This is a genomic window from Candidatus Poriferisodalis sp. (genome assembly GCF_965208895.1).
Lineage (GTDB): Bacteria > Actinomycetota > Acidimicrobiia > Acidimicrobiales > Poriferisodalaceae > Poriferisodalis.
This window is the reverse complement of the sequence record NZ_OZ242363.1, coordinates 3777034-3891490: the sequence shown is the minus strand read 5'-3', so window position 1 is coordinate 3891490 and position 114457 is coordinate 3777034. Positions and strand designations below refer to the sequence as shown.

104 protein-coding genes, 2 tRNA genes and 4 pseudogenes (2 of these 110 running past the window's edge) are annotated in these 114457 nt (G+C 66.5%); 45 read left to right on the top strand and 65 right to left on the bottom strand.

All coding sequences use genetic code 11. From position 1 onward, the window contains the following. Window positions 1–555, bottom strand: the beginning of a protein-coding gene (locus tag ACOGJB_RS17490; protein ID WP_419838361.1) for a sulfotransferase family protein. The gene continues 699 nt to the left of window position 1, outside the view; 555 of the gene's 1254 nt are visible here — the first part of the coding sequence; the start codon lies at window positions 553–555; its stop codon lies beyond the left edge, outside the window. A 132-nt stretch (window positions 556–687) separates the two neighbouring features. Between ACOGJB_RS17490 and ACOGJB_RS17485 the strand changes: the two are divergent. The 3 genes and pseudogenes from ACOGJB_RS17485 to ACOGJB_RS17475 all read left to right on the top strand — a co-directional run. Next, window positions 688–879, top strand: a pseudogene (locus ACOGJB_RS17485) (VapC toxin family PIN domain ribonuclease); the annotation flags it as partial. A gap of 52 nt (window positions 880–931) precedes the next feature. Beyond that, entirely contained in the window at window positions 932–1183 is a 252-nt protein-coding gene (locus ACOGJB_RS17480) for a ribbon-helix-helix protein, CopG family (RefSeq protein WP_419838360.1), read from the top strand. Beyond that, a complete protein-coding gene (locus tag ACOGJB_RS17475; RefSeq protein ID WP_419838359.1) occupies window positions 1177–1500 on the top strand; it encodes a type II toxin-antitoxin system PemK/MazF family toxin in 324 nt (107 codons plus the stop codon). The genes ACOGJB_RS17480 and ACOGJB_RS17475 overlap by 7 nt, the downstream gene beginning before the upstream one ends. 173 nt (window positions 1501–1673) lie before the next feature. On the opposite strand, the gene ACOGJB_RS17470 is transcribed toward ACOGJB_RS17475, so the two are convergent. Together ACOGJB_RS17470 and ACOGJB_RS17465 are read right to left on the bottom strand one after the other, a co-directional pair. Continuing rightward, entirely contained in the window at window positions 1674–2468 is a 795-nt protein-coding gene (locus tag ACOGJB_RS17470; protein ID WP_419838358.1) for a DUF5131 family protein, read from the bottom strand. Between the two features lie 204 nt (window positions 2469–2672). Continuing rightward, window positions 2673–4112: an N-6 DNA methylase gene (locus ACOGJB_RS17465; RefSeq protein ID WP_419838357.1), complete on the bottom strand. Its 1440-nt coding sequence runs from the start codon at window positions 4110–4112 to the stop codon at window positions 2673–2675. 158 nt (window positions 4113–4270) lie between these two features. Between ACOGJB_RS17465 and ACOGJB_RS17460 the strand changes: the two genes are divergently transcribed. Together ACOGJB_RS17460 and ACOGJB_RS17455 are read left to right on the top strand one after the other, a co-directional pair. Further along, window positions 4271–4606 carry a hypothetical protein gene (locus ACOGJB_RS17460; protein ID WP_419838356.1) on the top strand — a complete coding sequence of 112 codons (336 nt, stop codon included), beginning with the start codon at window positions 4271–4273 and terminating at the stop codon, window positions 4604–4606. After that, complete coding sequence (locus tag ACOGJB_RS17455; RefSeq protein WP_419838355.1) at window positions 4603–5001, top strand: hypothetical protein; 399 nt, start codon at window positions 4603–4605, stop codon at window positions 4999–5001. Before ACOGJB_RS17460 ends, ACOGJB_RS17455 begins: the two co-directional genes overlap by 4 nt. 52 nt (window positions 5002–5053) lie before the next feature. Here ACOGJB_RS17455 and ACOGJB_RS17450 read toward each other — a convergent pair whose 3' ends face one another. The 7 genes from ACOGJB_RS17450 to ACOGJB_RS17420 all read right to left on the bottom strand — a co-directional run bounded on the left by ACOGJB_RS17450 (window position 5054) and on the right by ACOGJB_RS17420 (window position 9616). Beyond that, on the bottom strand, window positions 5054–6826 hold the full coding sequence (locus ACOGJB_RS17450; protein ID WP_419838354.1) for an RNA-binding domain-containing protein: 1773 nt from the start codon (window positions 6824–6826) through the stop codon (window positions 5054–5056). Further along, entirely contained in the window at window positions 6823–7398 is a 576-nt protein-coding gene (locus tag ACOGJB_RS17445) for a hypothetical protein (RefSeq protein WP_419838353.1), read from the bottom strand. The genes ACOGJB_RS17450 and ACOGJB_RS17445 overlap by 4 nt, the downstream gene beginning before the upstream one ends. Before the next feature lie 101 nt (window positions 7399–7499). Next, complete coding sequence (locus ACOGJB_RS17440) at window positions 7500–7625, bottom strand: hypothetical protein (protein WP_419838352.1); 126 nt, start codon at window positions 7623–7625, stop codon at window positions 7500–7502. Continuing rightward, window positions 7622–7996, bottom strand: coding sequence for a clan AA aspartic protease (locus ACOGJB_RS17435; RefSeq protein WP_419838351.1), 375 nt, complete (start codon window positions 7994–7996; stop codon window positions 7622–7624). The genes ACOGJB_RS17440 and ACOGJB_RS17435 overlap by 4 nt, the downstream gene beginning before the upstream one ends. Beyond that, a complete protein-coding gene (locus ACOGJB_RS17430) occupies window positions 7993–8268 on the bottom strand; it encodes a hypothetical protein (protein ID WP_419838350.1) in 276 nt (91 codons plus the stop codon). Before ACOGJB_RS17430 ends, ACOGJB_RS17435 begins: the two co-directional genes overlap by 4 nt. Window positions 8269–8385: 117 nt before the next feature. Then, window positions 8386–8724 (bottom strand): type I restriction-modification enzyme R subunit C-terminal domain-containing protein, encoded by a 339-nt coding sequence (locus tag ACOGJB_RS17425; RefSeq protein WP_419838349.1) that lies wholly within the window; start codon window positions 8722–8724, stop codon window positions 8386–8388. Window positions 8725–8848: 124 nt separating this feature from the next. Continuing rightward, window positions 8849–9616 (bottom strand): DEAD/DEAH box helicase family protein, encoded by a 768-nt coding sequence (locus ACOGJB_RS17420; RefSeq protein ID WP_419838348.1) that lies wholly within the window; start codon window positions 9614–9616, stop codon window positions 8849–8851. A 148-nt stretch (window positions 9617–9764) separates the two neighbouring features. On the opposite strand from ACOGJB_RS17420, the gene ACOGJB_RS17415 reads away from it, so the two are divergent. After that, window positions 9765–10028, top strand: a complete 264-nt coding sequence (locus tag ACOGJB_RS17415; RefSeq protein ID WP_419838347.1) for a helix-turn-helix transcriptional regulator — start codon at window positions 9765–9767, stop codon at window positions 10026–10028. A gap of 122 nt (window positions 10029–10150) precedes the next feature. Here ACOGJB_RS17415 and ACOGJB_RS17410 read toward each other — a convergent pair. The 6 genes and pseudogenes from ACOGJB_RS17410 to ACOGJB_RS17385 all read right to left on the bottom strand — a co-directional run. Beyond that, window positions 10151–11275 (bottom strand): annotated as a pseudogene (locus ACOGJB_RS17410) (carboxylate-amine ligase); the annotation flags it as partial. A gap of 363 nt (window positions 11276–11638) precedes the next feature. Next, window positions 11639–12520, bottom strand: coding sequence for a class I SAM-dependent methyltransferase (locus ACOGJB_RS17405; protein WP_419838346.1), 882 nt, complete (start codon window positions 12518–12520; stop codon window positions 11639–11641). 74 nt (window positions 12521–12594) lie between these two features. After that, complete coding sequence (locus ACOGJB_RS17400) at window positions 12595–13146, bottom strand: RloB family protein (RefSeq protein WP_419838345.1); 552 nt, start codon at window positions 13144–13146, stop codon at window positions 12595–12597. Between the two features lie 74 nt (window positions 13147–13220). Further along, window positions 13221–14570 (bottom strand): AAA family ATPase, encoded by a 1350-nt coding sequence (locus tag ACOGJB_RS17395; protein WP_419838344.1) that lies wholly within the window; start codon window positions 14568–14570, stop codon window positions 13221–13223. Window positions 14571–14726: 156 nt separating this feature from the next. Further along, window positions 14727–15434, bottom strand: a complete 708-nt coding sequence (locus ACOGJB_RS17390; RefSeq protein ID WP_419838343.1) for a ribonuclease HII — start codon at window positions 15432–15434, stop codon at window positions 14727–14729. A gap of 86 nt (window positions 15435–15520) precedes the next feature. Further along, on the bottom strand, window positions 15521–17905 hold the full coding sequence (locus ACOGJB_RS17385; protein ID WP_419838342.1) for a hypothetical protein: 2385 nt from the start codon (window positions 17903–17905) through the stop codon (window positions 15521–15523). Window positions 17906–18156: 251 nt separating this feature from the next. On the opposite strand from ACOGJB_RS17385, the gene cofC reads away from it, so the two are divergent. Together cofC and ACOGJB_RS17375 are read left to right on the top strand one after the other, a co-directional pair. After that, window positions 18157–18786 (top strand): 2-phospho-L-lactate guanylyltransferase, encoded by a 630-nt coding sequence (gene cofC, locus ACOGJB_RS17380; RefSeq protein WP_419838341.1) that lies wholly within the window; start codon window positions 18157–18159, stop codon window positions 18784–18786. After that, on the top strand, window positions 18770–19528 hold the full coding sequence (locus ACOGJB_RS17375) for a PIG-L deacetylase family protein (RefSeq protein WP_419838340.1): 759 nt from the start codon (window positions 18770–18772) through the stop codon (window positions 19526–19528). The genes cofC and ACOGJB_RS17375 overlap by 17 nt, the downstream gene beginning before the upstream one ends. 101 nt (window positions 19529–19629) lie before the next feature. On the opposite strand, the gene ACOGJB_RS17370 is transcribed toward ACOGJB_RS17375, so the two are convergent. Further along, complete coding sequence (locus ACOGJB_RS17370; RefSeq protein ID WP_419838339.1) at window positions 19630–21348, bottom strand: DNA-methyltransferase; 1719 nt, start codon at window positions 21346–21348, stop codon at window positions 19630–19632. A 77-nt stretch (window positions 21349–21425) separates the two neighbouring features. Then, on the bottom strand, window positions 21426–22181 hold the full coding sequence (locus ACOGJB_RS17365; protein ID WP_419838338.1) for an alanyl-tRNA editing protein: 756 nt from the start codon (window positions 22179–22181) through the stop codon (window positions 21426–21428). Window positions 22182–22346: 165 nt separating this feature from the next. Here ACOGJB_RS17365 and ACOGJB_RS17360 point away from each other — a divergent pair, with 165 nt between their 5' ends. After that, window positions 22347–23201 (top strand): endonuclease/exonuclease/phosphatase family protein, encoded by an 855-nt coding sequence (locus ACOGJB_RS17360; RefSeq protein ID WP_419838337.1) that lies wholly within the window; start codon window positions 22347–22349, stop codon window positions 23199–23201. Window positions 23202–23312: 111 nt separating this feature from the next. Here ACOGJB_RS17360 and ACOGJB_RS17355 read toward each other — a convergent pair whose 3' ends face one another. From ACOGJB_RS17355 to ACOGJB_RS17320, 8 genes are all read right to left on the bottom strand, one after another. Further along, window positions 23313–24287 carry a helix-turn-helix transcriptional regulator gene (locus ACOGJB_RS17355; RefSeq protein ID WP_419838336.1) on the bottom strand — a complete coding sequence of 325 codons (975 nt, stop codon included), beginning with the start codon at window positions 24285–24287 and terminating at the stop codon, window positions 23313–23315. Next, window positions 24284–25282, bottom strand: coding sequence for a helix-turn-helix transcriptional regulator (locus ACOGJB_RS17350; protein ID WP_419838335.1), 999 nt, complete (start codon window positions 25280–25282; stop codon window positions 24284–24286). The genes ACOGJB_RS17355 and ACOGJB_RS17350 overlap by 4 nt, the downstream gene beginning before the upstream one ends. Window positions 25283–25476: 194 nt before the next feature. Beyond that, on the bottom strand, window positions 25477–27852 hold the full coding sequence (locus tag ACOGJB_RS17345; protein ID WP_419838334.1) for a xanthine dehydrogenase family protein molybdopterin-binding subunit: 2376 nt from the start codon (window positions 27850–27852) through the stop codon (window positions 25477–25479). Beyond that, the gene (locus ACOGJB_RS17340) at window positions 27849–29408 is read right to left on the bottom strand and encodes an FAD binding domain-containing protein (protein ID WP_419838333.1); all 1560 of its coding nucleotides are present in this window, start codon (window positions 29406–29408) and stop codon (window positions 27849–27851) included. The genes ACOGJB_RS17345 and ACOGJB_RS17340 overlap by 4 nt, the downstream gene beginning before the upstream one ends. A gap of 272 nt (window positions 29409–29680) precedes the next feature. Beyond that, a complete protein-coding gene (locus tag ACOGJB_RS17335) occupies window positions 29681–32701 on the bottom strand; it encodes a choice-of-anchor R domain-containing protein (RefSeq protein ID WP_419838332.1) in 3021 nt (1006 codons plus the stop codon). A gap of 199 nt (window positions 32702–32900) precedes the next feature. Further along, window positions 32901–34700, bottom strand: coding sequence for a class I adenylate-forming enzyme family protein (locus tag ACOGJB_RS17330; RefSeq protein WP_419838331.1), 1800 nt, complete (start codon window positions 34698–34700; stop codon window positions 32901–32903). A 205-nt stretch (window positions 34701–34905) separates the two neighbouring features. After that, window positions 34906–34978: transfer RNA gene (locus tag ACOGJB_RS17325), tRNA-Glu, on the bottom strand. A gap of 109 nt (window positions 34979–35087) precedes the next feature. After that, window positions 35088–36731 (bottom strand): DUF3179 domain-containing (seleno)protein, encoded by a 1644-nt coding sequence (locus tag ACOGJB_RS17320; protein ID WP_419838330.1) that lies wholly within the window; start codon window positions 36729–36731, stop codon window positions 35088–35090. A 155-nt stretch (window positions 36732–36886) separates the two neighbouring features. On the opposite strand from ACOGJB_RS17320, the gene ACOGJB_RS17315 reads away from it, so the two are divergent. After that, entirely contained in the window at window positions 36887–37777 is an 891-nt protein-coding gene (locus ACOGJB_RS17315; protein WP_419838329.1) for a polysaccharide deacetylase family protein, read from the top strand. A gap of 38 nt (window positions 37778–37815) precedes the next feature. Here the strand turns inward: ACOGJB_RS17315 and ACOGJB_RS17310 are convergent, their stop codons facing one another. From ACOGJB_RS17310 to ACOGJB_RS17300, 3 genes are all read right to left on the bottom strand, one after another. Then, on the bottom strand, window positions 37816–38190 hold the full coding sequence (locus tag ACOGJB_RS17310; protein ID WP_419838328.1) for a clan AA aspartic protease: 375 nt from the start codon (window positions 38188–38190) through the stop codon (window positions 37816–37818). Next, window positions 38187–38456 (bottom strand): hypothetical protein, encoded by a 270-nt coding sequence (locus tag ACOGJB_RS17305; RefSeq protein ID WP_419838327.1) that lies wholly within the window; start codon window positions 38454–38456, stop codon window positions 38187–38189. Before ACOGJB_RS17305 ends, ACOGJB_RS17310 begins: the two co-directional genes overlap by 4 nt. Window positions 38457–38677: 221 nt before the next feature. Continuing rightward, a complete protein-coding gene (locus tag ACOGJB_RS17300; protein ID WP_419838326.1) occupies window positions 38678–39820 on the bottom strand; it encodes an acyl-CoA dehydrogenase family protein in 1143 nt (380 codons plus the stop codon). Between the two features lie 91 nt (window positions 39821–39911). On the opposite strand from ACOGJB_RS17300, the gene ACOGJB_RS17295 reads away from it, so the two are divergent. Beyond that, a complete protein-coding gene (locus tag ACOGJB_RS17295) occupies window positions 39912–41093 on the top strand; it encodes a nitroreductase family protein (protein WP_419838325.1) in 1182 nt (393 codons plus the stop codon). A 165-nt stretch (window positions 41094–41258) separates the two neighbouring features. Here ACOGJB_RS17295 and ACOGJB_RS17290 read toward each other — a convergent pair whose 3' ends face one another. The 13 genes from ACOGJB_RS17290 to ACOGJB_RS17230 form a co-directional block, all read right to left on the bottom strand. Next, entirely contained in the window at window positions 41259–42977 is a 1719-nt protein-coding gene (locus ACOGJB_RS17290; RefSeq protein ID WP_419838324.1) for an ABC transporter substrate-binding protein, read from the bottom strand. Window positions 42978–43107: 130 nt separating this feature from the next. Continuing rightward, the gene (locus ACOGJB_RS17285; RefSeq protein ID WP_419838323.1) at window positions 43108–44418 is read right to left on the bottom strand and encodes a branched-chain amino acid ABC transporter permease; all 1311 of its coding nucleotides are present in this window, start codon (window positions 44416–44418) and stop codon (window positions 43108–43110) included. Beyond that, window positions 44415–45362 carry a branched-chain amino acid ABC transporter permease gene (locus tag ACOGJB_RS17280; protein ID WP_419838322.1) on the bottom strand — a complete coding sequence of 316 codons (948 nt, stop codon included), beginning with the start codon at window positions 45360–45362 and terminating at the stop codon, window positions 44415–44417. The genes ACOGJB_RS17285 and ACOGJB_RS17280 overlap by 4 nt, the downstream gene beginning before the upstream one ends. A gap of 235 nt (window positions 45363–45597) precedes the next feature. Beyond that, window positions 45598–47424 carry a branched-chain amino acid ABC transporter permease gene (locus tag ACOGJB_RS17275; protein ID WP_419838321.1) on the bottom strand — a complete coding sequence of 609 codons (1827 nt, stop codon included), beginning with the start codon at window positions 47422–47424 and terminating at the stop codon, window positions 45598–45600. A gap of 29 nt (window positions 47425–47453) precedes the next feature. Then, window positions 47454–48512, bottom strand: coding sequence for a branched-chain amino acid ABC transporter permease (locus ACOGJB_RS17270; RefSeq protein ID WP_419838320.1), 1059 nt, complete (start codon window positions 48510–48512; stop codon window positions 47454–47456). A gap of 22 nt (window positions 48513–48534) precedes the next feature. Next, window positions 48535–49248: an ABC transporter ATP-binding protein gene (locus ACOGJB_RS17265; RefSeq protein ID WP_419838319.1), complete on the bottom strand. Its 714-nt coding sequence runs from the start codon at window positions 49246–49248 to the stop codon at window positions 48535–48537. Next, on the bottom strand, window positions 49245–50006 hold the full coding sequence (locus ACOGJB_RS17260; protein ID WP_419838318.1) for an ABC transporter ATP-binding protein: 762 nt from the start codon (window positions 50004–50006) through the stop codon (window positions 49245–49247). The genes ACOGJB_RS17265 and ACOGJB_RS17260 overlap by 4 nt, the downstream gene beginning before the upstream one ends. Before the next feature lie 228 nt (window positions 50007–50234). Then, window positions 50235–50309, bottom strand: a tRNA-Gln gene (locus ACOGJB_RS17255). A gap of 61 nt (window positions 50310–50370) precedes the next feature. Further along, the gene (locus ACOGJB_RS17250; protein WP_419838317.1) at window positions 50371–51693 is read right to left on the bottom strand and encodes a glutamate--tRNA ligase; all 1323 of its coding nucleotides are present in this window, start codon (window positions 51691–51693) and stop codon (window positions 50371–50373) included. Window positions 51694–51850: 157 nt separating this feature from the next. Beyond that, a complete protein-coding gene (locus ACOGJB_RS17245) occupies window positions 51851–52537 on the bottom strand; it encodes a hypothetical protein (RefSeq protein WP_419838316.1) in 687 nt (228 codons plus the stop codon). Between the two features lie 77 nt (window positions 52538–52614). Beyond that, window positions 52615–53145: a hypothetical protein gene (locus tag ACOGJB_RS17240; protein ID WP_419838315.1), complete on the bottom strand. Its 531-nt coding sequence runs from the start codon at window positions 53143–53145 to the stop codon at window positions 52615–52617. Between the two features lie 62 nt (window positions 53146–53207). Further along, window positions 53208–54878 carry a citramalate synthase gene (cimA, locus tag ACOGJB_RS17235; RefSeq protein WP_419838314.1) on the bottom strand — a complete coding sequence of 557 codons (1671 nt, stop codon included), beginning with the start codon at window positions 54876–54878 and terminating at the stop codon, window positions 53208–53210. A gap of 7 nt (window positions 54879–54885) precedes the next feature. Beyond that, on the bottom strand, window positions 54886–55884 hold the full coding sequence (locus ACOGJB_RS17230) for a 3-isopropylmalate dehydrogenase (protein WP_419838313.1): 999 nt from the start codon (window positions 55882–55884) through the stop codon (window positions 54886–54888). A 143-nt stretch (window positions 55885–56027) separates the two neighbouring features. Here ACOGJB_RS17230 and ACOGJB_RS17225 point away from each other — a divergent pair, with 143 nt between their 5' ends. From ACOGJB_RS17225 to ACOGJB_RS17210, 4 genes are all read left to right on the top strand, one after another. Next, window positions 56028–56495 carry a GreA/GreB family elongation factor gene (locus ACOGJB_RS17225; protein ID WP_419838312.1) on the top strand — a complete coding sequence of 156 codons (468 nt, stop codon included), beginning with the start codon at window positions 56028–56030 and terminating at the stop codon, window positions 56493–56495. A gap of 75 nt (window positions 56496–56570) precedes the next feature. Next, the gene (gene leuC, locus ACOGJB_RS17220) at window positions 56571–58022 is read left to right on the top strand and encodes a 3-isopropylmalate dehydratase large subunit (protein WP_419838311.1); all 1452 of its coding nucleotides are present in this window, start codon (window positions 56571–56573) and stop codon (window positions 58020–58022) included. A 21-nt stretch (window positions 58023–58043) separates the two neighbouring features. Beyond that, entirely contained in the window at window positions 58044–58634 is a 591-nt protein-coding gene (gene leuD, locus ACOGJB_RS17215; RefSeq protein WP_419838310.1) for a 3-isopropylmalate dehydratase small subunit, read from the top strand. A 188-nt stretch (window positions 58635–58822) separates the two neighbouring features. Continuing rightward, complete coding sequence (locus ACOGJB_RS17210) at window positions 58823–59101, top strand: hypothetical protein (protein ID WP_419838309.1); 279 nt, start codon at window positions 58823–58825, stop codon at window positions 59099–59101. Between the two features lie 92 nt (window positions 59102–59193). Here the strand turns inward: ACOGJB_RS17210 and ACOGJB_RS17205 are convergent, their stop codons facing one another. Further along, entirely contained in the window at window positions 59194–60075 is an 882-nt protein-coding gene (locus tag ACOGJB_RS17205) for a glutamine amidotransferase-related protein (RefSeq protein WP_419838308.1), read from the bottom strand. 15 nt (window positions 60076–60090) lie between these two features. Continuing rightward, window positions 60091–61242: an LLM class flavin-dependent oxidoreductase gene (locus ACOGJB_RS17200; protein WP_419838307.1), complete on the bottom strand. Its 1152-nt coding sequence runs from the start codon at window positions 61240–61242 to the stop codon at window positions 60091–60093. 162 nt (window positions 61243–61404) lie between these two features. Between ACOGJB_RS17200 and ACOGJB_RS17195 the strand changes: the two genes are divergently transcribed. From ACOGJB_RS17195 to ACOGJB_RS17175, 5 genes and pseudogenes are all read left to right on the top strand, one after another. After that, a complete protein-coding gene (locus tag ACOGJB_RS17195) occupies window positions 61405–63162 on the top strand; it encodes an ABC transporter substrate-binding protein (protein ID WP_419838306.1) in 1758 nt (585 codons plus the stop codon). Window positions 63163–63223: 61 nt separating this feature from the next. After that, the gene (locus ACOGJB_RS17190) at window positions 63224–64216 is read left to right on the top strand and encodes an ABC transporter permease (RefSeq protein ID WP_419838305.1); all 993 of its coding nucleotides are present in this window, start codon (window positions 63224–63226) and stop codon (window positions 64214–64216) included. Further along, entirely contained in the window at window positions 64209–65126 is a 918-nt protein-coding gene (locus ACOGJB_RS17185) for an ABC transporter permease (RefSeq protein ID WP_419838304.1), read from the top strand. The genes ACOGJB_RS17190 and ACOGJB_RS17185 overlap by 8 nt, the downstream gene beginning before the upstream one ends. Window positions 65127–65128: 2 nt before the next feature. Beyond that, window positions 65129–66963: pseudogene (locus tag ACOGJB_RS17180) on the top strand (dipeptide ABC transporter ATP-binding protein). Window positions 66964–67272: 309 nt separating this feature from the next. Continuing rightward, the gene (locus ACOGJB_RS17175; RefSeq protein WP_419838303.1) at window positions 67273–67860 is read left to right on the top strand and encodes a hypothetical protein; all 588 of its coding nucleotides are present in this window, start codon (window positions 67273–67275) and stop codon (window positions 67858–67860) included. 51 nt (window positions 67861–67911) lie between these two features. On the opposite strand, the gene ACOGJB_RS17170 is transcribed toward ACOGJB_RS17175, so the two are convergent. Next, on the bottom strand, window positions 67912–69333 hold the full coding sequence (locus ACOGJB_RS17170; RefSeq protein ID WP_419838302.1) for an ammonium transporter: 1422 nt from the start codon (window positions 69331–69333) through the stop codon (window positions 67912–67914). Window positions 69334–69549: 216 nt separating this feature from the next. After that, window positions 69550–71004 carry a hypothetical protein gene (locus tag ACOGJB_RS17165; protein WP_419838301.1) on the bottom strand — a complete coding sequence of 485 codons (1455 nt, stop codon included), beginning with the start codon at window positions 71002–71004 and terminating at the stop codon, window positions 69550–69552. A 346-nt stretch (window positions 71005–71350) separates the two neighbouring features. Between ACOGJB_RS17165 and ACOGJB_RS17160 the strand changes: the two genes are divergently transcribed. Then, a complete protein-coding gene (locus ACOGJB_RS17160; protein WP_419838300.1) occupies window positions 71351–71845 on the top strand; it encodes a prepilin peptidase in 495 nt (164 codons plus the stop codon). Here the strand turns inward: ACOGJB_RS17160 and ACOGJB_RS17155 are convergent. Genes ACOGJB_RS17155 through ACOGJB_RS17130 form a run of 6 tightly spaced genes read right to left on the bottom strand, consistent with a single transcriptional unit; the run spans window position 71842 to window position 80692 of the window. Next, complete coding sequence (locus ACOGJB_RS17155) at window positions 71842–72609, bottom strand: ABC transporter ATP-binding protein (RefSeq protein ID WP_419838299.1); 768 nt, start codon at window positions 72607–72609, stop codon at window positions 71842–71844. The genes ACOGJB_RS17160 and ACOGJB_RS17155 overlap by 4 nt on opposite strands. A gap of 46 nt (window positions 72610–72655) precedes the next feature. After that, window positions 72656–73531 (bottom strand): ABC transporter permease, encoded by an 876-nt coding sequence (locus tag ACOGJB_RS17150; protein ID WP_419838298.1) that lies wholly within the window; start codon window positions 73529–73531, stop codon window positions 72656–72658. Further along, entirely contained in the window at window positions 73528–74379 is an 852-nt protein-coding gene (locus ACOGJB_RS17145; RefSeq protein ID WP_419838297.1) for an ABC transporter permease, read from the bottom strand. Before ACOGJB_RS17145 ends, ACOGJB_RS17150 begins: the two co-directional genes overlap by 4 nt. Next, window positions 74379–75458 (bottom strand): hypothetical protein, encoded by a 1080-nt coding sequence (locus tag ACOGJB_RS17140; protein ID WP_419838296.1) that lies wholly within the window; start codon window positions 75456–75458, stop codon window positions 74379–74381. Before ACOGJB_RS17140 ends, ACOGJB_RS17145 begins: the two co-directional genes overlap by 1 nt. 48 nt (window positions 75459–75506) lie before the next feature. Beyond that, window positions 75507–77186, bottom strand: coding sequence for a hypothetical protein (locus tag ACOGJB_RS17135; RefSeq protein WP_419838295.1), 1680 nt, complete (start codon window positions 77184–77186; stop codon window positions 75507–75509). An 11-nt stretch (window positions 77187–77197) separates the two neighbouring features. Then, window positions 77198–80692, bottom strand: a complete 3495-nt coding sequence (locus tag ACOGJB_RS17130; RefSeq protein ID WP_419838294.1) for a hypothetical protein — start codon at window positions 80690–80692, stop codon at window positions 77198–77200. Between the two features lie 272 nt (window positions 80693–80964). Here ACOGJB_RS17130 and ACOGJB_RS17125 point away from each other — a divergent pair, with 272 nt between their 5' ends. Together ACOGJB_RS17125 and ACOGJB_RS17120 are read left to right on the top strand one after the other, a co-directional pair. Continuing rightward, the gene (locus ACOGJB_RS17125; protein ID WP_419838293.1) at window positions 80965–82674 is read left to right on the top strand and encodes an amidohydrolase; all 1710 of its coding nucleotides are present in this window, start codon (window positions 80965–80967) and stop codon (window positions 82672–82674) included. 56 nt (window positions 82675–82730) lie between these two features. Next, window positions 82731–83726 (top strand): CobW family GTP-binding protein, encoded by a 996-nt coding sequence (locus ACOGJB_RS17120; protein ID WP_419838292.1) that lies wholly within the window; start codon window positions 82731–82733, stop codon window positions 83724–83726. A 9-nt stretch (window positions 83727–83735) separates the two neighbouring features. On the opposite strand, the gene ACOGJB_RS17115 is transcribed toward ACOGJB_RS17120, so the two are convergent. From ACOGJB_RS17115 to ACOGJB_RS17105, 3 genes are all read right to left on the bottom strand, one after another. Further along, complete coding sequence (locus ACOGJB_RS17115) at window positions 83736–83873, bottom strand: hypothetical protein (protein WP_419838291.1); 138 nt, start codon at window positions 83871–83873, stop codon at window positions 83736–83738. A gap of 225 nt (window positions 83874–84098) precedes the next feature. Next, window positions 84099–85040, bottom strand: a complete 942-nt coding sequence (locus ACOGJB_RS17110; RefSeq protein WP_419838290.1) for a hydroxyacid dehydrogenase — start codon at window positions 85038–85040, stop codon at window positions 84099–84101. A 94-nt stretch (window positions 85041–85134) separates the two neighbouring features. After that, window positions 85135–86331: a pyridoxal phosphate-dependent aminotransferase gene (locus ACOGJB_RS17105; protein ID WP_419838289.1), complete on the bottom strand. Its 1197-nt coding sequence runs from the start codon at window positions 86329–86331 to the stop codon at window positions 85135–85137. Window positions 86332–86686: 355 nt separating this feature from the next. On the opposite strand from ACOGJB_RS17105, the gene ACOGJB_RS17100 reads away from it, so the two are divergent. The 6 genes from ACOGJB_RS17100 (at window position 86687) to ACOGJB_RS17075 (ending at window position 92716) form a co-directional block, all read left to right on the top strand. Then, window positions 86687–87451: an SAF domain-containing protein gene (locus ACOGJB_RS17100; RefSeq protein ID WP_419838288.1), complete on the top strand. Its 765-nt coding sequence runs from the start codon at window positions 86687–86689 to the stop codon at window positions 87449–87451. Window positions 87452–87546: 95 nt separating this feature from the next. After that, window positions 87547–89058: an ATPase, T2SS/T4P/T4SS family gene (locus ACOGJB_RS17095; protein ID WP_419838287.1), complete on the top strand. Its 1512-nt coding sequence runs from the start codon at window positions 87547–87549 to the stop codon at window positions 89056–89058. Window positions 89059–89061: 3 nt separating this feature from the next. Further along, entirely contained in the window at window positions 89062–89976 is a 915-nt protein-coding gene (locus ACOGJB_RS17090) for a type II secretion system F family protein (protein WP_419838286.1), read from the top strand. Continuing rightward, window positions 89973–90839, top strand: a complete 867-nt coding sequence (locus tag ACOGJB_RS17085) for a type II secretion system F family protein (protein ID WP_419838285.1) — start codon at window positions 89973–89975, stop codon at window positions 90837–90839. The genes ACOGJB_RS17090 and ACOGJB_RS17085 overlap by 4 nt, the downstream gene beginning before the upstream one ends. Before the next feature lie 229 nt (window positions 90840–91068). Further along, window positions 91069–91365 (top strand): helix-turn-helix domain-containing protein, encoded by a 297-nt coding sequence (locus ACOGJB_RS17080; protein ID WP_419838284.1) that lies wholly within the window; start codon window positions 91069–91071, stop codon window positions 91363–91365. A 13-nt stretch (window positions 91366–91378) separates the two neighbouring features. Beyond that, window positions 91379–92716, top strand: a complete 1338-nt coding sequence (locus ACOGJB_RS17075) for a HipA domain-containing protein (RefSeq protein WP_419838283.1) — start codon at window positions 91379–91381, stop codon at window positions 92714–92716. Between the two features lie 144 nt (window positions 92717–92860). Here ACOGJB_RS17075 and ACOGJB_RS17070 read toward each other — a convergent pair whose 3' ends face one another. Both ACOGJB_RS17070 and ACOGJB_RS17065 read right to left on the bottom strand, forming a co-directional pair. Next, window positions 92861–93418, bottom strand: coding sequence for a hypothetical protein (locus tag ACOGJB_RS17070; RefSeq protein WP_419838282.1), 558 nt, complete (start codon window positions 93416–93418; stop codon window positions 92861–92863). 257 nt (window positions 93419–93675) lie between these two features. After that, a complete protein-coding gene (locus ACOGJB_RS17065) occupies window positions 93676–94173 on the bottom strand; it encodes a hypothetical protein (protein ID WP_419838281.1) in 498 nt (165 codons plus the stop codon). Window positions 94174–94417: 244 nt separating this feature from the next. Between ACOGJB_RS17065 and ACOGJB_RS17060 the strand changes: the two genes are divergently transcribed. The 5 genes from ACOGJB_RS17060 to ACOGJB_RS17040 all read left to right on the top strand — a co-directional run bounded on the left by ACOGJB_RS17060 (window position 94418) and on the right by ACOGJB_RS17040 (window position 98417). Continuing rightward, the gene (locus tag ACOGJB_RS17060; RefSeq protein ID WP_419838280.1) at window positions 94418–94654 is read left to right on the top strand and encodes a hypothetical protein; all 237 of its coding nucleotides are present in this window, start codon (window positions 94418–94420) and stop codon (window positions 94652–94654) included. 233 nt (window positions 94655–94887) lie between these two features. Continuing rightward, window positions 94888–95325, top strand: a complete 438-nt coding sequence (locus tag ACOGJB_RS17055; protein WP_419838279.1) for a hypothetical protein — start codon at window positions 94888–94890, stop codon at window positions 95323–95325. A 1009-nt stretch (window positions 95326–96334) separates the two neighbouring features. After that, the gene (locus ACOGJB_RS17050; protein ID WP_419838278.1) at window positions 96335–96727 is read left to right on the top strand and encodes a hypothetical protein; all 393 of its coding nucleotides are present in this window, start codon (window positions 96335–96337) and stop codon (window positions 96725–96727) included. Between the two features lie 250 nt (window positions 96728–96977). After that, entirely contained in the window at window positions 96978–97493 is a 516-nt protein-coding gene (locus tag ACOGJB_RS17045; RefSeq protein ID WP_419838277.1) for a hypothetical protein, read from the top strand. A gap of 321 nt (window positions 97494–97814) precedes the next feature. Continuing rightward, entirely contained in the window at window positions 97815–98417 is a 603-nt protein-coding gene (locus tag ACOGJB_RS17040) for a hypothetical protein (RefSeq protein ID WP_419838276.1), read from the top strand. 160 nt (window positions 98418–98577) lie between these two features. Here ACOGJB_RS17040 and ACOGJB_RS17035 read toward each other — a convergent pair whose 3' ends face one another. Both ACOGJB_RS17035 and ACOGJB_RS17030 read right to left on the bottom strand, forming a co-directional pair. After that, on the bottom strand, window positions 98578–99237 hold the full coding sequence (locus ACOGJB_RS17035; protein ID WP_419838275.1) for a nucleotidyl transferase AbiEii/AbiGii toxin family protein: 660 nt from the start codon (window positions 99235–99237) through the stop codon (window positions 98578–98580). Between the two features lie 3 nt (window positions 99238–99240). Continuing rightward, window positions 99241–99552 carry a hypothetical protein gene (locus ACOGJB_RS17030; protein ID WP_419838274.1) on the bottom strand — a complete coding sequence of 104 codons (312 nt, stop codon included), beginning with the start codon at window positions 99550–99552 and terminating at the stop codon, window positions 99241–99243. Between the two features lie 172 nt (window positions 99553–99724). Here ACOGJB_RS17030 and ACOGJB_RS17025 point away from each other — a divergent pair, with 172 nt between their 5' ends. From ACOGJB_RS17025 to ACOGJB_RS17005, 5 genes are all read left to right on the top strand, one after another. Then, window positions 99725–100159, top strand: coding sequence for a hypothetical protein (locus ACOGJB_RS17025; RefSeq protein ID WP_419838273.1), 435 nt, complete (start codon window positions 99725–99727; stop codon window positions 100157–100159). A gap of 98 nt (window positions 100160–100257) precedes the next feature. After that, window positions 100258–100686, top strand: coding sequence for a hypothetical protein (locus ACOGJB_RS17020; RefSeq protein WP_419838272.1), 429 nt, complete (start codon window positions 100258–100260; stop codon window positions 100684–100686). A gap of 95 nt (window positions 100687–100781) precedes the next feature. Beyond that, on the top strand, window positions 100782–102101 hold the full coding sequence (locus ACOGJB_RS17015) for an aromatic ring-hydroxylating oxygenase subunit alpha (RefSeq protein WP_419838271.1): 1320 nt from the start codon (window positions 100782–100784) through the stop codon (window positions 102099–102101). Further along, window positions 102098–104785, top strand: coding sequence for a GcvT family protein (locus tag ACOGJB_RS17010; RefSeq protein ID WP_419838270.1), 2688 nt, complete (start codon window positions 102098–102100; stop codon window positions 104783–104785). Before ACOGJB_RS17015 ends, ACOGJB_RS17010 begins: the two co-directional genes overlap by 4 nt. A 16-nt stretch (window positions 104786–104801) precedes the next feature. Then, entirely contained in the window at window positions 104802–105269 is a 468-nt protein-coding gene (locus tag ACOGJB_RS17005) for a substrate-binding domain-containing protein (protein ID WP_419838269.1), read from the top strand. A gap of 20 nt (window positions 105270–105289) precedes the next feature. Here the strand turns inward: ACOGJB_RS17005 and ACOGJB_RS17000 are convergent, their stop codons facing one another. Continuing rightward, window positions 105290–106498, bottom strand: coding sequence for an acyl-CoA dehydrogenase family protein (locus ACOGJB_RS17000; protein WP_419838268.1), 1209 nt, complete (start codon window positions 106496–106498; stop codon window positions 105290–105292). Window positions 106499–106727: 229 nt separating this feature from the next. Between ACOGJB_RS17000 and ACOGJB_RS16995 the strand changes: the two genes are divergently transcribed. Beyond that, a complete protein-coding gene (locus ACOGJB_RS16995; protein WP_419838267.1) occupies window positions 106728–108032 on the top strand; it encodes an acetyl-CoA hydrolase/transferase family protein in 1305 nt (434 codons plus the stop codon). A gap of 34 nt (window positions 108033–108066) precedes the next feature. On the opposite strand, the gene ACOGJB_RS16990 is transcribed toward ACOGJB_RS16995, so the two are convergent. Continuing rightward, window positions 108067–108954: an SDR family NAD(P)-dependent oxidoreductase gene (locus tag ACOGJB_RS16990; protein ID WP_419838266.1), complete on the bottom strand. Its 888-nt coding sequence runs from the start codon at window positions 108952–108954 to the stop codon at window positions 108067–108069. A 164-nt stretch (window positions 108955–109118) separates the two neighbouring features. Between ACOGJB_RS16990 and ACOGJB_RS16985 the strand changes: the two genes are divergently transcribed. From ACOGJB_RS16985 to ACOGJB_RS16975, 3 genes are all read left to right on the top strand, one after another. Then, complete coding sequence (locus ACOGJB_RS16985; RefSeq protein ID WP_419838265.1) at window positions 109119–110333, top strand: amidohydrolase family protein; 1215 nt, start codon at window positions 109119–109121, stop codon at window positions 110331–110333. A 115-nt stretch (window positions 110334–110448) separates the two neighbouring features. Then, window positions 110449–110730: a ribbon-helix-helix protein, CopG family gene (locus tag ACOGJB_RS16980; protein WP_419838264.1), complete on the top strand. Its 282-nt coding sequence runs from the start codon at window positions 110449–110451 to the stop codon at window positions 110728–110730. Next, complete coding sequence (locus ACOGJB_RS16975) at window positions 110705–111133, top strand: type II toxin-antitoxin system VapC family toxin (protein WP_419838263.1); 429 nt, start codon at window positions 110705–110707, stop codon at window positions 111131–111133. Before ACOGJB_RS16980 ends, ACOGJB_RS16975 begins: the two co-directional genes overlap by 26 nt. A 166-nt stretch (window positions 111134–111299) precedes the next feature. On the opposite strand, the gene ACOGJB_RS16970 is transcribed toward ACOGJB_RS16975, so the two are convergent. Further along, window positions 111300–112709 (bottom strand): hypothetical protein, encoded by a 1410-nt coding sequence (locus tag ACOGJB_RS16970; protein WP_419838262.1) that lies wholly within the window; start codon window positions 112707–112709, stop codon window positions 111300–111302. Window positions 112710–112810: 101 nt separating this feature from the next. Here ACOGJB_RS16970 and ACOGJB_RS16965 point away from each other — a divergent pair, with 101 nt between their 5' ends. Both ACOGJB_RS16965 and ACOGJB_RS16960 read left to right on the top strand, forming a co-directional pair. Continuing rightward, entirely contained in the window at window positions 112811–113059 is a 249-nt protein-coding gene (locus ACOGJB_RS16965; RefSeq protein WP_419838261.1) for a hypothetical protein, read from the top strand. A 16-nt stretch (window positions 113060–113075) separates the two neighbouring features. Then, window positions 113076–113495, top strand: coding sequence for a type II toxin-antitoxin system VapC family toxin (locus ACOGJB_RS16960; protein ID WP_419838260.1), 420 nt, complete (start codon window positions 113076–113078; stop codon window positions 113493–113495). A gap of 38 nt (window positions 113496–113533) precedes the next feature. Here the strand turns inward: ACOGJB_RS16960 and ACOGJB_RS16955 are convergent. The 3 genes and pseudogenes from ACOGJB_RS16955 to ACOGJB_RS16945 form a co-directional block, all read right to left on the bottom strand. Beyond that, a pseudogene (locus ACOGJB_RS16955) lies at window positions 113534–113803 on the bottom strand (modification methylase); the annotation flags it as partial. A gap of 22 nt (window positions 113804–113825) precedes the next feature. Continuing rightward, window positions 113826–114140 carry a DUF86 domain-containing protein gene (locus ACOGJB_RS16950; RefSeq protein ID WP_419838259.1) on the bottom strand — a complete coding sequence of 105 codons (315 nt, stop codon included), beginning with the start codon at window positions 114138–114140 and terminating at the stop codon, window positions 113826–113828. Between the two features lie 40 nt (window positions 114141–114180). Continuing rightward, window positions 114181–114457, bottom strand: partial view of a nucleotidyltransferase domain-containing protein gene (locus ACOGJB_RS16945; protein ID WP_419838258.1) — the 3' portion only. It continues 1037 nt past the right edge of the window; 277 of the gene's 1314 nt are visible here — the last part of the coding sequence; its start codon lies beyond the right edge, outside the window; the stop codon is at window positions 114181–114183.

The following is a 114457-nucleotide window of genomic DNA, read 5'->3' as shown; positions in this document are numbered from 1 at the left end:
GGGCTGGATGTCGGCCCAGAACTCCTGCTCGCACTCGCCCATCTCGCGCCGATCGGCGAGGCCAGATTCGGGCAGCGGCACCGGGTGGAGCGCCTCGGCGCCGAGCGGGGCTCGCAGGTCGGGATGCAGGTCGAGGAGCTCAAACAGGATCGTCGTGCCCGAGCGAGCGGGGCCGGCGATGATCGCCGGTGACGCCACGGGCTCTGCGGTGATGGCGGGAGTGGCGTCGATGGCTGCGGTGAGCAGAAGGCGGGTGCGCAGCGAGCGCAGCAGCTCCTGCTTGGTCATCAGCCGGCCGAGCAAGTGCATCGGCGAGGCGTCCAGATCGGCAGCCAGAGACTCGAAGCGTTGCTGCCAGCCCGGATCTCCCAAGTCGCCGACAGGCATGCCGCCGACGGAGGCGGTTGCCAGCTTCAGCAGCTCACTGGCATCGATAGGCACGAGATCCTGGGGCCGACCCCCGATCGAGTCGCCCATGAGGATGATGCGCCGCACCCAGTCAGGCCGGGTGTATCGCTCTCCCATGGACGCAAGCGTGACGTCGTCTTGAGTCATATGGCCGGCAACGTACCAGCGCCCCGCCGATGCCGAACTCGTCGCTCGCGGCCATGCGTTATCAACTGCGACGACATCGTTACCGTGCCGGTCACTCGCCTCGATGCAACTCCCACGGGCCAGCTCGGCACCGAACAGTCCGCCAGCCTGCTCGCGCGGCGCCACAGACTGCGCGGAGCCGACGCCGTCCATCTGGCAAGTGCGCTGGTGCTCGACACCGCCGACTTGGTGGTCGCGGTATGGGATCGCCGCCTCCACGACGGAGCAGTGGCCGAACATCTAGCCGTCGTGCCCGCCACGTTGCAACGGCCGGCGAACAACTGAGAACCGCGACGCCGGAGATCTGGTTCGCCTCCATCACCATATGATTTAGCATATGACTATGGCTCGGCGTGAAGTACTGGTTCAGCTCGACGACGAACTCATCGAACGACTTGCGGCGATCGCAGCAGCTGAGGGAACGAACAGGTCCGCGTTGCTTCGTCGCGGTGCACGAGCTGTGATCGAAGCCACCGATCTGGCCGCGGCCGATGCCGAGCTCGATGCTGCATATCGCCGCCAGCCGCAGGATCCGGCGTTCGTCGAGGCGGCAGCACGATTGGCGGCCGAGACAGCGCCGCCGTGGTAGCGCGCAACGAGATCTATTGGGGTGATCTCGGGGAGCCCGGCGGGCGACGACCCCTGTGCGTGCTGACGAGGGACGCGGCGGCTTCGGTGCTGACAGCAATCACTTGCGCTCCGATCACTCGCACGATGCGCGGCATCCGCTCGGAGGTGGAGATCGGCGTCGATGAGGGATTGCCAGCGATGTGCGTCATCAGCTGCGACAACATCGTGACCGTGCCGATTGCGCGCCTCGACCCTGAACCAGTCGGCCGACTCGGTGCCCTCAAACGGGCACGACTCGATCAGGCACTCCGCTACGCCCTCGACATCGCGTACTGATGCGCCCCGTCCCGGAATCTGAAGATGCGCTCGGCCTCGCTGCCATACTGGACACCTCCACTGGTGGTTGCTGTGTTGAACAACCGGTCATCATGACCGATCACTCGCAACCACCGGTGGAGTCCGCCGATGCTTGGCGCGAGTGTGTTCTGGAATTGTCCAAGTCGTTGATGTCATGCCGCGGTGTCCAGAGAGCGGGCAATCTCGACAGGGACTTCCTTGAGCATCGACTCCTTCTGAGGCATCGAACCGTAGGCCAAGCCATCGAGTTCTCGGCCGCCAGCCTTGGGGGTGCGGCCTCCCCACTGCTTGAAGAAGAACTCGACGGCGGCGTCTGCGCACTGATCCCGCAGGTCTCTGACCCAATCGGCTTCCATCGGTCGGGCGCGCGGACCACTCTCACCTCCAGCGATGAGCCAGTGAATCTTGGTCAGGTCCAGGTTCGGCAGCGCCTCGAGGAGTGGTTCTGCGCTGATGAAGCGCACCGCGGCGTCAACCTTGCGCAGATGATCGATCCGGAAGGCGTAACGCGGTGTCTCAACGGTGACGCCCATCCACACGTTCGAGGGCCAGTCAAGATCACCTGCCACCGAAGCGAGTCGCTTCGACCGCTTGGTGAGCACCTGGTAGGTGTGCTGGGGCGTGTCGGCCATCACAGCGAACACTTTCTGGATGAAATTCAGCGGCACCTCTGGATGGAAGAGGTCGCTCATCGAGTTGACGAAGATCAGGCGCGGTCGACGCCAGTGCCGCGGACGGTCGAGCAGGTCGTAGTGCAGCGTGAGACCGAAACCGGGGCCGCTGAGGTCGGGATCGCCGTCTCGCTCGTACCGCGGATTTCCCATCGCCTTGAGACGCTTCGCCAGCGTCAGCGCGTAGCAGTTGTCGCACCCGATAGATGTCCGATCGCAACCGGTGGTGGGGTTCCAGGTCGCCTCGGTCCACTCGATTCCGGTGCGCTCACTCATGAACCCCTCCCTTCGGCAGATAGACGGTCGGACAAATCGTCGACATGTGGGTCGCTCAGCGCAGCGACTCGTCGGCAAGTGCACGAACTCCAGAGTGCACCGGGGGTGTGACAAGAACCTCTGACGAGAGTACGCGGGTTCCACTGCCGGCGACGGTGCTACCTCCGCCCGATACATGCCACATGACACGCTCGCGACGGCGGCTCACTCGGGTTCGGCAGTGCTCGCCAAACTCTCGGCGAGGGCTTGGATCTCGGCCAGGGCGGCTTCGAGGTCTTCGGCGATCTCGGCGGCGAGGACATCGGGGGGTGGCAGGTTGTCGGCGTCTTCGAGGCTCTCGTCTCGGAGCCAGAACAGGTCGAGGCTGACCTTGTCGCGGGCGATCAGCTCGTCGTAGGCATAGTGCTTGAACCGCTCGGATTCCTGACGGTTGTGGCGCGCGTCGGCCCGGTAGCAGGCGACGAAGTCGTCCAGGTCGGCTCTCGTGAGCGGGTTCTGCTTGAGCGTGAAGTGCTTGTTGGTGCGCAGGTCGTACACCCACAGCTCGCGAGTCCACGGGTCCTCGGCACCCTCGCGACGGCGGAAGAACAGTACGTTGGCCTTCACGCCCTGGGCGTAGAAGATCCCGGTCGGCAACCGCAGCAGGGTGTGGATTTCGCAGTCGTGCAGCAGCCGGCGGCGGATCGTCTCGCCGGCCCCCGCCTCGAAGAGCACGTTGTCGGGCACGACCACTGCTGCATCGCCGCCGATCTTCAGCAGGCTCACCACGTGCTGGACGAAGTTGAGCTGCTTGTTTCGGGTCGTCGCCCAGAAGTCCTCCCGCTCGTAGCTGTCCGACGACGACCGGCCGAACGGCGGGTTGGTCAGCACCATGTCAAAGGGTCTGCCTGGGGGGTCCCGCAGGGCGTCGTCCACGACGATCGGCGAGTCCGACTCGGGACTCTCGATGCCGTGCAGCAACATGTTCATGGCGCACAGACGAGCAGGCAGGTCGGCGATCTCCCACCCCGTGAACGCACCCGAGCGCAAGTGAGCAACCTGACCGGGCTCCAGGCGTGGGAACCGCTCGACAATCGACCGGTACGCACCCAAGAAGAACCCGCCGGTGCCGCAGGCGGGGTCGCAGATGCGATGGTCAGGCTCGGGCGCCATCACGTCGACGATGGCGTTGATGAGCGCCCGGGGCGTGAAGTACTGGCCCGCTCCCCTGGCGCCCTCCTGGGCGGTCTTCTCGATCAGGCCCTCGTACGCGTCGCCCTTGAGATCTGCGTCGTAGCTCATCCACTCGTGCTGATCGATGAAGTCCTTGATGAGCTGTTCCAGCTTGGCGGGCGTCTGGATGCGGTTGCGGGCTTTGTGGAACACCACGCCGAGCATGTCTTCGCTCATGCCCAGAGCCGACAGGCACTCGCTGTAGTGATCTTCAAGATCGGCACCCGAGCGGCTCAGGAGCGACTGCCAATCGTGCTCGACCGGAACGATGCGGTCGCCTCCGAGCATGACGTGCTGCTCATCGGCCATCTTCAAGAACAGCAGGTAGGTGAGCTGTTCCAGATAGTCGCCGTAGGACAGGCCGTCGTCTCGCAGCACGTCACAGAAGTCCCACAGCTTCTGCACCATCGCCTTCGGATCGTGTGCAGGCATCGGTTCACGCTACGCCGCGAGGCCCTACTGCGTAGCGTCCGTGGGTCGCCGGTTTTGCGCCCTGCCGGAAGCTGCCACGCTCATGTCGAGGGCGCCGACGGGGAGCGATCTGAGAAATCGGCTTCGATCAGCGAAGCGCGCACGCCTACGCTGGAGCCGTGACCGACGAGGATCTCTACCGGCTTTTTGGCAAGACCCCCACGAGGGAAATACCGGCTTGCGAGCTGCGCGTCGGAGACGTGGTGCGAATCGAGGACCCAGCTTCGTCAGGGCAGGGATTCACCGCGCTGACGGTGGATGCGATTGACGCAAGCACCGCGGGCAAGGTCGCGGCGCGTTTCGGCCAAGGCGAATTCATCGTCGAGTACTCCAGTTCCGACCCGACCCACCAGATCATCGATCTCGAATCGATCGAGGCACCGGAAGCTCCGAAGCAGCTCTCGTTTGGCACCGATGACATGGTGACCGTCGAACTTGCCATTTCCACAGCATGAGCGACCGCTACTTCGCGGTCTCCATCGACGGCACCGACTGGAGCGAACAGATCCTGCGATTCGGATTGACCAGGTCGAGAACAACGCTGCCCAGCCAAGAGTCCGGCAGCTCAACGCCTCGATCTGGCCGCCGAACCACATCGCTCCGGTTCACATTTCGCGCATCAGAGGACACGGAGGCGCTCGTGGGCACCATCCCGCCCGATACCAACGCAGAGGTGCTGCTCATATTGGCCCACGAAGATGAGGGTCATCGCTCTGTCGCTGCCTACTGCATGGACACGACGACACTTTCGCCGCCATGGGACACCAGTGTCGAGGTCGACGGCGAGGACTGCTTCGAATCGGACTGGTACGTCAAACACATGACGACCTGCCGCTACCGGTTTCCCTGAGCCCCGAACGACGGCAGCGACCAATCCGCCAAGGCTCGATCAGGTCCGGCGGTCAGGGGCGGCGGTAGTCCAGCAGTGACGAGCGTCCTTCGATGGCCGTCACGGTGACCAACAACACCTTCCCGTTGGAGTCTTCGAGTCGAAGCTGTTCGGTGCCGGGAGCGACGCGCACTGGCTGCTGCTGGCCATCGTTGATCGCGATGTTGTCCGCATACAGATAGGCGCGGTCGTGGGTGTCGCGAATGGGGTTCAGCCGTCCTACGAGGCCCGGCAGCTGCCCGGTCGATTCCGCGAACACCGCCGACCCGCCGCCCGGTACCTCCGTGAGCTCCACGGCCAGAGCCCGCTCCCCAGGCACCCAATCTCGTTCGACATGGCCCGCACAGCCCTCGCCCGCTGCGAACACAGTCATCGGAAGCTCCGCTGAATGCAGCTCCAGCTGCGCTTCGCCGTGTGCATCTGTCGTGGCACGCTTCCAAGCGTTGTTCGGGAACAACGCAAGCACCGTCGCTCCTTCCAGCGGCACCCCAGCCCGCCGCACAGTAACGATGGGGGTCGCCGGTTCCGCCGGAGGTGCCGATGCCGGAATGGTCAAACACAACTCGTCACCGTCCAGCAGGCGATAGGTCGGCAGCTTGCCGGTGAGCGCCTGGGTCTCGCGTCGGATGATGGTCACACCGTCGCCCCGGCGCTCCATGAAATAGCGGCGAGCCGCGGCTTCGATGCCGCTGGCGTCGAGCCGTCCGAATACCGACGTCAGCAGCTCGCTGCGGGTTGCCTGCCGCTCGCCCATGCCATCGATGCTCAGACTGTTCGGAAGCGATCCCGGGGAGCACAGTTCGAGGCGGTCGGCGAACATCGACAAGCGAATCCGGCTGGCGCGCAGTGCGTAGTCGCGGTGGACCACGGCATTCACGACTGCTTCGAACACTGCCTGAAGGCTGTACTCGGGCAGGTCTTCCCTCGCCGGCGTCTTGCGAGCGCTGACCCGCATGTTCCGCTGCACGAACAGCATCGCATCACGGACCTGGCGGTCGAGCGGGCCGTCGATGGTCTGCGCATCAAATTGACCCGACGCGCGGTCGGCGCCGCGGTAGCGCACTGCTGAGATCTCGGCGCCCGGGATCAGCTGCGCCGGCTTACGGGTGCACATCAATGCCCCCGCAACCGAGACACGCACCTCGCCGATCTCGTCCCGCGTGAGCAAACCCAGCTTGGCGAGGCCCACCTGCGGATCTGCCAAGCCCTCATCGCTGAGCAGTGGTCGCCACAAGTCCTCGTCAAGTGTGGAAAAGCCGGTTGCGGCCACCGGCTGATGATCGAATCCCGCAAACCGTGCCTGACCGCGACGTTGTGCGAGCCGCAGACGCTCATCCGGCGACAGCAGCACCTTCGCAGCACCGACGCGTTGAAAGGCACCGCCGGGGCCGTCGTGCTGAGCATCACTGCGGGGCACCGCAATCAGCAGGAACGCACGGCCCTGCATCTCTCTACGATAAATCTGCACGCGGACCCTCGGCTTCACGGCATCGGTGCCGATTTCGCGGACCGCTTGCTCAACCGAATCCAACTGCTCCCGCGACATACCAGTCACGACGCCTGCATCGGTAACTCCCAACAGCAGTACGCCGCCGTCGGAGTTAGCGAACGCCACGATCTCATCGGCCCAGGTGTCGCGCTGACGACCAGCGACTCGGCCGCCGCGGAACTCGACCTCCTTGAACTCCCAACTGCTGTCCTCACCAAGCCGAATGTGGCGCTCGACTACATCGTCAGCGAACGGCAGGGGTGTCCTGTGAGGATCTGAGTTCGCGTCCTCGTTCATCGTGCCCCTGCCTCGATGCCTTCCAGCATGACCGACGCCGCCTCGTCATCGGGACTCTGTGGAACCAACTTGCCGCAGAACGCTTCCTGGAGGATCGAACGACGAAGGAGTGCGATCTTGGGATGCTGGAAGCTTGACTCAACGGCGTCGAGCCGGGAGAAGTGCTCTTCGATGGCGGCGACGATGCGTTTCTGCTCAGCGCGCGGAGCTACCGCTATCGGGAATCGCGTCAGACCTCGCTTGCCGATGTGTCGGATGTTGACACCGCGGCCGGCCTCGCCGAATCTTCCCGTCAAGGCCGAGTAGAAGCAGTACCAGTAGAGATAGCCTAGGTCGATGCCGCGCGTGCGCAGCCGTAGCAGGGTGTTCTGGAAACAGCAGTCCGCGATCTCGCCCCGCCAGATGGCTGGCTTGCCGACTTCGTTCGGGCTGCCCGAGGCCTCGTTCAGGAGGAGGTCGCCCGGTTCGAGCCGATAGGTCTCGAAGTCGCGGTCGTCGAAGTTCATCTCTTTCACGTCGTCCAAGGAGATTCCATTCCATGTCACGTTGGCGGCACGGAGGTACGGGCGCATGTGACTGCCACTGTGATGCTGCGGTGAGCGCTGCCGCCCCAGCTGCACATCTGCAATGTCTCCAAGCGTTGCCTGCACCCAACTGCATGGGAGGTCGTTGCTCATGCGGCCAGGGCGAGCGTGAGTTCGTTGAGCAGAGCGTCGAGGTCGTGGCCGAAGAGTTGGCGGGCTTTGCCGCGATCGCTGATGCGCGTTGCCTCCCACTCGGGGGACATTTCGTGGGTCATGCGGGGAGCGGATCGATGCGGACTCGGCCGCCGCGGCGTGCCTCGACCCAAAGCTCGTGGCCCTCGAGCAATGACATGCCAACCAGCGGTTCCGACTCCGTTTCATGGACCGCTACGCCTCGTTCGTTGCCCGACCAGCCGACGCTCGCGACGTAGGTGTCGAAGTCTTCCTCGTTGCCGTTCGCCAGCCTCAGCTTCATGGCGCCGACACGTGTGAGGCCCAGGCCGCTCACTACATGGGGTGGGAGTGTGATGTCGCCGCTGTAGCCGGTATCGATGACGGCGTCCACTCGGCTGGTCCGCTCGGCGGGACCCGACACGGTCAGCGGAAGGACCGCTTCGAGAGCGTTATTCACAGTGCCCTCGATCATTTCCGTGACCGCAGCCTGTTTCCCCCGAAGCCTTCCACCGCTCGGTAGCCCACCCTCAGGAACCACACGTCGGTGGCCTCGGGGCACCGCACTCTCAAATCGGCTGACGCATCGAGCACCTTGTCGGCGATGGCCCAGCAGCCGCTGTCGACATCGATGGCGACGACGCGGCCGTGCTGGTCCTCAGCGAGGCTCGGCTCAATGTCGCGTTCGTAGATTTCTTCACCGCGACGGGCCGTTTCCTTACGGTCACGCGCACTTCGAACTGCCATGGCTGTCACCTCATGTCGCTCGCGCCGACAAGCTCAGCCTAACTCTGGACGGTCGATCGACTCCAAGCGGTTTGCTCCCGCCGAGAGGCGCGGCTGGTCGAGCTTCGGGCTAGCCGATCATGCGGCGAGGACTGTGGTGAGTTCGTCGAGCAGAGCGTCGAGTTCGTCGCCGAAGAGCTGTTTGGCTTTGCCGAGGCCGCCTTGGCTGCTGAACGGAGGATCCGTCAGCTCGGTGGGCTCGATGCCGAGGTTGGTTGCGATGCGGTCCTTGACGAGCTCCAAGAACGCAGCCTGCTCCTGGGAGAACGAGCGGCCGACGCTCGACTGCTGTAGCAGCCATGCCTCGAAGCGCTCGTCGACCAGAGCTGGGTATGACACCAGCACGTCAGCCTCGCCGAGCGCGTAGCGGACGAGGCTGACCAGGTCGGTGCTGACTCGGTGGCCCGAACCGCGCACTTTGGAGGCGTCGAGCGTCTCCTAGGAGCGTGGTCGGAAAGTCGCATTTCAGGTGTTTGGCGCATGCAAAACCGCAGGTCAGGGGCTTGCAGATTGGGTCCGGCACCCGTTTCCGACCAGCCTCCTAGAACTCTCGCAACGCCTGACGGCCGAGATTCGCTCGGTCGACGAGGAAGAGGATCCGCTGGGCGCCGGCGTATCGCAGCAGGCGATAACTGACGTTGGCGGCAGTGAACGTCTTGCCCGAGCCGGTGGCCATCTGGATCAGGGCCCGAGGCCGGTTGTCCTTGAACGACTGCTCAAGATTCCCGATGGCCTCTGCCTGAGCGGGCCACAAGTGCCCAGCGTCGGCGTCAAGTTCTGGCAGGAGCATCACTCCGGCACGCAGGCCGGGCTCGCGACCCTCCCCCTCGGCATGATCCGCCAGCCAACGCGCCAGCGTGTCAGGGCGGTGGAACGAGAACACTCGACGACTCGCGGGTACGGGATCCAGTCCGCTCGTGAAGCGGGTCTCGGTGCCGGTCGACTCGTAGCCAAACGGCAGCGCCCCGTGGATTTCGACAGCAGGCAGAGCCTCTGGGTAGGCGGCCTGATACTTACGCGTCTGCGGCTCAACCCCAGTCAGCGTCATGCCGGCCTTCTTGGCCTCGATGACACCGACGGCCTGACTGTCCACGTACAGCACGTAGTCAGCAGGGCCAGCCGTAGTCGGCACTTCCCGAACAGCGACGCCCTGCGCAGCAGCCACAGCCGCGCTCTTGTAGTCCTGCACCACCCAGCCGCAGGCCTCCAGCTGCTCGTCGATGTCGCGACGGGCCAGTTGTTCGGGCGCTATGTACTCGTTCACAGCGTCCCTTGACTCAGAACTGCCAACCCGCACACCATCGGCCATCGTACGATCTTGAACCGGATGGTGGAAGTGGTGCACGGCTGCTCATGGATACCGGTGCCGCGTCCAAGGCTGCGATGGCCCATCGCTCCATTCCGATCAAATCGCTTTCGGTGGCATTGGCCAACAGTCATGGAGAAGGTGCGTGAACATGTCGACGACGATCGTGGCCGCGGAAGTGCTTCCGCCGGGCGAGTATCTGACAGAGGAGCTGGCCGCCCGTGGCTGGACCGTTTCGCAACTTGCCGAGAGGATGGGTCAACCGAAACTCGTTGTCTTGGACATTCTCGAAACACGAATGGTGATCACCCCGGAACTGGCTGAAGCCATCTCCGCGGCTCTTGGCACCTCAGCACAGATGTGGCTCAATCTTGAAGAGGCGTACCGATCACGAACGCCCACTCAGGGCGGGTAGCACCGAGGCGAGAAACCTGAGGTCGGCGCTCACTCACCGAGACGCCGCAGTGCGTCTGCATGGTGCTCCGCGATCAAATCGGCCGCGGCGGTGTCGCGATCGCGATGGTCTGCCACGTCAGGTGGTGCGAGGGTGTGCTCGATGAGGTGTTGCACTACCTCGGCGAGGGCTTCGTCGTCATCTGCGCCGGCGTCGAGCGCCGCTTGGTAGACGGCGAGCTGGTGGCTTGCTGAGGTGCCTCGCTCACAGATCGTGCGGAGGTGACCGATCTCCTCGACGCAGCCGAGCGCCTCGGCATCGGGGCTCACGAGTTCGATGAGTTCGTCGACCAGATGCTCGTTGGGCACCAGCGCTCCCTTGCCCAAGTCGATCAGCGAGCCGCCGATGCCGTAGCGCTCCGCACGCCACAGGTTCTCGCCGATCAAGAAGTTCGCATAGCTGCGCCACCGCTGATTCCCGGCTCGCAGCCGCCACAGCATCCGCAGCAGGCAGACATACGCGGCAGCGATGGCGATCGTGTCCTCCATGCGGGTCGGCAGGTCGGTGACCCGCATCTCCAGGGTCGGATAGCGCTCTGAGGGCCGGATGTCCCACCAGATCTTCGATGAGTCCTCGATGATCCCGGCCTTCACGAGCACATCGACATGACGCCGGAACTCCGCCCAGGAATCGAACTTCGGGGGCAGGCCGGTACGCGGCAGCGTCTTGTACACCGCCGACCGGTAGCTCGCCAGCCCCGTGTCGCGGCCTTGCCAGAACGGAGACGAGGCGGACAGGGCCAGCAGGTGCGGCAGGAAATAGGTCACCTGGTTCATCAAGTCGATCCGCAGCTCCGGGTCTTCAATTCCCACATGGACATGCAGTCCCGAGATGACGAGCTGGCGGGAGATCTCTTGCAGATCGTCGGCGAGAACCTGGTAGCGCTCCTTGTCGGTGATGTCGAGCTCGTGCGGCCTGGCGAACGGATGGGTGGACGCGGCGATCGGCGCAAGCCCGTGCTCTGCCGCGGCCTCGGTGACCGCCAGACGCAGCAGGCCGACATCGGCGCGCAGGTGCCGCACGTCGCGGCAGACATCGGTGCCGATCTCGATCTGCGCGCTGAAGAGCTCGGGGCTCACGAGCCCGTGACGCAGCTCGGCAACCCGCGCGATCAGGCCGGGCGGCTGGGATTGCACCAGCGCACCGCTGTCACGGTCGACGAGGAGATACTCCTCCTCGATCCCCATCGTCCAGCTCGGTTCGTCGATCACCGCCCACGAGTTTGCCAAGCCGTGCGCCGCCCTCGGCGACCACCCAATAGGTGCCCGCCTCATGGGCCGCGGCGGCCTCGTCGCGCCTGCCGAATGCCCTGCCCGACGTCACGCGCCCACTGTGCTGTCCACCGTCGGGTTGCCCACCGACCCGTTGGAGATGGGCGCCTGCACCGCGCTGGTCCTCACTGCTCTGCCGGAACATCTTCGGCAGTTCGTTCGAGCGATTCGAAGAATCAGACAAGGGACCTCAACCCGAGCAGGCGTTCTTTGTGAATTCAGACGCAGTTCGCGCTGGTTTGGTTCCCTGCGAGTCTCTTTCGACTGAGCGCTGTGGCAGCGGGTCTCGGCCGCCGGATCTCAATTGCTGGCGGTGACGATCCAAGCCGCGGCGGGAAACACCACTCCGCGGGGTGTCTCAAATGGCGCGAGGGCTGCAGTCACGGCCTTGCGTACTTGGGCGTGCACCTCCGCGGGATGGCCCATCAACGCCCGGCGTGCAATGCCGAGATCCATCGCGAATTCGACCGTCTCGGCCAGCGGCCCGGTGCTGAAGAGCACTTCGGTCTCGTGGGATTCCAGCGAGATATTCGACCACCCCGCATCGCCGAGCACACCCCGCACGAAGTCGGGATCGGCGAATGCAAACGGATCGACCGACGGCCCCCCACTGGGCATCTCCACAATCTCCAGCACCGCCCGGTTGACCGTGACCAGCCACGGATTCTGTCGTGGCGTCTGCCAGCAAGCGAAGGCGAGCTGGCCGTGGGGCCGAGTTGCCACCCGCAGGTTGGCGAACGCCGCCACCGGGTCCGCAAAGAACATCACGCCGAACCGGGAATAGACCAGATCAAAGCCGTCGAAGGCACCGTTTCCGCCAGAAGCGATGGCGGCGATGTCCGCCGTCTGAGCGTCGGCCACTTCGAAGGCGACAGGCGCGGCCGCAGGCAGCCGGGCAGCATGCGCAGCCGCCCGCTGCCGAGCTACCTCAACCAACGTCTCGCTGATGTCGAGGCCGAGCACTGAGCCTGTGACGCGTTCAGTCCACTGCAGGGAGGTCTGACCGCAACCGCAGCCAATGTCGAGCACGTTCGCACCGGCCAGCAGACCCTCGACAGCATCCATCGCCGCCGCGCCGATATGAGTCAGCTGGGCGTCGAGTCGCTCCTGCTGCTGCACCCAGATGTCTGCGTTGCGCCAGAACTCGCGCTGCTCTGCGTTGGGGTCGTCATGCACACTCATCGGGGGTCCCTCCCTGAGGCTGCCTTCTTCTAGCAGCCTCGGCGACATCTGCGCCGTCGGCGCAACCGAGAGAGTCACGGGTCGTCGCGGATGCGCTCGACCAACTCCCAGACGCTGCTGCTCGGATTCGATCGCAGTGGCGAACCGTCGAGTTCGTGCTTGTGCTCCAACGCCTGGGCCCTCGACTTGGCCTCCACGTACAAGGAGCCCAAGCGACTTAGGGCCTCAGGAGTAAGGCTCTTTTCGCACTTGAGTTGTTCTCGCGCCAATTTCTTAGCTGCCTGGCGATCAATCCACGCCGTTTGATCCGCGAAATGGAGCATGAACCATAGTTCCACGCACGGGTTCGAGAATGCGATCCCAATTTGGTTGGCGTCCGCCTCGCGGAGTGCCCAGTCGATGTCGGGGTGCTCATCGCGGTCGAATACACACCAATACTCGTCCCATGCCTCTCCGCGACCGCGTCGTTGCGCGCGCAGGTCTTCACTTCGCCTACGAATGGCCTGCTCAACGAGGCTCCGAGGCGTGCCGTGAAATTCGTCGACGGCGACGCGCACCCGATGCCGATTCTGGCGATGCCAATACTTGAGGTAGTCAGGCTCTGTTGATCGGCCTTCTGTGAACACAAGAATCCGTCGCGGGTGTGATGCGCCTTGAACCCGCGTCTCGCCGCGGCGCTTCGTCGTCGGTCGTCGTCGGCTCAAGGCGCAGGCGCCGCGACTTGTCGAGAGGCATCCGCAAAGCCGCCGTCCATGAGGATCGGTCGAGCCCCGTAGTGGCCCTCGACGTAACGCTTGGCGACGGCCTCGTTCTTACGCGGCCCATGCTCAGCCAAGGGATAGAGGCGCGTGCTCCCATCGTCGAGTTTTTCCGTGAACCAGACTTGGTCGCGGCCGAGTAGGCGCGTGTCAGTACCATCGCCCATCAGCGCCGGGTCGTGACTGTTGAACACCAGCTGCGCCACATGTGGATTGGTGTCTGGTTCTTGAAAGAGCCGGATGAGCCGCTGCACAAGGTCAGGATGCAGACTGGCATCCAGTTCATCCACCAGCAGCACCGATCCAGTCGCGAGCGCGTGAAGTACTGGCCCCGCCAAACCAAACCACACCAGCGTTCCGAGCGATTCCTCATGGGATCGAAACTCAACCTCTTGGACGACTCCGCGATGCACCAGGTTGACGGTCGCCAGATCTTCAAGTTCAACATTCACCGCATCAGCCGGAACCTCTTCGGATTCGGCGATCATGTTCACAAGACGTTGCACTCGTTCTCGTGTCGCAGGGTCGGGGAGGTGCTTGCGAGCATCGGAGATGCCGAGATCTGCAGCCCACAGAAGACCGAGCACTGCGCTGCGACGACGATCGTCGTCGAGCATTTCTGCCGCGAGCAATTGCCGTGTTTGTCGAGACGCCGCGTGGGCGTAGCGGAGGTTCTCTGCAAACCAGCTGCGGAGCGCCAAGAGTTGCGGATGTCCCGCAGCAGCAGCCGTCGAGAGGTAGAGCGCGTTCGGCCGTAGAAGGTTCTGAGCTGCCCTGCTTCGGGCCTTGTCAATAGATCCGAAGTCAACTGAGTCGCCCTTGCGATGGAACACCAGCGCCGATCGGCCCTTGGGCCACCGGTATGCCCATTCCTCGACAACCCGTTCACTGTCGAGCACAAAGCCGTACTCGTGGCGGACCCCGTCGAGGACGAAGTCGACTTCGTAGCGCGACGGTTGCTGTGCCGACTGCTCATCGAGTCGGAATGGCCAGCGCTGAATCTGTCCCCCTGGCTCGCCAGAGCGGAACGACTGCAAGACATAGTGCCGCATGTCGTCAATGGCTTCAAGAATGTTGCTCTTGCCCGATGCATTAGCGCCGAACACGCCCGCTGCCGGGAGAACGCGCACTGGCGATCCACCCTGACGCCAAGGAATCTCGCGCACGCTTGCGCGTTCCGCCATCGCAGTCGCATGCAGCGAGAATTCGAACTCGTCACGGAACGAGCGCACGTTTTCTGCCCGAAAGCTCAGCAGCGCTGAAGGTCCGATGTCCACTACGTCGTCGCTCACAGCAGGATTATCGCAGGATTCACGCGAAAATACACTTCAAAAATCAACTAGGTCGGGGAGCGAGCTGATCACCCCAGACACAGCACCGCTGCCGGAGGTGACTCGCGCATTGCCGATGGCAGCTCGCCGCGCTGGCCAGCCGATCAAGGCGGTGGCTCAGAACAGCGTCGTGTCGGGTCCTGCGCAGGCCTTGGCGTAGGTCGCTAGCGCCGTGGGGGTGTCGCGGTGCGCCGCACTCGGCACGGGCTCGGCGTTGGGCAGCGCGTCGGCGAACGACCAGCTCAGCCGGTGGAGGGCGCAGGGGCCATGCGTGGCGAGCGCTGCGCGGTGGACAGGCGCCGGGTAGCCCTTGTTCGACTCAAACCCGTACGGCGGGAAGTCGGCCGCCAGACCCGCCATGATCCGGTCACGAACGACTTTGGCCATGATTGACGCCGCCGCTATCGACAGGCAGCGGCGATCGCCTTCAACGATCGCTTCGCTGGGACGCCAGTCCACGAAGTTGAAGCTGCCGTCGAGCAGGACCCGGTCGGGGTCGGCCCCAAGTACTCCGAGGGCCCGCCGAGTTGCCAGCCGCAACGCATCGGTCATGCCCAGTTCGTCGCACTCGGCCGACGTGGCGTGCCCCACCGACCAGGCCCGGGCCCAACCGTCGATGCGGTCGAAGAGTTCTTCGCGCACCGAAGGCCGGAGCTCTTTCGAGTCGCGGATGCCGTTTACGCGGCCGTGCGGCGAGACCACGACTGCGCCAACCGTCAGAGGTCCTGCCCAGGCGCCACGGCCCACTTCGTCGACGCCGACGACCGTCGCTTCGCCGGCCTCCCAGCACCGCCGCTCGAAGGTCAGGCTCGGCCGCGCCGTCATGGATTCGAAGCTAGTGGTCGACTCCGTGCCACTCTGGACCTGCGCCGCTTCGGAGCTCTGCTGCGACGGGTTCTGCTGGAGCGCCGCTATCCGTCCGGTGCCGGCATCGGCGCGAGGAGCGTCTCTCCCCGCCATGCACCCGCAGCGAACGCCGGATCCAAGCCGGGCGCAGTCACCACCGGCGCCGCGCCGTCAGGGTCGTGCGGCACGACATCCCACAACAGCGCCGGCCGCTCGCCGTGCCAGCGCACCGCCCACGACACGGCGCCGATCCGGGTCGGCACGTCATGCACCTCGACCGGCTGGCCCAGCCATGCCGCCGGCCAGTGAGCCGCGAGCCGCAGCATGGGCGGCGCGGCGCGGCCCGCGCCGCGGTCGGGAACGTCGACAAGCAGTCGCAACAGTGCCCGCACGAACAGCCCTCCCACCATAAGGTCGTGCCCGGTCCCATTGGTACCGGTCCCCAGCTTGGGGTCCATGAAGGTCGGCCAGTTCAACGTCGGCGACGCCACTGACACCAGCGATTCCAGTCGGTTGAACGAACGCGCTGGTGCGGGTCGAGCCTCTGCGAACGCGAGCAGCGCCGTGGCCACGATGTCACGGCCACACGACGCAGCAGTGTCGGCGACGAAGTCGATCGGCGTGCCGACCGCTGGCTCAGCCATCACGAACGGCAACGGAGGCGCCCACGGCACTGCCGCATGCACCCACAGCCCGGTGTCGTGCGATGCCCACTCCCAACGCCGGCTTGAGGGAGCTTCAGACACCCCATGTCGCATTGACGTCCATGGCAGGTCGCCCCGATGGTCCCGGTAGAAGGCCGTCATCTCGGGTTCCGTCCGCGCATCGACACGGACGTGCTCAGCGATCGCGCGCGCTGAACGCTCCAGGGCACCAGCCGCATGATCGGCACCCAAGCGCGTGAGCAAGCGGTAGCCCGCCCGCAGACCCTCGCGAATGGTCCATGGCGCCTCACGCCGGGTCGCATCGTGCGACAGCAGCCATCGCGCCGCTGAGGTGACGAACTCCGAGATGCCTGCGCCGAGTGCCGGGTCCGGATGCAGCGACAGAAGATGCTCGGCAAGCACCAAGGAAGTTCCCGCTACTGAGTGACCCATGCTGGAGGACTCGCCTGAGGGAAACTGCGCTTGAGCCTGGCGCAACAACAGGTCCCGGACCTGCTCGGGCGCACCCGATTCGACCAGCGCCAGCAGCTGCACCAGGTCGTCACCGGCGAACTGCGCATCGGTGTAGACCGCAGGCCACAGCATCAGCCCGACAACACCGCCGCCGTCATCGCACGGTGCCGTCGAAAGCAGTTGCGCAGCCCGTGAGGCGAGTGCAGCATCTGCCAGCCGACCGCCAGGGAGTTCCAGCCGACAGCCTGCTTCGGTGCGCTGCCGCCAGCCGTTGGCAACCCGTTCCAGTGCGGGGACAGCATTGAGGACGGCATCGCCGAGTGCCGGGCTGCCCGTGTCGTCCCATTGGAATGCCGAGCCTCGCCCGACGACTGCAACCCGCAGCGTCGCGCCGGCGACCAGCGGGACGACCGCCGCTGCGTTGGCCAATCGTTGCGGACACACGACCGAGGTCGGCTCCCGCCCGTGCCCTGGCGCTGGCGGCTGCTCGGCGGTCGCGGTGTCAGCGCGGATGCTGACCGGTGTCGAACTCGCGTGCGCTTCCCCCGCGGCGCGGATACTCGACTCGATGAGCGCCCCGGCACAGTCCCTGCCGTGACTGCCGACCACGATGTCTCCCGGGACACGATCGAAGATCACCGCTGAGCGGCTCACTGCAACGCGATTGCCATAGTCGAGCGACATCGCCCGGCCGTCGACGGATATCGCATCGATCCCCCACGCATTCGACCATTCCCAGATCTCGTCCGCCTCGTGCTCGAACGCACCCAGATTGCAGGGCCGGGCCGCCAGCGCGACCGCTATCGGAACGGACGTGCTGTTCGCAATCTCGATGACGAACACCTCTGGCCCAGCATGACTGTCGCTCGCGCCCACATGCCCGTTCCGCTGAGAGGAGCCGAGATTCGCTTCATGGATTGACGCGATGGCCGAGCCCCTGGCCGCAGCGACTCGATGAATGACGTCGCCCCCGCCGATGCGCAGCGCCGTCTCGACGACCGGCATTCCGCCCACCAAGCGCTGACGCACCGTCAGCGCCCGCGACGGGAAGATCCAGTCCTCACCGGCACGCACCCACCAATCAAGTGACCAGTTCGACCACTCCACCAATCCGCGGGGATCTACTGCGGCGCGGTCAAGCGTTTCGGGCAAACCGACGGTCGTCCATGAACGGCCGAGCGTGTTGGCGAGAAGGCCAGCCTCGACGTGATCGTCGCTGTTCCAATAGCGACATCGGCTCGGCTCTGGTGCATGAGCAGCCGAATTCGGATCGAGCTGGCGTTCGGCCCACCACGGCCGCACCCAGCCGGCAGGCGGCTCGGCTGGTCGCACGAGCGGCGGTGGCTGCCGACCCAACTGCGCTCGCCTGCTGCGGCGCAACAGGCGCGCCCACGGGCGCAGAGCACCTCCGTCATCACCTAATCGCCTGCCGATCCGCACGGCCTTGTCCTAGCAAACCGTCGGGCCCGATCCTCGCCAGACGCGGCTCAGGTCCAACCCCGTGGGTCCCCGACTGCACCGCAGTCCGAAGCATCCTCATAGACTGCACCGCAGTCCGAAGCATCCTCATACACTCGCCGCGGGTGACTGCAACCGGCGTCACGCCGACCGTGCTCATACCCGTAAAGGGTTTCCGACTTGCGAAGGGCCGGCTCGCGGATCGCCTGAGCGCGAACGAACGCCACGAATTGGCCCGCAACATGGCCGCCCAGGTCGTCAAGGCTGCAGGCTCGCTGGCTGTCCGGGTCGTCTGCGACAACGACGAAGTGGCCGACTGGGCCCGTTCGGCGGGAGCAGAGGTGCTGTGGATCGAGGCCGATGGTCTGAATCCGGCCGTCACCGCCGCCGTTGAAGCGCTTGAAGCGGAGACCGGCCCTGGTGCCGACGGCGCAGGTCCCGGTCACGTGCTGATCGCTCATGCCGACCTGCCCCACGCGGAGACGCTCGCCGGCCTCGCCGAGGCTGGCGCCGTCACCATCGTGCCCGATCGCCATCTCGACGGCACCAATGTGATGGCGCTCCCGCTGGGGACCGGCTTCGACTTCCACTACGGACCGGGCTCGTTCGCGGCCCACTGCGAGGAAGCCCTGCGCTGCGGCCTCGATCTGCGAGTGCGCCGGGTGCCCGCCCTTGAGTTCGACGTCGATACGCCCGACGACTTCGAAGCCGCCGGCCTCGACCTGCCCAGGCCCCCCGATGCCTCCGGAGGCTGACTCCGCTGGGACCGGGTTCTCCGTGGACCTGCGGGTTCCGGCCTCCGCGCTCGTCATCGCCGCCCATCCAGACGACGCCGAGTTCGACTGCGGGGCAACGCTCGCCAAGTGGGCTGCTGCAGGCGCAGTCGTGCACCACTTCATCTGCACCGACGGCTCGAAGGGCACGTGGGACCCCGAGTGCGACCAGGCCGCCCTGGTACAGACCCGCCAGGTCGAGCAGCGCGCCGCCGCAGCCGCTCTGGGCGCCACGGGCGAGGTGCGCTTCGGCGGCCATGTCGACGGCGAGCTCGACAGCGATCTTGCAACCCGTGCGCAGATCGCACAGGTCATCCGCGAACTGCAGCCCACTGTCGTGCTGGGCCACGATCCATGGAAGCGCTACCGCCTGCATCCCGACCATCGGCACGCCGGGCTGCTGGCCGTCGAAGGCGTCGTCGCCGCACGCGATCCGTTCTTCTTTCCCGAACAGGGCCTGCCTCCGCACCGGCCCGACGAGTTGTTGCTGTTCGAGGCCGACGAGCCCGATCACGCCGAGAACGCCGAGGGCTGGACGGCCGCCAAGACCGCTGCGCTGCTGTGCCATCGCAGCCAGTTCGTGACCACCCACGACATCACCGACCCCGACGATCCCGCCCAAGTCCAGCGCTTCGCCGACTGGGTAGACGCCGTGGCGGTCGCCGGCGGCCAGCAGGCGGGCCTCGCCTACGCCGAGCTGTTCAAGCGCATCGACAGCATCTGATCAGCCGGCAGGCGATCAGCAGCACCCGTTGGAGATCCCCGCCTGCATTAGATGAGTTCACAGACTGCCCGCGCGGCGGCCTCGCAGATGAACTCCGGCTCTCACCAGGCCGCGGCGACCTCAGCCTCAGTCCAATACCCGCACTGCGGCGCTGCGGCACCATTGGCGTATGCCGCGAGGCGCGCAGCGGCTGCGTCATCGAACAGCTCGACCACATCGAACACCGTTGAGGGGCCAAGCGCCCGCAACGCCCGGTCGCCTTCGCCGCTTCGACGCGGTGCGTGCGGAGTCAGCACCAACAGCCGGGCGTCGGGCGATGCCGCAGCCAGTACGGACGCCCGACCCAGCGCCTTCCACAGCGTGTCGGCGCGCAGCAGCCCCGGCCGCACCGTCGTAAACGTGCCGGCCACATCGACCCACCATTCTTCGCCGGTCCGGTCCCCCGCCAAGAAGCTGAACTGCACGCCGGTGCCGCGCAGCTTGGCCGGGCTGCGAAGAATCTCGAAGCCGCAGTGCTCGAGCCGCTCCGCCGCGATGTCGTGGGCCTTTCGGCCCGCCGCCACGGCCCGGAAAGCGAACGCGTCAGCGGTGATTGCATCGGAGATGATCGGCTGATCTTCCGGGAGGGGGCTGGACACATCCTCTCCCGCCGCGCCTGCGTGGTCGTGACTGAACATTCCCTCCCGGTCTCCGAACGCCGGACTCGGATCGAGTGCGGGCGTGTCGCGCGCGACGAGCACGCTGGGCGCCGCGGTCGTGTCGGACGTCTGCTCGTTCTCGGCGAACAGGGGCGGCTGGGTCACCGCCGACTGGCGCTGCCGCCACGAGCCGTGCGCCCGGGCGACCCGTGAGCGGGCCAGCGCCACGTAGTCGGGATCGAGGTCGTAGCCGACGCCTCGCCGGCCGCACAGCACGCTCGCGACCAATGTGGTGCCCGAGCCCATGAAGGGGTCGAGCACCAAGTCGTCCTCGTAGGTGTAGAGGTCGATCAGGCGGCGGGGCAGCTCAAGCGGGAACGGTGCGGGATGCCGCACCCGCTGTGCGCTCTCGGGCCCCATGTCCCACACGTCGAGCGTGGCCTCCATGAACTCATCGGTGGACAGGCTGCTGCGGAACGGCAGTCCCTCGGCCTCGCGCTGCGCAGCCGGACGGGCCCGATCGAATCTGCCCTTGCTGGCGATCACGATCCGCTCGGTGGTGTCGCGCAGGGTCGGGTTGGACGGGCTGCGGAACGAACCCCATGCGCACGACCCGCTCGAGCCCTTGCTCTTCTGCCACACGATCTCGCCACGCAGCAGCAGGCCGAGTTCCTCGAAGATCTTGGCCACGTCACCCGACAGGCTGCGGTACGGCTTGCGTCCCAGGTTCGCCACGTTGACGGCCATGCGGCCGCCGGGTTCCAGCACCCGGACGCACTCGGCGAACACATCGCGCAGCATGTCGAGGTAGTCGAAGTAGCTGGTCGGGATGCGGCTGTCGGAGTCTGCAACAAGAGCGTCCTCGTAGGACTTGCCCACGAAGTACGGCGGCGAGGTGACCACCAGCGCCACGCAGGCATCGGGCACCGCAGACATCTGGCGGGCGTCGCCGCACAAGCAGCCGTCGCCGAGGCGTTCGGTCAGCTCCCCGTCGAGCTCCGGCCCACGGGCCACCGTGTCGTCATCGCACAGGACCGGCGGGGTGAATCGGGCATAGAACGCCGACGCATCGTGCCCCTCGCGCCGGGAGGCGCCGAACCGCGACGTCGCCGTCCGGCGAGCGGATGGCGTGACGGACGGCTTGACCAAGCGCGTCCCGCCCAATGGCTCCCGGCGAGTCATTTTTCACAGGGTACCGAAGTCTGGGAGTATCGAACAGACGCGCGCTCGCCAAGAGCGGGCCGTGGAGGCAGCCTGGCTCAGGCGTCGTGGAGCACCATGCGGACTCGCTTGTTGCCCTTGCCTTTTGACTCGGTCTTGGTGATCTCGAAGCGGCCCACTGCGCCGGTCGACGCCACGTGAGTGCCGCCATCGGCCTGCCGGTCCAACCCCACAATGTCCACCACGCGGATGTTGGTGACCGACTCGGGGATCAGGTTCACCTTGGTGCGAATCAGCTCGGGATCGGCAAGCGCAGCCCCGCGTTCGAGGAAGCTGACCTCGATCGGCCGGTCGGCCGCAATCTCACCGTTCACCAATTCAGTGACGCGGGCTGCGAAGCCCTCCGGCAGCGGGCCGAACTCGAAGTCCATCCGGGCGGACAGCGGCGCCATGTTGCCGCCGGTCACCAGCACCCCCCACTCGTTCCAGATGACGCCGCACAGGATGTGTAGTGCGGTGTGGGTGCGCATGAGCGCCACGCGCCGCTCCCAGTCGATCGTGCCGGTGACCGCTGCTCCCGCCGGTGGCGGAGTGCCGTCCACCCAGTGCCAGATGAGGTCGCCCTCCTTGCGGACGTTGCTCACCTGCCACTGGTTGCCCTGCGAGTCAACGAGCGTCCCCGTGTCATGGGGCTGGCCGCCGCCGGTCGCGTAGAAGATCGTCTGGTCGAGCGCCACTGCGTCGTCTCGGACAGCGACCACCGTCGCCTCGACGCTCTGCAGGTAGGCATCGCGCAGGTAGATCTGCTCAGTGATCTGATCGGTGACCTGTTCGGCGTTCGGTGCGGTCGGCATGGCCGCCGACGATACGGGCTTGATACGCCACCATGACCCGGGCCGATCGTCAGCGATCCTGCGTGATCAGGTCGTCGCTCATCTGCCGCTGCGCAGCAGTCGTCGCAGAAATCGCGAGCTGCCATCAAGCGATTCGCTGGGACGCGTGAGGGTTACGGTGACGACGTGCGCATCGTGACCTGGAACCTGTGGTGGCGCTTCGGTGACAACTGGGAGGCTCGCCACCAGGCGATTGCCGTCACGCTCGCCGGGCTCGAACCCGACATCGTGTGCTGCCAGGAGATCTGGGCAGAGCGCGACGGCGCCAACCAGGCCGACCTGCTCGGCGAGGCGATGGGCATGAACGTCGCTCACCATCCCAGGTTCGGGCGGCGGGGGCTGTCGTTCGCCAACGCCGTCTTGAGCCGGACAGCTATCGTCGACTCAGAGGTCCACACGCTGGAAGTGGATGGTCAGTCCGGGCACCGCACTGCACTGATCGCACAGCTCGAGCGCCCGCACGGTGACGGCAAACAAGAGCCGGCCGGCGACAGCACACTCGCCAGCAAGAATGCGGGAAGCGCAGGCAACGGTGACATGACCGTCATCTGCACACACCTCGAGCATCGCTTCCACCTCAGCGAAGTCCGCCAAGGGCAGGTGGCCACGCTGTGCGAACTGGCGGCCACGCACCACGGCCCCGAGCGATTTCCTGTGGTCATGGCCGGCGATTTCAACGCAGTGCCCACCTCGGACGAGATCCGCCTGCTCACCGGCGAACGTCCCCCACCCGTTCCCGAGCTGGTCTGGAGCGACGCCTGGGCGCAGGCCGGCGACGGCCCGGGCCACACCTGGAACGGCCAGAACCCCTACCTGTCCCAGGCCATGTGGCCGAACCGGCGCATCGACTATGTGTTCGTGGCTACGCCCCGGCCGCGCCCGCACGGCAACATTGCCTCCATCGAGATGATCGGCACCGAACCGGTCGACGGCGTGGTGCCCTCGGACCACTACGGGCTGGTAGTCGACCTCATCGACTGACCCTCGTCGAGCCGAACCCCGCCGATCCCTCTAACTAAAGACGAAGGCTCTCATTCCTGCGTCAAAAAACGTCGCTATGCGAACATTTTCGTGCCAAGAACGCGCGACTTCTTAGGTCTCGTAGAGCTCCAGGATGGCGGCAGCGGCTGTCGGGCCGGCTTCGGCCAGCTCGGGCGGCAACTCTGCTGCATTGACGATGCGCGTGTCAGTGCCGAGGCGCAGCAGCATCTGGCTGAGCACCCGCGGGCTGCGAATCGCATAGGTCACGACACAGCGATCCCCGTCGGGGGTCACCTCACGCGACGGGTAGGCCTCGACACGCCACAGGTCTCCGCGGGGAATCGACAGCACGACATCGGTGGTCTCGTCGGACTCGGCGGGCGCCACGCTCACTGCCTCCCCCACCTCGGTGGTGCGGTGATGCGGTTCTGCGGTATCGGTGCATTCCTCCATGCGATCGACTCGAAACGAACGCAAGTCGTTGCGCAGGTGGCACCAGCCCCGCAGGTACCAATGGCCGTCGTGCAGCGAGACCTGCAGCGGATCCACCCGGCGCTCGGACACCTCGTCGGTATTGGGCGTGTAGTAGTGGATGGCGACCGTGGTCCGGGTGCGCAGCGCTTCGCGCAGCGTCGACAAGCTGCGAGGCAGGGGCAGGTCCACCGAGACGCGGATGCGCTCGCCGTACGCCCGGCGCAGCTTGTCGAGCGCAGTCGCCAGCGCGCCCTCACGGTCAGCGCCGCGCAGCGCCAGTGCGGACTGGCCCGCGACCAAGATCCCGAACGCTTGGGGCACCGACAGGTTGAGCGGGCGGTCGAGCATGGCGCCCGGCTCGACGTGGACCCATGCATCGCCGGCTGCGCTCTCGTCGGCATCGTCGCCGAAGACGACGATGCCGAGGTTCTCATATGCGCTCGCTCCCACGACCTCGTAGCACATAGCTGCGAGCAGCAGGTCATACACAGCACCGGGTTGCATCTCGAACCGCTCGGCGATGTCGGCGACGGTGGCGCCGCCCCGCTCGACGACCCACGGAACGATGGCAAGCAGGCGCTCGATCTTCACCGACGTGCTCGGCCCCCTCATCGCTCGCCATCCACGGCATCTGCTGCCAGCGCTCGCAGCCACGAAGTGACCTCGCTGACCAGCTCAGGCGGCGAGGTAACGACGGCATGCCCACCCATGTCGAGAAGCCACATGCGAAATGCAGCGCGATTGCGAACCCGCGCTTCCACCGTCACCGAGCCGTCGTCGTGCCGCTCGACAATGCGGCCCCGCTCGGCCGTGGGCTGGTGGGCCACGGTGGCGTCAATGCGAACACGGGCATCGAAATCGTCGCCGAAGTCGATCTCCATCGGCTCGGTCGGCAGCAGGCCGGCCACATCGACGTCAGCTTTCGCGAAGGCGCCCCGCTCGCCCACCTCCACGTCGCCTTCCATGCGATCCACCCGGAACGTCTTGGCCGTGCCGTCTTCGAACGCTGCGAAGTACCAGTAACCGGCGCGGCACAGCAGACCGAGCGGCTGCACGGCGCGTTCGCGGCCGCCGTAGGTGAATCCGACTGCGGCCCGGTCTGCGGTGGCCGCCGCCAGCGCTGGCAGCATCGCGCTCGCCGCCGGCTGGCTCGCCGCAGCGGTGCCCAGCGCCACCTCAGCAGTGACGGGCTGGGTCTCGTGGGCCGCGTCTGCCGGTCCCACGTTCGTGAGCTTCGCGACGGCTTCGAAGTCCCATGTCTCGCCGAGGTCCACCCTGGCCGCCGCAAACCGCAGCGCCACCTGCTCCTCGGGCGTCAACTGCAGGTCAGGCAGGAAGTAGTCGTGGTGCCGGATCGTGTAGGACGTGGCGCCGTCATGCTCCATCGATTCGGTGATGCGCACGCCGAGGTTGCGGATCAGTGCCTTGTCTCGCTCGAAGGAAGCGCGGGCGCTTTGCAGCACGCGCCGGTCGGTGGTCCCCTCCGGTGCATAGAGCCCCGTGTCGCGCCAGATTTCCTCGCGGGTCTTGGGAACGTCGCGAGCCAGCAGGTACATCATGACTTCCATCACACGCTCAGTCGCGTCCGGCCGTGATCGCGTCGCCACGCTCGGGAGTGTAGGACGGCCCTGCGGGGCGGCCCGGTGAGTTCTCGCGCCGGCCGCGGCGCGGCGTCATGGCCCGCGTCGCAGCGTTGGCGGACAGGCCAGCCCTTCGGGTTGTCGCACCCGTCGTTTCCCGCTCTTGCTCGCTGCCGCTCACGGGCCGCTCGGGCCACGGCGTCGCCTGTCGGCTCAGCCTGCTAGCCGGCGGCACCGGCCTCTTGAAGTGCCGCCCAGACCCGCTCGGGTGTGAGCGGGAAGTCATCCATCCACACGCCCGTTGCATCCGCCAGCGCCGCTGCCACCGCCGGTGCATAGGGGATCACGCCCATCTCTGCCATGCCGCGGGCGCCGAATGGGCCGAGCGGGTCGGCGAGTTCGAGCACGACGCTTTCGGTGGTGACGGGGATGTCGCCGATGCCCGGGATCAGGTACGTGCTGAACCGGGGGTTCAGCAGGCGACCCTCCCGGCTGCGCAGGTGCTCGCTCAGCACATGGCCGTGCGCCTGCGCCACTGCGCCCTCGATCTGGCCCACGACGAAGCGGGGGTTGATGGCCCGGCCAACATCGTTCGCGTTGATCACACGGTCGATGCGGATGTGACCGGTGTCGATGTCGACGGTCAGCTCCACGTGCTGTGCGACGTACCCGTAGGTGAAGTTCGGGGTTCCCTCGCCGGTCTCGGGGTCGAGCTCAGTGGTCGGCGGGGGCGTGAACCGGAAGTGCCCGATCGCCGGTCGATCGCCCTCGCGCCACGACTTCTCGGCTTCCTCCGCGGCGCCCAGGATCGAGTTGCCTGCCATCCATGTGAGCCGCGATGCCGACGCCGAGCCCGAGTCGCCCGACGTGCCGGTGTCGCTGAAGCGGCCCACCACCCTGGAGGGGTTGACACCGGTCGCCTCTGCGGCCATCTGCAGGAATGCGGTGTGCGCACCTTGACCGACATCGGCACCGGCGTGCGACAGCTCGACCGATGCCGGAAGCTCGTCACCGGGCTCGCCGTGCAGCACGATGGTGGCCTCGCAACGCTCGGGGAACCCGAACGAGAAGCCGACGTTCTTGAAGGCACAGGCGAAGCCGCGGCCGCGGCGCAGCGACGACGGCCGCGCTGGCAGCGAGCCGAACGGGCTGAACAGCCCTGGCTCATCGGACGCTGCGGCGCCGGGTTCTGAGCTGCCGCCCTCGCTGGGCGCAGCGGTGCCGGAGCCGGCTGGCAGGGCGGCGGCGTGAGCACACGCCTCGATCACCTCAGGCATCGTGACACCCAGGGGCATGGGCGTGTGGGCGATGCTCAGCGATCCCTCCCGCAACGTGTTGACGCGGCGGATGTCGATGGGGTCCATGCCCAGCGATTCGGCCAGCTTGTTCACCTGGCATTCCACGGCGAAGGCTGCCTGCGGCGCGCCGAAGCCCCGGAACGCGCCCCCCGGCGTGGCGTTGGTGTACACGACGTGGGTGTCAATGTTGGCATTGGGCAGCTCGTAGGGCCCGCCGAGCCCGAGGTGCAGGTTCCCCATCACCTTGTTGGAGGTGTAGTTGTAGGCGCCCGCGTCCAGCCACGCTTCGGCCTGTGCGGCGGTGATCTTGCCGTCACGGTCAGCGCCCCAGCGAGCCCAGATGCGTCCGCGGTGGCGCTTGTGGTGCCCGACGATGGATTCCTCACGCGACCACTGCATAGCTACGGGACGGTTGATGCCCCGCTCGGCCAGCCGGGTGGCGGCCAGCGCCAGGACGATCTGCATCGAGGTGTCCTCGCGCCCGCCGAAGGCACCGCCGATGGCCGGATAGCGCACCCGGATGCGGTCTTCAGCCAGGTCGAGGGCGTGGGCGATCTGCTCGCGATCCTCGTGTACCCACTGACCTGCGATCTCGACGTTCACGATGCCCTCGGCATCAACCCACGAAGTGCCCGCTTCGGGCTGGAGGTATGCGTGCTCCTGGTAAGGCACCTCATAGGTGGTCTCGGTGACGACGGCGGCAGCCGCGAAGCCAGCCTCGAGATCGCCCTTGCGGGTGCGCATCGACTCGTACAGATTCGAGCCGAGGCCCTCATAGGGGTGGACGAGCGGCGCGCCTTCCGCGAGCGCCGCATCGAGGTCAGCCACGACTGGCAGCGGCTCCCACTCGACCTCGATGGCGGCAGCCGCGGCACGCGCCGCATCCAGGCTTTCCGCGACGATGAGCGCCAGATGGTCGGCCTCCCAGCGGGACACATCGCAGGGCACCGAGCTCCGGCCGGTGTGTTCGAGCCCGACGAAGACCGGCTGGTCGAACTTGGTCAGCCCGTACTCGTTGCGAGGCACATCGGCCGAGCCGAGCACGGCGACGACGCCAGGCGAGCGCTCGGCACCGCCGAGATCGAGACAACGAAGACGAGCGTGCGGCTGGTCGGTGAACACCGCGAACGCCCACAGGGCGTCGGCGGGGATGCGGTCGGCGGGATAGCCGGCGAGGCCGGAAACCTTGGCCGGGCCATCGGCGCGCGGCGGCGACTGTCCCAGGCCGCCCGCCGTCGCCGGTGCCATCTCGAGCTCAATGGCTGCGCCGGGCGTTCCAGGAGCGGCGCCCCCCCTCACGACGAGCCCCCCGAGGCAGGCGCCTGAGGGACAGCCCCTGCCTCAACCGCGGCGGCCTGCACCGCTCCTGTATCAACCGAGGCGGTTCGCACTGCCGCTGAATCAACCGAGGCGGTTCTCACCGCCTCGATGATCGAGCAGTAGCCGGTGCAGCGGCAGAGGTTGCCCGACAGTCCGACAGTGATCTGCTCAGACGTGGGCTCCGGTATTTCCTCCAGCAGCGCCGCAGCACTCATGACGAAGCCCGGCGTGCAGAATCCGCATTGCGCTCCGCCGGTGTCCACCATGGCCTGCTGGAACGGATGCAGCTCACCTTCTGGCGAGGCAACTCCCTCCACGGTCGTGATCGTGGCCCCCTCCGCGCGTCCGGCTGGCACCAGGCACGAGAACACAGCTGCCCCGTCGAGGTGCACCGTGCAGGCGCCGCACTCGCCCTCTGCGCAACCTTCCTTGGTGCCGGTGAGCCCCAGATCGTCCCGCAGCCAGTCCATGAGGGTCTTGCCCGCGGCGCCTGCAGCTCTGCGAACCGAACCGTTCACAGCCGCCGTGACGACATCGTCGGCGTCGTCCAGCGCTGTCGACGCCCGTGCAGCGGCGGGCCGGTGTGCCGCCGGCGCCAGCCGCGGAGGCTCATGGGGCCACCGATCGGCCTCGTTGCCGTCGGCCAGCGCTGCAACGGCGCGCTCCACCACGACGCCGACAGCATGCGACCGGTACTCGGCACTGCCGCGGATGTCGTCAATCGGTGTCGCTGCACGCCGGGCTGCGCCGACGATGTCGTCGGCCGCCTCGTCCAGCTCTCGACCGATCGCCAGCTCGGTGGCCTCAGGCACGGTGATGATCGTGGGGGCGACGCTGCCGAGGGCGACGACGAGATCGACGATGTCGAGCCCCCGCAGTTCCACCACTACCGCCGCGTGAACCACCGAGATGGCTTGCGCCCGGCGCAGACCCAGCTTGACGAATACACCACGGCAGTCATTCGCTCGCCTCACACCGTCGAGGGCATCGAATGCGACCTCGGTGACGATCTCGTCGGCCTCGAGCACTGTCTGGCGAAAGCCCGAGACAAACTCGGCAACAGGGACCGTGCGCTCGCCCCGCACCGACGCCATGGTGACCTCCGCGCCCAGCGCGACGAGTGCTGAGATCGTGTCGTTCGCGGGGCTCGCAGTGACGATGTTGCCCACCACGGTCGCCCGATTCCGAAGCGGCGGCGACCCCACCTCCAAGCAGGCCTGCGCCAGCGGCAGCCCCGCGGTGAGCATCGGCGCTGAGGCGATCACATCGGCATGGGTGACAAGCGGTCCCAGTGTGACCCGACCGCCTTCGTACGAAATCCGGTCGAGGCTCGCCGCGCCGGAAATGTCAACCAGCAGTTCCACACCCGAACGCGCCCCCCGGCCCAGCTCCAGCATCAGATCGGTGCCCCCGGCAATCAGCCGCGCTCGGGGACCGTGCGATGACAGCAGATCCGCCGCCTCGCTCAGCGAAGCGGGAGCGACATAGCGAGCCGGCAGCGGGGCCGTCCGCTGCGCTTCATGAAGCTTGAGCATTCGGCATACAAGGGTGTCAGATACGCAGCCCGTTGGCGACCCCGATGCCCGGAACTGACTTCCTCAAAGTCGCAGGGGCCAGCCTGCTGAATTGTTGGTTCCAGCACCGGCTCCGACTGCTGACACCCTTGGAGCTGACCGTCGAGCCAGTGATGGTGCTGTGTGCTTGGACTCTCCAGGGGTTGGTGACGCCGGTGACCCAAGAGAGGCAGAGGCCGATGTCGGCGGCGGGCGCGGTCAGCGTCGCCGGCGGGCTGTTGTGGTTGTTGGGGTTATGAGGCGGCTGCTTGGGCGGTGAGCGCTGCTTGCACTTTGGGCAGCGTGTCGATGCCGTCGGCCCAGCCGTGACGGCGTGACCGGTCGAGCCACGCTGCGATGCGGTCGTCGCTCATGGCGCCGCTGCGGCCTTCGAGCCGGTCGAGCACCGCTGTCCAGTCGCGTATCCCTGCGTGGTGGCTGCGCGCCCTGAACGACGCGATGTGCGCTTGGACCTCCGCGATCAGCGCCGGGTCCATCACGTACGCCGGCGGCGGGTCGTCGTCGTCGGACACAGTGACCGTCGCCGCGGCTGCGGCGCCCACGGTGTAGCCGTCGCCGTCGGCCACCGCAGCGGTGATCGTCCCGTCGGGCTCGTCAGTCGTGTCGCCGACGGTGTCCACGGTCAGCGTCGCCGACGACGAACCGGCGGGGATCGTGACCGTGCGCGTGCCTGCGGTGACGCCGTAGTCGCCTGCCGCCGCGATCGTGACCGACACAGCCAAGTCGCCTGCGGGCGCAGGCGACGCTGCCACCGTGAAGCTCACCGCGGATCCCTCAGTCGCTCCTGACCCGGACGCAACAGTCACCTCAGGCACAACAGGCGGCGGCGGCGGCTGGCCGTCGCCGACAGGCTGCTGTTGTTGTTGTTGTTGTGCTGTGTCGTGGGCTTGCTTGGCTTCGATCTCGGCGACTACCTGGTCCCACACAGGGCTGCTGTACCTGCTGGCGTTGCGGCGGGCCTCGGCCAGGCTCATCGCGCCGCCCGTCACGTCGGCAGGATCGAGCGCGCCGATCGCGGCGAGCGCCCGCTGCCAGCGGTTCACGTGCGCGAAGCCGTGATGGGTCTGCGACGCCAGATACTGCACCGCCGCCACGACCCCGGCGTCCGCCGCATACGGCGCCGGGTCCGCGCCGCCGCTGTCTGCGTCGGGGACGGCCTGCTGCTGATCGGCCTGGTCCTGGCCGTGGGGGGGTGCTTGCTGGCCGTCGGGCACCGGATCGCCGTCGGACACCGGAACGTTGTCGTCGACGCTGGGAGAGGTCTCCAGGTTCGGCCCGTAGCTGACCGTGACCCGCCGATGCGCGGACGGCTCGCCGTTGTCGCGCTCCAGGCTCATCGAGATGACATAGCTGCCGCTGGTGCCGTACAGCGCCGGGTCCAGCGTCAAATCGACCCGCAACAGCCTGTCCCAGTGCTCGGGCCTGATATGCATCGCGTACCAGTGCCTGGGCCCCGCGACCTTCGAGTACGACAACGGACTCGCACCCGCCTGAGCGGCGCGATGCACCGTCGCGGCCACCGGCGCGTTGTCCCACGACCCGTCAGGGCGGCCGGTGCGCAAACGGATGCGCAACGTATCCCAGCACAACCCCGCAGACCGGCCGTAGCCCGTCGTGCAGTCAGGCGCCCCGTCGACCCTGACCCAGAAACGTCCGGCCCCCGAACGGCTCTCGCCCGCACGGCTCAACACGCTGACCTGACTGATCACCGCCCCATCAGCGCCGACCGCGTCGAAAGCGGTCAAGTCGTCGTCGACGACCCTCACCGCCATGTTGAAATTGGACTCCGTCCGCTGCCCCAAGATCCGAGACAGCGACCCCGACGTGTCCCAGTTCTCGCTGAACGCATGACGAATGATCCGCGTATCAGACCTCACATCACTGTCGTGAGCAGCAGTCACCGTCACCGTGCGCGGCTCATCATGATCGCGATGCGTCCACGACACCACCGCCGGATCGAACGACAAGCCCTCACCCGTCGGCGTGATCGTCAACGGCGACCCCGGCGCCGGAACGTTGGAGTTCCGCACCGTGTAGGAAACCGAGCCGCCCTCATCGACACGCAGACACTCCCGCTCACGGCACCCGAAACCAGACTTCGGATCCGGGTCGAACACCGGATCGAGCCCCCGAGAACGCTTCACCACCACCGTGATCGGCGCGAACGCCACCGACGAGTGGCTCGACGACAACAGCAACTGGAACTTCGCGTCAGGCCCATTCGCCGGCAGACCATCCGCACCAGAAGCCACACCGGTCACCTCCACCACCCGAAAGCCCTTATGCAGCACAGGCTCCTCAATAGACGTATAACCCGCCCAGTCCGCAGCATCGAAATCGAAACCGATCGACCCAGACGGCTCATACCTGTCCTGATCCGACCAACCATAGCTAGGGTCAAAATGTGTACCACGGTTGCCAACCAAGCGACCGCTGCCGGGAATAAGACTGGTCTGCACCTGAACGCCCACGACGCCGTTCGACCCATTATGGCCATTCGCGTACTTGCGGCCCATGAACAACTGATCCGGATGATTCACCCTGACCCGCGACGGATCAGACGACACCACCGTCACCGGCACCCGGCCAGTCACCTCCTTAGCCAAGTCCAGACGCACAGACACCGTCTGGCCCTCACGCACGTTCACCACCGAAGGCGCCGACACCAACAGATCCGACGCCGCATTCGCGGTGCCGTTCACCGCGATCCTGAGGGAAACATCGCCGGTGAACGCCCAGCCAACGGACGTCTGCCTAAAGCGGTTCAGGCTCGTGTCGGCGATGCTCCAACCCGGTGCCCCGCCGGCATCCTCGCCGTCCCCAATGGAGGTTCGCAGGTTGTTTGAGCCGATCCATCCGGCAATGCTGTCGAGCACAACAAAATAGGTGGTGTCCGCCGCGAGGCTGATGCCGCTCCCCGGCGCCGCGAACCTCAAATTCTGGGCAGTAGAGAACGTGCCGGTGGACGACGGCGTCAAAGTCCCGAGAACCGCGCCCGGATTCCCGGACACAGCAGCATTCACCGTGACCGCCAGCTTCGAAGCCCAAGCAGCATCCGTCAAATTCTCGAAATGCACATCAACACTGCTCAACGAGTAACCCGCCGAGTTGCCGCCCGTAGTAAACGCCTGGGCATAATCCCTGGCGCCCGGGCCACCAAAGGCACTGGCCGTCAGACCCAGATTGCTCACTAGCGAAGTCGGCGACTGCGCCCCCGCCGGCACCGCAACCAGCAGCGCGGCCAACACCGCCACGGTCAAGAGGCTGCTAAGAAGCCCCCCCCCCCCCGCAACTTCCGCGAAGACTCAACCCTGATCATTCGTGAACACCTCGTGCCTCTCGGATAACCCGGCAGGTTACACCCGCTCACAGGGCGTAATGACTGGAACTTGTCTACCAGCGACGTCCAAACCCCACGCTGACGAGCGCAACACCTTGCACCCGGCCCTGGCCTCAGGGGCCGCCGCGTCCGGTGAGTTCGTGGCGCAGCAACTTGCCAAGCGCATTGCGGGGCAGCGCCGAGATGCGGTAAGTGCGACGGGGGCGCTTGTAGTACGCGAGCCGCTCGCCCACGTAGTCCTTCAGCTCGTCGTCTTCGAAGTCGCGGTCGGCGACGACGTAGGCGACCACGACTTCGCCCCACTCAGGATCAGCTTCGCCCCCGACAGCGCATTCGATGACATCGGGGTGCTCGGCGATGGCTTCTTCGACCTCGCGGGGGTACACGTTGAATCCGCCGCAGATGATGAGCTCTTTGGCCCGTCCCACGATTCGCAGGTAGCCGTCGTCCCACACGCCGAGGTCGCCGGTGCGGAACCAGCCGTTGTCGAAGGACGCTGCGTTGTCGTCGGGCCGTTCCCAGTAGCCCGAGAACACGTTGGGTCCCCGCACCAGAATTTCCGCGGCGCTCCGAGCAACGGCATCAGCGGAGTACTTGGACACGGCATCACTGCGCGCGTCCGGGCGGCCGCAGACTCCCACTCGATCCGTCGGGAGGCTCGGCGCGCTATGCCCGGTCCGTTCAGCCAGGTCGCTGTCGTTCGACGAGTCGAGCCGGACTTCCACGCCCGGCAGCGGGAAACCGACCGTGCCAGCGCGGCGTGGCTCGTCGTACGGATTCGACACCAGCATGACGGTTTCCGTCATGCCGTAGCGCTCGATGACATGTTGACCGCTGGCCTCCCGCACGGCGTCGTGCAGCTCAGCAGGCATCGGCGCCGAGCCCGACACGCACAGCCGCAGCGCCGACAGCTCAGCGGCCCGCGGCGAGGCCACCAGCCGTGAGTACATCGTCGGCACGCCGAAGAACATCGTGGCCTGGTGCTCGCGAATCGCATCAAAGACGGCGTCAGGGTCGAACGTCGGTTGCAGCACGGCCCGCGCGCCGACCGTGAGCGTGCCGTGCAGGCCGACGCCGAGGCCGTGCATGTGGAACAGCGGCAGCGCCAGCACCAGAACGTCATCTGACGTCCAGCGCCATGCCAGCTCCAGCGCCCGCACCGAGGCGAGCAGGTTCGCGTGGCTCAGCACCGCTCCCTTGGGCCGCCCGGTCGTGCCGGAGGTGTACCCGATGAGCGCTGGCTCGTCGCCCTCGCGCTCATGAGCCCAACGTCGCAACTCGAGATCACTCGCGGGCCCCGCGAACTTTCTGTACGTATCGGAAGCACCAGGCTCCCCGAGAGGGTCTCCGAATTGGGCGCGCCTGGATCTCTCCGCTCGCGAAGGCTGTCCGTCAGAAAGTTCTGTTGCGTCGAAGCGGTCGGTCAGCACCGTCGGATCCGCTGAGGTGATCCACTGCTCCCACTCGCCCGGACTGCCGACATCTTCGATCAGTGCCGCCGCAGGACGGCAGTCCGTCACGACATTGCGAACTTCGTCGGCGCGGTAGGCGCCGTTCAGCGGGACGACCACCGCTCCTATCCCCAGCAGCGCAGCGTGGGCAGCGACGAGCCGCGTCGAACTCGGCCCGCTCATCAGCACCCGGTCACCGGCGACGATGCCCACGCCCGCCAAGCGCTGCGCGACCTCTTGTGCGCGCTCAAGCAGTTGGGCGCCAGTCACCCAGCCCTCGCTCGCATCCCATACCACGGGGCGCTGCGGATCCGATGACCAGCGGTCCAGCCACACCGCCGGCAGCGTGCCGCCCGCGGACAGATCGATATCGCCGGCGCTCCAGCCAGCCGGCAGGTGTCGGTGCCAGTCCGACGCCCGGTTCGAATCGAGTTCAGGGTTCGAAGCGGGCTCAGGACTCATCGGGAGCGGTCAGCATTCTCTCGGCGGGAAGCTTGTCGAGCACGTTCGAGGGGATGCTCCCACGGCAGGTCCAGGAAGTCGGGATGCCCTTGCCGGGTCACCACCGACAGTTCCGCGGCAGCAATCTGAGACGCTGGGCTGATCGCTTCGGCGAAGTGTTCGGGTGTCACCGTGATGGGGGTCCGATGCGCCGAGCGGCCACGAGCACCCCCAACGGGATTCGAACCCGTGCCGCCACCTTGAGAGGGTGGTGTCCTTGGCCGCTAGACGATGGGGGCGAGTTGAGATGCGAGGAGCCAGCATACCCACCGCCCGACGTGGGCTTGTGGGCGCCGCAGGGGCCGACAGGTCGGCTGCACCGGTGCTTCGGGCACGCCGTGGCGGTCGCTAGTTCTGCGCGACAGGCGGCCAGATTTCGGTATCGGGATGCAGCCCGTACCAGGCGAACCAGAACGATTGCGACGACACAATGCGCGGCAGCCTGAGATCGACGCGGTTGCGCCCGTCCACGCCGTTGACGCGCAGCTCGTCGTGCAGCACGCCCCCGGGAGCCACCTCGACAGGCGCCCCGTGACGCCACGCCGCAGCCGGCACTTCTGCGACGTCGGCGGCGCTGTACACCCTGGCCCCACCCCGGTTCGGCACGATCACCAAGGGTTCACCGCCGAGCACGTAGACGAACGGGCCCATGTCCTCCAGCTCAGCGAGCCCCAACGCCAGTGCGAGGCCGTTGCGGTCGATGGTGACCACTTCCTCTTTGAGCTCGAACACGTCGGGCGTCTCGAAGGTCGGGAACCACAGGTCCTCGCTGGAGTAGTACGAGCGGTACGCCGCGTCGGGCGTGTAGTCGTACGCGATCGGCGGGCGCTCGGGCATTTCCGCGAAGTACGTCGGGGGCGGCGTGTCGAGAGTGAACGTGTCGGGATGATCGGCCAGCCAGTCCGCCCAGCGCACCGTGGCAACCGGATACTGCTCCAGCTTTGTGCCCGCCAGCGGCCCGGCGAACGCCGTGCCCGAGAGGTGGTTCCACAGGCTCTCGGTCTCGTTGTCGATCATGATCTTGTTCGAGTCCATCAGCAGGCCCGATGTCTGGAACGTGATCTCGGAACCGTCGGGCAGTCGCCGGTCGAACATGAGCGCTGTCAGGCACAGCGTGCAGTAACCGAGCGCCACCGGCATGCCGCCCACGATGTCGTTCGCAAGCTCATGGCGAGCGAGGAACCGGACCGGATAGGCACCGGCCTCGCCGCCGATGACGAAGCCCAGTACCAGTTCGTCATCGGTCATGAAGTCGGCTTCGGCTGGGGTCAGCCGTTCGGGGTTGTTCAGCTCGGGAATCCCGCCTCGGCGCACCCCGCCGAACTGGATTGCCCCCAGCGTGACCCGGTCGGTGACTTGGGCAAGCATGTCGCCGAACCGGAAGTCGAGGTATGCGTACAACTCTTGCTTGAAGACCTCGTAGCCCTCACCCGGATCGACGCCGTGCGAGCGGTACCACGAGCCGTATCTGACGTAGTCGGTGTTGAAATCGCCCGAGCTCTCGATGCCCGTGAGCCGTTCCAGCGCTCCCATCGACGTATCGGACACGTTGCGAGAACCGCCGGTGCGCATGATGTCCATGACCCACGCAACCCAGCGCTGATCCCCGCTCAGGCCCATCTCGCCGGCGACATTCGCAGCGAATGCCGTGTTGGGCAGCTCCAAGAACTCGTCGATCTTCTCCAGCAGGTTGAGCTCGAGGAATGGCCGCCCGTCTTCGGTCCCGGGAAAGAACGGCTCGGTCGTCGTGGTCGTCGTCGCGCTGGCTGAGGCGGCGCCGGCTGTCTCGTCTGGATCCGGCTCAGCGTCGGCCGTTTCGTCGTCTGGCGGCCCCGGCTCTGCCGCCCCCGCATCGTCGTCTGCGGCACTGCCCGCAGAGCCAACCGCCGACGTGTCCTGGCGGCCCAACCCCTCAGCAGATTCGTCCGAAGCCGACGTGCACGAGGCGACCAGCACACTCGCGGCCACCGCCGCACAGATCAGCTTTCGCATACGGCCGTCGAGCCTACGGCAGCCCCTCCCAGCGCCGTAGTCGGGCCGGGTGGACTAGAACGGCGCCAGTGCCAGCGCGAGCCGACCTCACACGACACGCCAGCAGGCCCGCTGTCGGCGCCCGGACTGGCGCGGCACACAAGGGGGAATGAGCAATGGCCACCGAGACAATTGCCCTGCACAACAGCGAGGCGATACCCGACAACCCGGCGGGCTACGTCTGCCTGACCTTCGACTTCGACGGCCCGTCGTTGTGGATCGCCCGCCGCCAGACCACGCCGACGCCTATCTCACGCGGTGAATTCGGCGCCGTCGCGGTGCCGCGCATACTCAAGCTGCTGGCGAAGCACGACATTCCGTGCACGTTCTTCATTCCGGGCCATTCCATCGACACCTACCCCGACGCCGCCCGGATGGTGGTCGACGCCGGCTGCGAGGTGGGCCTGCACGGCTACGCCCACGAGTACAACCCACGCCTCAGCGAAGACGAGGAGCGTGCCATTCTGGAGCGGACGTTTGCGCAGATCGAATCGCTCACCGGCGCCCCGCCCAAGGGCTACCGGGCCCCATCGGGCGACATCAACCCATGGACGATCGACCTGCTGATCGAATACGGGCTCAGCTACGACTCATCGCTGATGGGCCACGACTACGCGCCCTACTGGCTGCGCACCGGCGACCAGTTCCCGACCGACGGGCCCATGGAGTTCGGCGACCAAGTCGACCTCGTCGAACTGCCGTTCAGCTGGCACCTCGACGACTACGTCCACCTCGAGTTCGTCACCTTCAAGAACACGATCCTGACCGGGCTCGAAAACCCCGCCACCATGTTCGACACGTTTCTCTCGGATGTGAAGTGGATGGTGAACGAGGTGGAGCACGGCGTGTGCACGGTCACGTTCCACCCCCAGGCCATCGGCCGCGGCGGGCGCCTGTATGAGATGGAGCGCTGGATCGAGCAGATGACCGACCTCGGCGTCAGCTACACCCGCATGTGTGATGTGGCCGAGGCTTGGCGAGCCGGCCGCCCTCTCGGCGTCGAGTAGCTCTCAGGCGCTGTCGCGAGCTGGGCCGCCCCAACCCGTCACGCACGGAGCGACTCGATGAGGACGCGGCCGCCGATGTGTGTTTCGATCCGCAACTCGTAACCCTCCAGCAGGGACATGCCGATGAGCGGCGTGGTCTCGGCTTGGTCTGCGAAGACAGCGACGACCTGTCCATCCCATATCAGCTCAGCGCCGTAGACCCCGAAGGTGTCAACGGCGCCGTTTGCCAAGACCGCTTGGCTGAGGGTCTTGTACGGCAGAGCGAGCTCGCTGACATGTGCCGGCGGCAGGGTCAGGAATTCGCTGTAGCCGGTGTCGATGACAGCCTCAACCGTGCGTGATCGTCCGCCCGGACCCTTTACATCGAGGGCGACAGTGGCTTCGAGGCGAGCATTGACGCGGCCTTCGATCACACGGAACCCCGCAGCGGGCGACCACCGAGCTGGAACGCAGCCCGATGACCGACGCGCAGCGTCCATACATCGCAGGCATCCGGATGTTGCTCATACAGGTCGTCGACTGCTGCACGGCGCGTGTCGCCGATGGTCCAGCTACCACTGTCAATGTCGATGGAGACATAGCTGCCATGCTGATCGATGCCGAGCGTCGGCTTGATATCTCGCTCGTAGATCTCGTCGCCGCGGCGGGCCGTCTCATCAGGTGTGCCCCGGACTCTCATAATCACGACCTTTGTACGTTCGAGCCGGTTGGCCCAGCCTAGTTCTGGCCCGCTGAGCGACCGCAAGCGGTTTGCCGCCCCCTCGCGCGGCGACGCCTGACCAGATAGTCGCGCCGCTGCTGATCGGTGTCGGACTGCTCGATCGCCACAGCAACTGGCGAGTTGTTAGCGGCCATCATGTTCCTGATCCCGCTGTCGAGTAGCAGGAACGGTGTCGACTGCTACCAGTCGACACCGTCGAGCATCCGGCCGATGAGCATCTTCTGCACCTCCGAGGTGCCTTCGTAGATCTGGTACACGCGCACGTCGCGGTAGATCTTCTCGACGGGGTAGTCGTCGAGGTAGCCGTAGCCGCCATGGATCTGGATGGCTTTGGACGCCACCCGCTCCGCCATCTCTGAGGCGAACAGCTTGGCCATCGACGCCTCCCGAGCGCACTCAAGGCCCTGGTCGCGCATCTGGGCAGCGTGCAGGTAGAGCTGGCGGGCTGCCTCGATCTGGGTGGCCATCTCGGCAAGCGTGAATGAGATCGCTTGGTGTTCGACGATGGGGCGGCCGAAGGTCTCCCGCTCCTGGGCGTAGGCGTGGGCCGCCTTCAGCGCCGCACGTGCGCCGCCGGTGGCTTGGGCGGCCACGCCGATGCGCCCGAGCGACAGGTTTCCCAGCGCGATGCCGAGACCCCGCCCGATCTCGCCGAGCACATCGGTGGACGGCACCCGCATGTCCTCGAACACCACCTGGCAGGTGTCATTCGTGCGGTGGCCGAGCTTGCGCTCCTTGGCGACCACTTGGTAGCCGGGATTGTCGGTAGGCGTGATGAACGTCGTCATCCCCCGCTTGCCGGCGCCCGGATCGGTCACTGCCACGATCATCGCCACGTCCGCGCTGGAACCCGCCGTGATGAACGCCTTGTGTCCGTTCAGCACGTACTCGTCGCCGTCCCGCTCGGCTCGGGTGCGAATGGCCGCCGCGTCCGAACCGGTGTGTGGCTCGGTGAGGTGGATGCAGCCCAGCCACTCGCCGCTGGTGAGCTTGGTGAGATAGTCGCGCCGCTGCTGATCTGTGCCGGACTGCTCGATCGCCACAGCAACCGGCGAGTTGTTGGCCGCCATCATGTTGCTGATCCCGCCGTCCGCAGCGGAGATCTCCTCGATCGCCAGTGCGTAGGACACGAAGTCGGCGCCGGAACCACCCCAGCACGGATCGACCATCACCCCCATCAGACCGATGTCGGCCATCTTGGCGTACAGCTCACGAGGCGCTCCCCCGGCGCGGTCCCACTCGGCCGCGAAGGGAGCGATCTCACGCTGGGCGAAGCTCCTCGCCACGTCACGAATCTGCTGCTGCTCGTCGGTCAACTGCACTGCGCTCTCCCCGCCACAAGCCTTCCGAGGCACCCTGCACCGCTGCGATCCGGACAGGCATCGCTGGCCCGCAGCGACCTAACGTACCGCCATGTCAAATCGAGATTCAGAAGAACGCATCTCAGAGGCCGGCTTCGACCTCGATCAGGTGGACCGTCTGCTCACCACCACACGAGCCGTGCGCAAGCGGCTTGACTTCGACCGCTGGGTCAGCGACGAGACCATCTTCGAGTGCATCGACCTCGCCGAACAGGCGCCCACCGGCGGCAACGATGCCAGCCGTCGCTGGATCGTCGTCCGCGACCAGCAGCTCAAGGACCAGCTCGGCGAGCTCTACGCCGAAGTCGGCACGATCTTCATCAACGCACGCGGGCGCCTCGACGGAACAGGCCACCCCAAGGAGCACATCGTCAGCTCCAGCGCCTACCTCGTCGAGAACTACGCGAAGGCGCCAGCGCTGGTGATGCTGGCCATCTGGGGCATCCACGACGACAGCGGCCGGCCGGGACTGTTCGACAGCGCCATCCCCTCTGCGTGGAGCTTCAACCTGGCGCTGCGCTCCCGCGGGCTCGGCACTGCCTACGCAACGATGCTCAACAACAAGTCCGACGAGGTCGCCGAACTGCTCGGCATGCCACCGGGCCTCACCACGCTGGTGTGCTTCCCGGTGGCCTACACCAAGGGCACCGAGTTCTCGCCCGCACCCCGCAGGCCGGCCAGCGAGGTCACCTACTTCGACCAGTGGGGCTTCACGCGCCAGCGGCCCAGTGACGACGGCACTGCGAGGGTCGCCGACGGGCAGGGCGTCGTGGCCGAGATCGACACCGATGCCCGCCCGCGGGCCGTCTGGGAGGTCATCTCCGATATCAACATGCCCGCCCAATTCTCCGAAGAATTCCTCGGCGCCGAGTGGACCTCCGGCGGCCCCCCAGACGTCGGCTCGACCTTCAAGGGCCGCAATTCCATCCCCGATGTGTTCGACTGGGAAACCGACTGCATCGTGACGGCATGGGAGGAACGCACGGCCTTCGAGTGGCGGGTCACCGACGCCGAGAACCCCGGTGCGGTGTGGCGCTTCGACCTCGCCGAGCAAGGCAGCGGCAGCAGGCTGCGATTCTCGATGCTGATCGGCCAGGAGAACAACGGCACTGTCCCGATGGCCCTGCGTGATCCTGCCAAGGAGCAGCGCGTGCTGAACCGGCGTCGGGAGACCCTGCGAGCCAACATGCAGCGCGTCGTCGAAGGCGTCAAAGCCATCGTCGACGGGAGCTGACGCGCGCCTGGCGCCGGCGGGTCCGGTGGGGATCTCGACACCACTGTCCAAGCGCTGGGCGGACGCGAGAGGGCCGGCGGGCTGATGCCCGCCGGCCCTCTGCTTTGACCGTTCGGTCAGCTCAGCGCTCCCAAGCAGTGCTTCCGACCGCTGAGAGGCGTTTGCCTAGCGGCAGCCGCCGTTGTCCTTGTCCCAAGCGCAGTTCGAAGAGCGCCCGTTGACATCCACGACCTCGCCGATGATGTCCCACGTCTGCCCGGCGGCATCGAACTTGCTGAACTGCGAACCCTCGATGAAGTACGCGTCAGCGTTGCCGTTGAACTGGGTGGTGATGCCGTCGAGGATCATCGGGTGATAGATGTCGATCGACCGCACCGCCAGGATGAAGTTGGTCCGGGTCAGGCCGCCGGGCAGCTCCGCAGCAATGCGCAGCGCCTCACCATAGGGATAGCCGTAGGTGTAGCCGATGGCGTAAAGCGACACCGACGGGTCCAGTTCCGCAGCTTCGAGGTTGCTGTTCACGAACGAGATGAATGGCTCCTCAATGAACTGCGGGTCGGTGGAGTCCTTCGAACCGCCTCCGATGATCCACCAGCCTTCTGCGGCTTCACCCGCAGGCTTCATGTACGCCTCGATGCCCGCGCACACTGACGGCGTGAACAGCACACCGCCCTTGGCGTTGATGTCGTCGTACAGGCCGCTCTGGCCGGCTTCCTGAATCGCCAACAGGCACGGATTGCCCGCCGTCATCGAGATGAACACGTCAGGCTCGAACGCCAAGATGGTGGTCATCTCATTGGTCAGCGTGGGCGCCGCAGGGTCGTGACGCACCGGCTTGTACTCGCTCACCACATCGGGGTTGGCATGCGCCCACTCCTCGAAGCCGAGCTCGTAGGCCAGACCGAAGTCGTTGTCCATCACCAGACCGGCAACCCTCACCGGCAGCAGATCGGCGAGGTTCTCCCTGATCCACGCGCCCCACAGGATCGACTCGGTCGAGTACGACATCTGCATGATGGTGGTCCACGGGTGGTTGACGGGGTCGCCCCAGGCCGGGTGGCCGGTCATCACGAACGGGTGCGGGATGCACTCCTCGTTGATCTTGTCGTACACCGCCAGCGTGTTCGGCGAGCCCAGCGTCAGGATCGAGAACACGTTCTCCGCCTCGATCAGCTCGTCCACGAACTCGATCGTCTGCGCGGCGACGTACGCGTCGTCCTTGATGATGATGGTCAGCTCGCGAGGCGAGCCGCCGACCATGATCGGGTCGTTGTCGTTGATCCAGTTGAAGTAGTTCTCCCAGCCGTAGGCGATGTTGCCGTAGGCAGCGAGGTTGCCCGACTGGGCGGTGGTGTGGCCGATGCGGATCTGCGAGTCGGTGATGCCCGTCGTGTCCGACCAGTCGTCGGGGCACGCGCTGATGTCGATCTCGAAGCCCGCAGGGCCGCGCAGGATGCCGTCGTCGCCGACGCCGTACTCGCCCGACTCGATCTTCTCGGTCAGCTCAGCGACAGACTTGGCGCGGCGAGCAGCGGCCTCGTCGAAGATGCCTTCGAGGGTGGAGCGATCAAACATCATCTCCTCCTCTTCCATCATCTCCTCGTCGGTCATCTCCTCATCGTCGGTCTCGCCGGCTACAGCCGCCTCGATGTCCTCTTCGGCTGCGGCGCCGCCGAGAGCACCGGTGGCACCTTCGTCGTCCTCGTCGGCCTCGTCCATCTCGCCGTCGTCCATCTCCTCGCCCTCAGTGGGCGCGGCGGTGGTCTCGGTCTCCGTCTCGCCAGCTCCGTCCTCCGCGTCGTCATCGCCGCCGCCGCACGCAGCGGCAACCAGCGAGAACGCGAAGAGCAGAGCAAGCAAACGCCACATTCGACGCTTGGTCATGTTGTGTCTCCCTGTTGGTGAATACAAAATGCCGGCGTGCGGCGTTCGGACGCCTGAGCCAGCGTGCATCGAAAGCTAGTTCACCCGATTCTGCCGATACCGAGCAGGGTGTGTCAGTTTCGCAACAATTTCAAGCGCGCGTTCGATTTCGACGAGAGCGGGGAGCACGCTCGCCGGTCCGTCGTGTGAACATCCCGATGAGACCCCGCGGGAAGACAAACGTCAGCGCGATCAGCAACACCCCGAACACGAACTGTTCCTCATCGAGCAGGCTCAGGAGCTCGCTGAATGGCCCCAGACCGCTGACATTGTCGATGAGCTCGCCGAGCCACGAGAAGATCTCACGGATCGCAACGCCGAGCACGGAACCCCACAGCGATCCGAGCCCGCCGAGCACGGCGGTGGCATAGAGGACCAGAGACTCCGAGAACGGATACGACTCCTGGGAGGCAAATGGCACCAGCACGATGTTGAGAGAACCCGCGAGTCCCGCCAGCGAAGCGCTGACAGCGAAGGTATTGACCCTCGAGGCGACGACATTGACGCCATACACGGCCGCTGCAGTGTCGTTGTCCCTCACCGCACGCATGGCTCTTCCAGGCCGGCTGTTGATGATGTTGTGCGTCAGCCATATCGCCAGAGCCACTACCGCCAAGCAGATCAAATAGCGATAAAAGCCTTCAGCCCAGCGACTCGTGCCGAACCAGCTCGGCGGCACCATTTCTGCACCCACTGCTCGCCCGCTGACGCCACCAGAAAATGCGGGGAAGCGTTTCGCGAGCGGCTGGAAGACGATGGCCAGACCGAGGGTGACGAGCGCGAGATGGATTCCCTTTATTCGCAGGGCCGGCAGCCCGACAAGCGCGCCGAGCGCGCCGGCAAAGACGGCTCCCGCGATGATCGAAACGACCCACGGCAGTTGGAGGTCGTCGACGGCATATGCCGCGGCAAACGAGCCGACTGCCACGAAGACGCCGTGACCCAGGCTGATCATGCCGCCGTAACCCGTGGCGATGTTCACTCCAAGCACCGCCAAGACCATCACCACGATCTGGGTGTTCTGACGCAATTCGGTCACCGTGCTGGTCAACGGCATCGCTACCAGCCAGATGCCGAGCAGCGAGCCGCCGACCCAGCCGAGCGGGCCGATACGCCGCCGCCCCGGCAGGAACCGCAGGTGCGAACCATCCGATCCGGGTTGCTCCGCGGCGGTGGCGGCTGCGGGCGGGTCTGGCGGCGCCATCGTCACACCCGATGCAGTGGTCGCGGGTGATTCAGTCGCGGGTGATTCCGACGGTTCATCGGTGACGCCGGCAGTGCCGGGAGCAGGAAGCGCCGTCTCCGACGGAGATGTGAACACTCCGAAAACGCTGGCATCGGCGCCCGAGGCTTCGTCGTCGCCCGGTCGCGGCAGCGGCGCCGGCCAGTCGTCGTCGCTCATACCCGTTCGATCTGCTTGGTGCCGAACAAGCCAGCGGGCCGCACGATCAGCACGATCACCATCGCCACGAGTGCAGGCAGCACGCTCAGCTCGAAGCCGATGAAGGGGACATAAGCCGGGATGAGCGTCTGGCTCAGGCCGATGATCACGCCGCCCACCAGGGCACCCTTCGGCGAATCCAGCCCCCCGAGGGTTGCCGCCGCGAAGGCGTACACCAGCACCCTGACCATCATCGTGGGTTCGAGCAACACCGAATTGGCGCTCATGGTCGCCGCGATGGCGCCGAGGCCGGCCGCCAGTGCCCATCCGTACATCAGCGTGGGTCCCACCCGGATCCCGTTCAGCGCAGCCGACTCGGGATCGATGGAGACCGCCCGGAACGCGAGGCCGGCGCGCGTGTAGCGCAAGAGCAGAGCCAGCAGCGTCAGGAGCGCGAACAGCACCAACCATGCGCCGATGGTCGAGAAACGAAGCCTGGCGCCGCCGATGTCCAGGTGGTCGCCGGGCGACGACGGGAAGAAGGGCGGGAAGACGCGCGGCCCGGTGCCCCACCACTGCGCCATGAGCGAATTCAGCGCAAGCAGGATGCCGATGGTGACGTTGACGAGCGCTAGCTCGGGCGCGTTGCGCAACGGGCGGATGAGCACGCGCTCGGTTGTGGCGCCTGCGGCGATGCCGATGACGACAGCGCCGCAGATCGCCAGCGGCGTCGAGAACGGCGCTCCGAACCAACCCGCCAGTCCGCCGCCGGTGACGCCAGGTGCCGCACCGGCGAGCAGCACGAAGGCGATATAGGCCGAGAACGTGGCCATCTCGCCCTGGGCGAAGTTCAGCAGCCCGGTGGAGCGGAAGATGATGACCAGCGCCAGCGCCAGCGAGGAGTAGATGGCGCTGTTGAACAGGGCGTCGAAGATTCGCTGCAGCAGCAGAACTTCGTCGATCACAGCTGTTCAGCCTTGAGAGGCTGAGCCCCGGGCCCGAGTGGCCTGCGAGCGCAGCGAGCCAGAGCGGGAAGGACGGTGCGAAGCCGTGGCCCGAGCGGCCCGTGAGCGCAGCGAACAAGAGCGGGAAACCAGCGGCCGCTCGGCGGGGCGGTACACCTATCCGCGCTCCCTCTCAACTGGGTCCGCCGGGCCTCGGCACCCCGACAGAGGCGGGAGGCTCAGCGTCGCTTTACGACTACGAAGAAGCGTCGACTTCCTCAGGTGCTGGCGCGGGAGCGGTTTCGGTCTTCTCGTCGGCGAAGACGAAGTACCGCAGGCCGATGACGATCGTCGCAACGATGACGATGATGCTCAGCACCATCGAGAGCACGCTCTGCGTCGGCCATCCGATGAGCCAGAAGCCCACAGGTGTCTCGGAGGCGTCGATGGCATCCGACGCAACGTTGCACAGCTCGCCGATCGACATGTCACTGATCTCGCCTGACGGCGAGGTCTCGCAGAATTCGCCTGGCGTCCCGGAAAAGTCCTTCGACTTCGCGGCCTCGCTGACCATGGGAATGGCGGGGATCGTCTTTCCGTCCGGATTCACCGCCACCGATTCGCGGGCAAGGTGACCGACATGGTGCGCCCGCAGAGCGATGTTCAGGGCGAACGCCTGGATGTAGGCAAAGCTGAGCACCCCCAGCACTCCAGCCGTCTTGGCCTGGGAGCTCACCGCGTCGGCGTTCTCGCCGCGCAATCCGGCTTTGACTGCTCGGAGCTCGTTCATCGCTACGAAGATGATGACGGGCGCGAGCACCACGATGACGAAGCGAAGTACGAAAGCCAGCGTGCCGACGAGGAGGCTGTCGATGTTCATCAGAACCCAGCCGATGATCAGCAGCACCGGGCCCGCGACGGCGAAGCGCAACGCCCAGGTGGCTCGAGTCGACGATGGACCAGGGTCGAGGGCTGCGAGCGGAGTGATCGGTTCGCCGGCCGGTGTGAGCGGGACGACCTGGATGATCCTCTTCTGCATGGCCACGACCATCGATGTGATGCCGCCCGGGGCGAAGAAGGTGAACAGAATGAGGATGAGGCCGAAGATCGCGGCCGATAGCGGGCCGTCGCCGTCGAGGGTGTAGAAGCCCAGCGGGATGGAGATTCTCTTCGTGAGATCTCGTACCCACACGACGAACAATCCGCCGAAGATTGATCCTTGGAGGGTGCCGACACCGCCGATCACCAAACCGATGATCAGGTCGACCGCAAGCAAGAAGGTGAAGTCCTGTCCGGCCACGAAGCCCTTGTCCATGCACCACATGAGACCCGCCAGCGAACCCAGCGAGGCGCTCAAGGCGAAGTTCACGGTCTTGTACATCGGCAGGTTCACGCCGTACACGGCGGCACCTGCCTCGCTGTCGCGGATTGCCAGAACCGCCCTGCCGGGCCGGCTTCGCATGATGTTGCGGACCAGTGCGATGACGATCGCCGTCATCACCAGCAGAATCCAGTAGCGGTACGCATTGGCGCCACGTGCACCATCAACGCCGGGCAGCCACTCAAAGAAGCTGGAGAAGCCGCTTTCCTGTCGATCGACTTCCTCGATGACGTCCCGGCCATTCGGGCCGCCGGTGCGACGCGCGATGCCCAGCTCGTCGATGTTCACCAGCGTCGGGAACACCGCCGCCTGGGCGATGGTGACCAACGCTAGGTAGAGACCTCGCACACGCAGCGCGGGCAGTCCGACGATGATCCCGATGGCGAATCCGACGATCACGACCAGCGGAATGACCATCCAGAAGTCCCAGAGCTCGTCCTGGACCATCGAGGCAGCAACGAATGCGCCGATGCCCATGAACGCCGAGTGCCCGAGCGCGAGCATGCCGTTGAAGCCGACGACCAAGTTGACCGCGAGCACGGCCACCATCAGCACCAGCGCGCGGTTCATCTTGCCGATCTCGAACGGCTGCAGGACCAATGGCACCAGGACCGCCAGCGCCACGGCGTAGCCCCAGCTCAAGAACTGCCATTGGCGGTGCTGTGTGCTGCCCTTGGAAACGATGAGCAGTGGTGAACTCATACCTCAGCAACTCCCCTTGGGTCGTTGAGCTAGACGCGCTCGATTTGGCGGGTTCCGAAGAGACCCGCTGGACGGAACAACAGCACGATCAGGATCAGCAGGAATGCCATCGCCAGCTGCAAGATCGAGAAATAGGCTTGGCCGAGCACGACCACGCCGAACCATGAGACCAGGACCGACTTGACGAGTCCGACGACCAGCCCGCCGATGACCGCGCCGCCGAGGCTGTCGAGGCCGCCGAGGGCGGCCCCTGCCAGGGCGTAGATCAGGATGGTCAGCATCATGTTGGGATTGACGCCGCCCAGAGCCGGTGCCACCAAGGCGGCCGACAGCGTGCCGAACACCGAGGCCAGCGCCCAGCCGAACCCCAGCGTGCGGCCGGTGTTGACACCAACCAGCCGGGCCGACTCGGTATTGGACGACACTGCGCGGAAAGCCAGGCCCGCCTTCGTCTTGCCCAGGATGATCGCAAGTGCAATCAGCGCGAGGGCAAGTGCGATCCACGTGCCGATCGTGCGGTAGTGAAGGCGGGCCCCGATGACCTCAAAGAAGGTTCGGCCCACCATCTCGCACATCTCAGCGCCGGAAGTCCCAGGTGCGACCTCGGCGAGCTTGCCCTCGGAATTCGTCAAGCAGGCAATCGTGCCTTCGCTGGACGTCTTGAGTTCGCTGCCATTGGGCACCCAGCTCGGGAACTGGCCGAAGGGGTCATTCACCCGCCGGACCTGGTAGTTCCAGATGTCGCCCGCGACGGCGTTGATGATCAAGAACAAGCCCAAGGTGATGAGCACGACCGGCAGGTGATCCGCTGGGTCGAACGGTCTCACAAGCGCTCGCTCGACGGCCGCGCCGATGGCGGCACTGATGGCCATCGCTATGACAATCGAGAGCCAGAGCCAGAGGCCCTGCTCGATGTTGAGCACGTACACGAAGAACGCACCGAGCATCGCCAACTCGCCAGTGGCGAAGTTGATCAGCGTCGTGGCCTTGAAGATCAGCACCAACGCCAAGGCGGCGGCGGCATATACGGCACCGTCGCGTAGGCCGTTGAAAATGAAATCCGGGAGGATCTCGAAGTTCCAGTTCACGGTCTGCCCCCGTACCTACGAATCAAGCGCCCAAGTACGCTTCCTGCACTGCAGGATCGTTCTTGAGCTGTTCGGCGGGTCCGTGCAGAGCGATCTCGCCGCTCTCGATCACGTACCCGTAGTCGGCCATGTCCAGCGCCAGGTTGGCGTTCTGCTCGACGAGCAGCATCGTCAACCCGGTCTCCTTGTTGAGTTGTGCGAAGCGCTCGAAGAGGTCTTCGATGATGAGTGGCGCCAAGCCCAGGGAGGGCTCGTCGAGCAACAGCAGCTTCGGCCGGCACATCAGTGCCCGGGCGACGGCGAGCATCTGCTGCTCGCCGCCGGAGAGCGAGCCGGCGAGCTGGCCGCGGCGCTCCTCGAGCCGAGGGAAGATCTCGAACCAGCGGTCGACATCGGCGTTGACCTCATTGTCCTTGCGGGTGTAGGCGCCGATCTTGAGATTGTCCATGACCGAGAGCTCGGGAAATGTGCCCCGGCCCTGGGGCACGTGGGCGACGCCGCGCCGCACGATGTCGGCCGTCTTGGCACGGGAGATGTCGTCGCCCTCCATCGTGACCGTGCCGGTCGTCGTGCACATGTTGCACAGCGCCCGCAGCGTCGTGGTCTTGCCGGCGCCGTTGGCACCGAGCATCACCACGACGTTGCCATCGGGTACTTCGAAGTCGAGGCCGCGTAGGACCTCTACCGCGCCGTAACGGGCGTGGAGGTCCTCGGCCTTCAGCATCATCTCCGTCATGAAGAACTCCCCAGGTACGCCTCGATGACCTCCGGGTCGTTACGCACGACATCGGGGTGACCGTCAGCGATCTTGCGGCCGAAGTTGAGCACGACAAGGTGCTCGCTGATGTTGAGCACCATACGCATGTGGTGCTCCACCAGCAGGACCGACAGGTTGTGCCGGTCGCGGATGTCTTTCACGTCCTGGGCGAGCGAGTCGACCTCTTGGTGCGTCAGGCCCGATGCCGGCTCGTCGAGCATGATGAGGCGCGGGTTGGAGATCAGCGCCCGGGCGAGCTCGATTCGCTTGAGCGTGCCGAAGGGCAGCCCGGCTGCGGGGTGGTAGGCGTGTTGCTCGAGGCCGAGTTCCTCGAGGGCCTCCCACGCGCGGCGACGAAGGTCGTTTTCTTCACGGCGGGTGCCGATGCGGAACGCGCCGGTGAAGAAGTTCGTCTTGGTGTTGGTGTGATCGCCCACCATGACGTTCTCGAGGACGCTCATGCCGCGCCAGAGCGCCAGGTTCTGGAATGTCCGGTAGACGCCGACGCGGCTGATCCGGTGTGCAGGCATAGCGAGCAGATCGTGGCCGTCGAACGTCACCGAACCGGTGGTCGGGTCGTAGATCCGGCTGACCACGTTGAACAGGGTGGTCTTGCCCGCGCCGTTCGGCCCGATGAGTCCGAGAATCTGTCCTTCATCCAGAGAGAAGGACAAATCGTCGAGCGCGCGGATGCCGCCGAACTGCACGGAGATGTCTTGGACTTCGAGCAACGCCACGCGCTGAACCCCCTCCGGTCCGAGCCGGTCGGGAGACCGGCCGCAGGCAAGTTATCAGGTCGGCTCGTATTCGTGAGGTTCCGTGGGGAGCCCCACATGGGCCGAGCCAGCGGGTGATGTTAGGTCACAGAAACGCATTTGGCGCAAATCGGCCCAACCACGCCTGCAACGTTGATGCTCGATTGCAGCGTCGAGCGCGCGAACCGTGGCGACGACGCTCCGGCGGTCTGGTTCGGGGAGGAGGACTCGAACCCCCAATGACTGGACCAGAACCAGTTGTGTTGCCTATTACACCATCCCCGAAAGCGCACACAGGCTAGCGGCGCGGCCAATCGCGCAGCCCGCAGATATTGGGTGTTTCGACTCAGCGAGCGAGCCTGGCCTGGGCCACAGCGAGACGCGCGAGCGCGGCGTCGCGGCCGAGCAGGACCAGCGATTCGAACAGCGGGGGACCCACCCGGCGGCCCGTGACCGCAACGCGTACCGGTGCTTGCGCCTTTCCCAGCTTCAGGCCGAATTCCTCGCCGATCTCTCGCAACGAGGCGTGCAGAGACTCGGCGTTCCATTCCGCCCGGGCGAATTCGGAGCCGGCTCGGTCGAGAATGTCGCGCGCGGGCGGGACCATGGTTGCGTCCCAGTCGTCGGGATCGATCTCGGGCTCGGCGAAGAGAAACGCGATGCGATCGGGAGCGTCCGACAGCAGACGTGTGCGTTCTTTGATCAGCGGGGCGACATCGCTCAACGCCGTCGAGTCGAGATGGGTGCCCCACGGCTGTGCGCTGACCCACGGCTGGATCGCAGCCGCGAAGTCGGCATCGTCGAGCGCACGCAGGTAGTCGCCGTTGATCGCGGTGAGCTTGTCCATGTCGAACATGGCCGGTGCCGCGTTCACGTCGGCAAGATCGAACAGCTCCACGATCTCGGCGAGCGGCCGTACCTCCGTGCCGTCGGGCGGTCCCCAGCCCAGCAAAGCGAGGTAGTTCACCATCGCGGCCGGAAGCACGCCCTGATCGCGGTAACTGGTGAGCGACACATCGTCGCGTCGCTTGGAGAGCTTCTTTCGCTGCTTGTTGACGATGAGCGGCAGGTGGGCAAAGGCCGGCGCATCGGTCGCGCCCAGCGCGGCGCGCAGCAACAGCACTTTGGGCGTCGTGTTCAGCAGGTCCTCGCCTCGCACGACATGAGTGATGCCCAAGTCGAGGTCGTCGACGGCGTTGGCGACGAAGAACGTCGCGCTGCCGTCGCTGCGACGGACGACGAAGTCCTCAATGGAGGCGTTCGGGAATTCGACGCGGCCACGCACGATGTCGTCGAAGGCTGTGACCCCGTCATCGGGGACGGCGAACCGGACCGCGCCGTCGTCGAGATACGCCAGGCCGTTGTCGAGCCAGCGCTGGACGGCCGCGTCATAGAGCGCACTGCGTCGGCTCTGCAAGACCGGCTCGCCATCGAAGTCGAGGCCGAGCCATTCGAGCATCTCGAGGATCTGGTTGATGTGAGCAGCCGTCGCGAGATCGGCGTTGGTGTCTTCGATGCGCAGCACCAGCTCGCCGCCGCAGTGGCGGGCATAGAGCCAGTTGAACAGCGCTGTGCGGGCCGTGCCCAGATGCGGCAACCCGGTGGGTGCGGGTGCGAACCGCAAGCGAATGTGCGGTGGCGCCGAGACACTCCCGGACGATTCACTCATGAGAATGCTGCGGCGGTATGTCGCAAGAGGCTGAGCCGATAGGCGAAGCCGTGGCCCGAGCGGCCCGTGAGCGCCAGCGAACAAGAGCGGGAAGCGACTGGTGCGACAACGGAAGGGTTCACCTATTGGCGCTTCCTGTCAGCGCTCGAGGCGCCGCTCAGCACTGTCCGGTACTGCAATTCGGATCGCTCGCGTCGACCCAGCGGCCTACGGGCCTGCCGGCCATCGCGAGCAGTCGCTGCAGCGGCGGCGTCGACACGTCGACCTCAAGCGCATCGAGACCCGGCCAGACCGGCACTGCGGGGGCCGCCGCGAGAATTCGATCCACCAGCAGTTCGTCCAGCCCGGTGCCGGCACTGATGGCCTGCTGCAGGTCGTATCCCAGAACGGTGAGCTCGGTTACTCGCGTCCAGAGCAGGCCGCGCAGCCGCGGGCTGAACCCGGCGCCGGCATTGAGGCTTGCGGCGACCGCGAGCACTGTTCGGACACTCTCGACGATCGGCTGGGTGGGGTCGGGACGTTCGTCTGGACGGGTGCCCAATCCGAACCCGGCCGCGGGAGTCGAGATTTGGACCGGCGGCGGCACCGGCTGACCGCTCATCTGGGCTGCAGCTGCGAGATTGCCGTCTGCTGCGCGCGCCAGCAGGTCGGCCACTGTGTAGTCACCCAGCGGCGGCGCCAGCGGCATCGGAATGTGCTCCCATGCCGGCAGCCGCATCCGCGCTGCGAAATCGGTGCACGCCCTGCGATGCAGTCTCAAGAGCTCCCGGTCGGCCTGGTTCGGCGTCTCCGAACTGGCCGGCGCAGCGGTGGTCCGGGTAGCGGTGGTCTGGGTATCAGTCATCTGGGCCATCTGAATCTCAATCGGTGTCGGGTTCGTCGGCATTGCCGACGTATCGAGTGCTCTGCGAGACCCTGTGCTCAACCCTGGGGATCTCGCGTCAAGCTAAGTGGATCAGTCTCGTAGCGACGCCGTGACTCCACTGGCGTCAGCGCAAGCACGTCTGCGGGCACACAGGCGACAAGCTTGCGCAGGTGGTTGTAGTGATGTGCATCTGCAACACCCTCGAAGAGCTCTTCACGGCGCGCTAGCAGCTCCGCGGGAGGTTGCCGGTCGAGGAATCCGAAGGCCAAGTATCCCGCTTCGAGGTCCCACACCACTGGTGCACGGCCGAAGATGGAGGCGCGCTTGAGCGCCACAGCGACACAGCCGGCGTCGACGTCGCGTCGATTCTCGCCCGAAGCGAGGCACACCCGATCGTCGAAGAGGTGGACCAGGCCGAACGCGTATCCCTGGTCGGGACCTTGATGGCCTCGCAACGCCCCCGTGGGCTGGCCGGCGGCAAGGTCGCCTGGGCGTGCAGCATTCCAGTGCCGGGGGGTCACTTCCGGCGAGCTGTACGAACGGACTTCCGCGAGGGGTCCGACCCGGACGTGGCGTGGCGCAGCCATTGCCGCGCAGTCTAGGAAGTGCCGGCTGCGGCAACCGCGTCGGTCACCTGCTGTCGGGTCACTCAGCCGCTCGCCGCCTCATCGAGACGGTGGCGCATGAGGGCGTAGATCACCGAGTCGCGCAGAGCCAGCCACGAAGCCTCGATGATGTTCTCCGAGACGCCGATGGTGGTCCACGTCGTCTCACCGTCGGTCGAATCGATGAGCACTCGCGTGACCGCTTCGGTGCCTCGATCGGCATCGAGGACCCGCACCTTGTAGTCGGTCAGGCGTACCGAGTCGAGATCGGGATAGTCGTTCCGCACCGCTTGGCGGAAGGCGTTGTCGAGCGCGTTGACCGGGCCGTCGCCCTCGCCGACGGTGACCCGACGCTCGCCGCCCACCACGATGCGCAGCGTTGCCTCGGTGTCGAAATCGGCCTCGCGGCCTCGCTCGACGAGCACCTTGAACGACTCGACCTTGAAGAAGTCGAACGTCTGGCCCGCAGCGCGACGCAGCAGCATTTCCAGCGAGGCGTCGGCGACCTCGAAGTGATAGCCGGCGTGCTCGAGGCGCTTGAGCTCGTCGACGACGTCGGACATTGCTGCCTTGCCGATCTCAATGTCGAGCTCGGCAGCTTTCAGCTCCACCGACGCTCTGCCCGACAGGTCCCCGAGCAGGAACCTCGTGCTGTTCCCGACAGCTTCGGGGTCGATGTGCTCGTAGCTGTCGGGGCGGCGAGCAATGGCGCTCGTGTGCAAACCCGCCTTGTGGGCGAATGCCGATGCCCCGACGTAGGGCTGCTGGTTCTGGGGCGGCATGTTCACCAGTTCGGCCACGTGATGCGCAACCGAGGTAAAGCTGGTCAGGCACTCGCGCGGCACTGTCTCGATGCCCATCTTGAGCGTGAGATTCGGCACGAGCACGGTGTTGTCGCAATTGCCGGTGCGCTCGCCGTAGCCGTTCACGGTTCCCTGCACGTGCGTGGCGCCAGCGACCACACCCGCCACCGCGTTCGCCACGGCGCAGCCGGTGTCGTTCTGGGTGTGCATGCCGATCTGGACGCCGCCGAAGTGCGCCACGACGTCGCGCACGATGGTCTCGACCTCGTGGGGCAGCGAGCCCCCGTTGGTGTCGCACAGCACCAGGCAGTCGGCGCCCTTGACCGCCGCTGCCTCGAGCACCGACAGCGCGAACTCGGCGTTGCGCTTGTAGCCGTCGAAGAAATGCTCCGCGTCGAAGAAGACCCGCAGCCCCTCCCCCTTGAGGAACTCAACCGAGTCGCCGACCATCGCGATGCCCTCGCTGAGCGGCTGCCGGAGCGCTTCGGTGACGTGGTAGTCCCACGACTTGCCGACGATGCACACTGTCGATGTGCCAGCGGCCACGAGCGAAGCCAGCGTCTGGTCATCGTCGACACGCCCACGCGGCCGGCGCGTCGAGCCGAACGCAACCAGGGTCGCATGCGCCAGCTCGAGTTCGGTGGTCGCCCGGGCGAAGAATGCCTCGTCCTTGGGATTGGAACCCGGCCAACCCCCCTCGATCCAGTGGATGCCCAATGCGTCGATCTGGCGTGCCACCTTCAGCTTGTCGTCTGGAGACACCGAGATGCCCTCGAACTGGACACCGTCGCGCAGCGTCGTGTCGAAGATCTCCACGTGGCTGGGCCAAGAAGGATCGCGTGAGCCCTCGCGCACGAGCGGCGGGGCTGAGCCAAATTCGGGACTTGCCGCCCCGCTGTCAGTGGAGCTCATGACGAGATCACCCCTCAGCAACGCCGTCGAGGATCGCCTTGGCGATCTCGTCGGTGCCTACATCGGGCACGGCCTCGTCGGCGATCACAGCGTCGCACGCCTGCCGGACTCGCTCGGCGCACTCAGCCTCGCCCAAGAACTCCAGCATGAGCACTGCGGAAAGGACCGCAGCGGTCGGGTTGGCGAGACCCTTGCCGGCGATGTCGGGCGCCGAACCGTGGACGGGCTCGAACAGCGACGGACCGGTGCGGTCCGGGTTGAGGTTTGCTGAGGCGGCGAGCCCGATGCCGCCGGCTACAGCGCCGCCGAGATCGGTGAGGATGTCTCCGAAGAGGTTGTCGGTGACGATCACCTCGTAGCGGTGCGGATCCTCCACGAAGTGAATGCATGCTGCGTCGACGTGGCTGTAGGCGGTCTCCACGTCGGGGTACTCGGCGGCGACCTCGTTGAACGTGCGCTCCCACAGGTCGCCCGAGAACGTCAGCACATTGGTCTTATGGACCAGCGTCAGGTGACGGCGCTCCCGCTCTCGCGCCAGTTCGAATCCGTACCGGATGGCTCGCTCGGCGCCCATTCGCGTGTTGACCGAGCCTTGGGTCGCGATCTCGTGCGGCGTGCCCTTGCGCAGGAAGCCGCCCTCGCCCGCATAGGCGCCTTCGGTGTTCTCGCGGATCACCGTGAAGCTGTGGCCGTCAGGAAGGGCGAAGGGGCGCAGGTTCACGTACAGGTCGAGTTCGAAGCGGGCCTTCAAGAGCAGCCCGCGCTCGATGACGCCCGGCGGGACTTCGGGCGTGCCCACGGCGCCGAGCAGGATGGCGTCGAAGGTACGCAGCTCATCGAGGGTTTCGTCGTCGAGCACGGTGCCGTCGCGCAGGTAGCGATGACCGCCCAGCTCGAATTCGGTCGTCGAGATGCCGGCGCCGGCAGCGGTAATCACATCGAGCGCGACCGAGATGACCTCAGGCCCGATTCCGTCTCCGCCGATGACTGCGATGCGATGAGTCACTGTGATGTCCCCAATTCGGCTTGTTGTCTCGGATCGTGCTGGCAGGGATGCGCTCGACGCCACTGCGCTGACCGGTATTCAGATCAGTGAGACGCGATTGCGGGAGTGAGTGTGCCAACAGAAGCCCTCGGTAACCTCGCGGGGTGCCCGAGATCCAACACATCTCAGCGGAGACCCGTGATCGACTCCAGGCCGAGCTCACCGATCTGACCGGTCGAGGGCGCATCGACATCGCGGCCCAGATCGAGACAGCGCGACTGCTTGGAGACCTCTCAGAGAACGGCGACTACCACGCCGCCAAGGAAGAGCAGGGAAAGATGGAGGGCCGCATCATGCGGCTGAAGTCGATCCTGGAGAATTGCGAGATCGTCGAGGAGTTCGACGACAGCGCGGTGTCGCCGGGCGTCGTGGTGTCCGTTCGATTCGAGGGGGATGACGGAGTAGAGCAGTACCTCTTCGGCTCGATCGAGGAACGGCGCACGGGTATCGAAGTCGTGTCGCCGGGTTCGCCCATGGGCCGAGCCCTCGAAGGCGCCCGGGCTGGTCAGACGGTCACCTACGAGGCCAACGGCAACGAGTTGAGCATCGAAATCGTCGCCATCGAGGCGTGAAAGGCCGCGGGCTGCCCGCTGCCATATCTGCGGTCGCGTTGGAATGACGGGCACACAAGGTCCATAGTGAAGGCCGTGACAGACAACAAGACGTCGGCAGACAGGCCGAGCAACGACGCAGCAGCGGGGCCGCGCACCCTCAGCGAAAAAGTCTGGGACAACCACGTCGTTCGCACCGGCGGCGGCCAGCCCGACCTGCTCTACATCGACTTGCACCTCATCCACGAGGTCACCTCGCCGCAGGCCTTCGACGGCCTGCGCCTGTCGGGGCGCACTGTGCGGCGTCCCGACCTGACGGTGGCTACCGAGGACCACAACGTCCCTACCGCCGATCTGCATTTGCCCATTGCCGACCCGATCTCGGCCAAGCAGGTACAGGTGCTTCGAGCCAACTGCGACGAGTTCGACATCACGCTGTACCCGATGGGCGATCCCGGCCAGGGCATCGTGCACGTGATCGGCCCCGAACAGGGCCTCACGTTGCCTGGGATGACCGTGGTGTGCGGTGACAGCCACACCTCCACGCACGGCGCTTTCGGCGCGCTGGCATTCGGCATAGGCACCTCCGAGGTGGAGCATGTGCTGGCCAGCCAGACGCTGCCGCAGACCCGACCTTCCACGATGGAGGTCCGCGTCGACGGCGATGCGCCGGCCGGCGTCACCGCGAAGGACATCGTGCTGGCGATCATCGGGCGGATCGGCACCGGCGGCGGCATCGGGCACATCATCGAGTATCGAGGGTCCGCGATACGGGCTCTGTCGATGGAAGGACGGATGACCGTTTGCAACATGTCCATCGAGGCGGGCGCCAAGGCCGGGATGGTTGCGCCCGACGAGACCACCTTCGAATACCTGTCGGGCCGGCGTCACGTGCCGGCGAGCACCGAGTGGGACGCTGCAGTGGCCGACTGGCGGTCGCTGGTGACCGATGACGGTGCGACCTTCGATCGTTCGGTCACCATCGACGCTGCGTCGCTGCGCCCGCATGTGACCTGGGGCACCAACCCGGCCCACGTCATCCCGATCGACGGCGCAGTTCCGGCGCCGAGCGACTTCGACGACCCGGTAGAGGCGACGACAGCCCAACGAGCGCTCGACTACATGGGTCTGGCCGCGGGCACACGGCTCGCCGACGTCGCCGTCGACACGGTGTTCATCGGCAGCTGCACCAACTCGCGCATCGAGGACTTGCGTGCGGCGGCGGCAGTGGCCCGCGGACGCAAGGTTGCGGACGGGGTGCGGACGCTGGTCGTGCCTGGGTCGTTCGCTGTCAAGGTGCAGGCCGAGGCAGAAGGACTGGACGCAGTCTTCACCGAGGCTGGCTTCGACTGGCGCGAGCCGGGCTGCTCCATGTGCCTGGCCATGAACCCCGACAAGCTCTCCCCCGGGGAACGCTCAGCGTCGACGTCCAACCGCAATTTCGAAGGTCGTCAGGGTCGGGGCGGGCGGACGCACCTCTGCTCGCCAGAGGTGGCAGCAGCGACAGCCATCGCCGGGCGCTTCGTCACGCCCGACGACCTCGGTTGAGCGAGAGAAGGGAAACAGCCGATGGAGCCAGTACGTGTGCACGAGGGCCGTGCAGTGCCCCTCGACCGCTCCGACGTGGACACCGACCAGATCATCCCCAGCGACTGGCTCAAGCGCGTCGAGCGCACTGGTTTCGGCAAGGGGCTGTTCAGCGAGTGGCGTGACGAGCGCGACTTCGTGCTGAACGACGAGCGTTTCGCGGGCGCCACAGTCTTGGTTGCGGGATCCAATTTCGGCACCGGGTCCTCACGCGAACACGCCGTATGGGCGCTCATGGACTACGGCTTCGTTGCCGTGGTCTCGCCCCGATTCGGGGACATCTTTCGCAACAACTCCACCAAGAACGGCTTGGTGCCGGTGCAGGTGTCCGAAGAGGCAGCTGCTCATCTGCGAGCCGCCGTGGATGCCGACCCGGATCTGATCGTGACCGTCGACGTGGAACGCCGCCTGCTCAGCGCACCGGCTGCTGGCATCGAAGAGCACTTTCCGATGGACGACGCCACGCAGGAACGCTTTCTCGAGGGTCTCGACGACATCGGCATCACGATGCGCAGCGCCGCCGAGATCGACGGCTACGAAGCAGACCGGCCTGCTTGGATGCCCGCGACCTAGCTGCGCAGCAAATCCGTGGCCAGAGCGGCCGTAGAGCGCAGCGAACACGAACGGCGAGTGGAGCGGCTTACGAGTGCAGGATCTCGCGCGGACTCAACACACGACAATCATTGAAATAGATTTGAATGTTGTGAAAGAGCGAGCATATCTTCAGCCCAGCATTCGCCACTGCACTGAATGGGGTTATCGTGAACGCCACTGTGATCGCCGCCATCATCAGCATCTTGGGCGTCGGATTCTTGGGATTGCTCGGCTACTTCTTGCAGGGGCTGCGCGCGGAGATGCGCGACTTGCGCGCCGAGGTGCGCGACCTGCGCGCCGAAATGCGCGACCTGCGCGCCGAAATGCGCGCCGAGATCGGTGCGTTGCGCTCCGAGGTGCACCGAATTGACACCCGCCTCGTGCGCGTCGAGACGTTGCTCGCCGACGGTCTCGCCGCTCTGGCGGCCGAACCCGCCCCTGCATAGCCCATGCAACCGGTGCCGCCGCCGGCCCGAAGGCGCAGCGCGGCACCCGGTTCAGTGGGCCGCTGTCGTGGGGCGGCAGGTCCGCCATCGTGCTATTTGCAGGCGGCGCTGGCGTCGATGCGGCTGCTGTGCGCCGGGCCGGCGAAGAAGCGGAGCATCCATCCAGCGACGAGCTCTTGGTTGCACGGCGTGGCCAGGCTGGCCTTGGCTTGCGCAACAGCTTCTTCGCCGAGAAGCGCCGTGCGGCTGTCGTACAGCGGACCGACGAAGGAGGGCTGAAACTCTGGGTGGCCCTGCAAGCCGACGAAGTGCTCCCCCACTGCGAGCATCGCTATCGGGCAGCGATCCGCACCGGCAAGCACGACACCGCCCGGAGGCAGCGACAGCACCTGGTCTTGGTGGCTGTGGATGAGACGGATCTCGTCGGATGGCGGGTCCATCCAAGGGCGCCGCTCGTGGAGTTTCCAGACATGTGCACCGACGGTCCAGCCGTGGGGCGCCCGCTGCACGGTGCCCCCGAGCGCATGGGCGATCATCTGGTGGCCGAAGCAGACCCCGAACATCTTGCGACGTTCGGCGTGCAGCTGTCGCACGAAGTCGGCGAACTGGTTGATCCAGGGCTCGTCGTCGTAGACCGAGGCCCGGGTTCCGGTGGTCATCCAGCCGTCGAAGGCGTCGAGGTCACTGGGCCATTCGCCGTCGGGGAGGCTGAAGGTGTCCATCTGGACGCTCGGGTCGACTCGGGCGATCACGTCGACGAACATGTCCGAGTAGGTGCCGCAGATGGACTGCAGCTCCGGCACTGGGTCGTCGCAGCGAAGCAGGCCCAGGCGCAGCGACGGCGTGGGGGCAGGATGCATCTCGTAGCTTCGCTCGGCGCCCGCAGCTTCGACGGCCGAACCATGAGAGTCCACCGGTCCGACGGGACCGTCGCCGGGGGTGCTCATCGCGGTGGGAGACAATTCACTGCTCACGGCTGCTGCAGCGTCTCAGCGGAACGATGAGACAAGGGCATCGCTCGTACCCGTCTGCAGCGGCTCTAGCAGCCTTCGCTCACGCAGGATCGGCATGACGCCTTCGCCGAACCAGTACGCCTCTTCGAGGTGGGGGTAACCCGACAGGATGAACTCGTCGAATCCCAGATGGTGGTACTCCGCGATGCGGTCGGCGACTTCGCTGTAGCTGCCGACCAGCGCGGTACCGGCGCCGCCCCGCACGAGACCGATGCCGGACCACACATTGGGATGGATCTCGAGGCGCCCGGTGCCCTCGGCATGCAGCTGTGCCATGCGCCGCTGACCCTCCGACATCGTCGTCGCGAAGTCGGCCTGGGCGGCGGCGATCGCCTCGGGGCTCATGTGCGCCAGCATGTCGTCGGCCACGGCCCAGGCGTCGGCCGCCTCGGGCCGGGTGATGACGTGGAAACGGATGCCGAAGCGCAGCGTGCGGCCGTGATCGGCGGCCCGCGCCCGCATGCGTTCCAGCCGCTCGGTCACCATGTCGGGAGGCTCTCCCCACGCCAGGTACACGTCGACATGCTCAGCAGCAATGCGCTCGGCGGCCGGCGAGGCGCCGCCGAAGTAGATCGCCGGCTGCGGATCGGGCGCATCGCGGGTCGTGGCGGCAGCCACCTTGTAGAAGTCGCCTTCGAAGTCATAGGGCTCACCCGACCACGCTTCCCGAACGATGCGCAGGAACTCGCCGGTGCGGGCGTAGCGGGTGTCCTTGTCGAGCCAGTCGCCGAAGCGGTTGAGCTCGCGGGGCTCGGCACCGGTCACGATGTTGATGAGCAATCGACCTCCCGACAGCCGCTGGTACGTCGAGGCCATCTGCGCTGCCAGCGTGGGCGACAGGAAGCCTGGTCGGAATGCCACGAGAAACTTGATGCGCTTCGTCACCGGCACCAGCGCAATCGTGGACAGCCAGGCGTCCTCGCACATCGTGCCGCAGGGCGTCAGCATTCCCTCATAGCCGAGTTGATCGCAAGCCGTCGCCACCTGCGCCAGGTAGTCCATCGAGGGCGGGCGCCAATGGGCACCGGGCTCGTCGGGCAGCACATCGCGTGAGTCTCCGCCGGTCGGCAGGAACCAGTGGACCTTGACGGGATCACCGAACTGGCCGACGGAGTTGGGTTGGCTCATGCGGCACCGCCCTCGCTGGCAACGCGGATCGCGCTGGCGCGCGTGCGAATGGTTAGCCCACGGCCCGCGCTTGGGTTACGGTAACCCACGGGCGGGAATGCAGAATCGCCCGACGCCTCAGCGGCAGGGCCACTGGGTGCCGAAGAACCATGGGGGAAGAGCATGCTCAGGCGACGTATCTGGATCGCAGTAGCGGCGGCGCTGACACTGACCGCCGCATCGTGCAGCTGGTTCGGCGATGACGACAGCGAACCCGCCGCGTCGCCCGAAGCGGCCGACGGCGGCGCATCCGACGACGGAAGCGAGGATGCCGACGATGCCTCAGCCGCGCCCGATGACGAGGACTCGACAGCGGGCAGCGACACCACGGGCAGCGACGAAGGCGGTTCCGAAGACAGCGCCGCGGCGTCGGCCGGAGGCCCCTGCAACGGCGGCGATGGCGTCGGCGGCACGCTGATCATCGGCAGCACGCAGGTGCCCCGTCATTTCAACGGAACGGTGCAGTCCGGTTTCGCGACTGCGGTGCCCGGCACGCAGCTGAACGCCTCTCCGCTGCTTTTTGACGACGAGTACAACCCGATGCCCTACTTGGCGCAGAGCTGGGACGTCTCCGACGACGGGCTGACGGTGACGCTGAATCTGGTGCAGGATGCGGTGTTCCACGACGGCGAGCCGATCACCTCGCAGGACGTGCAGTTCTCGATCCTCACTGCGCAGGCCCATCATCCATTCAGGCCCATGTTCGCCCCCGTCACCAGCGTGGACACGCCCGACGACCACACGGCAGTCATCAACCTGAGCCAACCGCACCCGGCGATTCTGATGGCCATGTCGCCCGGCCTGCTGCCCATCATTCCCGAGCACATCTTCAACGACGGCCAAGACCTGCCGACCCACCCGCGCAACACCGAGGACTTCGTCGGCTCAGGCCCGTTCCGGCTCGTCGAGTACGAGGCCGGCACCATCATCCGGATGGAGCGCTTCGACGACTTCTTCCTCGAGGGCGCGCCGTGCCTCGACGAAATCGTCATGGAGATCACCCCCGACCCGGCGGCAATCGTCCTCGGACTCGAGAACGGCACGACGCATCTGTCGGCCACATTGGGCCCGACTGCCAACGTGCAGCGCTTGCAGAACAACCCCGACGTCGAGGTCAGCGCGCAGGGCCATGAGGCCATCGGCCCGATCCAGTGGCTCGAATTCAACGTGAACGACCCGGCGCTGTCGGATCAGCGGGTGCGTCAGGCCATCGCCTATGCGATCGACCGCGAATTCCTCGCCTCGGTCATCGACCAGGGCCTCACGTTCCCGGCCAGCACCGGCATCGTCCCGGCCAGCCCGTTCCATGACGAGTCCGCGCCTCGCTACGACAAGGACATCGACCGGGCCGTGGAACTCCTCGCCGAGGCCGGCTACGGCCCAGGCGATCTGCAGCTCTCCATCGACTACATCCCGCCGACGCAGGTCATCTACGCCGAGTATGTGGTGCAGGCACTCGAGGACGTCGGCATCGAGACCGAGCTGAGCGTCTCGCCCGACTTCCCGACCTGGGCTCAGCGGATCGCCGCCGGCGACTTCCAGATGACGATCAACAATGTCTGGAACTGGGGCGATCCGGTGATCGGGGTGCACCGCACCTACCTCAGCGACAACCGGGTGGGCGTCATCTGGACGAACAACACCGGCTACGCCAACCCGGCCGTCGACCGCCTGCTGCAAGCAGCGGGCCAGCAACTCGACCCGGAGGCACGCACGGTGCTCTATGAGCAGTTCCAGCAGATCGTCGCCGACGAGGTGCCGATCTACTACCTGACCACGCCCCCGTTCTGGCAGGCGTACACCCCGGCAGTGCAGAATCCGCCCACGAGCACCATCTGGGGCTTGATGTCCCCGATGCACGAGATCTGGCTGGACCAGTAGCCGACCGCAGCACCGGCCGAGGGCGCAGCCTCACCGCTGCCCGAGGCGAACCGGCACCGGCATGCGCCCAGCGTTGAGGCAGATCACTTCCAAGTCGGCCCAGGCACTGGGGCTGATCTTGGCGGTGATCTGCCTCAACTTCCTGCTCATCCATCTCGCGCCGGGCGATCCGGCGACCGTGATCGTGGGCGAGAGCGGCGCCGGCGATCCCGTACTGCTCGAGAACATCCGCGAGCAGTACGGCTTCGACCGCTCGGTGGTGGTGCAGATGGTCTCCTACATCGGCAGGGTCGCGACCGGCGACTTGGGAGAGTCGTATTTCTTCAACCAGTCGGTGACGTCGCTGATCTCCCAACGCCTGTGGCCGACCGTGCTGCTGGTGGGGACCGCCTTGGCATTCGCCGTGGCCGCGGGCACCATGGTGGGCATCGCCACCGCTCGGCGCCCCGACAGCCCCTTCAGCCACGGCGCAACCGTGCTGGCCTTGGTGGGCTTCTCGATGCCGGTGTTCTGGACCGGCATCATGCTGGTGATCCTGTTCGCCTCAACGTGGCAGCTGCTGCCCGTGCAAGGCTGGCACGACGTGAACTACGGCGCGGGCTGGCTCGCCAATTCGGTCGACATCGCAGAGCATCTGATACTGCCGGCGGTCACTTTGGGGCTCATCTACCTGGCCCAGTACAGCCGCCTGTCGCGGGCATCCATGCTGGAAGTGCTCGAGTCTGACTACGTGCGCACCGCTCGCGCCAAGGGGCTCAGCGAGCGCAGCGTCGTGTACAAGCACGCGCTGCGCAACGCCGTGATCCCGGTAGTGACGGTGGTGGGCCTGCAGTTCGGGGCGCTGCTGTCGGGAGCGCTGCTGGTAGAGACGGTGTTCAACTGGCCCGGCCTCGGCCGTCTGGCGTTCGACTCGATCTTGCGACGCGATACCGCTGTGCTGCTCGGCGTCTTGCTGGTGTCATCGGTCATGGTGATTGTCGCCAATCTGGTCACCGATCTGCTCTACACCGTCATCGACCCGCGTATCCGTGTGAGGGAGCGTTCCGATGTCTGACCTGGGCCGATCCCCCGAGGCGGCTGCCGCGGACCTGCCGGTCGCGCCCGCGCTGCTCGCAGGCACTGCATCGGGGGGACGCGCGACGGTGCGGATGTTCGTGCGCAACAAGGCGGCGGTCGCCGGAGTCGTGCTGCTGGCCGGCATTGTCGTGATGACCCTGCTCGGCCCGCTGATCTACACCACCGACCCCAAGGACATCGTGGGCCTGCCGCTGACGGCGCCCGGCGAGAGCCCCGACTTCCTCCTCGGCAGCGACTACTTGGGGCGCGACGTATTGGCCGGGGTGGTGAACGGCGGTCTCACCAGCCTCACGGTGGCGCTCATGGCCGCGGCGATGGTGGTGGTGATCGGGGTGAGCATCGGCGCGCTGGCCGGCTACTACGGCGGCTGGGTGGACAACGCCCTGATGCGCTTCACGGAGTTCTTCCAGGTGCTGCCTGCGCTGCTGTTCGCGATGGTGCTCGTGGCGCTGTTCGAGCCGTCGCGCTGGACCATCGCGTTCGCCATCGGCGTGGTGGCGTGGCCCGGCATCGCCCGCATCACCCGTGCAGAGTTCCTGCGGCTCAAGAGCCAGGAGTTCGTCCGTGCGGCCCATGCCGTCGGCGCCTCCGATTGGCGCATCATCACCAGGGTGGTGTTCCCGAACTCGCTGCCGCCGCTCATCGTGTCGTCCACCCTCATTATGGGCACGGCCATCCTGTTCGAAGCCGGACTGGCATTCTTGGGCCTCGGCGATCCCAACAGCACCAGCTGGGGCCTGATGATCGGCCTGAACCGAGGCAACTTCCTGACCGCATGGTGGTCGGTGACATTTCCCGGCTTGGCGATCTTCGTCACTGTGCTGAGCTTCAGCCTCATCGGCGACGGTCTCCAAGACGCCTACAACCCGAAGCTGCGGGGCCGCTAGCCGTGGCGAACGCAGGCGCTGGGACGGGTGCTGCGGCCGCTCGGCTCTCGGTGCGGGGCCTGACGGTGTGCTTCGACGAGTTCACCGCAGTCTCCGATGTCTCGTTCGACCTCGCCGACGGCAGGACGCTCGCGATCGTCGGCGAGTCGGGCTCAGGCAAGTCGGTGACGGCGCTGTCCATCATGCGCCTCATCGAGATCGGCACCCGCGCAGAGATCCGCAGCGGCGAGGTGCTGCTCCGCCACGACGACGGGAACGTCGAAGATCTGCTGCGGCTGTCGGAGTCTCGGATGCGCTCGATACGGGGTGATCGCATCTCGATGATCTTCCAAGAGCCGCTCACCAGCCTGAACCCGGTGTACACCGTCGGCAACCAGATCGTCGAGGCCTTGCGCGTCCACCGCGGGATGAACACGGCGCAGGCCCGTCGGCGCACGCTGGAATTGCTCGACCGCGTGCGCATCCCCGATGCGAGCCGACGCATCGACCAGTTCCCCCACGAGATGTCCGGCGGGATGCGCCAGCGTGTGATGATCGCTATGGCGCTGGCGTGCGACCCGGCGATTCTCATCGCCGACGAGCCCACGACGGCCCTCGACGTGACGATCCAAGCACAGATCCTGGCGCTCATGGCTGAGTTGCAGCGCGAGAGCGACGCCGCGGTGCTGATCATCACTCACGACATGGGCGTGGTCGCCGAGATCGCCGACGAGGTCGTCGTGATGCGCTCGGCCGAAGTGATGGAGCACGGCGCTGTGACGGACATCTTCGAGCAGCCCCGCCATCCCTACACACAGTCGCTGCTCGCCGCAGTGCCCAAGCTGGGCTCGATGGCAGGCACGCACAGCCCGCAGCGCTTCGAGTTGCTGGACGAACCCGCAGCAGCCCCAGGGCGGCGGGCGTGAGCGCTGCGGCGATGCACGGCGTCGGCGCGCCCGGCGAGCCGATCCTGGCGGTCGAGCGGCTGTCCAAGCAGTTCCCGGCGTCCGGCAAGGCCAAGCTGCACGCAGTCGAGCAAGTGAGCCTGCACATCGACCGTGGCGAGACGCTGGCCATCGTGGGCGAGAGCGGCTGCGGCAAGTCGACGCTGGCGCACCTGATCGTCCGGCTGCTCGATCCCACCACGGGCGCCATTCGCCTCGACGGCACTGACATCACGAGTCTGGGGCCGCGCGAGCTGCGGCCGCACCGACGCAAAGTTCAGATTGTGTTTCAGGACCCGTACGCCAGCCTCAACCCGCGTCGGCCGATCGGCGCCGCCATCGGCGAGCCGCTGGAAATCCACCGCACGGTGCCGCGCTCGCAGATCCCCGACACGGTGGCGGCGTTGCTGCGACGCGTGGGAATGTCGCCGGACGACATGAACCAGTACCCGCACCAGTTCTCGGGCGGTCAGCGTCAGCGCATCTGCATCGCCCGAGCGCTGACGCTTTCGCCCAGCTTGGTCATCGCCGACGAGGCGGTGTCGGCGCTGGACGTGTCGATTCAGGCGCAGGTCATCAACCTGATGATGGACCTCCAAGACGATCTGGGCCTGTCGTACCTGTTCATCAGCCACGACCTGGCCGTGGTGGAGCGCATGGCGCACCGCGTGGGCGTGATGTACCTGGGCCAGATCGTGGAACTCGGCCCGCGCGCCGCGGTGTTCGGGAACCCGACGCACCCCTACACCCAGCGGCTGCTCGACGCGGTGCCGGTTGCCGATCCCCGGCGAAGGCGAACCGACCGGCCCATCCGCACCGACGAGATCCCCAGCCCGGTGTTCGCGCCGGGCACCGCGCCCGAGCCGGCGATTCTGCGCGAAGTCGAGCCCGGCCATTTCGTCGCCGACGAGTAGTCGGCGCCGTGCCCATCTCGTCTGCGGGTCGACGACAGCGCTCGTGACCGCAGCCCGAGCCTGCCGGACCGCGGTCGGCGTCGCGCTCGATGCCGACCGCGACAGCGCATGCATGCCGAAGTCTCAAGCCCTCTTCGTGGCCCCGCAATCACGCTCAGGGGCTGCCGCACGAAATGCACGGCACCATGCACCGGTGCACGACGCCGGCGCGATAAGGTGCCCGCCGGTGACCGAGCATCGAAGACTCCGAATCTCGTGTTCTGCGATTACCCCCCCCCCCCCCATGCGCGAGATTAAGCGGAGGTCTTCATGTACTTCGACTATGCCAAACTGGAGGTGATCGCTGAGGTCGGAGGCTACGCGCCCCGGCCTACCGGTGCGCACCGCGTCTCGGTTGCCGATGTGCATGAGCTGTACTCGGGCCTGCTCGAGAGCCGGCACCCCGATGCACAGGCGGCCATGGTGGCCGTCGCCGCGCTGCGAAAGTGGCTCGTTCATGGAGACTCCCTGCCGCCGCCAGTCCGCGGGGCGAGCTTCGTGCGCAGCGACCGTCAAGTCTGGGCGGCGTTCTCCATGCACCGGAACCCCGCATTGCTGCGAGGCAGCTCGTCACAATTCGACGACCTTCGGCGCTACTTGGCCGCGACCGGTGCGCCCGAGTACGACGGATCGCTCGGCGTGCGGACCAAGCCCGCGGCACTGCTGCGGCGGTGCGGCGACCTGGGCGCCATCGACCTGACCACCGAGAACGGGGTCGTCCATTTGGACCACTCCGGAAATCATCAGGTGCAGAACTGGCTGAACGTCACACTGCACCGGCGAGACCGCCGCGTGGTCCTGTGCCTGTCCGACTCTTGGCATCCAAGGTGCCCCGCGCATCGCAGCGGGAGCGCATAAGCGCAGACAGACAGCCGCAGACCGGCTGCTACGCCCGATTGCCTCGGTGCGTCACCGGTCCCTGACGAACGATGTGGGTCCGTAGCCTTCGCGATCCTCGGGCACGAGAACGAACTCGGGATTCGCTTCAATGCCCATCTCCGCGACGTCTTGACCCACGAACTCAACCTGCGAGCTGATGCGGATGCCGAATGCCGCGTCGATGACCCTCCACACCACGAACGACACCACGAAGACAAATCCCAAGGCGGAAACGAGGCCGACCGCCTGGGCGGCCAGATCGGCACCGGAGGTGACCACCGCCGCCAGCGTGCCCCACGCACCGCCCACGAGGTGCACCGGCACGGCACCGACGACATCGTCAAGCTTGATTCGCTCCAACAGCCATGTCGCCAGGGTGCACAGCACACCGGCAATGGCGCCGATGACGACCGACCAGTACTGATCGGCGAACGCGGGCGCCGCCGTCACCGACACCAAGCCGGCCAGCGCGCCGTTGAGACTCGGCGCCAGGCCCAGGCGCCCGAACACCGGGCGGGAGCACGCGACGGCGGCCAGCATGCCGCTCGCGGCGGCGAGATTGGTATTGACAAGAATGGTGGCCATCGTGGCGACGTCTCGTGCTGCGGCAAGCCCGCCCTGGGATCCTGCGTTGAATCCGAACCAGCCGAGCCACAGGATCAGCACGCCGAGCGTGACGACGAGCACATTCGACGGCGGAGTGGGCTTGGCCGTGCCGTCGAGGCGGAACTTGCGCCGACGGGGCCCGACCACGATCACCCCGGCCAGCGCTGCGGCACCGCCGACCACGTGCACCACCGTGCCGCCGGCGAAGTCTTCGAACCCCAATTGGTCGAGCCAGCCTCCGCCCCAGATCCATGCGCCGACGGTCGGGTAGATGAAGGCCGTCAGAATCAACGTGAACGCCCAGAACGCCCAGAGCTTGGTCCGCTCGAGCATGGCGCCTGAGACAATCGAGGCGGTGGTGGCCACGAAGAGCATCTGGAACAGCCAGGTCGCGATGCCCGAGCGTCCCGGCTCGAGTACGTCAGCGATGACGCTCTCATCACCGCCGATCAGAGCGACCTCAGCCTCTGAGGGATCGAACAGCAACGAGAACGAGCCGATGACGCTGTCGACGTCGACGTACATGAGGTTGTAGCCGACGAAGTAGAACGCCAGCGCTGCGATGGAATAGATGCCGACGTTCTTGAGGCAGATCATCGAAGCGTTCTTGGTGCGGACCGAGCCAGCCTCCAGCATGGTGAAGCCCGCGCACATCCACATCACCAAAGCGCCCCAGACGAGCAGGGCGAACGAGTTCAGGACAAACGACAGTTCCTCAAGAGTGGGGGTGCCGTCGGCGGCACCCGCCGTGCCCGGCAAGGCCGCCCAGATGGCGACGGTGAGTGCCGCGGTGAGACCGACTTTGCCCGTGATCTTCACCCAGCGATCCTCCCAAGGTCTGCGCATCGCAACTATCCCATCTGACGGCAAGCCGCAGGGAATCTACCCGCCGCTCGCCCTGGCTCGGCGCCCCTTGACCGTTCGGGCACGCTGCTGCCCGCACTGCGCGGCCCCATGGGCAAGACACTGCTCGAGCAGCGCCGCGCACTCGTCGGGCCGCATGCGCACTCATGCCGGTCACCACGCTGACGCAGACGTCGTCGCGAGGACGCCGCAGGGTGGTCAGCCTGCCGCGTCCCGATCCTTCGGCGGATTCGCGGATTCGCCGTGCAACGCGGTCGCCCATGCCCGGAACGAGCCCGTCGGCGGCGCAGGTGACTCGCCAGCCGCAGGGGTCGCAGCGGCCTCGGGATCAGGAATCGGCTGCAGACCATGTTGGCCGGTCCCGAGGTCGGTGGGCGGCTGGTCGTGGGGATCATGGGGAACATACAGCGGCTGATGCGGCGGCGAATACGGGTACTCCGGCGGCATCGTCTCATACGGCGAATGACTCGGCTGCGGCTGATGCGGATACTCCGGCGGCATCGTCTCATACGGCGAATGACTCGGCTGCGGCTGATGCGGATACTCCGGCGGCATCGTCTCATACGGCGAATGACTCGACTGGGGCTGATGCGGATACTCCGATGCCTCCCGATGCGCCGGGACGTGCTGGATCGGGTCACTGGCATAGAGCTGAGACAGGCTGACATCAGGCTCGGGTGGGGGCAGCGGGATCTCAGCCGTTCTGCCAGTCTCCTCCCAGTCCGGATGTGTCGCCTGCAGCTCACGCGCCTCGAGCGGGACGCTCCCAGCCAAGTGCTGGTCGTCGGGCTGCGGTGCTGTGCCGGATTCTTCAGGCAGATGGGGGCTCTCATCGAGCGATCGCTCAGTCGGCGCCGCATCGGACGCCTCCGCCGGCTGCTGGGAAGGCGCCGCCGGACGAGGGCGCCGGGCGCGAGGCATCTCAGCGCCGCCAGGGTAGGCGTAGTCGTACAGGCTCGAAGCGATCAGGTCAATCTCGGAGCGCAGCTTGCGCTGCTTGCGCGACGGCCGCGACACCATCATGGACAGATCTGGCACAACGTCGAAGCGGGCAGTGATTGCACCGACATGGGTCAGCCCGAAGCGTTCCTCCCAATCGTTGGCGGAGAGCGCAGACGGCCCAATGGTCACGGCCAAGCCGAGCGGTCCTGGCTGGGACGGATCGGCGACGAGCTTGTCGCCGAGATATTCGAGACCGGCGAGATTCTCCTCTCCTTGAGAGACCACAAGCACCCCTGCGGCAGCCTCGATGAGCCCGGAGTCGCCCATGTGCCCGCCCAGCCGGCCGGCGTCGACCACCACTGCCATCTCGCTCCCGGAAACGTCCCGCAGATCCTCACCCACTGCCGAGAAGCGTCGCTCAGCCGCAGCAGCACCGGCCGCGACTGTCGGCGCCGGCATGATGTGCAAGCCGCTGAACAGGACGTCTTGGGCATGCTCGATCAGATTGATCGCCGTTGCGGGAAGTTCGGACCCCAGAAACGATGCCGTGCCGGGAGCAACTTGGAGACCGAGCTTGTGCGCGATGGAACCCGCCGACCCGTCAGCTTCGATCAACAGCACCTCGCGGCCTTGCGAAGCCCAGTGCGCCGCGCAGTACACAGCGAGCGTCGTGGCCCCAGGAGAGCCTTGGCTGCTGCAGACGGTCAGCATGACCGCGAGGGGCGGCGCGACGACTTGGACCTAACTCGCTGCGCAGCGGTGCGAATCCTCGCGAATCGCGCTGCAAGACTTGCGATCCAGAGCTGCGACACCCTCCCTCCTTCCTACTGGCACCAGATGTTGCGGTTCCTGGCGAGCAGCGAAGGCTACGACTCCTCTAGGCATCGAGCGTAGTAGATGCATACACCGATGCGTGTCGCCGCCGCTCAGCAGCGCCCGAGGGGCCCTCAGGAGCGGGCCGCGAGACCGGCACCGGCGCGGAACCCGGGGGCAGGGGTTCGCCGGCGCAGGTCGCTCGCCGCGGTCGGGCATCGCGCACCGCCGCTATGGTGAACTCGTGGGTGCTGCCGCGGCGCTGGTGGCGGCGGCTGGTGCCGTGTTCGCGGTGAATGCGACCCGGCTGGCAGTCATCGACCTGCGCAGCCGCCTGCTGCCCACCCGCATCATCTGGCGCACCGCCGTCGCCGTGTGGGTGCTGTACTCCGCAGCGTCGTTGTTCGAGTCGGACGGGAGCGGCCTCATCTGGTCAGCCGTCGGCGCCGCGGCATGCGGGGTGCCCCTTGCCGCGCTGAGCCTGATCCATCCGGCGTCGATGGGTCTCGGCGACGCGCGGCTCGCCGGTCTGTGCGGCCTTGTGTGCGGATGGTGGGGCCTCAGCGTGGCCATCACCGGCCTCACGCTCGGCTTCTGCGCAGCGCTCCCGGAGGCGACCTACGTGCTGGTCCGACACGGCGCCACGGCGAGTCGCCCGCTCGGTCCGTATCTGGCTGCGGGTGCCTTGGCGGCCACTGGCTGGGCGATGCTCGTCTACGGAGCAGTGCCCCTTCGCTAGGCGCGTTGGTCTCCGAAGCGGACCGCGGCCTCCATCGTGTCGAACCGGCGCAACACCTCAGCTTCGATGGCGCGAACCGCCGAATCGTCGGCCCGGCGCGGTCGCGGCAGATCGACCGGAATGTCGTCGAACACCACGCCACCGGGTCGCAGCATCAAGATGCGGTCGGCGAGCTCGACGGCCTCTCCGACATCGTGGGTGACAAACAGCGCCGTCTTGCGGGTGTGCAACCAGATGCGCTGCAGGTAGTCGCGCAGCGAGCGGCCCGTCAACGCGTCCATGTGGCTGAACGGCTCGTCCATGAGCAGCACATCGGGATTCACCAGGAAAGCCCTGGCGATGCCGACGCGCTGCTGCATGCCCGCCGACAGCTGCGCTGGGTACAGATTGGCCACCTCGGCGAGCCCGACCATCGACAGGTAGAACTCCGCTTCGCGTTTGGAGCGGTCGGACTTGCGGTTCTGCACGTACAGCATGTTGTCGAGCACGGTCTTCCAGGGCAGCAGGCGAGGTTCCTGGAAGACGTACCCCACCTGCGCAGGGACGCCGTCGTGCACGACGCGCACGCTGCCGGCGGTGGGCTCGTCGACGCCGGCAACGATGTTCAGCAGGGTCGTCTTGCCGCTGCCCGAGGAGCCCAGCACGGCCACGAAGACGTTGCCGGTCACGAGCATGGACACCCCGCCCAGCGCCTGCACCTGGTTCGGGAACGCCGACGTCGGCGGATACACCTTGGTGAGATTCTCGATCATGATGGTGGCCACAGGGTCCCCTCCTCAATACGGGTTCGCGGCGACGGCAAGGGGCGCCTCAAATGTTGAGGTCCTCGCCGAATGTAAGGGTGGGCTGGTGCTGCCAGCGCCGCGCGCGCCGTTCCCAGCCCTGCAGCACCAGCGCGTCCAGCAACGTGATGATCACGACGAACAACAGAACCCAGGCGACGAAGCCTGGGTAGCGCAGCGCGTCGTACCAGAATCGCGCCCGCCAGCCGACACCGCTCGTTGCGCCGAACCATTCGACGATGAGCAGGCTGTTCCAGCTCGTGATGAACGCAAGGCGAGTTCCCGCGATCGCGCTCGGCAACGCGCCGCCGAGCAGCAGGTGCACTAGCCGACGCATCCGCGGCACCCGAAATGATCGGGTCATCTCCGTGAGGCCCGGATCGATTGCGGCGATGCCCGATCTCAGGTTGAATGCCGTGAACGGCGCCGCTGCCAGCACCACCGCCACGATCGGCGCGCTCGAGCCGAAGCCGAACCACAGCGATGCTGCGAACGCCCAGATCACCGAGGGCAGCACCAACAGCACGAGCACGGTGTCGCCCATGAGCGCCCGGCAGCGTGGCGACGCCCCGATGAGCACGCCGAGCATGGCGCCCAGCGGCAAGCCAATGGCCAGTCCGACCATGTAGCGCAGCAGGCTGATCCACAGCGGCGACCAGAACTCCCCGGTTGTCATGCCGCCATGTGAGCCTCCGGTCACCTCGGTGACCATGAAGGCCAACACCTCATCGAGGCCGGGAACCCGCGAGTTGGTGACGGTGAAGTACTGCCAGACGGCCAAGACGAACACCAGCGAAATGCCATTCACGAACCACGGCCGGTGCGTCCATCGCTTCGGCGGTCGAGCACGCGGCGCATCGGCCGCAGGAGCGGGATGACCTGGAAGCTGATTGACGAGGGTCATGGTCTCTGCTCCGCGCTCATCGATGCATGGGCGCCGCCAAATGCACGCCGCTCCAGCTGCCTGAACACCAGGTTCTCAAAGGCGAACATGATGGCGATGAACACGACGGTCCATGCCAGCATTCCACGAATGTCGTAGCTCTCAAAGCTCCGCCGGATCTGGAAGCCCACGCCGTCTGAGGCAGCGAACACCTCGGTCAGCAGCGCAATCCGCCATGCCAGCGCGAAAGCCTGACGCGACGCGCCGATGACCGCCAGCATCGACGACGGCACCAAGACCCCCGTGACAATCTGGGAACGGGTGCGCCCGAACGACTCGCTCATCACTATGAGGCGTCGGTCGACGCCGGTGAGGCCGCGTGCCACCGATGTCATCACATACGGCGTCGCGACGAGTGTGGCCGTGAGCATCGGCCCGAGGCCTGAGGCGCCGAACAAGATCAGCGCCAGCACGGCCACCGCGACGGTGGGAATGCTGAGGATGATGCGGGTGAGCGCTCCCAGCACCTCGCGCCACCAGTTGCTGTACGCGATGACCACGCCGAAGACAACGCTCAGCACCAGCGCGAGCAGGCAGCCGCCCACGACCCGGAGAATGCTGGCCCACAGTGTCGAGCCGAAACCTCCCCCCGACATCACCTCCCAAGCCTCCGCCGCGACGGCGTCGGGCGGCGGAAGCCGCTGTGCGCCGAGCACGAACTGCGAAACCGCGTACCACACGCCCAAGAAGACGGCCCAGCCGAGCACGACGCCGAGCCGCAGACCCCAGCGCCGCAGAACCGAGCGCCGGATCTCCCTTGCGCCCAGCTCCTCGACTGCATCGGGCGTCACTGCGGCATCAACAGACATCACTGCCCTCCCAGAGTGCTCGACGACGGCTGAATGACCACAGCAGGCACGGGCGCATCCGCTTCGATGAAGCCCCGCTCGGCCAAGCGCTCGACGGCGTCGGCATAGGCGTCGGCGTCGGCGTCGGCGAGATACACCGAATCGACGATCCAGTCGTGCGTCTCCACGTGCTCGGTGAGCCACTCGATCGCCGCGTCCGACTGGACCGAGAGCAGTTCGGGGTACAGCGCGATGATCTCGCCGGCATGCGCGTGCCAGTGCCGAATTGCCTGCTCCCACAGATCCAGGAATGCACGAGCGGTTGCCGCGTTCTCCGCGTGCCAAGCGCCATCGGCCACAAAGACCTCTCCCAGCGGCAGCCGGTCGCCGTCGCCGATCATCGACGCGTAGAGCTCGCCGGCGGGGGCGCCTTCGTACAGCGGGCGCAGCATGCCAGCGCTCAGATACTCCGCATTGCGATCCGGCAGGCAGATGCATGCGTCGGCATCTCCCCGCTTGACGACATCGCCGAGGTCGAGCGCCGCGGTGAGCAGCTCGAAGTCCTGGCTGTCATCGCTGAATTCGAGGCCATCATGTTTGTCATCGACGATAAGCGCCCACAGCAGCGTCGTGCCGAACTCGCTGTCGGCAGCGACGGTGCCTTCCATCACGCCCGCGAGATTCTCGGCCTGCGACGTGCGCCAGACCGCAGCGACCGATCGGTCAGCGGCGTACTTGCCGATGATCACCGGCTGATGCTCGAGCCCGCGGGTGAGCGCCGGGATGCTGAGCGCGTCCACCAAGATCACATCCGCATGGCCGCTGACCAGCGCCGTGAACGGCCTGAACGGATGGCTGATCTCGATGCGGGCGCCGTGCCGCGCCTCCCACTGCTCGAGGCTGCCCGAATCGATGATCCACTGCCACAGCGGCTCGCTGGGCATGGCGAGCCGGATGACGGCTGACTCCTGCGCACCTGACGCTGCCGGTGCCTGGTCGCCGCTGGCCGGATCGGCACCGCCCCCGCCGCATGCGACGGCGATCAACACCAGTGCCGCCGACAATCCGAACGCCTTCGCCCTCATCTGGTGGACCGTCATCCTCCGCACCCTGGCGGCATAGTGGTTCCGTTGATTGGTCATGGCCGCCTACCCCGCGGATTCCAGTGCTTCGGCCACCGGGGCGAGCCAGTCGGTCAACGCCCGCATGCATCCCCAGTCGTCGAGCACGCAGGAAGGATCAGCCTCCAAGACGCGGAAGCGATCCGAGCCGGACGAGTCCTCGTCCCCGTAGGTGATCCGTCCCCCATATGCCGTCACGTAGTCGGTCTCGCGCATCGAGGCAGCGAACGCCTCCCCGGTGAGAGCCTCTGGGGAGCGACTGACTGCGCTGAAGGCCACATCGAGCAGGTCGCATGTCGCTGTGATGACGCTCCAAGCGTCAGTGTGGTGGCGGTGTGAGAACGGCGCCACCGCGACCGAGTCCGAGCCGTCTCGACCCGCCGGCAGGAGCACGGTTCGGCGGCCGTCGGAGACTGGCATCACACCCGCGGCACTGTTGCGCAGCAGGATGCAGGCCCGGTCCAGGCTGGGCACCTCGTCGCCTGCTGCCCGCCGGGCGCTGATCAGCACGAAGCGTCTCGCCTGATTCTCCGGTGCGCCGATCAACGTGAGCGTGGCCCCCTGCACGTCACTCGCGATCCACCAAGGATTCCAGCCCACCGTCTCTGCGGCAAGCATAAGGCGACGCATTTCGATCCAGCTCGCCGTCGACACCACGACCTCCACCCCCGCGTCCAAGTAATCGGCTGCGGCGTCCAGGTAGAAGTCTTCGATGCGGTCGAGCAAATCGGCCTGATCGGGAGCGAGCGCAGCGCGGGCCTCGAGGGCTGCTGCTTGTTCCGCGGCGCTCAAGTCGGCGCGCAGCAGGGCAACCTGCTGCTCAGGCCGCAGCGTGGACAGATCGCTGAACACTGCCGGTACATGACCCACCGAGCCCACGTCCATGCCATACCGGTCGATCAGGCTCAGCAAGCCGCCCGGCGCCATGAGGGCGCGCATCACTGCGATCTGGTCGTCTGCGCCCGAACCTGCGCCGCGCAGGAAACCCAGTTGGGCGTCGGGAGACAAGTGATCGGCACGCAATGCCACCTCGATGCTGTTCTCGAGCAGGTATGCGTGCGTGCCGTCGTCGAGAAACAGGCGTCCTTCGGCAGAGGCGAGCAGTTCGGAGGGGGCCGACGCGTACAGACCGAGCGTCACGATGCCCTGGTCGAGCGTCATGCAGTTGATGGCCTCGATGTTCCCGAGAAAGTTGATCACGAAGAGCGGTGCCAGGACTGCCACGTCTTCACAGATCTGTTCCATGGATCTGGTCGCGTCGGCGGGATTCCACAGATAGCCACGCGCGGTGACGCAGCGACCCGAAATGCCGCCGAGGGTGTTGATCGCTTCGACATACGCGTCGATCAGCAATACCGGCTCCTCGATGACGAGTTCCTCCAAGCCGATCTCGTCGAGCCGTGAGAGGTCGGGGCCGATATAGGCAATGGAGATTTGATCGTCTTGTGAGCACTCACGATTCCCGCCGACGGCAGCGAGATTCCCGTTCGCGGCTCTGATGCCGTCGAGCGGCCGCGCCAAGGCGGCATCGTCGACGGGGTCCAGCGCTGCTGCGGCACCCTCGCCCACCAGCGGATCCTCCGCCTGGGTCGAGCCGCCGCAGGCGCTGGCGACGAGCACCGCGGCGCAGAGCAGGCGTCCGCTGCGGATGCGCCTGCGGCCCTGCACTGGGCCCGCGCGCCGCGCCCTGCCGGGTCGCAGACGCACAAGGGAGCAGCTCATTGCATCGTGCTGGGATCGTATCCGGCCGGAGGCAAGTAGGACGTCGCAACGGCCGGATCGTCAAGCGGCAGCGCCTGCGCCGCGGCCATCGTGATGGAGATCGGATGCACGACGGCGGTAGCCGTGGCGTCGACGTGAATGCTCCACGGCCAGCGGGTACCAGCGGCGGACGTCGCCGCCACCACTGCCATGCCGGAATCGCGTGCCATCGCCGTTTGCGATATCCGCTGAATCTGCAGATCGTGCCCGGGCCCGACGACAACGACATCAGCGATGCCGCCGACGTTGCGGCGATCTGATGCCATTGCGAGCACTCCCTGAAACTCGGGCGAGTCATGGGCAACCAGTCGCACCCGCTCCCACTGGGAAGCGCCTGCCGTTTGATCCAAGCCCACGGCCGTGATCCGCATCTCCTGTGCCATCGGCGAAGAATCCAACGCTGTCGTGATCGCACCCAGCAGGCTGATCGCGGGAGCAGCCGGGCCCGAGACCGCCAAACAGCCGATCTGCTCCAGGTTGAGCAGCAGCGGGCCTTCGAGCGTGTTGCCGACAGGCACCAGTGCGGGGCACAGCGAAGGTCCAAGGCCCACGGCCCCCAGATCATGCGCGGTCGTGCCGTGGGGCAACTCGAGCACGTAGCCGTCGGATGCCGAACGCCAGCCTGGCGGTGCTTGCGCGGGCGAGGCGAGCAGCACCTCAAAGCCGTATGTGCCGACTCGCACCGCGAGCACGGCCGGCGGCATCCTGCCCTGGCCCAGCGTCACCGCCCTGAGATGACGCATGGCGGTCTCGATCAGATGCAAATCTTCGCTGCCCGCCGTTTGGCGCAGCGCCTGTTCGATGTGATCTGCCCCCGAGGCCACTCGCTGGCCCTGACGCCGGCGGCGACCGAGCGACCACAGCACCATGGCATCGCCAATCGCGGTGCCGGCCAAGCTGCGCCCGATCAGCCCTGTCCTGGGTATTTGGCTCTGTGCAGCAGGTGGCGTGCCCATCACCGATGGCATGAAATGGGGCATCTGCGGCGCAGACTCCGGTTCCGCCGCAGGTGTGGGCGGTGCCGTCGGGTATCCCAAGGCGCTCTCCGGCGGCGCAGATTGATCAGGCGCCTGCGCTTGGGAACTGGCGTACCAGTCCTCATAGCTCGGCGGGGCTTGGATGCCCGCTGAAGGGCGCGGTGGCGGCGGCGGGGCAACGACCTGCGGAGGCGACTCGGGCGGTGGAGGGGGCGGCGGTGGTGGTGGGGCAGCGACCTGCGGAGGCGCCACGGGCGCCAACGGCGGGGGGAACGGCGCCACGGGCGCGGGCGGCAGCGCAGCGGCATCCTGCGGCTGCACGTCTGGCGGCGACACCGGCGGCGCGTCAGGGGACAACGGCAGCACCACATCCGCCTGTGAGGGCATCGGCGGCGGCAGCGGCGACGGGATCTCCCCGTCGTCGCGCTCGTGCGCTGGCTCTGCAGCGTCGTCGTGCGCGTCGCCGGGGGTCGCGGCCGCATCAAGCTCGGCGATGGCAATCGATTCGTCCTCGACGGCCGCCCAATCGGTGTCTGCATCGGCGATCTCGCCGACCGCCACCTCAATCGCCTCGTCGTAGTCAACATCTTGCGGGGCGTCTTCGACGAATACCTCAACGGCGTCAGCCGCGGCACCGTCAACCGACTCCTCCACGGCATCGCCGACAGACACTTCGAGTGCGTCAGCCGACGCCTCACTCTCGGCGTCGGCTGCAGGCTCATCTTCGGGCACGGCCCGGACGGCGAACACACCGCTCGCGCGCGGCGGATCGTCCTCAGCCTCCTCAGCAACCACTCGAGGCTCGTCGGCTGCGCTTGTGTCATCGACGTCGGTTTCATCGAGGTCGATGACACGTTCGTCCACGATTACGTCAAATTCGGTCTCGATGCTGTCGGCCTCGACTCCGACGACATCGTCGAGCACCGCCACGGCATCGACATCGCCACCATCCGCCACCCCGACACCGACAACCTCGCCATCGTCAGCGTCCTCGGCATCGTCGGCAACGCCACCGACCTCAAGCACCGCCACGTCGTCAACATCGCTATCAGCCGCCGCCTCGACGCCGGCAACGTCGGCATCCTCGGCAACGCCACCCACCACATCGCCAAACGCATCATCGGCACCGACACCGACAACCTCGCCATCGTCAGCGTCCTCGGTGTCCTCGGCATCGTCGGCGCCCTCGGTATCGACAACATCGCCAAACACGTCATCGGCGTCAAGCACCGCCACGTCATCGACATCGCCACCATCCACCGTTTCGGCGCCGACAACGTCACCATCGTCAGCGTCCTCGGCCTCAGCGACTGGCCGAGACTCGACGCTTACGACTTCGGCATCGGCAATGTCGTCATCGAGTGAGTCAACAGCGGTCCGAGGCTCACCATCCACAACCTCGCCGTCCACAACGGCACTGTCGTGACCCTCAGACGGCTCATCCGACGGCGAATCGGACTCCTCGCCCGGTGGCAGATCGAATTCGCTGGGCAGGTCGGCGCGCGCCTCGATGCCGGGCAGGTCGGTGCCGATCTGCGGAGGGCCGGCTTCGTCTGGCGCAGCGCCCGCAGCGAGCCCTCTCCAGAACGGCACCACCTCTTCGGGAGTCGGCTCGCGTCCCCAAGCCGTAAACAGGAACGTCTCGGCCAGCGTCCAGAGGTAGACCGGATCGGGTCGACCCCACACCAGCGGCTCACCCGGCAGAGCTATGGCCGTTCCCTCGGCGAGGAGCGTGTCGGCACCTGCTGCGCCAACGCCAGGCTGTGCGGCGTTGATCGAGCGCAGCTCGCCCCAGCGCTCCGGGGCGTTGAGAAATTGGGCGGCAACGCTGCGCAGCGTGTCGTGAGCGCGCGTCAGGTAGTACCCGCGTATGGGAACAATCGACGGCGGCTCCGACGATGCTGTCCTCGATCCGGCGGCGACTGCTTCTGCCGCCGGGGCCGCTTCAAGATCCGTTGCCGTCGCCGTCGCCTGGTAGGCCGCAGCGCCCTCAGGCTCGGCGGCAACACCCTGGCCATCTGCGTCTCCCACGACCTCCTCATCATCCGGCTCATCGGCGCCGAGCCCCATCGGCGGCTCATCGGCGCCGGCCGGCGGGTCGACGTGCAACGACGGCGGAAGCCAAGCCGCATCGTCGTCGGTTGCTGCGTCGTCGGTTGCTGCAACGGCGTCTGCAACTTCGTCCGGCGCGGGTATGGACAGATCCTCCGATTCAGCGAGGGGCAGCTGCCCAGCCGACTCGGGCGCGTGCAGATCCCATTCGGCCGACGCTGCCGCCGCCGATTCGATTCGCGGAATCTCGGCCGCCTGCGGGGCGAACGAGATCAGCGGGGGATCGGCTGACTCCGAAGGGGGCGACGCGATGCCCGGTTGCGGATCGGCGAATGATTCTGTGAACAGCGGACCCGCCTGGCGGTACCACGGCTCATCGGACACATCCGAGCCGGACAGGCTCGCATCGCTCGGAACATCCAAGGCGCGGTCGCCCCTCGCCCGTCGCCGGCGGCGCGGCTTGTCGGCTCCGTCAGCGGATGTCCGCTTCCGGCCAAACAACCTCGACCAGAACCCTCGCTTTGCCATCAGAACATGAACTGTATATCCCCTCTGCCCAGCGTGATGCCCTCGACCGCTTCCTCAGGCTCGCGACAGGGCATGATGCGAGTGTCTCCGTACCGCAGAGCGCGGGCGCGAGAATCACGAGCACACGCCATGCGCCACCGTGACAGCAGTCGAAACTGAGGCCAGCAATGACCAGCAACGTCCCCATCGAGATGCCCAACACGGAGCCGTTCGTCATCTACCCGGCGCGACGGGTCATCACCGTCAACCCGGCGTTCCCCTTCGCCGAAGCGGTGGCCGTGGCCGGCGATCGCGTCTTGGGGGTCGGCAGCGCCGACGAGCTGGCGTCATGGGGCACCCACCGAGTCGATGATCGCTTCGCGGACCACGTGCTGATGCCCGGGTTCGTCGAGGCCCATTGCCATGTGATGTCCGGAGGCCTGTGGAACTCCACCTACGTCGGCTATTTCGACCGTCGCGATCCACAAGGACGTCTGTGGCCGGGCTGCACGTCGATCGACGACGTGCTCGAGCGGCTCGGCAAAGCTGCCGCGGAGCTGTCCGACCAGTCCCAGACGCTGCTGGCGTGGGGCCTCGACCCGATCTACTTCCCTGGCGAGCGGCTGGTGGCACGCCATCTCGACACCGTGACCGGCGACAGGCCAGCACTCATCTTGCATGCCAGCGGGCACCTGGCCACGATCAACTCGGCGCTCATGGAGCGATGCGGCATCGACGAGACGGCGACCAGCCCCGGCGTCGCCAGAGGAGGCGACGGGCTTCCCAACGGCGAGCTGCACGAGCCCGCCGGCATGATGCTGGCCGGCGAGGCGTTCGTCGACATGATGAACGCCAACCGCACCGAGCAGGCCCGCTGGCGCTATGCCAATGAAGCTCGCAACGCCGGGCACACACTGCTGACCGACTTGGGCACCACGCAGCTGTGGGACCCCGACCAACTCGCCAATTGGAAGAAAGTCACCAGCGATCCCGAGTACCCGGCTCGCATCATGGTGGCGCTGTCCAACTTCTTCGGAGCGCCCACCGACACCGACGAGCTGGCGGCGCTGGGAGCACGACTGAAGAACGAGCAGACCCCGAAACTGCGCTTCGGCATCGTCAAGCTGATCCTGGACGGCTCCATCCAGGGCTTCACGGCCCGGATCAGCTGGCCGCACTACTACAAGCCGCCGCCGGGACACGTCGGCAACGGCCTGTGGCTGACGGCGCCCGACCAGATGGCCGATCTGCTGGAGCCGTACCACCGGGCGGGCCTGACGGTGCACTGTCATTGCAACGGCGACGAGGCGTCGGAAGTGTTCATCGACGCGGTCGAGCAGGTGCTCGAGCGCTGCCCCCGATGGGATCACCGCCACACCGTGCAGCACTGCCAGCTCACCACGCCCGACCAGTACCGCCGCATGGCGGCGCTGGGCATGTGCGCCAACATCTTCTCGAACCACATCTACTACTGGGGCGATCAGCACCGGGACGCAACCGTGGGACCAGAGCGAGCGGCGCGCATGGACGCCTGCGGCACCGCCTTGGCGAGCGGCGTCAGCTTCTCGATCCATTCCGACTCGCCCATCACGCCGCTGGGTCACCTGCACACGGCGTGGTGCGCGGTGAACCGGGTGACGGCGTCGGGCCAGGTGCTCGGCCCTCACGAGCGCATCGGGGTGCCCGACGCCTTGCGTGCCATCACGATCGAAGCAGCCCGACAGATCAAGCTCGACGCCGAGATCGGCAGCATCGAAGCCGGCAAGCTGGCTGACTTCGCGGTGCTCGAAGACGACCCTCTGACCGTCGACCCGATGGCGCTGCGTGACATCGGGGTGTGGGGCACCGTGCTCGGCGGGGTGCCCCAACCGGCCCAGATCGGCGAGACCGAGACATAGCCCCCGACACCCAAACCGAGTACTGCGGCGTGCACAAGAGCACAACTGAGACGAGCATGGTGAGCGAGCAACGCATCCCGGTGACCGTGATCGGCGGCTATCTCGGCGCCGGCAAGACGACGCTGGCGAACCACGTGCTGCGGCATTCGGGCGAGCGCGTGGCGGTGATCGTCAACGACTTCGGCGAGATCTCGATCGATGAAGATCTCATCGTCGCGGCCGACGGCGACAAGCTGACGCTCGCCAACGGCTGCATCTGCTGCACGCTCGCCGATGGATTCGCCGCTGCGCTGATGCAGGTTCGCTCGGCGGGCACTGCGCCGGCGAGGCTGCTCATCGAGGCCAGCGGCGTCGCGGATCCCGCGCAGGTCGCCGCCTACGGCCACACGCCCGGGTTGCAACTCGATGCAGTCGTGGTGCTGGCGGACGCAGAGCAGGTGCGGCGCCAAGCCAACGACCGCTGGGTTGGCGACACCGTGCGCCGCCAGCTCGCTGCCGCCGACGTGCTCGTGGTCAACAAGGTGGACCTGCTCGAGGGTGCTGCTGAGGCCGATGACTTGTGCGAGTGGCTGGCGGGGCTCTCGGCCGACGCCGCCGTTGTCCGCACGAGTCGAGCGGCAGTGCCCATCGATGTGCTGCTCGGCCCCAGAGCGGCGGGTGACGCATCCAGCACAGGTGAACGACCGGCGCCCGGCCCGGCAGCTGCCCCCGCATCACCCACGGCGGAGGATCTGTTCGAATCACAGACGGTCGTCCTCAACGCACCCGTTCCCAGGACCGTCATCGAGGCGTTGCTCGCCGATCTGCCCGACGGTGTCGTCCGGCTCAAGGGTCTGGTGCAAGTAGCGCCGCCCGCCGACGCAGGGGACGCGAGCGACTCCGAGACCGTCGACGTGTCCGCCTACCTGATCGAAGCGGTCGGAAGGCGCACTTCGATGACCCCCCGCGCAACGAACGCGAGCCAGCCGTCGCCCCGATGGGCCGTCAGCCTCATCGCCCGAAAGGGCGCCCTGCCACCTGACTGGCTGCGCGCACAGCTGCAGCCAGACTGACAGTCGAGATCACACCTCCCAGAGGTATGACAGGGGAATCGCTGCGATGCGGTCCGTCACGGGCAGCGGTGTTGAGCCGGTGTAGAGAACGAGGCCGATCTCGAACCTGTCCCCGATGTGACGATGAACTTCCACTTGCGCAGTCACCGTCGAAGCGCCTCCCTGCCTTGGGGCCGGCTCGATGACTCAATCCGGCGAGTGCACCGGCTTCCGCCGCTGCGCTCTCTTCTCCCACGACTCTGTTAGGTGTTTTACCTTATGGCTAGTGGTTGTTTTGCCAACCTGCAGCGTTGGGATTCAAGGGCCTGAGCCTGCCCGCCGAGCCGGTCTTCGGACCGCCGGACGCTGACGCTGACGCTGACGCTCAGTGCGCTAGGCGTTGACGGCGTCGGGCACGGGATCGCCGGCCAGCGCAAGGTTGACCTGCTCGGCAATGTGGGTGCCTGCTCGATCTTGCGCTTCGGCCGTGCTGGCGCCCAGGTGCGGCGTGGCCACCACGTCGGTTCGGCCAAACAAGGGTGACTCAGTCATCGGTTCGGTTTCGTAGACATCAAGCGCGATGCCGCCCAGACGACCTGCGTCGAGTGCGGCTGCTGCCGCCGCCTCGTCGAGAATGCCGCCGCGGGCCGTGTTAATGATCAACGCGTGCGGGCGGCACTTGGCCAGGCCTTCGGCACCCAGCAGGCCGGCCGTTTCAGGCGTTTGCGGCATGTGCAGCGTGATGATGTCGGAGCGTTCCAGCAGCTCATCGAACGAGACCATGTCGACACCCGCTGCTCGGGCGGACTCGGCACTGACGTAGGGATCGAAGGCAATGAGCGCGACATCAAACGGGGCGATTCGTTGCGCCACCAAGCGGCCGACTCGACCGAGGCCAAGAATTCCCACTGTCTTGCGGTAGATCTCCATGCCGCCCCAACGGCCGCGCTCCCATCGGCCCTCCGAGAGCGCCTGGTGCGCTTGGGGCACGCGACGCGCCAGCGCCAGCATCAGCGCCACGGTCATTTCCGCCGCGGACACCACGTTGCTCGACGGGGCGTTGCAGACAAGCACACCACGCTCGGTGGCGGCGGCCACATCGACGTTGTCGAGCCCTACGCCGGCACGGCCGACGACGACGAGCGAATCACCCGCATCGAGGAGCTCAGCATCGACCTGCGTCGCCGAACGGATGACCAGCGCCTGCGCCCCGGCGACGGCGTCGCGCAGCTCGTCATTGCTCAGCCCCGTACGGACGTCGACGTCGTGACCGGCTGCGCGCAGCAGGTCCAAACCGGCGTCCGCGAGCGTCTCGGAAACGAGGACTCGCGCCACGCCGTTCAGTTCTTTCCAGTCGGATGCTCGACGGCCATCTGTTCCATTGACGCGTCGATCACCGCCACGGCAACGAATTGTTCGGCACAGATCCTCACGCCGAGACCAAGTTCGCGATGCGGCTGATGCCCTCGGCCAGATCGTCGATTCCGAGCGCGAAGGAGAACCGTGCGTAGCCCGGCGCGCCGAACGCCTCGCCGGGCACGAACGCCACCTTGGCCTGCTCGAGAACCGCCGCCGCCAACTCGAGCGTCGTGGTGACTTCCGTGTCGCCGTAGCGGCGCCCCAGCAGCCCTTCCATCTTCGGGAATGCGTAGAAGGCGCCTTCGGGCTCGGGACACTCCACGCCTTCGATGGCGTTGAGCATCTCGGCGATGCGCTGTCGGCGCACATCGAACGCATCTCGCATCATGGCGACGGCGGAAAGGTCGCCGCGCACCGCTGCAAGCGCCGCTGCTTGGGCCACGTTGCAGACGTTGGACGTGGCGTGGCTCTGCAGATTGGTCGCCGCTGCGATCACGTCGGGCGGCCCGGCCATCCAGCCGACTCGCCAGCCCGTCATGGCGTAGGTCTTGGCCACGCCGTTCAGCACGACACAGCGGTCGGCGATCTCGGGCACGAGCACCGGGAGCGAGTGGTGCTGCGCATCGCCGTACACGAGGTGCTCGTAGATCTCGTCGGCAATCACCCACACACCGTGCTCAACCGCCCACTCACCGATAGCGACGATCTCCGAACGCGGGTACACCGCACCGGTCGGGTTCGAGGGCGACACGAACAGCACCGCCTTGGTGCGCTCAGTCCGCGCAGCTTCGAGCTGTTCGACGCTCACCCGAAATCCCGACTCGATGCCGGCGAACACGTCCACAGGCACACCGCCGAACACCCTGATCGCCTCGGGATACGTCGTCCAGTACGGCGCCGGCACCAGGACCTCGTCGCCGGGATCAAGCAGCGCGGCCATGGTGTTGTAGACGGCCTGCTTGCCGCCGTTGGTGACGAGGAACTGGCTCGCGTCCAACTCGAGGCCGCTGTCGCGGCTGGTCTTGGCCGCCAGGGCGGCTTTGAGCGCCGGCTGCCCCCCAGCCGGGGAATAGCGGTGATTCGCGGGATCGCTGCACGCCGCTATCGCCGCTTCCACGATGTGCTCGGGGGTCGGGAAGTCTGGCTCGCCGGCCCCGAATCCGATCACGTTCTCACCTGAAGCCCGCAGTGCCTTGGCCTTGGCGTCCACGGCCAGCGTCGCGGACGGAGCGATGCCCGCCAGCGCTGCAGATACGCGATTGCTCATTGGGAGTCTCCCGAGTACTGGGCGCGCTGCGGCGCCTGCGACCTGTGGCCGCCAGTCTCGCCGCGGCAGCGACCATTCCAACCGCTGCGGTGAGCGGGCTCTGCTCGTCGTCGGCACGATGACCGGTGTTGAACAGCGATGTCGTGGTGCACCGCACTCGAATCCGTGCCGCGCCCCGTGCAGTGCACAGCACTCGAATCTGTGCCGCGCCCCGTTCTGAAGCTGCGCCGCCGATGTCGTCCCCATGGCTGTCGTCGTGTGCATCGACCACGCGATGCTGGCGGCGAACAGCAGTCCAAGACCCGTTCGAGACGCTTCAAGGAGTGGTTCGAATTGCGGTTACAGTGGACGGACCGTGTCGGATCTCAGCGACGGACCATCAAGGGAGGCGTCAGGGCAGCCGCGGCCCGTCATCGTGCCCGGCGGCGCGAAGAAGCGCAACGGCAGGCTGCTTCTCGCAGGCTGCGTGCTCGTGGCCGGCGCTGCGTTCGGCTTCTGGTACGTGCTCCAAAGCGTCGACCAGCGCCAGCCGTACGTGGTTGCCGCACGCGACATCGCGCGCTGGGATCAGGTCAGCTCCGCCGATTTCCGGCTCGTCGAAGCGAACGTCGGCGAAGGCGCCGCGACCACCGCCGGTCAGATGGGCGCCATCTACGGCCAGTGGGCGACGGGTCCCATTCCCGCCGGCACCTTCATCATGCCGGGCATGTTCCGCCCGCCGCCGCTGTCGAGCGAAGCCGAGGCCAGCAGCGTCGTCATCCAAGTCAGCCTGCCTGCTGAGGACGTCAGCTACGGCACCCTCCAGACCGGCGACACCATCGCCCTGATCGGCCGCGAGAGGCTGCAGGGCGCGGCGTCAGCGTTTGGTGCCGAACCCGATTTCGACGCGCCGGAGCCGGAGCTCTCGCTCATCGGAGTGCTCCGGCTCGACAACGTGGTGGGGGGCAACCTCATCTACGTCGTCGAGCCGGCACGGGCGCTGCAGATCCAGCGCTTGGTCGACCGGTATCTGATCTCCTCAGACCGTCAGATCTGGCGACTGGGGCTCGACCTCACGGCCGACGACATCCAACGAGCGCTGAGCAGCGGCACCGACGTTGCCGATGACGGGAACGGCTAACGTATGCGAGTGAACGAGGCTCGCGCATGTTGACCGTCTGGCGAACTCAAGGCTCACGGCCAAGAGCCGGCGCAAGTCTGAGTCGGTAGGCAGTCATGGCCGAAGGCGTCGAGCAAGGTCCGGGGTTCCAGCTTTTCGAGCGGTCCCGCGACGACATTCTGCGCCGGTATCTCGAGATGCAGCGCCAGAAGCTGCCACGCGAGGTCATCGACGAGCGGTTGATGGCCTTGGCCGACCGGATACTCGAGCAGAACGACACCACGGCCGTGATGCACGGCAGCCCGCAGCTCGACGCAGAGGGCCGGCGAGACTTCCGCGCGAACGTGCGCGGCTTGATGGGCGGCGGCGCCTTGGTGCCGTTGCTCGAGCGTCCCGATGTCGAGAACATCCATGTGCTCGGCCACGACACGGTGATCCTCTCGCTGGCCGACGGTCGCCGCGTCATGGCGCCGCCGCTCGCGAAGAGCGAGGAGGAGCTGGTGACGATGGTCCGTCACCTGGCCGCCACCGCAGGCCACACCTCGCGCAGGTTCGACACAGCGTCGCCCATCTTGGACCTGCGCCTGTCATCGGGGCATCGCCTGTTCGCGGTCACCGCAGTCGCGGAGCGCACGTCGATGGTGATCAGGCGTCACCGCCTGCTGACCGCCTCGCTCGACTTGCTGTTGCAGTCGGGCACGGTGACTCCCCAGATGATTCCCGTGCTGCGCGCCGCGGTGCGCCCTCCCGATCCGGCCAACATGCTGGTGGTGGGCGGCACCGGGGCAGGCAAGACGACCCTGCTGCGATCGCTGCTCTCAGAGGTCCCCCAGTCTGATCTCATCGTCACCGTGGAAGACACGCTCGAGCTCCACCTGCGATCGTCGGGCCTGCACGAGCGGACGCTTGCGCTCGAGACCCGTACCTCCAACACCGAGGGCACCGGCGAGATCGCCATGTACGACCTGCTGCGGGCCGCGCTGCGGATGTCGCCCGACCGTGTCATCGTCGGCGAGGTTCGCGGCGGCGAGGTCATGCAGCTGCTGCAGTCGATGGGCATCGGCGTCGACGGCTCGCTCGGCACGATCCACGCAGGCAGCACTGAGGCCGCCATCAACAAGATCCTGATCTACGCGCAGCGCTCCCCCGACGCGCCGACGCCAGACTCGGTGCTGCGCGAGATCGCCGAGGTGCTGCACCTGCTGGTGTACATCAAGAAGCTCCCCGACGGCCGCCGGGCCATCACCTCGATCCGGGAGGTCACCGGCTACGCCGACGGCGAGGTGCTGACGAACGAGGTGTTCGCCGCCGGCCCTGACGGCGTTGCCGTCTACACGCGGCCGTTCAAGCCCGACGGCGAGGCGCTGGCGAGGCTTCGGGCGTCGGGATTCGATCCGGCCATGCTCGGGCCTCCTGTGGGGCAGCCCCGCACCGCGCCGCATGCGCAGGCCGCACCGACGATGCCCCAGTACCGCCGGCCCGATGGGTACAGCCGCTACCAGCAGCCGTCCGCAGTGCCGCCTCAGCACGCGCCCCACACTGGGCAATTGCCGACGCTGCCCAATGAGGCGACCCGCCCCGGTCCTGCCGCGCCCGCCGCTTCGCGTCAGCCGCGCACCGGGACGTGAGCCGTGTACCCCTTCGCCGCCGTCTCGCTGGGTGCGCTTGCGGGCCTGGGCCTGATGTCGCTGCTGATCGGCATGCGCAAGGCGCCCGTGCGCCCGAAGCGGCTGAGCCTGCGCAGCTTCCAAGCCAAGAACCTCCAAGAGCGTGCAGCGAAGTTCGACGCGCGTCTGCTGCTCGGAGCGGCTGCGGCCGCGGCGCTGGCGCTCGCCATGTGGTCGGCCACGGGCTGGCTGGTGACGGTGCCCATCGGCGCAGCCGCGGGGTTCATCGCCCCGCGGATGTTCTCGGTGCCTCGCCAGCGCCGGGCGGTGGCCGACGAGATCGAGGCCTACTCCCAGTGGACTGAGCAGATTCGCGACTTGGTCTCGGCCAGCGGATCGCTGTTGGAGGCGATCACGCTGTCCGCCCCCGCCTCTCCCCCGATGCTGCGGCCTCACGTCACCCAGATGGCGTCGCTGGCAGACACCGTCGGCCTCACGTCTGCGCTGAACTGGTTCGCCGCTCAGATGCAGTCGCCCTACGCCGACCGCTTGGTCCTGGGCATGAGCATTGCGTGGGATTCGGGCGCCCGCATCACCGAGGCATTCGAGACCGCGGCACGCGCCATGCGCAATGAGGTGGAGATGCGCCGCCGCAACGAAGTCGCCAATGCCCGCACATGGACCCAAGTCGTCTCTATCACCGGCATCACGGTGGCGACGGTGCTGCTGATGTTCACGTTCAATCGCGGGTTCTTCGACCCGTTCGGCTCGCTGATCGGCCAGATCATCCTGCTGGCTGTGGGCATCATGATCTTCGGGAACATCCTGTGGGTGCTGCAGCTCGCCGCCACGGGCGCGCCGGTGCGGCTCCTCGACCAACGCGAACTCGAGGAGTCGCTGGCAGAACTGAGAGAGTCAGTCGGAGAGGAGCTCTCATGATCGTGCAGGCGCTGATGCTCGCCGCTGCGGCCGGCGGGGGCATCCTGCTGATCGTGTCGGGCCTTCGCCGCAGGACGACGCAGACGGCATCGGCGCCGGGTTCTGGCCTTGCCCTGAGCACACGCAAGGCGGCCGGCCGTGTCGAGCGCGACCTGCGGGCCAAGCAGCTGCTGAGCCAGGACGCGGCGATGATGGGACGACCACTCGAAGTTCACGCGTTGGTGAAGCTGGGCGGTCTGGTCGGCGGGGGCATCGTGATGATTCTCATCGCGGTGATGGCCTCGCTGGCACTGAGCATCTCGGTGCCGCCGATGCTCACGGTGGCATTCGCGGCCGGCGGTGCGCTGCTGGGGTGGTGGCTGCCGGATTCCATCCTCAAGACCGAGGCCAACAAGGAGCGCGAGCGCTTCAAGGAATCGGCCGAGGCCTGGCTGGAACTGGTCGCGCAGCTGGTGACCGCCGGGTCCGATGCGACTGCAGCGCTGCACACCGCCAGCGGATACAGCAGCCAGCCGGCGTTCGCTGCGATACGCAACGCCTTGACCGAAGCCTCGGCGCTCGGCGAGCCGCCGTGGATCGGCTTGCGTCGGCTGAGCGAGACGCGTCGGCTGCGTTTCATGGAGCCTTTCATCGCCTCGCTGGAGCTGGCCGGCACCACCGGCGCCGGCTCGCGTCAGGCCATCGTGAGCCAAGTCGAGGCCGCGCGCTCCAAGTCGCTGGCGGCGGCCGACGCCGCTGCAGCGTCTGCCAGCGAGAAGATGGGCGGCCCGCTGGCGCTCATCGGCGGCGGCTTCATGCTGCTGATGGCCTACCCGCCGCTCGCCGGCATCTTGAACTCCGACTCCCTCCCCACCGGCCTGTGAGCCCCACCTGCGCCTGATCCCGTTTCGTGCTCCATCGGCGGCGCCTTCATGCTGCTGATGGCCTGCCCGCCGCTGGCGGGCATCGTGAACTCCGGCTCCGTCCCCACCGAACCCGGTGTGATTCATTTTTTCGTCTAAACCCGTATTTCTCTATACGAAGTGCAATTTCGTCAATAGCTGTAATATCGGAAAACCGAAAAAATTGCTGCTCATCACGAACTCCCGTGCCATGACCAATCCGACACCCGCCGAACTCATCGACTTCGACATCCGCACACCGCGGCGCCTCGCACGCACACTGCGCAACTACCGCCGCAGCCTCGGGCTCACCCAAGCCGACGTCGCCGGCCGAGCCGGCGTCTCGGTGCAGTGGCTCAGCGACTTCGAAACCGGCCGCACCCCCGGCGGCAGCGACCGCGTCGCCGCCGTGCTCACAGCGCTGGGGCTCTCGCTCGCGGTCCACGTCCGCCCCGTCACCGTCATCGACGCCATCCTCGCCGCCCACACAACCCAACCCGACGACTGACCCGACCCCAGCCGTGTCCTCTGAACCGCTCGCTGTTCTCATCGCCGGACGGCACGCCGCAGTCATAGACCGACATCGCCGCCGGCTGCGCCTCACCTACGACTCCAATTACGCAGCCGACCCGGCCGCAGTTCCGCTGTCACTCTCACTGCCCCTCAGCGAACCCGTCTCCGCGGGGGAACGCGTCAGCGGCTGGCTCGACGGTGTCCTGCCCGGCAACGACATGGTCCGCAGCCGCTGGGCCGCAAAACACGGCGCCCTGTCGGACTCCCCGTTCGACCTGCTGAGCACACCGCTGGGACTGGACCTCCCCGGTGCCGTTCAGACATGCCCCCTGAGCACCGTCGACGGCATCACGTCGCGCTCATCGGGCATCGACTGGCTCACCACACCGCAGTTCGAAGAGCTCGTGGACCAACTCGTCAGCGAGCAGAGATGGCAGCGCAGCCACGCACGATCAGCGTGGAGCCTCGCCGGCGCCCAGTCCAAAACAGCGCTCGTGCGCGACGGCGACCGCTGGGGCGAACCGTGGGGCAACATCGCCTCCACCCACATCCTCAAGCCCTCTATGCGCGACCTCGCCGACCAGGCCGTCAACGAACACCTCTGCCTCGCGGCAGCCCGCCACTGCGGCCTCACCGTCGCCGACTCCCAGCCGCTGACGGTCGCCGGCCACACCGTCATCGCGGTACGCCGCTTCGACCGCATCGCTGCAGCGGACGGGACTGTCACCAGAGTCCACCAAGAAGACCTCCACCAAGCCTGCGGCGAACCCGGCGTCTTCATCTACCGCACCCACGATCGCGGCCACCCGCTCAGCCGCCTGGCGCGCCTGTTCGCGGACAACAGCACCGACCCCGACCAAGACCTCCGCAGATTCTTCGACGCTCTCGTATTCAACTGGCTCGTGTGCAACAGCGACGGCCACTCCAAGAACTTCAGCATCCTGCTCGGCCCCCACGAACACCGTCTCGCACCGTTCTATGACATCTGGTCGCTGCTGCCATACGAAGGCGACTTGAGCCGGTCTCACACACTGGCCATGCCCGCCCTCGATGACCGACGCATTCTCGCCGCAGAGACTCCCCACGCATGGGCCACGACCGCCTCAACAATCGGGCTCCCCAACTTCGACGCCCAACAACGCGCAGCACAGCTCGCTGCCGCCGTGGGCCCAGCGTTCACCCGAGCCGCCGACGAACTGCCCGACGACATACGAGCCTCCCCCATCGTGCAAGCGCTCACCGACGCCATGACCCAACGCTCCCAGCACTGCGTGACCGCACTGAGCCCCAGCCGAAGCCAGCCCGCCGCAGATCACCACCGGCACCGCCAAGGCCCCAGCCTGTGACACCGCACACCCCACGGCCCGGGTTCGGCCTCATCCTGCTCCGTGACCTCCTCGACCGATCCCGCAGCTGGCCCCCGAATGAGCCGGTCAGGTCCTGTGCGCATCCGCTCTGCGCGGGCGCGTGGGAGTGTCAGTGTGGGCGTGTCAGGGCTGTTCGGGGGTATGGGTGTGGGCGCCGCGGACGGTTTCGATGCCGTGGACGCCTTCGATGCGGGCGAGTCGGTCGGTGTGATCGACCAGCACAGTCTCGACGCGGGCAAGCCGGTCAGTGTGATCGACCAGCACAGTCTCGACGCGGGCAAGCCGGTCAGTGTGGTCAACCAGCACAGTTTCGATGCGGGCGAATCGGTCGTCGACTCGGGCGAATCGCTCGTCGACCTGGGCGAATCGCTCGTCGACCTGGTCGAATCGCTCGTCGACTCGGGCGAAGCCTGCTTCCATGTCGCGGCGGACTGCAGCGACCTCGCTGCTGATCTCGTTGCGCAGGTCGGTGCGAACGCTGCCGATGTCGTTGCGCAAGACGTTGAAGCCGGCCACAGCGAAGCTGAACACGCCGACGATGAGTGCTGCGATGATCGTCGCGAACACCGGTGCTTGCACCGAGCGTCGTTCGGGTGCAGCGGTCGCGGCGAGCGACGCGGGCGCGCTGGCGCTCGGCGGCGGGGAATCCGCGCTGTCGGACTCGGCTGCGTCGTCCGCCATGGTCGTAATGGTAGCCACAGTGCCTCCAGGGGGCCGGTCTCGAGGCGCCCGCCCACGGCGCCCGCCCACGCGGCAGCGGGCGAGTGCCCGCATCGAAACGTAGGCATCACCGTGCGCGGCAAGCAAGCCGATTTCGGCCCCAGACAACAGCCGCCGCTCGCAGACATCTCGAGCACCGACGCCGTCCCCACCGGCTTGTGAGCCTGTCGGGTCCTCTGCGCATCCGCTCTGCGCGGGCGCGTAGGGGCCTGGGCGTGTCAGGGCTGTGCGGGGGTATGGGTGTGGGCGCCGCGGACGGTTTCGACGCGGGCGAGCCGGTCGGTGTGATCGACCAGCACAGTCTCGACGCGGGCGAGCCGGTCAGTGTGGTTGACCAGCACGGTTTCGATGCGGGCGAGCCGGTCAGTGTGGTCAACCAGCACAGTTTCGATGCGGGCGAATCGGTCGTCGACCTGGTCGAACCGCTCGTCGACCCGGTCGAACCGCTCGTCGACCCGGTCGAACCGCTCGTCGACCCGGGCGAAGCCCGCTTCCATGTCGCGGCGGACTGCGGCGATCTCGGTGCTGATGTCGTTGCGCAAGACGTTGAAGCCGACCACAGCGAAGCTGAACACGCCGACGATGAGTGCTGCGATGATCGTCGCGAGCACCGGTGCTTGCACCGAGCGTCGTTCAGGTGCAGCGGTCGCGGCGGGAGCGCTGGGGCTCGGCGGCGGGGAAACTGCGTTGTCGGACTCGGCTGCGTCGTCCGCCATGGTCGTAATGGTAGCCACAGTGCCTCCAAGGGGCCGGTCTCGAGGCGCCCGCCCACGGCGCCCGCCCACGCGGCAGCGGGCGAGTGCCCACATCGAAACGTAGGCATCACCGTGCGCGGCAAGCAAGCCGATTTCGACTGCACACAACGGCCGCCGCTCGCCGGCATCATGAACTCCGACTCCATCCCCACCGGCTTGTGAGCCCGAATGGGTCCGCCGCATCGCGCGGGGTAGCGTGCGCCGCGTGGATGCGTTGTGCATCGTGGCAGTGACCGTGGGCGTCGCCGGGCTCCTCGGGGGTTTCCTGTGGGGCTGGGGTGCCACGCGCACAGCGTCCCGTGTCGCATTCAAGATCGTCGAAGCAGCCGGCAACGCCAAGCCTGATCCGCACTTGGAAGCCCGCTTGGCGGCCTTGGAGCACTGGAAGTACCAAGCCGACGCCGACGGCCGAGGCGCCCGCGGCCCGTCGGAGCACGGCTGATCGCGACGGCTGCGTGCTCGGGTTTCGACGACTCATGGCTCGCTGCGTCGGAGCCGCCGTGTGTTCGGGTCGCGATGTGGGCCAGCCGATATGGGCCGGGAGAAGGCGATGCGGCACCCAGATGCAGCTTGGCATTGACGGAACCGTCGCGGCCGTGACAGAATGCGCACCACATAGAAGCGTCCCCAAAGTTGGTGTCGGCTACGCTGCCACCAACAGGAAGCAGGAGGTGCATGGTGACTGAAGCACTGATTCTGGCTCTGGGAGTGCCCACGGCACTCGTAGCGGCGGGGCTCTTGTGGCGCCGCAGTTGGTCGCAGGCATTAGCCGACATCCGCGGCATCGCCCTGCAGAGCGTCATCGTCATCGTCGTCATGCTCGTCATCGCCGGCGGTGTGGCCACGGTCTTGCTCTCGCGCGGAGGCGACGTCATCGCATCACTTGAGGCCCAAGACATCAACACCATCAACAACGGGAACTGCGCCACCTACATCATCGCCGGCACTACTACGGGGGTGCTGGCTACAGCAGCAGGAAGTGGTACCGACGGTAGCTGCACGTTCTCGGGAGCAGCGGTCACCACACCGCTCTGCATCGGTCTTGGAGGGACGCTGGCCGGGACTTCTGGTGCGTCCAGCGCCGTCTGCACAGTAGTGATTCCAGCTCTGTAACTCTCTAGCTGCCACGGACGAATATGGCCCGCCTTCAGGCGGGCCATATTCCGCTTTGAGACACGCGCAGCGAGACGAGGGATCGAGCAAGCAGCGATTTGCCCCTCGGAGTGCGGTTGCGACTCGCTTGCTGCGTTGCGCTCTGGAGTTCGGTGTTCGCCGCATCTGACGACTGCAGCAAGGGATGGGCCCGCCAGATGGCGGGCCGTTCCGCGCCCGTGCAACAGTTTCGAGACGGCAACCGACTCCATCGCAGATGTGCTTGTTACGGTGTGCAGGCGTCACCCTTTCCGCGGCAGCGCCTGCCCAGTACCGACCATTGGAACTCCCGCCCGCTCGGCAGCCACAACGCCCGACGAAGCCTGCCCGCAAGGCACCAGCAACGTCACGGCCAACAGCAACACCGACATCGCTACACAGCAAGCACTCAACCAGTTCGGGCGCTGAGCAACCTGACGCCGCCCTTCGGTCTGCCCCTGCCGTCCGGCCAACTCGTGCGCTGAGCATCATGGCGCACTGCCCCGACGTCAGCGAGCCGAAGACATCGGGCCCCGGAGGGCCTCAATGAAGCGCGACAAGCTTCCTCCGGTGTCCGCCAGACGTGCTCGCAGATGATCGGGGAGCTGCGCCTGCGATGAAAGACCGCGCGAATAGGCAAGGCCGCCTTTCGCCAATTGCGTTCAAGTCGTCGGGAAGCCCAGCAATCGGTGGAGGTCGTGGTGCTGTTCGCTGGCGCCGCAGCCGTCCAAGAGTGGCTGCGCGGCCGTGAACCGGCGGTGAATGGGCCGACCGCTGATGCGCGGTCGGTGACGCCGGCCACGAAGCACAGCCATTGCCGCCTCGCAGCGCGAAATCGGCTTGGCCGCAGCGCAGCGAAGCGCCTACGTTCCCCCGCACGGACACCCGGCACGCCGCCAGAGTCGCTGCCGGCGAGGCCGTTACCTACCTTCCCATGCACTGTCACCTGGCACCGTGCCCGTCGGCGGGCAGGCCAATCGAGGGAGGCGCCTTGACTACCATCGCAACCATGACCGGCGACACCGACGACGCTGCCGAGCCGGACACCGCCGAGACCACAGCACCCGCTGCGCGCCCGGTCCGAACGCAGACCGCGCCGGCGCACACCGACGCTGCGTCTGGGGCGCAGCAGCGCTCCGCCTTGGTGCCCGTGCTCGCAACCGTCATCGGAGCACTCATCATCGGCGTGTTCAGCATCGCCGCAGTCGGCTTCAACGTCCTGCGCAGCGACATCGCCAACGTCCGCACCGACATGGAAGCAGGTTTCGCCCAAGTCGACCAGCGCTTCGCCCGCACTGAAACTGTGCTGCTCGACCACACCGACCGGCTCGCCCGCATCGAAGCAGTCCACAACGACCACGCTCACACGCACCCTCAGCTCTGACCCGATAGGCGAAGCCGTGGCCCGAGCCTGCCCGTAAGCGACAGCGAACAAGCCAACGAACGGGCCAACGAGCGGACGGCAGCACAAGCCCGGTGCGAAATTCGCTTGGCGGGCGGCCTGCCTCGGTTTACGGTTCGCGCCAAGTCGTGTGACTGTGTGTCGTCGGGAGGCGCAGCGAAGCGCCTACCTTCCCATGCACGGTCACCTGGCACAGTGCCCGTCGGCGGGCAGGCCAATCGAGGGAGGCGCCTTGACTACCATCGCAACCATGACCGGCGACACCGACGACGCTGCCGAGCCGGACACCGACGAGCCGGACACCGCCGAGACCACAGCACCCTCCGCGCGCCCGGTCCGAACGCAGACCGCGCCCGCGCACACCGACGCTGCGCATGGGGCGCAGCAGCGCTCCGCCTTGGTTCCCGTGCTCGCAACCGTCATCGGAGCGCTCATCATCGGCGTGTTCAGCATCGCCGCAGTCGGCTTCAACGTCCTGCGCAGCGACATCGCCAACGTCCGCACCGACCTCGACCGCAAGATCACCGACGAAATCGCCGGTGTCCGCACCGACATGGAAGCAGGTTTCGCCCAAGTCGAGCGGCGCTTCGCCCAAGTCGACGAGCGCTTCGCTCAGATCGACGAGCGCTTCATCCAGATCGACCAGCGCTTCGCTCAGATCGACACCGTTTTGCTCGACCACACCGACCGGCTCGCCCGCATCGAAGCAGTCCACAACGACCACGCTCACACGCACCCTCAGCTCTGACCCGATAGGCGAAGCCGTGGCCCAACCCTGCCCGGCGCTGCTTGAAAAAACTCAAGACCTGTCGCGCTAAGTCAGACGCAACACAGCGGTGTACGGGCCGACCGCTGATGCGCGGTCGGTGACGCCGGCCACGAAGCACCGCCATCGCCGCCTCGCTGCGCGAAATCGGCTTGGCACCAGCGCGGCGAAGCGCCTACGTTCCCCCGCACGGTCACCCAGCACGCCGCCAGGGTCGCTGCCGGCGAGGCCGCTGCCTGCGTTCTGCGGCACGGTCACCTGGCACCGTGCCCGTCGGCGGGCAGGCCAATCGAGGGAGGCGCCTTGACTACCATCGCAACCATGACCGGCGACACCGACGACGCTGCCGAGCCGGACACCGACAAGCCGGACACCGACGAGACCGCAGCACCCGCTGCGCGCCCGGTCCGAACGCAGACCGCGCCCGCGCACACCGACACTGCGCATGGGGCGCAGCAGCGCTCCGCCTTGGTTCCCGTGCTCGCAACCGTCATCGGAGCACTCATCATCGGTGTGTTCAGCATCGCCGCAGTCGGCTTCAACGTCCTGCGCAGCGACATCGCCAACGTCCGCACCGACCTCGACCGCAAGATCACCGACGAAATCGCCGGTGTCCGCACCGACCTCGACCGCAGGATCACCGACGAAATCGCCGGTGTCCGCACCGACGTCAACCTGCTTCGTGACCAGATGGAAGCAGGTTTCGCCCAAGTCGAGCGGCGCTTCGCCCAAGTCGACGAGCGCTTCGCTCAGATCGACGAGCGCTTCATCCAGATCGACCAGCGCTTCATCCAGATCGACCAGCGCTTCGCTCAGATCGACACCGTTTTGCTCGACCACACCGACCGGCTCGCCCGCATCGAAGCAGTCCACAACGACCACGCTCACACGCACCCTCAGCTCTGACCCCATAGACGAAGCCGTGGCCCGAGCCTGGCTGTGAGCGACAGCGAACAAGCCAACGAGCGGGCCAACGGGCGGACGGGCCAACGAGCGGACGGGCCAACGAGCGGACGGCAGCACAAGCCCCCTGCAAGTCGTGCCGGCACAGGAGCTGCCCAGTGCGTCAGAGCTCGAGGGAACGACTACGCGTGGTCGATGGCCCTCGGTGAGGCGCCACTGAATCGAGGGTGGCGCTAACCCAGGTGCTCAGGTCTGCGTAGTGGGCATCGTCGATGTCGAACCGATTCCTGGGGAGACGACCGAAGGGCTCCAGCCCGAGCACGAGGAGGTCTCGCCGGAAGCCCAAGTCTTTTTGGGCTGCGAGCCGGCCCATCTCTTCGAGGCTGAAGCGCTGGGCCAGGGCGTGTACGTCGACGAAGTCACGGGGTGCGGAACGGGCCCACATGGCAAGCAGCTTGTCGGCAGCTAGATCCTGGGGCGAGATGACCTGTCCGCCTGCGGTCTGGACGGTGGCGAAGCGGGGATGGACGTAGCCCAGGTCGACGGTGACGGCGTCGTCGTCGTGGAGGACCTCCAGGCGCAGCAGGGACGGAGTGGACCGGAGATGTTCGGTGATGAAGCCCTGTTCGCTCATGGCCGCGTCGACGACCGCACCGAGTTGTTTGACGTGTTCGGGGGCAGTGCCGAACAGGTCCAGGTCGTTTGTTTCCCGCTCGACGATTCCCAAGGCGATCATGGCGCCGCCGCCGGCCAAGGCGAAGGCGTCAGCCTCGGGAATGCGTGCGAGAGCGGCCCACACCCGCCGCTGCAACGACGTCAGCACGAGCTAGGCGATCAAATCGCGGCCGCGAAGCCACGTGCCCCATTGTTCGCGGACATGCGGAGCCAGGCACAGCTCATCCCAAGCCTGCACCAGAAGGTCCCGATCGACATAGGCACGGACGTCGTCCGCGGTCCCCTCTGCAAGAAGAATCTCGTAGGCGTAGTTGCGGTCGACTGGATCGTCGAGGTCGAGCGCGCCTTGTCCGCTCCACGCAACGTGACGAGGCAAGGTGACTATGCCAGTCATGGGCGCGACGGCGTGCTCCCCGAAGTCGTCGGGAATGTCAACCTCTCGGTAGAAGCCAGTCGTGCCCATGCGGTGAATTCTACGGTCGCGCCGCCGGCTCGCCGCCCTGCCCATGGGTCAGCGCAGAGGAGAGGTTGTCCCGGGAGTTGTTGAAGTGGAGGGCTGGTGGTCGCTCTGCGGGCGGTGCTGTTGGGGCATCGTCTGGAGAGCTTCGTAACAACTCCAGGAGGGGGACCACCTGATGAAGAACGTGGATGGATCGGCTGTGCGGCTGGTCGATGCGGATGATGAGACCTTGGCTGGGGTGCTGGGGGACGGTCTGGCGGTGACGTTGGGTGGGATCGCCGCTGCGTGCTGCGAGGGTCTGATGGCCGTCGCGGTGGAGGCCGGACTGGCCACTGCGTTGGCGGTCATGACCCAAGAGGCCGACGCTCTGGGGGGGGCTTGGAACGCCCGCTATATCGACGGCGCCAAGGCGTTGAACAGCGCGGTCCGATCCGTGTTCGGCGACCGCAGCAGCGATGCTGCTCGCCTGGGCTCTGCGACAGAACCCCGGCCGTCTGCCTGCCGACGCCGCGTACCCGATCATCTTCGTCGACGCCTTGCCAAGAGCCCGGTGCGAAATTCGCTTGGCGGGCGGCCTGCCTCGGTTTACGGTTCGCGCCAAGTCGTGTGACTGTGTGTCGTCGGGAGGCGCAGCGAAGCGCCTACCTTCCCATGCACTGTCACCTGGCACCGTGCCCGTCGGCGGGCAGGCCAATCGAGGGAGGCGCCTTGACTACCATCGCAACCATGACCGGCGACACCGACGACGCTGCCGAGCCGGACACCGCCGAGACCACAGCACCCGCTGCGCGCCCGCGCCGAACGCAGACCGCGCCGGCGCACACCGACCCTGCGTATGGGGCGCAGCAGCGCTCCGCCTTGGTTCCCGTGCTCGCAACCGTCATCGGAGCACTCATCATCGGCGTGTTCAGCATCGCCGCAGTCGGCTTCAACGTCCTGCGCAGCGACATCGCCAACGTCCGCACCGACATGGAAGCAGGTTTCGCCCAAGTCGACGAGCGCTTCGCTCAGATCGACGAGCGCTTCATCCAGATCGACCAGCGCTTCGCTCAGATCGACACCGTTTTGCTCGACCACACCGACCGGCTCGCCCGCATCGAAGCAGTCCACAACGACCACGCTCACACGCACCCCTAGCTCTGATCCCACAGGCGAAGCCGTGGTCCGAGAATCCGGCTCATGCCCGCGCACTAGTGTTCGGAGCGCACTCGCAGACGGGGTAAGACTGCAACATGGCAGCAGATGGGACACAGCCACAGGCTGATTGGACACAGCCGGGGTCCGAGTTCTGGGCTCCCCAACGCAACACCGTCGACACGTCGTTCGCGATGCAACCGGCCGTCTATGCAGACGAGGCGTTCTTCGCCACCGAGCAGGACCGCCTGTTCGGCCGGGCATGGGTGGCGGTGGCCTTGGCATCGGAGTTGGCGCAACCGGGCCGGCTGCTAGTGCGCTCAGTCGGCGGACGCTCCATCTTGGCGACCCGGTCCGAAGCCGGACTGCACGGTTTCCTGAACTCCTGCCGCCACCGCGGCACCGAGCTAGCGGACAGTGATTGCGATATCGCCAACACGATTCGCTGCCCCTACCACCGCTGGCACTACAGCGCGGACGGTCGGCTCGTGGCTGCTCCGCTGTTCGACGAAGTGCCGCGGAAAGACTTCGACATGGCTGACTACGGGCTGATTCCGGTGCGCACCGATACTTGGGGGCCCCTGGTGTTCGTCAGTCTCAGCGACGACACCCCACCGCTCGAGGCATGGCTCGGCGACTTGCCGGATCGGATGGCCGACTACCGATTCGACCAGTGGCAACCGGCCGTACTCGAAGGTGTGTCGTGCACCTTCGACGTCGCCGCGAACTGGAAGCTCCTCGCCGAGAACTTCGCGGAGTACTACCACCTGCCCTGGGTGCATCCCGAGCTGGCCAAGGTGTCGCGGGTGCCCGACCACTACCGCTACCAAGGACCCGGGATGTACTGCGGGCAGACCACCACGCCGGTGTCGGGAGACGAGCGAGGTGACTGGCTGACGCTGCCCCCCGCAGCAGGTCTGGACGACTCCGACGCCGCCAGCGGCAGGTTCGTGGCACTGTTCCCCAACGTGACCATCGCAGTGCTACCGAGCCACATGTTCCTGATGCGGTTGGAGCCGCTGAGCGCCGGCCGCACGCTCGAACACTGCACGTTCCTGTTCCCGCCAGGCCCGATGACGCACAGCGAGCCCTCGGCCGCTTTGTGCGAGTCGTTCGAGATCACTCGCCGCTTCTGGATTGAGGTGAACGACGAGGACATCGACATCTGCGAACGCGCTCAACGCGGCATCTCGCGGGGTGGAGCACCGCCCGGACCCCTGGCCCCTCGCTTCGAGGAACCGCTCAATCGCTTCCACAAGATGACCGCTGACCTGATGACGCTGCCCTCGCTTGCCGACCTGGAGATTCCCCAAGGCGATCGCGCTGGACAGGTCGATCTCTACGGAAGCGATCCCAACCCTGCGCCGCCCGCCATCGAACGCCACCCGGTGAGTACGGCTGCAACAGTTCCCACATGACCGAACGCGTCCAAGCGGTCGTCATCGGCGGCGGCGTTGTCGGAGCTTCGGTGCTGTTTCACCTGACTCGCGCCGGCTGGAGCGATGTGGTGCTGCTCGAACGGTCCGAGCTGACGGCCGGTTCCACATGGCATGCCGCCGGAGGCATGCATCCGATCAACGCCGACCCGACCGTCGCGAAGCTGCAGAAATACACGATCGACCTGTACCGCGAGATCGAGGAGCTTTCAGGACAGGACTGCGGCATACACGTCACCGGCGCTGTCTTCTTGGCTGACACGCCCGAGCGCTTCGACTGGCTCCGGATGACTGATGCGCGCGGGCGATACCTCGGCATTGCGTCGGAGATGATCTCCGCCGATGAGGCGGCGGCGCTCGTGCCCCTCATCGATCCCGGCCAGTTCGCCGGAGCGATGTTCGACGCCGTGCACGGACACGTCGACCCGACGGGCGTGACGCACGCCTACGCGAAGGCGGCGATGGCCGCCGGTGCCCAGGTTCGCCGGCACACCTGGGCTCGCCGCATCGAGCGAACCCCCGACGGCGCCTGGCGCATCGGTCTGTACAACACATCCGCCGGCGATCTTGCCGGCACGTCGGGTGGCCGCAGCGCCGATGCATCGAGCGCTGCTGGCGCGGTCGGCGATTGCGACGAATGGATCGAGGCGACGCACGTGGTGAACGCGGGCGGTCTGTGGGCACGCGAGGTCGGGCGAATGGTGGGTCTCGAGCTGCCGGTGCTCGCGATGGAGCACACCTACGTCATCACTGAGCCGATCGACGAGATCATCGCTCACAACGAGCAGACCGGCAGCGAGCTAATGGGCACTATCGATTTCGGGGGCGAGATCTACACGCGCCAAGAGGGCCAGGGACTGCTGGTCGGCACCTATGAGCAGGCAGCGGTTGCCTGGCAGCGCAAACAGACGCCATGGGAGTTCGACAAGCGCCTGCTGACGCCCGATCTCGAACGCATCGCGCCCTCGCTCGACACCGCGTTCAGGCATTTCCCTGTGCTCGCCGACACAGGCATCGCACGGGTGGTCAACGGGCCGTTCACCTTTGCACCCGACGGGAACCCGCTCGTCGGACCGGTCCGCGGCCTGCCAGGCTTCTGGTCGGCCTGCGCGGTGATGGCCGGCCTCTCACAGGGCGGCGGCGTCGGACTTGCCCTCGCCAATTGGATGACCACCGGCGATCCCGGCTTCGACGTCTGGGCCATGGACCTCGCCCGGTTCGGCGATTGGGCCACACGCCCGTACACCGCGGCCAAAGTGCGCGAGAACTACCGGCGACGCTTCAGCATCAGCTTCCCGAACGAGTTCCTTCCCGAGGGGCGTCCCCTGGCAACCACCTCGATCTACGAACCGCAGCGCGACGCAGGCGCCGTGTTCGGCGACGTCTACGGCCTGGAAGTGCCGCTGTGGTTCGCACCCGAGCCCGGCGTGGTCGAGGACGTCACCTTCGGTCGCTCCAATGCGTGGCGCCACGTTCGTGCCGAGGTGCGAGCCGTTCGCCACGACGTGGGACTCATGGAAACGTCCGGGTTCGCCAAGTTCCTGGTCGAAGGCCCCGGTGCGCGGGCATGGCTCACGCATCTGCTGGCGGGCAGGCTGCCGCAGCCGGGCCGGATCGCGCTCGCGCCGATGTGCAACAAGCGCGGCAATCTCACCGGCGACCTCACGGTCGCCTGCCTGCCGCCGGCAACAGGGAGCGCTGATGGACCGGTACACACCGTGACTGGTGGCGCTACGGGCAATGCAGCAGCCAGCGAACGCTTCATCATTTTCGGATCAGGCATCGCCGAGCGCTATTACGAGCGCTGGTTCGATGCGGACCTCGCCCGCTGGAACAACACAGCGCCGCATGGACCGGCGTCATCGGACACAGCGCCGCATGGACCGGCGCGCTGCCGGACGCTCGGATCCCAGATGTGCGGCGTGGCAATCGCCGGGCCGAAGTCGAGGGCGCTCCTTTCGGAGGTGACCGACGCCGACGTTTCCGACGAAGCGATGCGCTTCGGCAGTTTCACCGCGCTCGATGTGGGCTGGGCACGCGTGTGGTGCGCCCGGCTGAGCTACACGGGAGAACTCGGATACGAGCTGTGGACCGATGCCAGCTACTTGCGTCACCTCTTCGATCTGCTCGTGACCCGTGGCCGGTCCCATGGGCTGCGCTTGTTCGGGTTGGCGGCATTGAACTCGCTGCGACTGGACAAGAGCTTCGGCAGCTGGGCACGCGAGTACCGGCCCAGCTATGACCCCTTCGAGGCCGGCTTGGGTCGATTCGTCCGATCGGGGCGGGCTGGCGACGACGGCGACGACTTTGTCGGGCGGGCGGCCCTCATCGACAAGTACGGCGTCGGCGAGGTGCCGAGCGGGGGCGTGCACGCCCCCGCTGGCGCGATGGCGCTGCGCACATGGGCGCTCGACGGACCCGATGATGAGTCGGGGTTCGACGCAGCCGGTGACGAGCCCATCTATTGCGACGGGCAACCGGTCGGCTGGGTGACCTCGGGCGGTTTCGCTCATCACAGCAACGTGTCGGTCGCCATGGGTTACGTGCCAGCCGAACTTGCTCACGACGGGGTTCAGTTCGACATAGAGATCGTCGGGGAGCGCCGCGCCGCCCGGCTTGTCGACGGCTGCCTGTGGGATCCTGAGGGCACCGCAATGCGCCGCTGACGGGACAGCCGACCTCGTGCTCGCTCCAGGACCCGCACAGGGGGCCTGCGAGGCCACGCACCTGTTCACCGATGAGCTGGTGCTCGTCACCCATCCGGAGCACCCACTCGCGGGCCGGACCTGGATCGGCCCCGAGGCGATTGCCGAAGAGAACTACTTCACCTACAACCGGCAGCCGTCACCCGGCTTCGAGTACGAGCGCTTTGTGCGTCCTGCGGGCCTGTCGCCTCGCACGATCACCGTGCTCGAGCAAACCGGAGCCATCGCCGAGATGATCGCTGCCGATTTCGGCGTGTCCATCCTCAGCCGGTGGGCAATGTCGCCGTGGCTCGACTCGGGGCGACTTGTCGCAGTGCGTTGCGGTCGCTCCGGGCTCAACCTGGAATGGTCGGCCATGACGCGCGTCGAGACGGCCGACGACTCACCGGAGCGGCAAGTCGCGAACGCCATCGTCGGCTGGCTCGGCGATGTTCCCATGAGCTGAGCGGGGTCCCACCGAACCAGTCAGTCGAGCAGGGACCTGCTGATCACGACATCCTGGATCTCGGTCGCGCCGTCGACGTAGTGCGTCAGCCTCGAGGCGGCAAGGTGGCGCGGCAGGGGGTGATCCCGACGCGCGCCGACGGCGCCCATGACCTGCATGCAGTCGGCCAGCCGGCGCTCGGCCACTCGGGTCGCGAACTTCTTGGCATGAGCTGCGTGAACCCCGGCGGAACGACCCTCGGCAATCCCAAGCGCCGCTCGATATGCAAGCAGGCGAGCCGCTTCGAGATCAGTGGCCACATCGGCCAGCCGGAACCGCACCCCTTGGAGGTCAGCGATTCTCCCGCCGAATGCCTGGCGCTCGCGCACGTAGGACACTGCGGTCGCCAGCCCGGTGCGCAACATGCCGCAGCACATGGCCGCAACCAGCACCCGGGCAATGTCGATGCCTTCCATCGCAGCGACGAAGCCCTCGCCGACGGGCACCATCACGTCAGCGTCGGACACGCGGCATCCCTCGAACTTGATGCCGTTCGTTCCGAGGCCGTGCGCACCGCTCAGCTGGTAGCCCTCCGAACGCTCGACGCCGTCGGTGCCGCCATCGACGAGAAAGGTGACAATCCCGCGATGGCCGGCTGCGGGATCGGTCTGTGCGTACACCGACAGCAGCTCTGCTGAGGTGCCGTTGCTGACCCAGGCCTTCTCGCCATCGAGCACCCATTCGTCGCCGTCACGACGAGCCGAGGTGGTGATCTTGGCGGCGTCGCTGCCCACGCCTGGCTCGGTCAGCAGGAAAGCTCCAAGCCGCTCGCCATGAGTGAGCGGCGGCAGCGCGCGGGCGCGCAGATCCGCTGGTGCACGCCGGCTCACAGCACCCGCGAGGTTGTTGTGACACACCAGCGAGAAGGCGACGGCGAAGTCCACGGCGGCGATCTCCTCGAGCGCGCGTGCGAGCCCGATCTGGGTCATGGCTGACCCGCCGTCAGCCGTGGGCACCAACAGCCCGCAGAGCCCTTCGCTCCCCGCACTCGCAAACGCCTCAGCGGCGAAACGTCGATCTCGCTCCCACAACTCGGCTCGCGGCGCGACGAATGAACCGGCCCATGCGACAGCGCGCTCGATGATCGCTTGGTCAGCCGCGTCGACAGCCGCATCGGCGACATCAGGGGTGAGCTCGGCCGCCAGTTCGGGCAAGGGCATGGCGTTCACATCGATTGCTTGAGGCGTCATGAACCGGAATCTTGCCACCGCGGGTCCTGTGCCCGCCCGCACAGGAGTCTCGAATACGGCGAACCTCGGGTGGCCGTACCTGCCATGGCCTGCTCGTGCCCTCCACAGGGTTGCGATTCCATTCACACACCGCTCGAACCACAGCCACGCCAACCGAATCCGCCTTCTAGAGTTCCCCCGAACGTGGCGTCGCTACGCTGCGGCACTCAGGTTGAGGAGCAGCGCTTCGATGAGCCCAAACGGTGCCGCACTCCGCGACGGCAACCGCGCCGGAGCCCTTCTCAGCGTCGAAGAGGCGATCGGGCGCATCGGGCGCCGGGCACGCGTCTACGTCGCTCAGGGCTCTGCGACGCCGTTCGGCCTGCTCGCAGCCATCGACGCTGCACACGACCGCTTCGACCATCTTGAATTCGTGAGCGCATTCCTGCTGAATCGGCCCGCGCCGCTCGATCACCTCGGCGACCCATTCCTCTGGACTTCGCTGCAGCCCAGCGGTGCATTTCGCGACGTGGGAGACAGCCCGCATTTCGGCGTCGTGCCGGCCCGTTACTCCGACATCACCGGTCTCGTCGGGCCAGGCGGCGGTCTGGAAGCCGATGTGCTGCTGTGCCAGGCCAGCCCGCCTGACGCAGACGGGTACATGAGCCTTGGCACCGGGGTCGGCGGTCATATCGAGCTGCTGCGATCCGCCTCGCTGGTGATCGCGCAGGTGAATGCGCAGATGCCGTATGTCTGCGGCGAGGGCGAATGTCACCGAACCGACTTCGATGTGCTCGTCGACATCGACGAGCCCCTTGCCGAGCTGGCGCCCGCTGTCGTCGATGAGACCGCTGAGGCCATTGCTGCCCACGTCGGTCAGTTCATCGGCGACGGGACCACACTGCAGTTCGGCATCGGTTCGATTCCCGATGCCGTGTTGTCAAGCTTGAGAGAACGTCGGCACCTCGGCCTGCACGGCGGCATGATTAACGACGCCTGCATCGACCTCATCGACAGCGGCGCGGTGGACAATCGCCACAAGGGACCGCTGGGCGATGGCGTGAGTGTCGCCGCGGAGGTGATGGGGACGCGCCGCCTGTACGACTGGGTCGACCGCAACCCGGCGGTGAATCTGGTGAACGGCTCGCTGAGTCACGGCATCGAAGGCATCGCCCAAGTGCGCAACTTCGTGGCACTGCAGTCCACCGTGCAGATGGCGCTCGACGGTTCAGCCAATTCCGAGATGATCGGCGGCCGCTACATCTCCGGACCTGGCGGTGCGCCCGACTTTGCATTTGGCGCCTGTGTGGCAACCGGCGGTCGAGCCATCGTGGCTATGCCCTCCACGGCGGGCGGCGGGCGCATATCGCGCATCGTGTCGCACCTTGAACATGGCGCCCCGGTGACGCTGCCCTCCTATGTGGCGGACATCGTCGCGACCGAGTTCGGCGCGGTAGAGCTTCGGGGGCGTTCGCTTGCCGAGCGAGCCGAGTTGCTCATCTCGATTGCCCATCCCGATTTTCGGGACGCGCTGATCGAAGATCGCCCGCGCTGACCTCGTCGAGTCGAGCGGTGCGCTCCGGCCGTTGCTACAAGCGCCGAACCGATGCCGCCTTGCCGGTCGTGCCGTATGCCATGCCGGACATTCGATGGATGTTGCGGGTGTTGTGGATCTTGCCGTGGATGCGCGGTCCGGCGGCGAGCATCGCGCCGTCGACCACCAACTGCTGGCCGCTGACGAATTCGCTGTCGTCGCTGGCGAGGAACAAGGCCATCGCTGCGATGTCGGTGCCCTCGCCACGGTCGGGCCATGGCTGCAACTCGGCCATGACCTCTTCGGCCTGGGCCTCGTTGCCGCTGTGCATCAGCGGAGTGAAGATCAGTCCCGGGCAGATGGCATTCACCCGTATGCGATGAGGCGCCAGCTCCAGCGCAGTCGTCTGAGCCAGGCTGATGACGGCCGCCTTGGCTGCGGAATACGCCTGCGGGCCAGCGCCGCCGCCCACTCCGGCGATCGATGCCGTGTTGATGATCGAGCCGCCGGTGCCTTGGGGCACCATGACCCGCGCAGCGTGCTTGGTGCCCAGCATCACCGAGCGCACCAAGATCGCGAACGTCTCGTCCCAGGCGTCCACGTCCAGCTCGGTGATCGGGCCGAACGCCCCGCCGATGCCGGCGTTGTTGAACACCACATCCAGCCGGCCGAATGCCTCGACCGCCAGCTCGGTCATGGCGGCCACGTCGTCTTCCACCGACACATCGGTCCGTGTGAAGCGAGCGCGATCGCCGAGACCGGCGCTGGTCAACTCCTCGATGAATGCATGCCCGGCGTCGGCGTTGAGATCGCCGACGACGACCGAGGCGCCCTCAGCCAGGAATCGCTCAACTGTCGACCGTCCCATGCCGCTCGCGCCGCCGGTAATCACCGCGGCCTTGCCAGCCAGCCGCCCTGCGGGATTGCCGCTGCTCTTGCTCATCGTGCTGTCCTCCCCTGCTGCCCAATACGACGCCGCGATTGTGGCCGATGTGACGTCGCTGCGCCTCGGCATCGCCGAGCGGTTCCGCTTCGGAGCCGTTCCGCTGACGCCCGAGCCCGGACGTGAGAGAATCCGAACGGGTATCAGGGTTTACGGGGGAAATCATGACCACGACCATCCAGCAACAGATCACCGCCGATGGCGGACAGCGCCACATGCACGAGGTGCACAAGATCGCGCACGCCGGCGCAGTCGACGCCGACGGCCACATCCTCGAGCCGCCCGACCTGTGGGAGGAGTACCTCGAGGATCGCTACAAGGACCGGGCGCTGCGCATCGAGATCGAGCCTGAGCGCGGCCTCGAAGTGCTCATGATCGACAACCAGCGAAGCAAGCTGGCCCGTCCCGGCATGGTCTCGACGCTGGGCGCTATGGGCGCAGCCGATCTGCCCGACATCATGTTCAACCCGGATCGCACCTACGCGGGCGAGATCCCCTTCGGCGCCATGGACCCTCACCAGCGAATCGAGCTGCTCGATGCCGAAGGCCTCGACATCGCGGTCCTGCTGCCAACGATGGGGCTGCTGTGGGAAGCCGAGCTCGAAGACGCCGAGCTGAGCCAAGCGTACACGCGTGCCTACAACCGGTGGATCTGCGAGTTCTGCCGGGATCACTCCGACCGGCTCGTTCCCGTCGCCCACATCTCGCTCACCGATCCGGTCGCCGCAGCGGCCGAGCTGCGGCGCTCGGTAGCCGACGGAGCACGCGGCTGCTTCGTGGCGCCGTTCACCCATTCGACGCGTCCGCTCGGCCATGCCGACCACGACCCGGTATTCCAAGCTGCGCAGGATCTCGGCGTGCCGTTCGCCATCCATCCCACGTTCGAGCCCCAGTGGACCAAGGGCACTCGAATGGGTACCTGGGAGCATGTGCGCGAACTGCGCCTCACGGCATCGATGACGGCGTCGGACGGCGTGCGGCACCAGTTCGTGTCGCTGTTCGATTACGGCGTCTTCGACCGATTCCCGGAGCTGAAGGTGCTGGTGCTCGAGTCAGGCGGCGGCTGGCTCGGCTACTGCCTGGACCGCATCGATGCCGTGTTCGGACATACCTACACGGGCACCCGGGTGCCGCTTGCGATGAAGCCCAGCGAGTACTTCATGCGGCAGGTGTGGATCTCGTGTGATCCCGATGAACGCTCGATCCCTTCGCTCGCACAGCGATACGGGTACGACCGGTTCATCTGGGCCAGCGATTTCCCTCACGCCGACCATACGCCGGAATACGTGCTCGACCTCGATGAGCTCGTCGACATGTTCCCTGCGGAGCGGCGGCGGGCCTTCATCGGAGACAACGCTCGCCGCGTGTTCGACCTGTAGCTCACCGAACAACAACTTCGGCTGGCGATAGCGCCACGGAGGGCGAGAGACACAGCAATTAACGCGGCCTTCGCCCCGAAGGCCGTATTACGTTGCCGTGATACGCTTTCATGCCATGAGCATGCTGACCGTCAGGGTCCCGCCGGAACTCGAGGCACGGATAGGCGCGGAGGCCCGTCGGCGGCATACGACGAGATCGGACGTCGTCCGTCGACTCATCGAAGACGGTCTCGGCGCGGCCGAAATCGCGCGATCCGATGTCACCTGCGCGGATCTCATGGAAGACCTGATCGGTTGCGGCGCTTCGCCGTTCTCGGATCTGGCAACGAATCCGGCCCATCTTGAGGCGGCGATCGTCGAAGACTACGAACGTGGCCGCGGCGATCTACCTCGTTGACAGCGGTCCACTCGTAGCGGCGGCCGACCAGACGGAACCTCATCACGCATGGGCAGTTGCCCAGCTGCGCTCGCTGGCACCGCCGTTGTTGACCTGCGAAGCCGTCATTTCCGAAACCGCATTCCTGCTGCAACGCGCGAGGCTTCCTGCCGCAATGCCGATGCTCATGGCCGAGCGAGGCATTCTGCAGGTCGAATCGGCGGTACGAAGCATCGAAGACGCAGCAGCGCTGCGGCAGTTGATGGTGAAGTACAGCAATGTTCCGATGTCGTTCGCCGATGCGTGCTTGGTACGGATGGCTGCGCGCTTCCCAGGCGCACAGCTGCTGACGTTCGATTCCGACTTCCGCATCTACCGAACAGCGGATCAGCGGGCCATACCGTTGCTCGCACCTTCGCTGTGAACGGTTCACCATGTCGCCGTGCGATTTGGCCTGTGCATCATCGCCTCGTTGCAGCTCGCGAGGAGTTCCGTACCGACGGCGGCACTCATGGTCAACTCGCATTCGAGCGCGAGATCTCCGGCACCCGTGAACGACGCCGGCTCGCGCTCCTTGCGCATGCCTCGGCTTACGGCGATTCGGTAGTGACGGTCTTGGGAGGGAAGTACAGGCCGTCTTGAATGGCGCGGTCGCCGAGGGGCTCGCTCAGCGCGACCGTCACCGAGGTCGGCGGGTTGCCGGGGCAGTTTGCGCCGCCGGCGACGGGAACGACTGCGAACGCCACCACCACGGCATCGTCGGTCTCGACAACCTCGGGGCCTCGCAGCGCGTCGCCCATCTCACGGCCGTTGGCGCAGCCCTGCTCGGTGACGAGCAGCGTGATCTCGACATCGTCCGGGCCGGGCGGATTGTCGGGGTCCAGATGCACTTCGACACGGCCGAGGCCCTCGGGCAGGACCACGGCAGGCTCGCAGCGCGGCCCGGAGCCCTCCCCCGCCCACAGCCATCGGTCGCCGCGGCGCTCGACGGCTGCGCTTTCTTCCCATTCGCCTCCGTCGAGTACGAAGCGCACCAAGTCCTCGCCGATGTGGACGACGGCCCAGTCGCCTTGGGCCAGCGGGCGGGGCGATGGTTCGACGAGGCGTGCTTCGAGTTCGGCCCGCAGCACGTCCACAGCAGGGTGGTCCACCTCATCGATCGGCTGCCATGCTGTCAACTCCGAATACGGCATCGGAGGCGCTCCCCAGCAGGTAACGACGGGATCGGGGTCGCGCAAGTCGGGCAGCACCTGCAGCGATCCAGTGGGCGGCGGAGCCGTGATCGTCAACTCGACGCAGACGACACCGAGTCCGAACTTTGGCGGCACCGATGCCGCCATCTCGGCCAACGCGCCCGGAGGCGGGTTCACAACATCCAAGTTCACCCGATTCCGCTTGGCGTCGATGCCGTAGCCGTAGATACCGAGTTCTTGATCCCACGTCGCGCTGCTGATCTGCTCCTGCGCGGCGATCAGTTCGCGCTCGCTGAATGTGACCTGTACTACTTCGAAGACGACATCGTCGCGTTGGCCCAAGGGGCGCAGGGCCGCCAGCGCAGCCTCGTGCATCGCGGTGTCCTCGGTGAAGCCGACCAAGATCGTCCCGCCGTTGTCGCGGTCGAGCCAGTAGCCGCCGAAGGAGTCGAACTGAGTGCCGTACTCCAACACCGCACCTATGGTCCCCGACGGATAATTCTGCGTCCTGCGCAGGGTTCCCTGAGCCGTCGCCCCTATCTCCGCAACGTCCTCGCAGTCCTCGATGCCAGACCCGTCGATGCCGGCCGGACCAGCGTCGGCATCCAGGCCGTCAGCAGATGTGGCAGCGGTCGCGCCATCGGTGCTGGCTGTGCCGCTCGTCGTCGCCTCGGCCCGCACCGACACGTCCAGGCCACTGCTGCCGTCAGGCGAACCTCCGCCACAGGCGCCCAGAGCAACCGCCAGCAACCCGACTGCCAGTGTTCGACGCGCATTCGGAACCCGACCATCCGTCCGATGCACCATGCCCACTCACGGTACGGCAGCCAGCGACCAGCGAGAGCGCGGCTCAACGTCGGAAGGGGCTGCTGCAATCTGCGCCTGCGGGGTGATGCTATGATGTCATAGTGCGAACGGTCATCACGCTGCCAGATCATCTTCACGCCGAGGCAAAGCAGCGTGCGGCGGATCAGGGGATCAGCTTCGCGGAGTTTGCGCGACGTCTGTTCGACAGAGAACTCGGCGCGGCAGAGCCTCAGGGCGATCTGGAAGCCATCTGCGCGATGGTGCATGGCGATCCGTTCGACATGGCCGCAGGCGCCAAGGCCATCGTGTCTGAGGCTGCGGCGGCGCAGCACATACAGCACATTGACTGATCGCCGGATCTGACAGATGGAACTCAGCTTCGTGGACACTTCTGCGTGGGTGTCGATGGCTGACGGCGCGGAGGCAACCCACGCGCGGGTGGCAGCGGCACTTGAGCACAGACGGGGTCGGCTGCTGACGACCGATCACGTGCTGCAGGAGACGTGGATGGTGATGAGGCATCGCCATGACCGGTTCGCCGCGGAGACGCTGGTGAACGCGATTCGCAGAGGAATCGCCCGTGTCGAGGTCTCAGTGCTGGGGGATCTGGAAGTGGCGGCGGAGATCGGCGCGACCTTCAGCGATCAGGATTTCTCGCTCTCGGACCGCACATGCTGGGCGGTCATGGAGCGGCTGGGCATCACCGAGGCGGTCTCACTCGACCGAGATTTCCGGGTGTACCGATACGGCCCCGGACGACGCAAAGCCTTCCATATCGCTCCCTGACGCCGCTGTCGGCCCGCCGCCGGTATGCGCTGGCGACGTCAGGCGGGGCTGGGGACGCGGAAGACCTTCATGACTTCGTCGCCGAGGTGGTTGATGACCTTCACGGCGATGTGACCTGATTCGGGGGCCGGGAACGGTCGTGAGGTGTCGCTGTGGAGACTGGCCCAGGCGTCCTCGTCGATCTCAGCGCGCAGGGTTGTCTTGAGCGACTTGTAGGGGTCGTTGGCGCCGAGGAAGTAGGCCTGACGCACGAAGAAGCTCTCGTGGTCGTAGTCGGAGTCGACGAACCAGCAGGCGATGGAGTCGGGTGATGTTCCGCTTCGCCATCGGCTACGCCTCGCCATGCTCTGTGAGAACGCCTTGGACAACATTGAAGAGATGCGGCACCGAGATTGTTGCTGCGTTCCATACCGTTTGTTCATTGACATCGTCATACCTATGCACGAGTCGATTCCTCATGCCACGGACATCGCTCCAAGGTATGTCTCCCAAGTGTTCGCGTACTTGGTCGGGCAGCCGATTCGCGGCTTCCCAAATGATGATGATTTGCCGAATAACTCCGTCTTGACGCAATTCGTCGGCTCTGAACTCGTCCTCTGTCATGGTGCCGACGTAGCGCTGAATTTTCTTGCAGGCTTCGTTCATGTGACGAATGGACGGCAGCCAATGGTCAGGCTCGACACATCTAAACATCGATCGCGTCCCTCTCCGCGTTCGGCCGGACATGGTCGCGCAGATTCTCGCGGAGTGCAATGTCGACGCTGCGTCCGAGGACTTCTTCCAAGAAAGGGCCTTCTCCAAAATTGCCCCAGCCCTTCGGCTCTGTGTGGTACTCGACGATCAGGTCGACATCGCTGGTGAGCTGGGCCTCGTCTCGAGCAAACGAACCGAACAGCTTGAGGCTGGCGATGCCGAATTCCTGCTGCAGGCGCGGTTTGAGTTCTCGCAGTGCGGCCAAGACC

Coding starts and splice junctions, on each gene's coding strand:
- ACOGJB_RS16995 (WP_419838267.1), top strand. CDS start 106,728: ATGAGCCCAAACGGTGCCGCACTCCGCGACGGCAACCGCGCCGGAGCC.
- ACOGJB_RS17175 (WP_419838303.1), top strand. CDS start 67,273: ATGTACTTCGACTATGCCAAACTGGAGGTGATCGCTGAGGTCGGAGGC.
- ACOGJB_RS17080 (WP_419838284.1), top strand. CDS start 91,069: ATGACCAATCCGACACCCGCCGAACTCATCGACTTCGACATCCGCACA.
- ACOGJB_RS17030 (WP_419838274.1), bottom strand. CDS start 99,552: ATGGGCACGACTGGCTTCTACCGAGAGGTTGACATTCCCGACGACTTC.
- ACOGJB_RS17430 (WP_419838350.1), bottom strand. CDS start 8,268: ATGGCAGTTCGAAGTGCGCGTGACCGTAAGGAAACGGCCCGTCGCGGT.
- ACOGJB_RS17120 (WP_419838292.1), top strand. CDS start 82,731: ATGGTGAGCGAGCAACGCATCCCGGTGACCGTGATCGGCGGCTATCTC.
- ACOGJB_RS17185 (WP_419838304.1), top strand. CDS start 64,209: ATGTCTGACCTGGGCCGATCCCCCGAGGCGGCTGCCGCGGACCTGCCG.
- ACOGJB_RS17465 (WP_419838357.1), bottom strand. CDS start 4,112: ATGCCTGCACACGATCCGAAGGCGATGGTGCAGAAGCTGTGGGACTTC.
- ACOGJB_RS17450 (WP_419838354.1), bottom strand. CDS start 6,826: ATGAACGAGGACGCGAACTCAGATCCTCACAGGACACCCCTGCCGTTC.
- ACOGJB_RS17365 (WP_419838338.1), bottom strand. CDS start 22,181: ATGCCGACCGCACCGAACGCCGAACAGGTCACCGATCAGATCACTGAG.
- ACOGJB_RS17375 (WP_419838340.1), top strand. CDS start 18,770: ATGCCTCCGGAGGCTGACTCCGCTGGGACCGGGTTCTCCGTGGACCTG.
- ACOGJB_RS17245 (WP_419838316.1), bottom strand. CDS start 52,537: ATGACTGATACCCAGACCACCGCTACCCGGACCACCGCTGCGCCGGCC.
- ACOGJB_RS17025 (WP_419838273.1), top strand. CDS start 99,725: ATGAAGAACGTGGATGGATCGGCTGTGCGGCTGGTCGATGCGGATGAT.
- cimA (WP_419838314.1), bottom strand. CDS start 54,878: ATGAGCTCCACTGACAGCGGGGCGGCAAGTCCCGAATTTGGCTCAGCC.
- ACOGJB_RS17140 (WP_419838296.1), bottom strand. CDS start 75,458: ATGACGGTCCACCAGATGAGGGCGAAGGCGTTCGGATTGTCGGCGGCA.
- ACOGJB_RS17250 (WP_419838317.1), bottom strand. CDS start 51,693: ATGAGTGAATCGTCCGGGAGTGTCTCGGCGCCACCGCACATTCGCTTG.
- ACOGJB_RS17195 (WP_419838306.1), top strand. CDS start 61,405: ATGCTCAGGCGACGTATCTGGATCGCAGTAGCGGCGGCGCTGACACTG.
- ACOGJB_RS17290 (WP_419838324.1), bottom strand. CDS start 42,977: ATGACCAAGCGTCGAATGTGGCGTTTGCTTGCTCTGCTCTTCGCGTTC.
- ACOGJB_RS17010 (WP_419838270.1), top strand. CDS start 102,098: ATGACCGAACGCGTCCAAGCGGTCGTCATCGGCGGCGGCGTTGTCGGA.
- ACOGJB_RS17085 (WP_419838285.1), top strand. CDS start 89,973: ATGATCGTGCAGGCGCTGATGCTCGCCGCTGCGGCCGGCGGGGGCATC.
- ACOGJB_RS17370 (WP_419838339.1), bottom strand. CDS start 21,348: ATGACTCGCCGGGAGCCATTGGGCGGGACGCGCTTGGTCAAGCCGTCC.
- ACOGJB_RS17070 (WP_419838282.1), bottom strand. CDS start 93,418: ATGGCGGACGACGCAGCCGAGTCCGACAGCGCGGATTCCCCGCCGCCG.
- ACOGJB_RS17165 (WP_419838301.1), bottom strand. CDS start 71,004: ATGCTGACCGTCTGCAGCAGCCAAGGCTCTCCTGGGGCCACGACGCTC.
- ACOGJB_RS17295 (WP_419838325.1), top strand. CDS start 39,912: ATGTCAAATCGAGATTCAGAAGAACGCATCTCAGAGGCCGGCTTCGAC.
- ACOGJB_RS17415 (WP_419838347.1), top strand. CDS start 9,765: ATGTCGACGACGATCGTGGCCGCGGAAGTGCTTCCGCCGGGCGAGTAT.
- ACOGJB_RS17405 (WP_419838346.1), bottom strand. CDS start 12,520: ATGAGTGTGCATGACGACCCCAACGCAGAGCAGCGCGAGTTCTGGCGC.
- ACOGJB_RS17440 (WP_419838352.1), bottom strand. CDS start 7,625: ATGACCCACGAAATGTCCCCCGAGTGGGAGGCAACGCGCATCAGCGAT.
- ACOGJB_RS17105 (WP_419838289.1), bottom strand. CDS start 86,331: ATGAGCAATCGCGTATCTGCAGCGCTGGCGGGCATCGCTCCGTCCGCG.
- ACOGJB_RS16950 (WP_419838259.1), bottom strand. CDS start 114,140: ATGAACGAAGCCTGCAAGAAAATTCAGCGCTACGTCGGCACCATGACA.
- ACOGJB_RS17265 (WP_419838319.1), bottom strand. CDS start 49,248: ATGACGGAGATGATGCTGAAGGCCGAGGACCTCCACGCCCGTTACGGC.
- ACOGJB_RS17420 (WP_419838348.1), bottom strand. CDS start 9,616: ATGGCCGATGGTGTGCGGGTTGGCAGTTCTGAGTCAAGGGACGCTGTG.
- ACOGJB_RS17320 (WP_419838330.1), bottom strand. CDS start 36,731: ATGCGAAAGCTGATCTGTGCGGCGGTGGCCGCGAGTGTGCTGGTCGCC.
- ACOGJB_RS17065 (WP_419838281.1), bottom strand. CDS start 94,173: ATGGCGGACGACGCAGCCGAGTCCGACAACGCAGTTTCCCCGCCGCCG.
- ACOGJB_RS17445 (WP_419838353.1), bottom strand. CDS start 7,398: ATGCGCCCGTACCTCCGTGCCGCCAACGTGACATGGAATGGAATCTCC.
- ACOGJB_RS16960 (WP_419838260.1), top strand. CDS start 113,076: ATGGAACTCAGCTTCGTGGACACTTCTGCGTGGGTGTCGATGGCTGAC.
- ACOGJB_RS17145 (WP_419838297.1), bottom strand. CDS start 74,379: ATGTCTGTTGATGCCGCAGTGACGCCCGATGCAGTCGAGGAGCTGGGC.
- ACOGJB_RS17200 (WP_419838307.1), bottom strand. CDS start 61,242: ATGAGCCAACCCAACTCCGTCGGCCAGTTCGGTGATCCCGTCAAGGTC.
- ACOGJB_RS16980 (WP_419838264.1), top strand. CDS start 110,449: ATGAGCATGCTGACCGTCAGGGTCCCGCCGGAACTCGAGGCACGGATA.
- ACOGJB_RS17125 (WP_419838293.1), top strand. CDS start 80,965: ATGACCAGCAACGTCCCCATCGAGATGCCCAACACGGAGCCGTTCGTC.
- ACOGJB_RS17480 (WP_419838360.1), top strand. CDS start 932: ATGACTATGGCTCGGCGTGAAGTACTGGTTCAGCTCGACGACGAACTC.
- ACOGJB_RS17330 (WP_419838331.1), bottom strand. CDS start 34,700: ATGAGTCCTGAGCCCGCTTCGAACCCTGAACTCGATTCGAACCGGGCG.
- ACOGJB_RS17240 (WP_419838315.1), bottom strand. CDS start 53,145: ATGGCTGCGCCACGCCACGTCCGGGTCGGACCCCTCGCGGAAGTCCGT.
- ACOGJB_RS17470 (WP_419838358.1), bottom strand. CDS start 2,468: ATGAGTGAGCGCACCGGAATCGAGTGGACCGAGGCGACCTGGAACCCC.
- ACOGJB_RS17095 (WP_419838287.1), top strand. CDS start 87,547: ATGGCCGAAGGCGTCGAGCAAGGTCCGGGGTTCCAGCTTTTCGAGCGG.
- ACOGJB_RS17390 (WP_419838343.1), bottom strand. CDS start 15,434: ATGACGGCGCGGCCGAGCCTGACCTTCGAGCGGCGGTGCTGGGAGGCC.
- ACOGJB_RS17055 (WP_419838279.1), top strand. CDS start 94,888: ATGGTGACTGAAGCACTGATTCTGGCTCTGGGAGTGCCCACGGCACTC.
- ACOGJB_RS17355 (WP_419838336.1), bottom strand. CDS start 24,287: ATGAGGGGGCCGAGCACGTCGGTGAAGATCGAGCGCCTGCTTGCCATC.
- ACOGJB_RS17285 (WP_419838323.1), bottom strand. CDS start 44,418: ATGAGCGACGACGACTGGCCGGCGCCGCTGCCGCGACCGGGCGACGAC.
- ACOGJB_RS17455 (WP_419838355.1), top strand. CDS start 4,603: ATGAGCGACCGCTACTTCGCGGTCTCCATCGACGGCACCGACTGGAGC.
- ACOGJB_RS16985 (WP_419838265.1), top strand. CDS start 109,119: ATGACCACGACCATCCAGCAACAGATCACCGCCGATGGCGGACAGCGC.
- ACOGJB_RS17170 (WP_419838302.1), bottom strand. CDS start 69,333: ATGCGCAGACCTTGGGAGGATCGCTGGGTGAAGATCACGGGCAAAGTC.
- ACOGJB_RS17000 (WP_419838268.1), bottom strand. CDS start 106,498: ATGACGCCTCAAGCAATCGATGTGAACGCCATGCCCTTGCCCGAACTG.
- ACOGJB_RS17315 (WP_419838329.1), top strand. CDS start 36,887: ATGGCCACCGAGACAATTGCCCTGCACAACAGCGAGGCGATACCCGAC.
- ACOGJB_RS17435 (WP_419838351.1), bottom strand. CDS start 7,996: ATGATCGAGGGCACTGTGAATAACGCTCTCGAAGCGGTCCTTCCGCTG.
- ACOGJB_RS16970 (WP_419838262.1), bottom strand. CDS start 112,709: ATGGTGCATCGGACGGATGGTCGGGTTCCGAATGCGCGTCGAACACTG.
- ACOGJB_RS17275 (WP_419838321.1), bottom strand. CDS start 47,424: ATGAGTTCACCACTGCTCATCGTTTCCAAGGGCAGCACACAGCACCGC.
- ACOGJB_RS16990 (WP_419838266.1), bottom strand. CDS start 108,954: ATGAGCAAGAGCAGCGGCAATCCCGCAGGGCGGCTGGCTGGCAAGGCC.
- leuD (WP_419838310.1), top strand. CDS start 58,044: ATGGAGCCAGTACGTGTGCACGAGGGCCGTGCAGTGCCCCTCGACCGC.
- ACOGJB_RS17150 (WP_419838298.1), bottom strand. CDS start 73,531: ATGACCCTCGTCAATCAGCTTCCAGGTCATCCCGCTCCTGCGGCCGAT.
- ACOGJB_RS17190 (WP_419838305.1), top strand. CDS start 63,224: ATGCGCCCAGCGTTGAGGCAGATCACTTCCAAGTCGGCCCAGGCACTG.
- ACOGJB_RS17015 (WP_419838271.1), top strand. CDS start 100,782: ATGGCAGCAGATGGGACACAGCCACAGGCTGATTGGACACAGCCGGGG.
- ACOGJB_RS17340 (WP_419838333.1), bottom strand. CDS start 29,408: ATGCTCAAGCTTCATGAAGCGCAGCGGACGGCCCCGCTGCCGGCTCGC.
- ACOGJB_RS17305 (WP_419838327.1), bottom strand. CDS start 38,456: ATGAGAGTCCGGGGCACACCTGATGAGACGGCCCGCCGCGGCGACGAG.